Consider the following 111564-nt stretch of genomic DNA (forward strand, 5'->3'; position numbering starts at 1 on the left):
CCGCGATCGGCTCGTACGACGGGAGCGCGTCCTCGTGGAGGACCGTGTGCACGATCTCGATGCCCTCGTGGGTCCCGGACGGCGTACCGGTCGCGGCAGGCAGTTCGAGGTCGACGACCATGCTGCCCTGCTCGAACTGCGGGGCCCGCGCGAAAATGTTGCCCTCGGCGTCAGAGATCAGCGAGTCGCCGTCGAAGACGAGCTCGTCCTGGCCGCCGATCAGGTTCACATAGGCGAGTGCACAACCCGCTTCGCGAGCACGCCGCGTGACGAGCTCGCCGCGCACGTCGTCCTTGTTCGCCTCGTACGGCGAACTGTTGACCACCAGCAGGAGTCCCGCACCCGCGGCCCGCGCCACTGCGACCGGGCCGCCGTCCTGCCACAGGTCCTCACAGATCGCGAGCGCGACGTCGACACCGTGGATCCGAACCACCTGCAAGGTGCTGCCCGGGACGAAGTGCCGGAACTCGTCGAAGACTCCGTAGTTCGGCAAGTGATGCTTGACCGCGCTGGTGACGACGCGACCCTGGTGGATGACCGCCGCTGCGTTCGTCGGTGAACCCTTCGGGCGGCCGAGGCGATCGACGCCCATCGCCGTACCGGTGGCGCGGTCCAGATACCCACACACCACCACGATGTCGCCGAGACCTTCGGCGGCCAGCCGCTCGGCCAGGCTCTTGATCTTGGCCTGCGACGCGTCCACGAACGACCCGCGCAACGCGAGGTCCTCGACCGGATATCCGGTCAGCGCCAGTTCCGGAAAGGCGACGATGTGCGCACCGCGCTCGACGGCGTTTCGCGTCCAGGCAACGATCTTCTCGGCGTTCCCGTCCACATCACCGACAGTCACATTGAGCTGAGCAAGAGCCACCCGAAGCTGAGACACGAGAGCACACTACTGGTTTCCGCGGTTACTCCAAGACCCCGATCGACCGACACACGCTTTCGACGTTCGCCGCGAGCGGGTCCATCGCGTCGATCGTGAGGTGTTCGCGCGTCACTCCGGGGAACTCCACCCGCATCCGCTCGACATGATTCCACCCCACCTCATGCCACCCCGGAATCCCGCGCCGCCGTCCCTCAAGCCGCTCCCGATGCACCACCTCATCACTGCAAACACACTCGATCAGCCGAAACTCAGCGCCGTACCGACCGGCCGTCCGCTCCCACCGCTCAGCCTGTACGTCGTCCACCACCGCATCGACGATCGCCGACTGCCCAAGCATCAACTGCCGCGTCACCAACGTCCCGAGCAGGTCATAGAACATCGCCAGCAACCGCGGCCGTTCCACCCCCGTCAACACCCCGTGCGGCACCATCGCCCCCAGCAACCAGTCCCCGGCAAACACCGGCACCCCCGCCCGCCGCCCCACCTCCTCAGCCACCGTCGACTTCCCCGTCCCCGGCAAACCGGTGAAGACCACAACCCGACTCATCCCCCCAAGGTAGTCAGTTCGTGGCGAAGACCAATTGGAGTTGCCGGATCCAGCGAAGAGAGTCGTAGAGGAGCTCGCCCTCTCGGGAAGCAAGGAGCAGCCCGGTGGTGGCGCCTTGGAGTTGGGCTTGCGTGGTGAGGGTGGTCATGAGGGCTTGGGCTAGGCCGCGACGTCGGTGCGCCGGCTCGGTGTGGATCATGTCGGCGACGGCGTCGGTTCCGTCGATGGCGATGCGCCCGGTCGCGGCGGATTCCCCGTGGTGACGCAGTTCTGCGTGGATCAGGCCGGCACTGGTCATCTGGTGGAGTTCGTACTCCGGCGGGATCGGGTGCCGCGGGTGATCGGCCAGGGGAGTGGACATCAGCCACAAGGTCCGCACGATCTTCAACGGGTGCAGCGCCTCCGCCACGCGCATTGGGTCAGCAGTGATGACGGCCAGGCGTGCGCTGCCTGGTGGGTGCGGAGAGGCCAATGCAAGGCGCGCCGCGCGCTCGGCGTACTGGTCGGTGGTGAAGTACTCGACCTGCCGATCCGGTTCACCGATCTGTACGGCGATGACGTGGTCGGTCTCGGCGTAATTCGTCCAGCCGCGAGACCGCGACCAGCCGCGTTGCCAGCGGGTGAGCAGCTCGTGCATAGCCCCCATCGAACCAGCGACGAAGGTTCATGCGGCGGGGACTTTGGGTGGATGTTCGGTACGGCGGTTGTCGGTTGAGTGGGCGTATGACGATGACGGGTGGGCCGACCGAGGTGGGGGAGCGGGCGCTGGGGCCGGATCTGGCGCGGGGGGTGATGCTGGCGTTCATCGCGCTGGCGAACTCGCACTACTTCGTGGCGGGGGCGCAGGGGTTCGCGGGGTTTCCGACCAGGTCGTCGGGGGTGGATCGCGCGGTGGGGATGGTGATCTCGACGTTGGTGGACGGGCGGGCGTTTCCGATGTTCGGGTTGTTGTTCGGGTACGGCGTGGCGCAGATCGTGCGGCGGCAGCGTCAGGCGGGGCGGGAGTGGTGGCCGATCCGGAAGCTGTTGTGGCGGCGGAGTTTGGTGTTGGTGGTGCTGGGGTTCGGGCACTGCATGTTGCTGTACGTCGGCGACATCCTCGCGGCGTACGGCGTTCTGCTCTTCCTGGGCGTGTGGGCGATCCGATGGAAGACCGGCTGGCTGTTCGGGGTGGCAGCCTTCGTGCTGGTGCTGACGGCCTTGCCGACGAGCACCGACCTGACGGACGGGACGGATCCGTCGATGCTGCCGCACAACCTGATCGAGCAGTTCAGCTCGCGGATCGTGGTGGAGCCGTGGATCGCGTTGCTGGGCTGGATCGGTTTCACGACGCCGTTCCTGATCGGTCTGTGGGCCGGCCGTCGACGCATCCTCGAGCGGCCGGCCGAACATCTCACGCTGCTCCGTACGACGGCCGCTGTCGGACTCCCGATCGCGATCATCGGCGCGCTGCCGGTCGCATTGGTTGTCGGCGGCATCATCACCAAACCGAGTGATCACGTCCTCAACGTCGTTGGTCCGCTGCATGATGCGACCGGCAACCTCGGCGGTTTCGGCTACGCCGCGCTGATCGTCCTGATCGCCCACCGAATCACCACCGGCCGCATCACCCAAGCCCTCGCGGCAGTCGGCCAACGCTCGCTGACGTGCTACCTCAGCCAGTCGGTCGTCTGGGCGATCGTCTTCACGCCCTACCTACTAGACCTCTCGGGCACTCTGACGACCGCCACAACGGCACTACTGGCCATCGCCACCTGGCTCGCGACCGTCCTGCTGGCCGACCGGATGCGCGAAGCCAACTACCGCGGACCGTTCGAGAAGCTGATCCGCTGGGTCACCTATCAACCCAGTACGGCGGCCACTCGATCCCGTAGTTCCGGCAGCCTGGCGTAGAAGACGTCACCCGGGCACTGGGTCGTGTTGTAGTCCCGGTGCCCGACGATCGCCACGTGCGGATCGAGACCGTACTTCGTGCACAGCCACGCACACGTCAGCACCGACATGTCGAACAGCGCCACCGGCACGTTCGCCGTCACGTAGATCCCTTCGTGCTCGATCCCGATCGTGTGGCTGTTGTGGTTGGCGGTCTGGGCACCGAGCACGTTCTGCCCGTTGTTGATCGACGACAGCGACTTGCTCCGGCCCTCCATCAGGAACCCGCCGCGGCTGATCGTCAGCTGTTGCCCGCTGTCGATCCAGCCGTTGGTGTCCATGTGCAGGTCCTGGATCCAGTGCGACACCTTGTACGCCGCCGCGAGCGAGTAGTCGGTGACATTGGGCGAGGCGGTGTGATGGATGACGATGTGGTCGGGCTTGGCGATCACCGAGGTCGCGGACTTCGGCGGCCGGGCCGACCATTCGGAGCGGGTGTAGCAGCGCGGGGCCGGGGCGCCGTACGCCGCGGTCGTGGGGAGCGCGAGCCCGCCGAGCAGGACCCCGGAGGCGGCAGCGCCGCGCAACAGGGTCCGCCGGGTGGGTTGGAAACTTTCGGGGGCGGTCATGTCTGAGAAAATCCCCTACTGAAGCCTCCGGCAAACCGTTCTGGTCTAATACGTCGGGTGACGGAAGGTGAGCTCAAGCTCGGGCGGGTCGGCAAGACGGTCCGGGTGGCGATCGCGGTGGTCGGCATCGTGTTGCTGGTCAACGGCTCGGCGCGGGCGTCCGACGACGCGTGGCCGTTCGGCCCGATGTCGCAGTACGCCGGAAGCGTCGCCGACGACGCCGCGGTGACCTTCACCCGGATCAGTGCCCGGACCGACGCCGGTACGACGGTCGACGTACCGCTGAACATCGAGGGCGCCGGCGTCGCGCGGGCCGAGATCGAGGCCCGGACCGGCGAGATCGAGAAGGACCCGTCGCTGCTGCAGCAGGTCGCGGACGGCTGGAAGAAGAAGCACCCCGGCCAGCCGCAGTACGTGAAGCTCGAGCTGATCCGCGACACCACCCAGTTGGTGAAGGGCCGGGTCGAAGGCCCGCCGACGCCTGAGGTGCTCGCGACCTGGCAGGTCCGCCGATGAGCGCCACCGAGGTGCAGCCGCTGACCAGCAGGATCGCCAACTGGTTCACCCCGAAGATCGCGCTGGCCCGGGTCGCCTGGCTGCGGACGGTCCTCTATCTCTTCGTCATCCTCGACATGCACGCGTTCGTCCGCGACACCCGCCTCAAAGGCGAGCATCCGGGCCTCTACCAACCGCTCCTGCTCGCCCGCATCTTCGACCTCCCCAAGCCGTCGGTCGCGAACACCACCACCTTGTACGTCGTTCTGATCGTGGCTTGCCTGGTCGGCGCGACGAACTGGTTCCCACGCGTCGCCGGCTGGATCGTCGCCCCGGCGTTCACCTGGTGGGTGCTGATCGGGATGAGCGACGGCAAGGTCGACCACGACCACCTCGCCCTCGTGATCGCCCTCTGGGTCCTTCCGACCGTGAAGTCCACGGTTCGCGGGCGAGCGTCGTACGGGGATCAGACGCGGTCCGAGGCGGCCGGGTGGGCTGTGCGTTGCGTGCAGATCTGCGTGATCGCGACGTACTTCCTGTCCTGGGTGGCGAAGGTGCGCAGCCCGGGATGGAAGTTCACCTGGCCGGGCAGCGCCGTCCTGACCTGGGCGATCGTCCGCCGGCCGCATCCGGTCGGGGAGTGGCTGCTGCACCACCCGTGGATGCTGCACGTGATGCAGTGGGTCGGGTTCATCGGGGAGTTCTTCTCGCCGGTGATCCTCTGGCTCAAAGGCCGGTGGCAGCTGCTCGGCGCGCTGTTCTTCCTCGGTTTCCACGTGGCGAACACGGCGATCCTGCTGATCCACTTCCTGCCGACCGTGGTCTGCTGGCTCGCCTTCGCCCCGCTGGAGCGGATCGTGCCGTGGTGGCGGAGTCGTTCAGGCCGCGAGACCCGCGAGGCCGAAGACCAGCCCGAAGGCAGCCGGCAGGCCGAGCAGCAGGCCGGCGCGTAGCCGGAACCGGCGACCACCGGGCCCGGGGGTCCGGACCACTCGGGACAGCACCGCACCGGCGTACCCGAAGACGAACGCGACCAGCAGGATCTGCTTCGTCGGCAGGTTGTCGGCGTCGTGATGCGTCAACCCGAGCGTGATCAGCCCGGGGAAGCAGAACGCGCACATCCCGAACCCGATCTCTGGCAGCGGCAGCCAGCGCCGCCCGAGCACGTCCCGCTCGGCCGGCCGGCGGTGCCGGATCGACTGCACGAACCGGGCCGTCGAGAGCAGCAGATCGCTCAGGCACAGGATACCTGCGATCACCAGCGCGACCCGGAATGTCATCTGCACGAAGACACGGTAGGGCCTGGCACGCATCGAAGAGCGGTCAGCACGTAACGTTCGCTTAACAGAGGCGGGGCACACTGTGTGAGGCCGCACAACCTGACGAGCGAGGTGGACCGTAATGGACAAGCAGCAGGAGTTCGTACTGCGCGCACTCGAGGAGCGCGACGTACGCTTCGTGCGGCTCTGGTTCACCGATGTGCTCGGGTTCCTGAAGTCGGTGGCGGTGGCGCCGGCCGAGCTGGAGGGCGCGTTCTCCGAGGGGATCGGGTTCGACGGGTCCGCGATCGAGGGCTTCGCCCGGGTGACCGAGGCGGACATGCTGGCCAAGCCGGACCCGTCGACGTTCCAGATCCTGCCGTGGCGCGGCGAGACCATGGGCACCGCGCGGATGTTCTGCGACATCAACATGCCGGACGGCTCCGCGTCGTTCGCCGACCCGCGGAACGTGCTGAAGCGCTCGCTGTCGAAGGCCGCCGACCTCGGCTTCACCTTCTACACGCACCCCGAGATCGAGTTCTACCTGTTCAAGTCCCTGGTCGGCTCACCCGGTACGACGCCGGAGCCGGTCGACTCGTCGGGGTACTTCGACCACACCCCGCAGGGGATCGGCAACGACTTCCGCCGCGAGGCGATCACGATGCTGGAGTCGATGGGCATCTCGGTCGAGTTCAGCCACCACGAGGGCGGCCCGGGTCAGCAGGAGATCGACCTGCGGTACGCCGACGCGCTGTCGACCGCGGACAACATCATGACGTTCCGCGTCGTGGTGAAGGAGGTCGCGCTGTCGCAGGGCATCTACGCCTCGTTCATGCCGAAGCCGCTGAGCGACCAGCCCGGCTCCGGGATGCACACCCACATGTCCCTGTTCGAGGGGGACCGGAACGCGTTCTTCGAGGGTGGTGCGCAGTACCAGCTCTCCAAGACCGGCCGCGCGTTCATCGCCGGCCTGCTGCACCACGCGGCCGAGATCACCGCGGTGACGAATCAGTGGGTGAACTCCTACAAGCGGCTCGCCGTCGGTGACGAAGCGCCGTCGTTCGTCTCCTGGGGTCACAACAACCGCTCCGCGCTGGTCCGCGTGCCGATGTACAAGCCGCACAAGGGTCAGTCGTCGCGGGTCGAGTTCCGCTCGCTGGACTCGGCGGCGAACCCGTACCTCGCCTTCGCGCTGATGCTCGCGGCCGGGCTGAAGGGCATCGAGGAGGGCTACGAGCTGCCGCGGGAGGTCGAGGAAGACGTCTGGTCGCTGACGCCGCGTGAGCGCAAGGCGCTGGGCATCAAGCCGCTGCCGGGCAGCCTCGCCGAGGCCATCAGCGCGATGGAGGACAGCGAGCTGGTCGCCGAGACCCTCGGCGAGCACGTCTTCGACTTCTTCCTGCGGAACAAGCGCGCCGAGTGGCAGGACTACCGCCGCCAGGTCACGCCGTTCGAGCTCAACAAGCTCCTGCCGGTTCTCTAAGGGTTCTAGCCGACCAGCACTTCGAGCACCTTGGCCCGAGGCTCGGCCGCGATCCGGTCGAGCAGGGTCAGGTTGTTGCTGACGACACCGATGATGGTGGAGCCGGCCGGTGCGCCGTGCACGCCGTGTACCAGGAAGAACGTGCTGCCGTTCCCGCCGCCTTCGTTGCTGAGGGCAACCACGCCGCGGCGGTAGTCCTCCTTGCCGCTCAGCTCGGGGGCGAACTGGTACCCGGGCCGCCCCGCGCCGCACTCGAGGATCGCCCGAGTACGGCGCGGGCACGGGGTCCCGTTGTAGTACCGCTGCAGCGCGAGGTGCGTGAAGCTGTGCACCGCACAGGGCGCATCCCGCCGGTCGAGCCGCAGTTCGAGCGTGCCGCGGTCGGTCTTCAGCGTCACCTTCACCGAGCCGAGCAACGGCGCCAGCGAGTACGGCGGCCGCACGGTGCCCGCGTCGGAGGTCCGGGTGTAGGTGCAGTTCTTGAACAGGGTCGGCGTCGCGTGCACGGTCCAGCTCTCGAGCACGAGAACCACAGCGGCTACCAGCAGGATGGCAACAATGCGTTTCCAGTGGCCCATGCCTCCGAAAATAACACTGAGTAGCAGCTGTGCAACAGAGTGTGGTTACAGGGAGTTGGCTGCCTTGAGCAGTTCGTCCGGGGCGGGCTCGGCCGTGAGAGGTTCGGTCGAGTCGTCGGACGCGTGCGTCGAGGTGAAGCGCGCCGTCGCCGTCGAGTGCCGGTACGGCGCCTCGATCGGAGCCGCGATCACGGGGACCGGCTCGGCCGGCTCGATCACCGGTGGGGGCGGGAACACCGGCGTACCGTCGTCCGCCAGCGCGTGCACCTCCTCCACCGTGAGGAATGCGACCGGCCGGACCCCTTCGGTGATCACCACCAGACAGCCGGGGATCACCTGCTGAGCCCGATTCCCTTGTCCAGGAACGAGAATTCCCTCGATCGGCGTCCGCCAGGCGCCCGGCGCGAAACGGCGCAGGCAGACCCCGGCCTGGCCGTCCTCCGCGGTCCGCGGCGGCAGGTACGCCGTACCGGTGTAGTCGTAGTCGTAGTCCGGCTCGGGAGGCCCGGACACTCGCCCACCCTGCTGGGGCGTCAACCAGACCACCGTGCCCCGAACAGCGAGCGACCCCGTCATCATGACCATGAAGACTCATCATGCCGACTACAGCCTGAATACGCCAGGCAACTCCGAGTGTTTATTGCAATCCCCTTCAGACCTCGCCGCAACCTGCTCGCGACTCTGCCGAGATTCTGTCAGCAGACGCGGCCGACCGACGTGTAGCGGCACGCTGTGGACTGGGTAACGTGGCGTCGTGGCTGAGGCGCGCGGGTCCGGAGAAGGACGACTGGTTCGGCTGGGGTTCGGCGATCCGCAGCGCGCGGCGCAGTTGCTGCAGCAGCTCGATGCCCTCCATCCGCACGGCCCGATCGCGACCGAGCCGCTGATCACGACGCTGTCGGAGTCGGCCGATCCCGATCTCGCGCTGCTCAGTCTGCTCGGCATGGTCGAGGCACTCGACCGGCACCAGTACGACGTGGGCGCGTTCGCTCGCACACTCGAGATGGACAGTGACTTCCGCCGCCGGCTGATCTTCGTGCTCGGCGCGAGCGAGGCCTTCGGCCGGCACCTCAGCGTCCATCCGCGGCACTGGTACGACCTGGCCGATCCGAAGCTGACCGGCTCCCGGCCGTCGATCGAGGACGTCGCGGCGAAGCTCGCCTCGGCGGTGGATGCGGAGAAGCCCGTCGATGCGCTGCGCGTCGAGTACCGCCGGTTGCTGCTCCGGCTGGCTGCCCGCGATCTGGCCGAGGGACTGCTCGTCGACGAGACTGCCGCCGTACTGGCTGATCTTGCCGGGGGAGCGCTGGAGACTGCGTTGCGGATTGCGCGGAACAACTACTTCGCTGCTCACCCCGATGCGGCCGACTGCCGGCTCGCGATCATTGCCATGGGCAAGTGTGGTGGCCGGGAACTCAACTATGTCAGTGATGTCGACGTACTCTTTGTCGCCGAACCACTCGACGGCGAACCCGAGTTGCCCGCGCTGAAGACCGCGTCTCAACTGGCCGGGGCCGCGATGCGCATCTGCTCCGATCACACCGGCGAGGGCACCCTCTGGCCGGTCGATGCGGCGCTGCGGCCGGAGGGTAAGTCCGGGCCGCTCGTGCGTACACTCGAGAGCCACCTGGCCTATTACCAGCGCTGGGCGAAGACGTGGGAGTTCCAGGCGCTGCTCAAGGCGCGGCCGGTCGCCGGAGATGTTGACCTCGGCAACGAATACGTCGAGCGAATCGGCAAGCTGGTCTGGTCCGCGGCTGATCGTGAAGGCTTCGTTGGTGACGTGCAGGCGATGCGCCGCCGGGTGATCGACCACATCCCGGCGGCCGATGTCGATCGGCAGCTGAAGCTCGGGCCCGGGGGACTGCGTGATGTCGAGTTCGCCGTACAGCTGCTGCAGCTTGTGCACGGGCGGAGTGATGAGGCGGTACGCAGCGGTACGACGCTGATCGCGCTGGAGTCACTCACCACGAGCGGGTATGTCGGTCGCACCGATGGCGCCGTACTGGCTGATGCTTATCGCTTCCTGCGCTCGATGGAGCACCGCATCCAGCTGTACCGGTTGCGCCGTACCCATCAGGTCCCTGAGGACGAGGCTGACCTGCGGCGGTTGGGTCGGTCGCTCGGCTTCACGAAGAATCCGGTCGCCGACCTGACGACGGCGTGGAAGAAGCACGCGCTCGAAGTACGGCGGTTGCACGAGAAGCTGTTCTATCGGCCGCTGCTCGCGGCGGTCGCGCGAATCCCTGGTGGCGAGGTCCGGCTGACTCCGGAGGCGGCTCGGCAGCGGCTGACTGCACTCGGGTACGCCGATCCGGCGTCGGCGCTGCGGCATATCGAGGCGCTGTCCGAAGGGGTGTCGCGGCGGTCGTCGATCCAGAAGGCGTTGTTGCCGGCGATGCTCGGCTGGTTCGCGGAGTCGCCGGATCCGGATGCCGGCCTGCTCGCGTTCCGGACCATCTCGGACAGCCTCGGCTCGACCCCGTGGTACCTGCGCCAGTTGCGTGATGAGGGCGCGTCGGCTGAGCGCCTCGCGCACCTGCTCGCCAGTGGCCGGTACGCCGTTGATCTGTTGCAGCGTGCTCCGGAAGCGACCGCGATGTTGGCCGATGAGCGCGAGCTCGTCCCGCGTACGCCGGAAGGGTTGCTGACCGAGATGTCGGCGGCCGCTGGTCGTCAGGACCAACCCGAGGGTGGGGTGGCCGCGATTCGCGCGGTCCGGCGGCGCGAGCTGTTCCGGGTTGCCGCCGCGGATCTGTCCGGTCTGCTTGATGTGGAGGCGGTCGGCAACGCACTGACCGGGATCTCGATCGGCACGCTGACCACTGCGCTCGAGGTCGCTCGGAAGGCCGTCGCCAAGGGACAGCCGGAGCCGACGCGGATGGCGATTGTCGCGATGGGGCGCTTCGGCGGGCACGAGCTCGGGTACGGCAGCGACGCCGACGTGATGTTCGTCCACGACCCGCTGCCCGGCGCCTCGGAGAAGGCCGCGACCGACTTCGCCACCCAGGCCGCCACCGAACTCCGTCGCCTGCTTGCTTTGCCGGGTGCCGACCCTGCGGTCGCTATCGACGCGGACCTGCGGCCCGAGGGTCGCCAGGGACCACTTGTCCGCACGCTGGCGTCGTACGCGTCCTACTACGCCCGCTGGTCGGCAGTCTGGGAAGCCCAAGCCCTGCTGCGCGCCGACCCCCTCTGCGGCGACGACGAACTCTGTACGGCGTTCCGCGCGCTGATCGACCCGCTGCGCTACCCGGCCGACGGCATCAACGAGCGCGACGTGATGGAGATCCGCCGGATCAAAGCCCGCGTCGACGCCGAACGCCTCCCGCGCGGAGCGAACCGCAGTACCCACACCAAACTCGGCCGCGGCGGCCTGGCCGACATCGAGTGGACCGTCCAGCTCCTCCAGCTCCGCGAGGCCCACCGCATCCCCGGCCTGCGCACCACCCGCACCCTCGCCGCCCTCCGCGCCGGCGTCGAAGCCAACCTCGTCGACCCCACCCAGGCCGAGACCCTCGAGATCGCCTGGGAGTTCGCCTCCCGCATCCGCAACGCGATCATGCTCGTCCGCGCCCGCCCCGGCGACTCCCTCCCCACCGACCCCCGCGACCTCGCCGCCGTAGCCCAGATCTGCGGCTACCCACCCGGCGAGTCCAGCCGCTTCTCCGACGACTACCTCCGCATCACCCGCCGAGCCCACAACACCGTCGCCCACCTCTTCTGGGACGACTAACCCCACCACCCACCCACCCCGCCCAGCACCCAGAGCAGCCAACCCTCCACCCGAGCAGGCAACCCTCCACCCGAGCAGCCAACCCTCGAGCTGAGCGGCCAACCCTCCACCCGAGCAGCCAACCCTCGAGCTGAGCGGCCAACCCTCCACCCGAGCAAGCAACCCTCCACCCGCGCGTGCAACCCTCCACCCGCGCGTGCAACCCTCCAGCTCCGCGGCCAACCCTCCAGCTCGGGGGATGCCCGTCGAGTTGGACGGTTGCCCGAAGGAAATCTGGCTGGGCCACCCTCCAAGTGAGTGGGCAACCCCCTGTTCGACCGGGCAACCCCTCGGCTGAGGGGATGCCCGTCGAGCTGGAGGGTTGCCCCAAGGAAATCTTGAGGGGCAACCCTCCAGGTGGAGGGATATCCCCTCGGCTGGAGGGTTCGCCGGGCCGGGGCCGGGCGGGGCCGGGCGGGGCGGAAGTGGTGGGGTGGTGGGACTTTGTGTGCGGGTCAGCTGTGGTGGGGGCGCTGAGGTGGTTGAGGGGTGCTTGAGGTGGTGGGTGGGGGTGGTGTTGACGGGCAACCTTTTGGTTGCCTATGGTGGGGGCGTGGAGTTGGTGTTCAGGGCGTTGGCGGACGGGGGGCGCCGGGCGTTGCTGGACGGGTTGCGGGAGCGGAACGGGCAGACGCTGCTGGAGTTGTGCGAGTTGCTTCCCGAGTTGAGTCGGCAGGGTGTGACGAAGCATCTGCGGATTCTCGAGGACGCGAATCTGGTGGTGACCGTGAAGCAGGGCCGGAACAAGCTCCACTACCTGAACCCGGTGCCGATCAACGAGATCGCCGAGCGCTGGCTGAGCAACTACGAGCGCGACAAGTTGACCGCGCTGAGTGCGCTCAAGGCCGCGCTGGAGAACCGTGCCGATGACAACAAGGAGAAGTGATGGGCAAGGCTGCGATGATTCACGTCACCTACATCGAGACCACGCCGCAGAAGCTGTGGGCGGCGCTCACCGAGGGTGAGTTCACCAAGCTGTACTGGTTCGGCCGGCGGATCGAGTCCGACTGGTCGGTTGGAGCGCGCGTCGCGTTCTACGACAGCGCGGACGACAGCCTGACCGACTCCGGCGAGGTGCTCGTGTACGACGAGCCGAAGACACTCGCCTACACCTTCAGGAACGAGTATCTCCAGGAGCACGCGGATCGCCCGGTCGGCCGGGTCACGTTCACGATCGAACCGGCCGGTCCGGCCGTGGTGAAACTGCAGGTCGTGCACGACGAGATCGAGGCCGACGAGGTCGAGGGCTGGCGGAACGGCTGGGGCCCGATCCTGGCCAACCTCAAGACGTTCCTGGAGACCGGCCGCACCCTGGCCATCCAGCTCTCGTAAACTGGGGCTGGTGGAGACGACAGCTCGGAAGCAGCGGCGGGGTGTGCTGAGCACCACGCAGCGTGGGGTGCGGATGACGGCCGGGCAGCGCCGTGCCTGGGATGCGCACTGGTCCGAGCTGGGGTCGAAGCTGGAGGATCTGGCCGCCGGGCCGACGGATCTGGCGGCGTGGTTCGGTCGCGAGGCGCCGACCGTGCTGGAGATCGGCTCGGGGATGGGCGAGGGGACCGCGCAGCTCGCGGTCGCGGCGCCGGAGGTGAACCACATCGCGGCCGAGGTGTACACGGCCGGTCTCGGCCAGCTGATGATGCTGGCCGAGAAGTACGACCTGGAGAACCTCCGGCTGTTGCAGGGCGACGCGATCGCGTTCCTGACCGATCACGTCGTCCCCGAGGGGCTGGACGGCGTCCGGATCTACTTCCCGGACCCGTGGCCGAAGAAGAAGCACCACAAGCGGCGGTTGGTCGCGCCGGGGTTCATCGCGCTCGTCGCCTCGCGGTTGCGCCCGGGCGGCACGTTGCACCTGGCAACGGACTGGGCGCATTACGCCGACCAGATGCTGGCCGTTTGCGATGCCGAGCCGACCCTGCGGAACCAGTACGACGGTTGGGCCCCGCGACCCGAATGGCGACCGGTCACCAAGTTCGAGTCGCGGGCACAGGCGGAAGGGCGCGAGGTGCGCGACCTGATCTACGTCAAGCGGTCCGGCTCGTGAAGCTCCAGATCCCGGCACCCACCGTGTAGATCGTGAACCCGTCCTCGTAGGCCGGCTCGCCCGCAGAAGACTGCGGTACGGCGGAAACGTCGCCGGCGGATTCCGACGGGACGTGCACCGACGCCGTCATCCCGACCGGCACGTGCACGTCCAAGGTGAACACCCGGCTCATCCGGCGCCACGCCACCGTCACCCGCCCACGGATCGTCTCGGTCCGGATGCTCGCCGAGGTGGTTTCACCGCGGGCATCAGGTCGCACCACGATCCGTTCCCAGCCCGAGCCCACGTTCCGCAGACCGGCGACGTTCTCCAGGAGCCACTGCACGACCGTGCCCTGGAAGTAGTGGTTGCGGGATCGCGAGTTCGCCTCCCACATCTCCCACATCGTGTCCGCGCCGAGGTCGAACCAGTAGCCCCAGCTGGGATAACTCCGCTGCAGCGCGACTTTGGTTGCCGCGTCGCCATATCCGTACGACGTCAGCACGGGCAGCAGCAGGCCGACCCCGAGACACCCCGTGTTGAGGTGGAACCCGCGCGCCTCGACATCCGCCGCGAGGTTGGCCGCGACGCGCTTGGTCAACTCCTCAGGAACGATGCCGAAGGCAAGCGGTACGACGTTCGATGTCTGCCGGTAGTCGGGATCATCAGCACTCCGGTAGCCCCCCGCCTCCCGGTCCAGGAAGGCCTGGTTCAACCCATCGGCCAGTTCAGCCGCTGCCTTCCGGTACTCGTGGGACTCGCCGATGAGATCGCCGATCTCCGCGGTCACGAGCAGCGCGCGGTACAGGTACGCCGTACCGGTCAGCCGGCGATCCTCCGGGGCCGGGCCGTCGCCGTACCCGGGTGGGAGCCAGTCGCCGAGCACACTGACGGACAGTCCATCGGAAACGCGGTCGAGTTCCCACGCGAGGTAGCGGGTCAGGGAGTCCCAGTGATCACGCAGCAACCGCTCATCGCCGTACGCGCGATGCAGTTCGTGCAGCAGGACCGGGTAGACGGTCGGCCACTCGGTCGCGGGGGAGAGTTCGGTGAAACCCCAGCCGTTGGTCGGGACGATCACCGGCAGCTGCCCGGATTCGGCCTGGCTGTCGCGGATATCGCCCAGCCACTTGGTGAAGAACCGCGCCAGATCCAGCGTCGCCAGCATCGTCGGCGCACCGACCTGGGCGTCACCAGTCCAGCCGTTCTTCTCGTAGAACGGTGTGTCGGTGGGGATGCCGTGCAGATTGCTCAGCACGGTACGACGCATCGCCTGCTCGAGTTGTTCGTACGCCGGTTCGGTCGACTCGAAGGTAGTGACCGAACGGACGTCGGAGTGGACGACCCGCAGCTGAACATCGGGCTTCGACGGGCTCTCGATCTGGACGTAGCGGAAACCCTTGTAGGAGAAGCGTGGTTCCCACTCCTCGAAACCGTTGCCGGCCGCAAGGTATTCGTCGCGCTGGATCCGGTCACCCTCGACATGTCCGTTGACCGCGACCACGTTGCTGTCGGCAACCGTTTCGCCGTACGTCAGGCTGATGGTGGTCCCGGCCGGCGCGGTGACGCCGAGCCGCACCCAGCCGGCCGTCGTCCGGCCGAAGTCCGCGATCCAGACGCCGGGTCGGACCTCGTCCAGCGCGACCGCGTTCACCGCGTCGATCACCCGGATCGGCTCGTGCTCCTGCGCCCGCAGCCGACCGGCCGGCGCCTCAACCACCGTCGCCGCAGTCCACGACGAATCGTCGAAACCGGCCGTGTCCCAGCCGGGGAGTGCGCGGCGCGCGTCGTACGTCTCACCCGTATAGAGCGAGTCCGAGAGAGTCGGACCGCCCGTGATCCGCCACGACGGGTCGGTGACCACCTCGGCGACGCGGCCGTCGTCGTACTCGATGACGAGGCGCGCGATCAACCGCGGCTCAGCCGTCCACGGCGCGGTGTGCCAGCGCCACACATTGGGTGTGTTCATCCCGAAGAACCCGCGGCCGAGCTCAGCACCCACCGCGTTCTCGCCGGTCTGCAGCAACGAGGTCACATCGTGGGTCACGTAGAGAACGGTGCGGCCGTAGTCGGTGAACCCCGGATCCAGTACGGCGTCCGTCACCGCCTGACCGTTCACCCGCAGATCGGCGTACCCGAGGCCGCTCGCATACAACCGCGCGCTCCGGACAACGCCGTCCACGCTGAAGGAACGTCGCAGCAGGGGAGCGCTGTCAACGTCCCCGCCGATCCACTGCGCGTCGCTGAAGCCCTCACCGAGCAGCCCGGTCTCGAACCATTCCTCCGCAGCCCACTCGGTTTCGTGGTCCTCGCCGTCCCACACGCGAACACTCCACGAATACCGCGTCCGCGGCTCGAGCGCAGGACCGTCGTACTCGATGCCGAAGCATCGGGAGGAGCTCACCTTGCCGGAGTTCCAGGAACCGACCCGCACCTGGTACGCCGTCTGGACCGCGCCGTACCCGGGAGCCTCGACGATCCAGCTGAACCGGGGTCGGTCGCTATCGGTCCCGAGCGGGCGAACGGCGTACTCGACCTTCAAAGACCGGACCAGCATCGGTGGCGGCTCCTCAGCAAAAAGTCTACGGGGACGATATGCCCTCCCTGATTACCTGCTGGATGACCCATCAGCAAGTGTGAAAGGAGCGCAGATGAAGAAGCTTGGTCTCACTGCCCTGTGCGGGGTGATGCTGTTCACGTCCTCGACCACGGCACACGCGACGGAACGACTGCTCCCCGGACTGGGGAACACCGGGTACGACGTGCAGTCGTACGCGGTCGCCTACGACTACTACCCCGGCAAGACGCAGATGCCCGCCTCGGTGGACATCACGGCCCGCGCGGAGCAGACGCTGTCCAGCTTCACCCTTGACGCGGTGGCGCGGCAAGTGAAGTCGGTGACCGTTAACGGACTCGCCGCCGACCAGCAACTGGACAACGCGAAGGAGAAACTGACCGTCCGCCCGCGGATCCCGTTGCTGCCCGGGCTGCCGTTCCAGGTGCGGATCACGTTCGTCGCGGACCGCTCGCTCGAACCGAGGTCGCCGTCCTTCCCGGAGCAGGACAACTTCGATCACTGGACGGACTGGAACGGTGGCTTCGAACTGATGGGCCAACCCAACCGGTCGCATCTGTTCTTCCCGATGAACGACCTTCCGAGCGACAAGGCCCGGGTCAGTTTCCGGGTGAGCGTGCCGAAGGGCTACCAAGCCGTCGCCAACGGAACGCTGCGCTCGGAACGCACCAAGGGCGCCCGTACGACGTATGTCTTCGGCACCCGGGATCCCATTCCGACCCATGTCGCGCAACTCGCGGTCGGGCACCTGACCGAGTTCAAGGGGACGGGGCCGCACGGACTGCCACTGCGCAGCTTCATCGACAGTTCGAAGGCCAAGCAGGCCGGCCCGCGGATGGCACTCGTCCCGGGACAGCTGAAATGGGTGGAGCAGGCGATCGGAGCGCCGTACCCGTTCGAGACGTACGGCGTCCTCGGCGTCGGCGGTGTCACCGGCTATGCGCTGGAGAGCGCGACGTTGTCGATGTTCAACGCGGACTACCTCACGGCACCGCCGAGCGACGGTGACGGCACGATGATCCACGAGCTGGTGCACCAGTACTTCGGAAACGCGGTGTCGGTGAAGAGCTGGGACGACATGTGGCTGAGTGAGGGGCACGCGGCGTACTACACCGGCCTGTACCAGGACTCGAAGGGGCAGCGGAAGCTCGTCGACTTCATGCGCGACGCGTGGCAGTTCGAGTCCGGGGAGCGACCGAAGTACGGGCCGCCTGGGCGCGTGACGGATCTGAACGGCATCCTGTTCGGGACCAACCCGGGTGGCGCGGTCACGCTCTACGCGCTGCGGCAGAAGCTCGGGGTGCAGACCTTTCAAACGATCGAGAAGACCTTCTTCGAGCGGTACCGGAACAAGGCCGCATCCACCCAGGACTACATCGACGTCGTCAACGAGGTCTCCGGTCAGGAGCTGAAGTCGTACGTCAAGGCCTGGATCTACGGAGCGAAGACTCCGCCGTTCCCGGGCTAATCTGTCTCACTTCGTGATTTGTCGTCTCAGATCGCGAAATACGAGGCTGTTGATGGACTTTGTCCGCTTTCATGGACTCATGCAGGTCACCGCCAACCGGCCCGCCGACGCGCTCACGCGCCGTCGGCATGTCGACCTGCTCCGAGTCGCCTCCGCAACCTGTTGACCTTCAGCGTCGCACTCAGCCCGTTGTGAACTCTCGCTGATCCACGCTCGCCCGTGGCCCTCGCGGTCACCCGCATCCACTGAAGGTCTCCTGTGCGTATTTCTCGTGTGCTCGTCGTCGCCCTGTCCCTGGCAGTCGCGGCCGCCGGCTGCAGCCGGGCCGAGGGGAACGACTCCCCGGCCCCTGCGGCGGGCAAGGGTCCGGCCACCGAGCTCCGGCTCGGCTACTTCCCGAACGTCACCCACGCCGCCGCGCTGATCGGCCTCGACCAGGGCCTGTTCACCAAGGACCTCGGCAGCACCAAGCTGGTGCCGACCAAGTTCAACGCCGGCCCCGAGGCGGTCGGCGCACTGCTCGGCGGCTCGCTGGACGCGAGCTTCATCGGCTCCGGCCCGGCCATCAACGCCTACGCCAAGTCCAACGGTGAAGCCGTCCGCCTGATCGCCGGTACGACGTCCGGCGGCGCGCAGCTCGTGGTGAAGCCGACCATCACCAAGCCGGAGGACCTCGTCGGCAAGACCGTGGTGACCCCGCAGCTCGGCAACACCCAGGACGTATCGCTGAAGAAGTGGCTGGCCGACAAGGGCCTGACCGGCAAGGTCAAGGTCACCAACCTGGAGAACGCGCAGACGCTGGACGCGTTCAAGGAGGGCAAGGTCGACGCCGCCTGGTTGCCCGAGCCCTGGTCGTCGCGGCTCGTCCTCGACGCCGGCGCGAAGGTCCTGCTCGACGAGAAGACCCTGTGGCCGGACGGCAAGTTCCCGACCACCGTGCTGATCGTGCGCACGCAGTTCCTGCAGGAGCACCCGGAGACGGTGAAGGCCCTGCTCAGCGGACTGGTCGCGTCGATCGACTTCGCGAACAAGGACCAGGCCGCCGCGAAGACCGCGGTGAACAAGCAGCTGAAGGAAGCCACCGGCAAGGACCTCAAGCCGGCCGTGATCGACCGCGCCTTCAGCAACATCGAGATCACCGCCGACCCGCTCGCCGCGACCTTCCCGCAGCTGGCGAAGGACCAGGTCACCGCCGCGATCGCCAAGGAGGCCCCGAAGGTCGCCGGTTTCGCCGACCTCGGCCCGCTGAACGACGTACTGACCACAGCAGGGAAGCCGACGGTCGACGCCGCCGGTCTCGACACCAAGTAGTTCTAGCCAACTAGACGAGGAGGCAGACCATGACCGCGACAGTCGAGGTAGCCCGCACGGTGAGCGAGAACGTGGTGCGTCCGGTGCGTTTTCACCAAGTGGGGAAGGCTTTTGGGACTGGGCGCACTGCAGTCGTGGCGCTGGACGGGGTGAACCTGGACGTGCGTGCGGGTGAGTTCGTCTGCCTCCTCGGCGCGTCCGGGTGCGGCAAGAGCACGCTGCTGAACCTGGTCGCGGGTCTGGATGAGCCGACCAGCGGCCGGATCGAGCTGAGCTCGTCCCGGCCGGCGGTGGTGTTCCAGGAGGCCGCGCTGATGCCGTGGCTGACGGCGGCCGGGAACGTCGAGCTGCCGTTGCGGATGGCCGGCGTACCGAAGGCGCAGCGCCGGGCGAAGGCTGCCGAGCTGCTGGAGCTGGTTCGGCTCGCAGGGCTCGGCGACAAGCGTCCGCACGAGCTGTCCGGTGGGATGCGGCAGCGGGTCGCGCTCGCGCGGGCGCTCGCGTCGACCACGGACAACACTGGCTCCGGCGCGGGCAAGCCGTCGCTGCTGCTGATGGACGAGCCCTTCTCCGCGCTGGATGCGATCACTCGCGACGTCCTGCAGGGTGAGCTGCTGCGGATCTGGCAGGCCACCGGTACGGCGATCCTGTTCGTGACCCACGATGTCCGGGAGGCGGTGCGGCTCGGCCAGCGCGTCGTACTGCTGTCGTCGCGGCCCGGCCGGGTCGTGCGGGAGTGGGATGTTCGCGAGCTGGCCGGGACCGACGAGGCCGATGCGATCGACGAGATCAACGCCGAACTGCGCAAGGTGATCAGCAGCCATGCCGCAGCTTGATGTGCGCGAGGGCTCGGTCGAGGCTGGACTGGATGCTCTCGATACCCCGGTAGTCGCGAGCGAGGGGTCGCTGGCCCGCCGGATCGCGGCACGAGCGTTGCCGCCGATCGGTGCGATCGTGTTGCTGGTTGTCATCTGGCAGGTGCTGTGGGCAGCCGCGTTCTGGCCTGAGTACAAGCTGCCTGCTCCGGCCGCTGTGTGGACGCAGATCTGGCAGCTGGTCACCACGGGCGAGATCGTCGATCTGTTCTGGGTGTCGGTGCACCGGGCGGTGATCGGCTTCGCGATCTCGTTGCTGATCGCCGTACCGCTCGGGTTGGCGATCGCGAACGTCCGTTTCATCCGGCGGGGGATCGGGCCGCTGGTCTCGGGTCTGCAGAGCCTGCCGTCGGTGGCGTGGGTGCCGGCCGCGGTGCTGTGGTTCGGGCTGACCGACGGCGCCATCTACTGGGTCGTGCTGCTCGGTGCGGTGCCGTCGATCGCGAACGGGCTGGTCTCCGGTCTGGACCAGGTGCCGCCGATCCTGCCGCGGGTCGGCAAGGCCCTCGGCGCCGGGCGGCTGGGCGGGATCAGGTACATCCTGCTGCCGGCCGCACTGCCTGGATTCCTCGGCGGACTCAAGCAGGGCTGGGCGTTCTCGTGGCGGTCGCTGATGGCCGCGGAGCTGATCGCGACCTCGCCGGATCTCGGCAAGGGCCTCGGCCAGTTCCTGCACGACGGCATGTCGCTGTCGGACATCTCGATGGTGTTCGCCGGCATCCTGCTGATCTTCGTGGTCGGCGTCGGGATCGAGTTGGCGGTCTTCCGCCCGCTGGAGAACGCTGTCCTGAAGGCGCGCGGGCTGACCGGCGCGACCCGCTGACGGTTACGGCTTAGCTACTCGGGCCCGCGTCGCGGGCCCGGTTCGGTCATCGGCCGTACTGTGGGGACGTGGTCCGATTCCTGCCGTTCCTGATCAGCCTGGTGCTCAGCGTGTATGCGCTGTTCTCCTGCATCCAGACGCCCGACGACGAGGTTCCGCATCTGCCCAAGCTGGTGTGGATCGTCATCATCGTGTTCGTCCCGTTCGTCGGGCCGATCGTCTGGCTGCTCGCGCAGCGCAGCTCGCGCGCGGGACGCGAACGCCCGGTCCGGCCGGCGCGTCCGGCGCCGCGCTCGCTGGCCCCCGATGACGATCCGGACTTTCTCAAGTCACTGGATCGCTACCGGGACCCGCGGACGACGATCAGACCGCCGGAGGACACACCACGTCCCAAGGATCCGGAGAAGCCGGTCGACGAGACTCCGACCGGTGACGCGCCGTCGGCCGAGACCGACGACGGTAAATCGTGAGACCGCGCCCCGGTACGTGCAGTACGGGGGCGCGGTTTCTCAGGCCGACTTACGGTGCTCCAGGGGGGCGTTGTCACGCTCGGATTCCGTGGTGCCGCCCCAGACGCCGTACGGTTCTCCGACCGCAAGGGCGTGCTGACGGCACTCTGGCTGGACCGGGCAGGTCCCACAGAGCGACTTCGCCACCATCTCGCGGGCGCGTTTCCGGACGCCACGCTCCGATTCGGGCGAGAAGAACAGCTCCGGGTTGACGTCGCGGCACGCGGCCTGCGACTGCCAGTCCCACAGATCCATGAGCGGGCGGGGTAGGCGAGGCATCCCTCTCGACATGGCAACCTCCTATGACTCACCGTGAGCGCGGACGGGCGCTCGGTGAAAACTATGCTCAACTCATGCCGAGTTCAACCCTTGTTGTCTCGAACTTCGGCGTATTCGTTATCGGCGCGTGGCGTTGCAGCCTGTGATCGCGCTGTTTCACGCGGAGAGCGTGATCACGGACTTACCGACTGTGACATGGATCACTTAGTGAGCGATGCACCAAAAACTGCTGCCAGTAAGCCGATTCCGAGGTTGAGCAGCACGGTGAGCAAAGCTCTTGCCCGATGCCCCGAACTCGAGAGCGCGGTCGTCTCGGCCGCGAAGGTGCTGTAGGTCGTGAACGCGCCACAGAACCCGACGCCGATCAGCAGGGTCCAGTTCTGGTCGGCCACGCCGGTCATCAGGCCGAGCACGAAGCTGCCGACGACGTTGACCGTGAAGGTTCCCCACGGCAACGGGACCTGTTCGCCACTGGTCCGCAACAGCCGTGCCACAAGGACTTTGTCCACAATGAACCGCAGTGGTGCGCCGATCGCGGCCCCGAGGGCGACGAGCAAGAGGTTCATCGGCGCCGACCCAAATACTCGCCGAGCGTTGCCGCCAGCAACGCTGCGGCGACCGTGCCGAAGTAGTAGGCAAAGGCAATCACCAGATGCGCGTGCATCTGCGCGTGCAACAACTTCTCCGTGTCGACCGCGTACGTCGAGAAGGTGGTGAAGCCGCCCAGGATGCCGGTCCCGAGGAACGGCCGGAGCAGTGGATGTGACGGCGGGGTGAGCCGGGCGAACAGGATCCCGATCGCCAGACAGCCCACCACGTTCGTGACGAACGTCGCCCAGGGGAATCCACCCGCGGCGTGCGGAATCGCCGTAGCCAGGCCGTAGCGGGCCAGCGAGCCGATGATTCCGCCGAGGGCCACGACGCCCAGGACCTTGGGGAGTCTTGGCTGACCAGTTTCAGTCACACCGCCGGAGCGTAGCGGTAGTACTCATGTGCTCCGTGTGCAGTCCCGGTCTCGCCGGTCAGCGCGCGGATCACCGTCGCGTGCGTGATCGCGAGCACCGGCCCGTCCGTGCCGGCCGCATGCCGGGCGAGCGCCGTCTCCGCTCGCTCCCGCACCTTCGACAGCGGCTCCCACGACCTCTGGATGCCATCGGGCCACTCGCCGCCGTACGTCTCGAACTCGGCCTTGGCGGCCTGTACGTCGGCATGGCCGCGCCACGACCCGGATTGATCCGGCAGCCAGTCCCGCAGGTCGTGATCGACCCGCACACCCAGCGCCAGCCGGTGCCCGACGATCGCCGCGAACTGCAACGCCCGCGTGAACGGCGAACTGACCAGGTAGTTCGCGCCGATTCCGCCCAGGATGTCGGCCAGATCCTCGGCCTGCCGCACCCCGTCCGGTGTCAGCGGGGCCGAGTCGGCCGCGGCTCCGCGCAGCCCCTGACCGTCGACTCTGGCGTAGTCGGGCTCGCCGTTCCGCACCAGGTAGATCTGCGTGACCGGCACGGGCCTAGCGAAGATGTCGGGCCCCGGCCCACCCCTGAGGAGCGGACGGGGGTCGGATCTGATGAAGCTCGTCGAAGAGTTGATCGATGCCTCCGGGCGGTTGGGGGCTTGTCGTCGGGGGTTCGGTGTCGAGCCAGCGCACCTCGGTGGCGCCCTGGTGGCCGTGCACGGCGAGCACAGCCTCGAGCCCTGGCCAGACCGCGGTCGCCGGGTTCGCACCCCGCCACCGCAAAGCCACTGACCCGTCGCTGAACTCGCAGCCCTCGGCCACCACACCGGTCCCGGAAACCCCACTCGGATCCCGGTACCGCACCAGCTCGAAGACCCGCGGCCTCACCGTCCAGCACCCCTCAGATGTCGACCCGTTGTTGCAGCCCTCAACGAGCCCGAGGTGAGGTTGGTTATGCGTGGGGTGCTATCGTCGTTGTCGTGAAGCGTTGCTATTGGCGATTTTTTGAGTGGCCGGCTTTGGTGCCGGGCAGCTCAGTTGATCGCTGACGCTCGCCTCCGCACTGCAGCCGGCCCCAAGGCAAGGACACTCCGTCCTTGCCTTTTCTTGTTCCCAGCCGGCTGACTGCGACCTTCCGCGGTGCTCCGGCGGAAAGGTCCCACCATCATGAACACCCTCCCGCGACGATCCGATCAGACGGCAGTTGTCGACCGCCGGATCGAGAAGACCGTCCCGCTGATCACGCCGCTCGCGTTGCACGACGAGCTGCCGCTGAGCGATGCGCTCGCCAAGACGGTTGTCGACGGCCGGCAGGCGGTGGTCGACGTACTGAACGGCGTCGACGACCGGTTGCTGGTTGTCGTTGGTCCTTGTTCGGTGCACGACGCTGATGCGGCGCTCGAGTACGCCGAGCGGCTGCGGCCGGTCGCGGAGCGGTTGTCCGACGGGCTGCTGGTGGTGATGCGGGTGTACTTCGAGAAGCCGCGCTCGACACTGGGCTGGAAGGGTCTGATCAACGACCCGGGTCTGGACGGTTCGGGTGATGTGACCCGTGGGCTGCGGCTGGCGCGCAAGCTCCTGTTGCAGGTGACCGAGCTGGGACTGCCGGTCGGGTGTGAGTTCCTCGACCCGATCACGCCGCAGTACATCGCCGACACCGTCGGCTGGGGCGCGATCGGCGCGCGGACGGTCGAGTCGCAGGTGCACCGGCAGCTCTCGAGCGGTCTGTCGATGCCGATCGGGATGAAGAACCGCCCCGACGGTTCGATCGCGACCGCCGTCGACGCGATCAAGGCCGCCGCCGTACCGCACGTCTTCACCGGTATCGACCATGACGGCGCACCCGCGATCCTGCACACCCGCGGCAACCCCGACTGCCACCTGGTCCTGCGCGGCTCCGACTCCGGCCCGAACTACGACGCCGAGTCGGTGGCTGCCGCGACCGACCTTCTCCGTACGGCGGGCCTCCCGGAGCGCGTGGTCGTGGACGCGAGCCACGGGAACAGCCGCAAGGACCACCGGCGCCAGCCGGTCGTCGCGGATGAGATCGGCGAGCAGATCGCGGCCGGGAACAAGGCGATCGTCGGCGTGATGCTCGAGTCGTTCCTGCAGGAAGGCCGCCAGGATCTCGACCCGACCCGCGAGCTCACCTACGGTCAGTCGATCACCGACGCCTGCATGGGCTGGGAGACGACCGAGGCGGTGCTCACTGTACTGCGTGACGCTGCCCTGAAGCGGCGCGGCTGAACAGTTCTGAGCAGTCCAAGGAGTTCACCCGGGGGCCTTGCGGCGGTCACAAGGCGCTCATAAGGTCCGGACCATGACTGAGATCTCCCGGCGCCTTGTTCTCGGTTCGGCGGCCGGCGGGGCAGCGTTGTCGCTGCTCCCGCCGTCGCTGCACACCGCCATGGCGCAACCAGCCAGACGGGGCGGATTGCGGGCCATCGAGCACGTGATCGTGCTGATGCAGGAGAACCGCTCGTTCGACCACTACTACGGGACGCTGCGCGGAGTCCGCGGGTACGGCGACCGCCAGCCATTGCGGCTGCGCAACGGCCAGAGCGTCTTCCACCAGCCGAAGACCGGCGGTGGTGAGGTGCTGCCGTTCTCGATCCGGGCAGCCGCCGCGGCGGCCGGCCGCAACCCCGACGACATCCAGTACCTCGGTGCCCTCGCGCACGGCTTCACTGACGCGACCCAGGCCTGGAGCAACGGCTGGAACGACAACTGGGTGCAGGCCAAGACGGCCGCGACGATGACGCACTACGACCGTCGCGACATCCCGCTGCAGTACGAGCTGGCCGAGACCTTCACGATCTGCGACGCCTACCACTGCTCGGTCAACGGCTCCACGAACCCGAACCGCACCTACCTGTGGTCCGGCACCGTCGGCTACGAACCCGGTACGACGCAGCGCGCGGTGACCAACGCGGCGTACGACTACAACCACAAGGGTTACGACTGGACGGCGTACCCGGAGCGGCTGGAGAAGGCCGGCGTCTCCTGGCAGATCTATCAGGAGTGGGACAACTTCACCGACAACGCGGTCGAGTACTTCCGGACCTTCAAGGACATCGGGACGCGGATCCTCGCGTCGGTGCCGGGTGGCTACCGCACCACCGAGGAGTTCTACGACAAGCTCTTCGAGAAGACTCCCGAGCAGCAGGCCGAGGCGTTGCAGCAGTTGGCGGCGGCCGTGGCCAAGCAGCCGAAGGCCGATCAGGACCTGTTCCACAAGGCGATGTACCGCTCGGAGCCGGAGTCGCTGATCCCGCGGGTGAAGGCGGACATCAAGGCCGGCAAGCTGCCGCGGGTCAGCTGGCTGGTGCCGTCCGCTGTCGACTCCGAGCACCCGGGCTCGTCGACGCCGGTGGCCAGCGCGAACCTCGTCTACGAACTGCTCGACGCGATCGCCTCGGACCCGGAGACCTGGTCGAAGACCGCGCTGTTCATCAACTTCGACGAGAACGACGGCTACTTCGACCACGTCCCGCCGCCGGTCGCGCCGCGCCCCGCGTCGGGCAACAGCGACGACTGGTACGCCGGTCAGCCGATCGGACCCGGCCCGCGGGTCCCGATGACGGTGGTCTCACCGTGGACGGTCGGCGGCCACGTGAACTCGCAGGCCTTCGACCACACCTCGGTGATCCGATTCCTCGAGCGCTGGACCGGCGTCCAGGAGCCGAACATCAGCAGCTGGCGACGCACCGCACTCGGTGACCTTACGTCGGCGTTCGACTTCGACCGCTCCTACCGGCAACCGAAGGTCGATGCGCCCGGTCCGATTCCCGCGCCGATCGCGCGCTGGAAGCCGACGCCGCCGGTCGACCAGGCGGTGCCGCAGCAGGAGGCCGGTCGCCGGCCTGCTCGCCCGTTGCCTTACCGGCCGGCGGTTTCCGGCTTCGTTGCTGACGGCAAACTGAAGGTGGCCCTCAGCAACGAAGGCGACGCGCCGGTCCACTTCGCGATCTACCCGTACGGCGGTGAGCTGCCCGCGCCGGCCCATCTCGACGTACGGCGGGATCACGCCGAGGCGATCGCGGTCTCCGGTCCGTACGAGATCGCCGTACAGGGCCCGAACCGGTTCTGGGTCGAGCTGGCCGGATCCACCGACGGCATCGCGGCCGGACTCGACGTACGGATCTGCCAGCGGGGGAGCGGCCTGGAGCTGGCGCTCGTCAACACCTCACGCAAGCCGCTCACGCTGAAGCTGAAGGCACGTGGCTACGGCAGCAAGACGGCCACGGTCGCCCTGCGCGGCAAGCAGACTCGCGAGGTCGACTGGCCGACCGATCACGGCTGGTACGACGTCGAGGTCACGGTCGTCGAGGACACGACGTACCGGCGCAGACTGAGTGGGCATCTGGAGACCGGCCACGCCGGCGTCACCGGCTGACGCAACCGCAGGACTGACGATGCATGATCTCCGCAGGCAACCGGATGGTCTGCGGAGGTGCGTCGGGATCGTTCATCCGGCGCAGCAGTAACTGGACAGCCCGGGCACCGATGGCCGCGGACGGTTGCGCCACCGTGGTCAGACCCGGGCTGAACAGATCGGCCCAGGTGAAGTCGTCGAAGGCCGTGAGGGCCATGTCTTTGGGGACGTCGACGCCCGCGGTGTTCAGGGCCGCGAGCGCGCCGATCGTCATGCTGTTGTTCGCGGCGAACAACGCGGTCGGTCGATCGTCGAGCTGCAGTAGCTCCCAGGTCGCCTTCCGGCCGCCGTCACTCGTCGACGAGCCGCACCGGATCAGCTCCGGATCGACCGGCAGCCCGGCCCGCTGATGGGCAAGGTGGTAGCCGTGCACCCGCTCGGCGCTGGTCGACAGCCCGGGAATCCCGCTGAGCATGGCGATCCGGGTGTGGCCGAGCGAGATCAGGTGGTCGATGATCGCGGTGGTGGCCGCCTCGTTCTCGACGCCGACCTGGTCGACCCGGAGCTCGGGCGTGATCCGGTCCACCAGGACGTAGGGCAGCGCATGGTCGCGCAGCATCGGCAGGGTCAGCTCGCGCCAGCCGTCGGCGGGAGCGATGATCAGGCCTTCGATGCGGTGGGCAAGCAGGTTCGCGACCGCCACCGACTCGTGCCGGGCGTCGTCGCGGGTGTCGACGATGATCAGGTTCAGGCCGGCTCGGGTGGCCTCGCGGTCGATGCCCTGGATGAGCTCCACCCAGTACGGATTGGTGGCGACGGTGATGGCCAAGCCAATCGTCCGGTTGGTGCCCGCGGAGAGCGAGCGCGCGGTCGGCTGGTGCTGGTAGCCGAGCAGGTCCATCGCGTGCTGGACCCGCTCACGCGTCGCGGGGGCGACCAGGCGGGTGCCGTTGACGACATGCGAGACCGTACTGACAGACACTCCGGCGGCGCGGGCGACCTCGGTCATGGTGACCATTCGTCGTATGGTCGTTGCCCAGAGTGCTTTGCGCAAGTCTTTGCGCAAAGCAGGAAACCAGTGTTCGCCCCGGTCTACCTTCCGGTGTCAGACCCCCGCGCCCGGGTCCTGGTGACGCGGGCTGACACATTGCTCGGGAGGGCAGACCCGTGAAAAGAACCGCACCTGTCGCCGTTGTTGCGATGGTGACGCTCCTGGCCACCGCAGCGTGTACGCAGACCAAGTCCGGTAGTGGTGACGGTGGTACGAGCACCGGCCCGGTCAAGATCGGACTCGTCACCAAGACCGACACCAACCCGTACTTCGTGAAGCTCCGCGAGTCGGCCAAGGCGCACGCCGCGCAGTCGGGGGCCGAGGTGATCGCGGTGGCCGGCAAGTTCGACGGCGACAACGAGGGACAGGTCGCCGCGATCGAGAACCTGGTCCAGCAAGGCGTGAAGGGCATCCTGATCACGCCGAGCAACTCGACCGGCATCCTCGGGGCGCTCAAGCAGGCCAAGGAGAAGGGTGTTCTGGTGATCGCCCTCGACACCGAGACCGATCCGAAGGACGCCGTCGACGCGACCTACGCGACCAACAACACGACCGCGGGTGAGCTCGAGGGCAAGTACATCAAGGCGACGCTCGGCTCCACCGCCCCGCGGTTGCTGATGATGGACGGTACGCCGGGCGGCACGGTGGACGAGCAGCGGCACAAGGGTTTCCTGCAGGGGATGGGCCTGAAGGACGGCGATCCCGCGATCATCGGCGCGGCACCGACCAACGGTGACCAGAACAAAGCCCAGGCCGCGATGGAGAACCTCCTCCAGCGCGACGCGACGGTGAACGCCGTCTACACCCTCAACGAGCCCGCCGCCCGCGGCGCCGTAGCCGCGCTGACCGCCAAGGGTCTGGCGGGCAAGGTCGCAGTCGGCTCCATCGACGGCGGTTGCCAAGGCGTCGCCGACGTGAAGGCCGGCAAGTACCTGGCCACCGTCATGCAGTTCCCGAAGAAGATGGCCGAACAAGGCGTCGACGCGGTCGTCGCCTTCGCCAAGGACGGCAAGAAGCCCACCGGCTTCCAGGACACCGGCGCCCAGCTGATCACCGACAAGCCCCTCCCCGGCTTGGACAGCAAGGACACCACCTGGGGCGCCCAGAACTGCTGGGGCTGACGTGAGCGACAACGCGGCACCATCGCTTCGGAACCGCTCGACCGACGCGCTTCTGCACAACCCGGCACTTGGACCGCTGGCCGCGCTGATTCTGGCGATCATCGTGTTTGCGGTGACCACCAGCACCTTTCTTACTGTGGACAACCTCAGTTTGGTGGTGCAGCAGTCGTTGGTGGTGGCGACGCTGGCGCTGGGGCAGACGTTGATTGTGCTGACCGGTGGGATCGACCTGGCCAACGCGGCGATCATGGTGCTGGGCACGATGGTGCTTGCGCGGCTGGTGACTGATGGCAGCAACTCGGTGGTGGCACTGATCGCGGGCTTCATCGTGTGCGCGGCACTCGGCGCGATCTCCGGTGGCCTGGTGACGATGCTGAACCTGCCGCCGTTCATCGTCACGCTCGGCATGCTGACCGTCGTACTGGCAGCGGGTCGCCTGTACTCCGAAGGCAACTCGTACCCGGTCACCGACAACCTGCTCGGCGTGCTCGGCGAGGGTGGTTACCTGTTCGGGCAGATCAAGGTGACGCACGGGATGACGCTGGCCGTGGTGATGTTCGCGATCACCTGGTACGCGCTCACCCGGACGGCCTGGGGTCGACATGTCTATGCCCTGGGCAACGATCCGGAGGCGGCCCGGCTGACCGGTATCCACGTCGGCCGGACCCGGTTCAGCGTCTACCTGGTGGCCGGCGTGATCTACGCCTTCGCCGCCTGGCAAGCCCTCGGCCGGATCCCGAACGCCGACCCGAACGCCTTCCAGACCGGCAATCTGGACAGCATTACCGCCGTCGTCATCGGCGGCACCAGCCTCTTCGGCGGTCGCGGCAGCGTGATGGGCACGGTGGTCGGTGCACTGATCGTCGCGGTCCTGCGGAGCGGTCTGACGCAGGCCGGTATCGACAGCCTCTACCAGGACGTCGCGACCGGTGTGCTCGTGATCGCGGCCGTCGCCTTCGACCAGGTCGTCCGTAGGAGGTCGCGATGACCACGCCCGCACTGCAGGCCCGTGGCCTGGTCAAGCGGTACGGCCGGGTGACCGCCATCGACGGTGCCGACTTCGACCTGTACGGCGGTGAGGTGCTCGCCGTGGTCGGCGACAACGGCGCCGGCAAGTCCAGCCTGATCAAGGCGCTCTCGGGAGCGCTCATCCCGGACGAGGGCACGATCCTGCTCGACGGCGAGGAGACGCACTTCCATTCGCCGCTCGACGCCCGGCACGCCGGGATCGAGACCGTTCATCAGACGCTGGCCCTGGCTCCCGCGATGGACATCGCCACGAATCTCTTCCTCGGCCGGGAGGTACGCCGTACCGGGCCGTTGGGATCGGTGTTCCGGCTGCTCGACCGGAGTGCGATGCGGGAGCAGGCCCAGCAGCAACTCGATGCCTTAGGCATCGAAACCGTGCAGCACATCGGCCAGTTGGTGGAGACCTTGTCCGGAGGGCAGCGGCAGGCCGTCGCGGTCGCCCGGGCCGCGATGTTCGGCAGCAAGATGGTCATCATGGACGAGCCGACCGCCGCACTCGGGGTCAAGGAATCGCGCCAGGTCCTCGATCTGATCCGGCGGATCCGCGACCGCGGGCTGCCGGTGGTTCTGATCAGTCACGACATGCCGCAGGTGTTCGAGATCGCCGACCGTATCCACGTCCACCGGCTCGGTCGCCGCGCTGCCGTCGTACGTCCGGCGGACGCGTCGATGAGCCAGGTGGTCTCTCTCATGACCGGGGCGCTACGCCCCGGCGACCCAGACGCCCCGCCCAACCTGGTGGACTCATGACCTCTTCTTTTCCGTACGCCGCGACCAACTACCAAGAGGACAACCGCGGGCAGTTTCACTTCAGCCCGCGCAGTGGCTGGATGAACGACCCGAACGCACCGCTGTACTACCGCGGTGTGTATCACCTGTACTTCCAGCACGCACCGAACGCCCTGCACTGGGACACCATGCACTGGGGGCATGCAACCAGTACCGATCTCGTGCACTGGCAGCAGCGGCCGATCGCGCTCGACCCTTCGATCCATCCGGGCGACCTGTGGTCAGGCGGTGGAGTCGTTGACTGCGGCAACGTGAGCGGCCTCAAGAACGGCGACCACGACCCGATTCTCGTGTACTCCGGGACTCGCGGGGTGACCGTTTTCTACAGTCTGGACGGCGGAAACACCTTCCAGACGTACGACGGTGGCCGGAAGGTCGTCGTACCGGAGGGTGACAGTCGCGACCCGAAGGTGTTCTGGGACCCGGTGTCGCAGCACTGGGGGATGGTCGTCTGGTCCGATGCCGGCGGCAACGGAGTCGACTTCTTCGTCTCGACCGATCTGCTGCACTGGTCCTTCGCCTCGCGGTTCAAGGCCGGTTGGCTGTTCGAGTGCCCGAACATGATCCGGATGCCGCTCGACGGTGGGTACCACTGGGTCCTGCATGCCGGCAGCGGTGAGTACTACGTCGGCGATTGGGACGGTACGGCGTTCCACTCCGACTGGAGTGTGCCGCAGAAGATCAACCAGACCGATACGCACGCCGGAGCCGGGTACTACGCGGCCCTCAACTTCGCCAACCTCAAGGGCGATCGCGTTGTGTCGATGGCCTGGCAGGGCGAGAACTACGGCTCCATCTGGACGGGCAACGCGTCATTCCCGGTCGATCTCAAACTGCGCCGGACCGCCGACGGCATCCGGGTTGTCGCCAACCCGGTCCGCGAGATCGAGACGCTGCGGGAGAACACGCGGACCTGGAAGAACCTGAGTCTCGACGCGAAGGCTGCCCGCGAGCTGCTGGCCGGGGTGCGGGTCAACACCTACGAGCTCGACGCGGTGGTCGACGTACGGGATGTGCAGCGGTTCGGGTTCCGGCTGCACACCGGGCCTGACGGGTGGTTCGATCGAGACATCGCGTACGACGCTCGGTCGCAGCAGCTGAACGGGGTCGCGCTGAAGCCGAGCGGCGGCAAGGTCCGGGTGCGGTTGCTCGTTGATCGTGGCCAACTTGATGTCTTCGGCAACGATGGCGACGTCTACCAGAGCTACAACGTGAACTTCGACGGCCTGCCTGGTGGGGACGGCCTCGAACTGTTCACCGAGGGCCGCCTCCGGCTCGACTCGCTGACCATCCACGAGCTCGCCTCGATCTGGCGGCCGCTGGGTGAGGCGACGCTGCACACCAACCTGGACGGTCCCTGGTATGCCGCCCGCGGTCAGTGGGCAGATGTTGCCGACGGCAAACAAGGCAAGTCACCCGGCGACGCCTTCTACCTCAGTACGGCGATCGGCTCCGACTTCACGTTGGACGGGGACGTCCGGCTGGTCGACGGCGTCGCGGCCGCGCTCACCTTCCGGGCGACCAAGGACGCGTCACAGCACTACACGGTCAACGTTGATGCGGCGGCCAACGTGGTGAAGCTCTGGCGGCCGGGTCGCGACATCGCGACGGTTCCACTGCAGGTCGAGCGTGGGCGGACGTACCACTTCACGGTGCAGACCGCCGGGTCGAACATCAAGGTCGCGCTCGACGGCAAGCAGGTGATCGACGCCGTCGACACCGAACACAAGTCCGGCCAGTTCGGGATGAACGTCTACAACGGGACCGCGCTGGTTCAGAACGTCAGCGTGCGATAGCCGCCGTACGGGCGTTCGTGACCGCGATGAGGTCGGTGGGGGAGAGGCCGATGTCGAGCCCCCGCCGGCCACCGGACACATAAACGGTCGGGTGGTCGGCCGCCGTACTGTCGACGACCGTAGGCAGCGGGCGCTTCTGACCGATCGGGCTGATCCCACCGACGACGTACCCAGTGGTGCGTTCGGCGGCGGCCGGGTCGGCCATCACTGCCTTCTTCCCACCGGCTGCGGCAGCGATCGCCTTGAGGTCGAGCTGCCTGTCCACCGGTACGACGCCGACCGTCAGCTTGCCGTCGACCTCGACCAGCAGCGTCTTGAACACCTGCTCCGGCTCCAGCCCCAGCGCCTCGGCGGCCTCCAGTCCGTACGACTTGGCCGCCGGATCGTGGTCATACGCGTGCGTGCTGAACTCGATCTTCGCCTTCGTCAACGCCACCGTCGCCGGCGTGCCCGCCGACTGCTTGCTCTTAGCCACCCGCCGAGCCTACGAGACGCACACAGCAATGACCGGGGGTAGGGGCCAGGCGGGCTTCGTGGGGGGAGCTGGTGGTGGTGAGCAAGCCGGCTAGGAGGTTGAGGTTCATGGTGCAGACGAGTGCGCCGTGGTGGGTGGCCAAGCGGCGGAAGGGGCAGTTGGCGAGGATGAGGTCGTCGCCGTCGGCGTGGGGTTCGAAGCCGTGCCGCTCGAGGATCTCGATCAGTGGGAGGTCGGCTCGGCCGAGGGTCTCGCCGTACTCCCGGGCCAACCGGTCGACCGCGGCCCGGGGCGAGCCGCCGGTGGATTCGGCGTCCTCGATGGCGGCCGCGAGCAGGTGGCCGGCGACGGCGTACTGGCGCTCGGGGAGGCTGATCTCGATCTCGGCGTCGGAGCGGTGGTAGAGCTTGGCGGGGCGGCCGGCGCCAGGGCCGGTGCGGCCGGTACGGCGCTCGAAGCACGTGGCGAGCAGACCTTCCTCGGTCAGCCGGTCGAGGTGGAAGGCGGCCGTCGTCCGCGGGATCGCCAGCGCCGTCGCCGCGTCGTCGCGGCTCACCGGCGCGGCCTGGGCGACGACGTACTCGTAGAGGCGGCGCCGGGTGGGCTCCTCGAGTACGGCGACGGCCTTCCAGCGGTTGTCCACGAGCTGATTCTATCGACAACATCTATTGCTTTAACAGTATGATGGCGGCTCGTTGAACTCTCAGGGAGTGTGGCAGATGGCGATCTCGGCCGATCTCGAACCCGTACCACTGCATATCGTCGCGGGCCGGGCCCAGATCGACCTGCCCGCCGCCCAGCGTGCGGTCGCTGATCTGCTCAAGGCGCTCGGACGTGACCCGGAGAGCGTGCACCTGGCCGACACCCCGCGCCGGGTGGCCAAGGCGTACGCCGAGATGCTGACGCCGCGCGAGTTCGCGCTCACGACGTTCCCGAACGACGAGGGGTACGACGAGCTGGTCCTGGCCAAGGACATCCCGGTGCAGTCGCTGTGCGAGCACCACCTGCTGCCGTTCACGGGTGTGGCGCACGTCGGGTATCTACCGGGCGACCGGATCCTCGGGCTGTCCAAGCTGGCCCGGGTGGTCGAGCTGTTCGCGCGCGATCTTCAGGTGCAGGAGCGGCTGACCAAGCAGGTCGCCGACTGGCTCCAGGACCATCTCGCGCCGAAGGGTGTCGGGGTCGTGATCGAGGCCGAGCACCAGTGCATGTCGCTGCGCGGAGTGCGTGCGGTGGGCTCGCGAACCGTCACCTCGTCACTGCAGGGCATCCTCCGCGACAAGCCGGGTTCGCGGCAGGAGTTCTTCGCGCTGACCGGCCTCACCCCGTAGTCCGGCGGCCAGCCGAAGCCCTTTCGGATCAGGGGTCAGGCGGAGACCGCCTTGTGGTGGGTGTGCCGTCCGGTGGCGAGGATGTGCGCGACCTCGCCGGGCAGCAGGTCGGTGCCGGGGACCGGCTCCATCTCGGACACGTCCAGCCATCGGACGACGGTGGCGCCGCAGTGGCCGTGGACGGCGAGGATCGAGTCGAGGTCCGGCCAGACAGCCGTGGACGGGTTGGCGCCGTGCCAGCGCAAAGCCACTGAGCCGTCGGTGAAGACACAACCTTCGGCGACGATGCCGGTGCCGGAGACCCCGCTGATGTCGGTGTAGCGCAGGAGTTCGAAGGTCTGGGGTTTCATTGGTCCTTTCCCCGTGTGAGCCCGGCGCGCAGAGCTGCCGGGCGCGGTTGGGCGCTCGCCACAAACCGGGGACAAGTACCGAGTGTCAGCGGGGAAGAACGATCTGTAGCGACTCTCTTACTGCACAACAAGCTAGAACCAAAACCCCCGACACGCCAGGCATCGCCACGCGTGTCTCAGCCTCCGATCGTTAAAAGGACAAAGGCTTTACGTGCCGGTCATGATCGAATGGGCCGGTGTTCCTGACGCTGACCACCGACCTGACCGGATTCGACCTCCCCGCGAGCGATTTCGGGTTCCTGTTGCACAAGAACCCGCGACGTCCGCAGCGCACCGACATCACCGGTGGGACAGCGCATGTCTTCTACCCCGAGGCGACCGACGAACGCTGTACGGCGGCGCTCCTGCTCGAGATCGACCCGATCGCACTCGTGCGGGCCGGCCGCGGGAAATCGTCGGAGGGCTTCACGCTCGGTCAGTACGTCAACGATCGCCCGTACGCCGCCTCCAGCCTGCTCGCGGTCGCGCTGAGCAAGTTCTTCCGGACCGCGATGATCGGCCGCTGCGACGCGCGTCCCGAGCTCGCGGCCGCCGCGATCCCGCTGGAGATCCACGTCCCGGCGCTACCGTGCCGCGGTGGTTCTGAGCTGGCCGAGCGGATGTTCGCGCCACTCGGCTGGACGGTCGACGCGCGCCCGGTGCCGCTCGACCCGGAGATCCCGTCCTGGGGTGACTCCCGGTACGTCGATCTGCGGCTGACCGGCGTCGTACGGCTGGCCGATGCACTCAATCACTTGTACGTGATGCTCCCCGTGCTGGATGACGCCAAGCACTACTGGGTCGGTTCCGACGAGGTCGACAAGCTGGTCCGGGCCGGCGCCGGCTGGCTCGGCACGCACCCGGAGAGGGACCTGATCTCGCACCGCTACCTCGCGCACCGCCGCTACCTGTCCGACGACGCGCTCGAGCGACTCGCCGAGGTGGATGGTGTCGAGGTGGCCGACGAGGAGACGGAGTCCGAAGGACCGGTGTCGCTGGCGGTCGAGCGCCGTACGACGGTTGCCGCCGTACTGCGGGAGCTCGGGGCGCGGCGGATCGTGGATGTCGGGTGTGGTGAGGGCGCGCTGGTGGGGGAGCTGCTGAAGGACCCGATGATCGGCGAACTGATCGGGACCGACGTGTCGGCGCGGGCGCTGATCTCGGCGAAACGGCGACTGCACTACGACGACCTACCGGATCGGCAGCGGGACCGGCTGCGGTTCCTGCAGTCGTCGGTCACGTACGCCGACGAGCGCCTGGCCGGGCTCGATGCCGCCGTACTGATGGAGGTCATCGAGCACGTCGACGCGCCGCGGCTGCCGGCGCTGTCGTACTCGGTGTTCCAGGCGGCCCGGCCGGCCGCGGTCGTGGTGACCACTCCGAACAGTGAGTACAACGTACGGTTCGAGTCGCTGCCGGCTGGTGAGTTCCGGCACCCTGACCACCGGTTCGAATGGACTCGGTCGGAGTTTCAGACCTGGGCCTCGGAGGTCGCGGAGCGGTACGGCTATGCGGTCGAGTTCCGGCCGGTTGGTCCTGACGATCCCGAGGTCGGTCCGCCGACCCAGCTCGCGCTCTTCCGTCGGTCGGAGGTGGCAGCATGATGATCGACGTACCGGCGCTGTCGCTGGTGATTCTCGTTGGAGTGAGCGGGTCGGGGAAATCGACCTTCGCGCGGAAGCACTTCAAGGCGACCGAGGTGATCTCGAGCGACTTCTGTCGTGGTCTGGTGTCGGACGACGAGAACGACCAGGCGGCGACCAAGGATGCGTTCGCGGTCCTGCATTTCATTGCTGGTAAGCGTTTGGCGGCCGGTCGGCTGACCGTGATCGACGCGACCAACGTGCAGCCGGAGGCTCGGCGGGAGCTGGTCGCGCTGGCCCGCGAGTACGACGTACTGCCGGTGGCGATCGTGCTTGACCCGCCAGAGCGGGTCGCGGTGGAGCGGAACGAGCAGCGGGCCGATCGGCAGTTCGGTGCGAAGGTCGTGACGCGGCAGCTCGGCCAGCTGAAGCGTGGGCTGAAGAGCCTGAAGCGGGAGGGTTTCCGCAAGGTTCACGTGCTGAGCAGCGTCGAGGAGATCGATGCCGTCAGCATCGAACGGACCCGGCTGTTCAATGATGTGAAGGACCAGACCGGCCCGTTCGACATCATCGGTGACGTCCACGGATGCCGGCCGGAGCTTGAGCAGCTGCTGACCGACCTCGGGTACTCACTGACCCGGGACGCCTTGGGTCGGCCGATCGATGCTCAGCACGATGAGCGGCGCGCGGTCTTCGTCGGGGACCTTGTCGACCGTGGTCCGGACAGCCCGGGCGTACTGCGGCTGGTGATGGGAATGGTTGCTGCGGGCAACGCTTATTGCGTGCCGGGTAACCACGAGGACAAGCTGCTGCGCGCTCTGCAGGGGCGCAACGTGAAGGTCAGCCATGGTCTCGAGACGACGCTGGCACAGCTCGAGGAGGAGACTCCCGAGTTCCGCGCCGAGGTGGCGACGTTCATCGATGGGCTGATCTCGCACTACGTCTTCGACGGCGGCAAGCTGGTTGTCTCGCACGCCGGACTGGTAGAGCGCATGCATGGCCGCGCCTCGGGTCGCGTCCGTTCCTTCTGCCTGTACGGCGAAACGACAGGCGAGACGGATGAGTTCGGCCTGCCGGTGCGTTACCCGTGGGCGAACGAGTACCGCGGTCGGGCGACGGTCGTGTACGGACACACGCCGACACCGGAGCCGGAGTGGATCAACAACACGATCTGTCTGGATACCGGGGCGGTCTTCGGTGGCTCGCTGACTGCCCTGCGGTACCCGGAGCGCGAGCTGGTCCAGGTCCAGTCGGCCAAGGAGTACTACGCGCCCGCGAAACCGTTGCACGTGGCATCGGCTCCCTCGCGCGAGCCCGACGTACTCGAGCTGACCGATGTCACCGGTCGGCGAGTGATCGAGACGTCGTCGCACGGACGGTTGAGCGTGCGTGCCGAGCAGGCCGGCGCGGCGCTGGAGGTGATGAGCCGGTTCGCGATCGACCCTCGCTTCCTGCTCTACCTGCCACCGACGATGAGCCCGGTTGCGACGTCGCCCGAACCTGGGCTGCTGGAACACCGCTGCAGGCCTTCGAGACGTACCGCGGTCAGGGTGTGACCGAGCTCGTGTGCGAGGAGAAGCACATGGGTTCGCGGGCGGTCGTGCTGCTGACGCGCGATGATGACGTTGCCGAGAAGCGCTTCGGGCTCGCTGGCCGAGGTGCGATCCACACGCGCACCGGTCGCTCGTTCTTCGATCCTTCGCTGACCGACGAGCTGCTGCTGCGACTGCGCGCGGTTGCGGTCGAGGCGGGTCTGTTCGAGGAGCTCGACACGTCCTGGCTGCTGCTGGACGCCGAGCTCCTGCCGTGGAGCGCGAAAGCCGAGGACCTGCTGCGGAACCAGTACGCCGCAGTTGGTGCTGCTGCCCGTACGTCGTTGCCTGCCGCAACTGCTGCACTGTCGTCGGCGGTAGTCGCCGGGCTGGATGTCGGTGACCTGCTGTCCACGATGTCGCAGCGTGCGGTCAACGCTGGGCTGTTCACCGAGGCGTACCGGCGGTATTGCTGGCCGACGGACGGGCTCGATGGCGTTCGGCTGGCGCCGTTCCAGGTGCTGGCGACGGAGGGAACGACGTACCAGGATCGACCGCACGCCTGGCACCTGGGAATCGCGGACCGAATGGTTGCTGCAGGCCCTAACGTGGTGACGGCGACCCGACGGCTGTTCGTGGATGCCGACAACTGGTCCGACGGCGTGGCCTGGTGGGAGGAGCTGACCGGCGCGGGTGGTGAGGGCATGGTCGTGAAGCCGGCCGCCAACCTCGTCCGAACCGCCAAGGGCCTGGCTCAGCCGGGTCTAAAGGTGCGCGGGCCCGAGTACCTGCGGCTGATCTACGGTCCCGACTACACCGAGCCCGCCAACTTCGCCCGGCTCCGCGACCGCAACCTCGGCCACAAACGCTCACTCGCCCTCCGCGAGTACGCCCTAGGCCTGGAATCCCTAGAACGAGCCGCCCGCGGCGAACCCCTCTGGCGCATCCACGAATGCGTCTTCGCCGTACTGGCCCTGGAGTCCGAGCCCGTAGACCCCCGCCTCTGACCCCAACGTCCGAAGCCCCGCAGCACCTGGTCGGCGTGTTTTCGGACGCTACGGTCCCATCCCGCGGGGAGGAGGTTAGAGGAGTTGGCGGGTTAGGGAGTCGGCAACGAACTGCTCGAACTCGGTGGGGGTCCAGCCGGACTCGTCGACGAGCTCTTGGTAGACGCCGGGGGCGGCCAGGGCTCGGTAGACGGCTTGGGCCTGCTTGAGGGGGATGCGGAGTTCTGCCTTCAGGGACTCGATGATGGCGTCCATGACTTGGTTGCGTCCGGCAAGTTTGGCGCGCAGGAGGGCTTTGGTCTCGGGGCTCTCGTCGGTGGCGGCCTCGAAGATCAGTACGACGTCGAATCCGGCGGCGTACAGGTTGGTGAGCCAGTTGGCGGCGCCGCGGAGGCGGGCGGTGGGGTCCTCGATGGCGAAGACCTGGTGGGCGCGTTCCATCGCGCCGGCCTCGGCCAGCCAGAGGTCGCAGATCAGCGACAGGATCTCGCGTTTGGTGCCGAAGGCCGAGTAGACCGTCCTGGTCGCCACCCCGGCGTCCTTGGCGATCGCGTCGATGCTGGTCGCGCCGTAGCCCTGGGCCGCGAAGAGCCGGCGCGCGGACTGCGCGATCCGGATCCGGGTCTCCTCCGCCTGCGCCTGGCGATAGGACTTGACAGCTTCGGCCATGTCGGCACACTATCACTGTGTTCAGTGCAGTGACACTGCATCGAATGCACAAGGAGTGCATCGAGACTTCGAGGGGGAGACATGGCTGCGGACAAAGCGATGCCGAGCGGTACGGCGACCGGACCGCTGGCGGTGCTGGAGCGGATCCTGCACGAGGGGTTCGCGACCGGGAACGACGCGATCGTCGACGAGGTGTGTGCACCGGAGATGGTGGAGCACCAGTTCGGGCTGGCCGGGACCGGCGCCGAGGCGCACCAGAACGTGAAGGCGGCGATCCGGCAGGTGCACTCGATCATGCCGGATCTCATCTACACCCTGGAGGACACCGTGGTCGTCGGTGACGTGGTGTGGGCGCGGGGTCGCGCGCGGGGGACTGCGACCGGCGGGTTCTTCGGGCCGCCGAGCAACGCGCCGATCGACATGGCGTTGTTCGAGATGGCGCGGGTCGTCGACGGGCAGATCGTCGAGCACTGGGGTTGCCCCGACCGGTTCGCGCTGCTCGCGCAGACCGGCGTACTCGATCGGCTGTGACCGTTTGCTGTCAGCCCGCGGTGGAGGGAGGCGCGGGCGGACAGACTGCTGTGCATGGGTCACACACGGTTGTCAGCAGTCCTTCTCGCCGGTTTGCTGCTGGCGGGCTGTGGCGGTCAGGGGACGCTGCAGAGCCGACCGGGCGCGCAGTCGCCGACGCCCTCGGCGAGCCGGACGCCCACGCCGACTCCTACTCCCACGGCGGCTCCGACGCCCACGCCGGTGGGCTGTAGCGGGGTGCTCAAGAACGGGCAGCTGACGATGTCCGGTGCGGGCGGCATCTTTGTCAGCGACGGCGGGATCAGCTGCGGCGATGGTGTGGTCATCGGGTACGAACGAATGTGGACTGCCGTGCGGTTCTCCTACGGCGCGCGGCAGGTCACCCTCGGTCCGAAGAAGTCAGCGAACTTCGCGGGCTACCGGATCAGGGTCGGGGTCGCCAACAGTCGGCAGGCGACCTTCACGCTGGAGAGGGTCAAGCAGATTTGATCGCCCCGGAGGCCGCGGCGGTGTCGGCGGCGTCGGCGCCGTACGCGTTCGACATCCGCTCGAGGAACTTGGCGCGGTCCAGGGTGTACTCCTGGGTGCCGACCGTCTCCAGGACGGTGGTGGCCAGGGTGCAGCCGATCTGGGCCGAGACCTCGTGCTCGAGACCGGCCGCGCGGCCGGTCAGGTAGCCCGCGCGGAACGCGTCGCCGCCGCCGGTCGGGTCGACCAGGCCCGGTGCGGGGACCGCGGGGACCTTGGTGATGATGCCTTCGGAGTTCTCGATCACGACGCCGTCGCCGCCGTGCGTGGTGACGCGGACGCCGACCTTGCCGAGGATCTCGTCGTGGCTCCAGCCGGTCTTCTGCACCATCAGGCCGGCTTCGTACTCGTTGCTGAACAGGTACGTCGCACCGTCGATCAGGCGCTGGATGTCCGCGCCGTCCATCCGGGCCAGCTGCTGGGACGGGTCGGCGGCGACCGCGATCCCGTGCTGCTTGGCCAGCTCGGTGTGCTTGACCATGCCCTCGGGGTCGTCGGCACCGATCAGCACCAGGTCGATCCCACCGCTGGCCGCGTGGATCGCGCCCAGGTCGAGCTCGCGGGACTCGGCCATCGCACCGGTGTAGAACGAGGCGATCTGGTTGGCGTCCAGGTCCGTCGTACAGGTGAACCGGGCGGTGTGTACGTTCGCACAGATGCGCACGTGGGAGACGTCCACGCCGGCGTCGGCGAGCGCCGCGCCGTACTCGGTGAAGTCCGCGCCGACCGAGCCGACGAGCAGCGACGGCTGCCCGAGCTGCGCCATCCCGTAGCAGATGTTCGCGGCGACCCCGCCGCGGTGCACGACCAGTTCGTCGACCAGGAACGACAAGGAGACCTTGTGCATCTGCTCCTCGAGGAACTGGTCCTTGAACCGGCCCGGGAACGTCATCAGGATGTCGGTCGCAATCGATCCGGCGACGGCGATCTGCATACGGGTGTGCTCCTCGGGTGGGGTGCTTGTTCGGCGTTCGGGCAACCCATAGAGACTACAGGCGACCGTCTTAATACATGGAGGGGTACTGATGGGCTCACAAGTTCAGGTAACCGACGACTTGCACGCTTACATGGTGGCGAACGGCACACCGCTGGACGAGATCGCCTCCGCACTGGTTGCCGAGACGCAGGAGCTCGGTGACGTCTCCGAAATGCTGACGACGCCGGACCAGGCCGGCCTGCTGACCACGCTCACCCAGCTGATCTCGGCGCGGCGGGCGGTCGAGATCGGGACCTTCACCGGCTTCTCCGCGCTGGCGATCGCGCGCGGCCTGCCGGCCGACGGGCAGCTGATCTGCCTGGACGCCAGCGAGGAGTGGACGGCGATCGGCCGCCGCTACTGGGAGCGGGCCGGGGTGTCGAACAAGATCGAGCTGCGGATCGGTGACGGGCACGCGCTCGCGGCCGAGCTGGACGGTTCGTTCGACCTGGCCTTCGTCGACGCCGACAAGCCCGGGTACATCGACTACTTCGAGAAGCTGCTGCCGCTGATCCGGCCGAACGGCGTACTGCTGTTCGACAACACGCTCGCCGGCGGCCGGGTGGCCGACCCGGACGGTCCGAGCGACCGCAAGGAGTTCAACGCGCACATCGCCAAGGACGAGCGGGTCGACGTGACGATCCTCGGGATCGGCGACGGACTGACCCTGGTCCGCAAGAAGTGAGCAAGGCGACGCCGCGGCTGGCGATCAAGGACCTGCAGCACAAGTACGGCGACCGGCCGGTGATCGAGGGGCTGACCTTCACCCTGCGCGCCGGTCAGGCGATCGCGCTCGTCGGGCCGAACGGGGCCGGCAAGACCACCGTGCTCAAGTGCATCGTCGGCGCGGCCGAACCCGCGGCGGGCACCATCCTGCTCGACGGTCAGCCGATCGACGAACGGTCCGAGGTCGTCCGCCGCGACGTCGCGACCCTGCTCGATGACCTCGACTTCTTCCCCGACCTGACCGCGGCCGAGCATCTCGACCTGCTCGCGCGCGCCCACGGCAACGCGACGCCGGAGGACCTGGTCGACACACTGCTGCACGACATCGGTCTGCTCCCGGCCGCCGACCAGCTTCCGGGCTCGTTGTCGTCCGGTCAGCGGCGTCGGCTCGCGCTGGCGACCGCACTGGTGCGTCCGCGCAAGCTGATGGTTCTGGACGAGCCCGAGGCCCGGCTGGACGTCGAGGGCGTGAAGTGGTTGTCGGAGCGGCTGATCGAAGAGAAGAAGGCCGGTACGTCGATCCTCTTCGCCAGCCACGAGCCGTCCCTCGTCGAGGCGGTGGCCGACTCCGTCGTCACGTTAACTCCCCTCCCATGAGCGAACCAGTCACTTTCGATCCGGCCGACTTCGGCGCGATCCCCAGTCCGCGTGCGTTGCGGAAATGGATGGCCGAGACGCGGCGGAAGCATGCGGACCGCACGTTCGGGCAGCTGTTCGAGGACGTCTACCTGGTCATCTTCACGCTCGCCATGCTCGGTGCGACGGGCGGGAACGTCGTCAAGCACCTGAACGCCGACATGACCACGTGCGACTCCCTGCACTGCATGCGGCTGTGGCAGGTACTGCCGTACATCCTGGTTCCGTTGCTGGTGGCAACCACCTTGCGGGTGCTGTCGAGTATCGGTCCGGTCTCCGCCTCGAGAGCGACGGGTTTCTGGCTTCTCGGTACGCCGGTCAACCGGAGCGCGATGCTGCGTCCGACGTACTGGAAAGCTGTTGCCGGTACGGCGGTAGTCGGTGGAGTCGTGTCGACGGCGGCGTGGGCTGTACTGGGCTCGCCGTTCACGTCGCTGGCTGAGGTGTCGGTCGTGACGACCGCGCTGATGGTGTGCGCGGCGTGTGTGACGGTGTGGGCGCAGGAGAGTGAGCGGCGTGGGTGGTGGACGTTGCGGGTCGCCGACCTGTTGCTGGTTGCTGCGGTGATTCCGGCGGTGTGGCTTGCCGTGGAGCGGTTCCGGGACCCGGTGAACATCCAGACGGCTGATGTCCTCATCGCGTGGGGCTACCCGACCACTGGCGTGAACAATGAGCACTGGTACGGCATCGAGCCAGCGTGGCTGAATCCGCAGGACATCCGGCTGCTGGTGATCTGCACAGTGGCGCTGGTGGTCGTCGTCGCCCTGGTGCTGTTGACCGCTCGAACGCTTGGGCGGCTGAGTCGGACGAGTGTGATCGCTGGTGGAGAACTACTGACCGGGCTGGCGGGTGCGGCGAGCAGTTTGGATCCGAGCATGCTGGCCGATGTCGTCTCCGGGCGGCACTGGCGGCTGGCGGGTCGGGCGCGGACGCGGCGGGGGAGAGGGTCGCATGGTGGGGCGCTGATCCAGCGTGAGTTCGTGCGGATCCTGCGCTGGCCGCGGCGGTTGGTGATCGGGTTCGCATTGCTGGTGGTGCCTTATGCGGTCGCGGGAGCCGGCTTCGATCCGTTGGTTCCGATCGCCGCTGGGTTCGCCGGGTTCGCGGCGATCCGGCCGTTGATGGACGGACTGCGGACGGTGTGCCGGTCCAAGGGATTGGTGCGAGCGCTCGGCTACGACCTGCGTGAGTTGCGCGTGCTGATGGCGGTTGCGCCGGGGCTCATCACGATCGTCTGGGCGGCCGCGGCGTACCCGGTGATCGGTAGCGGCGCCTCGACGTTCGCCATCGGGGCCGGTGTGATCGCGGGTGCGGTCCGGCAGGCCTCGGCCCGGCCCCCGTCGTACAGCGGGCCGTTGGTCGCCTCGCCGATGGGTGCGATCCCGCCGGGGTTGTTCTCGCAGCCGATGCGTGGGTTCGACGTGCTGCTGATCTGTCTCGCGCCGGTGCTGCTCGGGCTGAGCTCGATGTGGGTGCTGGCGATCCCGGGCTTCATCCTCGCCGTGATGTTCGCCGTCCGGCCGAAGACCGACTGAGGCCGACCCCTGGGGTTGTTAGCTTTGGCGTTGACAGGTACCTTGTTTCGCATGGTAGCGGAGAAGGCCTTCACCCAGCTGCGGCGCGGGACGCTGGAGTTCTGCGTCCTGGCGCTGCTGCAGGGGGAGGAGCGGTACGGGTTCGACCTGGTCAAGGAGCTCGGCGAGATCGACGGGATGGTCACCACCGAAGGCACGATCTACCCGCTGCTGGCACGACTGCGGCGGGAAGGTCTGGTGGAGACCAGTTGGCGTGAGTCCGAGTCCGGTCCGCCGCGCCGCTACTACCGGTCCACGGCCGAGGGCGGTCAGGCGCTGGCCGACTTCACCGCCGACTGGGAGCGATTCCGGACGTCTGTCGACGACATCCTGCGGCGGGGCAACGAGGGGACGAAGAAATGAGCGTGGACCGGCTGATCGCGGCGTACGTGAGCGACCTGGTGCTGGCGGCCGAGCCGTTGCCCGAGGAACGCCGTACCGACTTGATGGTCGACGTCACGGCGCACATCGCCGAGGCGCGGGCGGCCGGAGCCACGTCGGAGGACGACGTCCGGCGGATGCTCAAGCAGTTGGGCGAACCTCGCGACATCGTCGCCGCCGCGTCGGATGGGCTGGTGCTGGTCGAACCCCAGCCCGCCGCACCGCCGCAGCCGCGCTTTCGCGGGCGCGAGATCGCCGTCTTCTTCCTGTTGCCGTTCGGTGTCTACATCTTCTTGGTCGGCTGGTTCGCCGGGCTGTACCTGCTGTGGACCTCGGATCGGTGGACAGACCGCGAGAAGTGGCTGGCGACGTTCATCACGCCGTTCGGGTACGCGTCGGTGCAGGCGTTCGCGACCGTGGATCTCGGCTACACGCTGCCGGGGTATCTGGGTGTGCCGGCTGCTGTCGCGCTGCTTGCGGCTCCGGTGGTGATGGTGGTCGTCCTGGCGCGGAACGGGCGGCCGGGGCGGTCAGCGTAGTAGTGGTAGCAGTTGGTCGCCGATGCGGATGGTCTCCTCGCGGTACGGCGTATCGGACAGGATGAAGGTCGTGATGCCGAGGTCCTGGTACTTCTTCAGGGACTTCGCGACGTCTTCGGCCGAGCCGACGAGCCACGTCGTACCGGCGCCGCCACCGCCGTACTTGCCGGGGGCTGTGTAGAGGTTGTCGTCGAGGACGTCACCGCGGGCCGCGAGGTCGATCAGCCGCTGCTGGCCGACCGCCTTGAACCAGCGGTGGTCACGGTCGCCGGCGTTCTCGGCCATCGTCGCGACCTTGGCTTCGGCGTCGGCCCAGGCCTGCTCGGTGGTATCGCGGACGAGTGTGGTGATGCGCAGGCCGAACTCGAGCGGCTTGTGTTCACGGCCGAGCTCGTTCTGCAGTTCGTTGAGACGGCTGATGCGGGCCGCGATACCGTCGAGCGGCTCACCCCAGAACAACTGCACGTCCGCGTCGGTTGCTGCGACTCGCTGCGCCGCGTCGGATGCACCACCGAAGTACAGCTTGGGCGGTACGACGGGACGCGTGGCGACCGTGGAGTCGGTCACCTGGAAGTACTCGCCGGTGAACGTGACGTTCTCCTCGGTCCATAACCGGCGTACCAGTTGGAGGAACTCCTTGGTGCGGGCGTAGCGCTGGGCCTGGTCACCCTCGGAATCGCCGTACGCCTTCAGGTTGTCCTGGCCGGAGACGATGTTGACCAGCAGGCGTCCACCACTCAGCTGATCGAGCGTGCCGGCTGCGGACGCGAAGTGCGCCGGCCGCCAGTAGCCCGGCCTGATCGCGACCAGCGGCCGGAAGGTCGTCGTACGGGCTGCAAGTGCGGCTGTCACCGTGAAGGTGTCGGGGCGGCCCCAGCCAGTGCCAAGGAGCGCGCCGCTCCAGCCGTGCTGCTCGGTCAGCGTAGCCAGCTCGGTCAGCCGGTCGAGGCTGTTGTGGCCGCTGGTTGCGTCGTCACCCCGGTGTCCGGGCTCGACCTGGTTCGGGATGTACCACAGGAACTCCGCCATACTGCTCAGCCTAAGTCGAGTGATGCGGTCGACTTAGGGCGTCTCAAGGAGTGAGGCGAAGGCCGTTGATGATGAGGACGAGGAGTCGTCGGGCCTGTTCGTGCTGCTCGTCTGGTGCGGCCGCGACCGCGGCGCCGAGCATGGCGGCGACGACATCATCTGGTGGGATGCCGTGTCGGAAGGTGCCTGCCTTTTCGCCGGCGGTGAGGAAGTGGCCGATCGCGGCGGCGACCCGGGTGCGGGTCTCCGACTGGGTGATGGCGCCCGATGCGACCAGCGTGCGCAGGCTGTCGCCCATCGCGCGCTTGGAGTCGATGAAGTCGAGGTAGCTGCCCATCCAGGCCAGCAGCCCGGCATCAGCGGGACCCTGTGCGGCCAGCTCGGGAGCTTCATCGCAGAGGCGGGTCAGCTCCTGCTGGTAGACCGCCTGGAGGAGCGCCTCGCGGGTGGGGAAGTGCCGGTACAGCGTCGCGATTCCCACGCCGGCCCGCGCCGCGACCTGGTCGAGCGACAGGCGCGTCGGCTCGCCCTTGCGCGCCGCCTTGGCGAGATCCGCCAGTTCGCCGACCGCCGCGGCCACCACCTGCTCACGCTTCCGCGCCGCATCCGCCCGCATAAGTGGAGAAACCTCCAGTTAGTGTTATCGTCGTCGTAAGTGGAGAAAACTCCACTTTACCCCTTCGGAGGAGTCTGGATGAGTACGACGCAGCGACCCGGCGGCACTCTCGAGCTGGCCGGTCACGAGATCGCCCGGCTCGGGTACGGCGCCATGCAGTTGGAGAAGGTGGACCGGGCCGCGGCAACCGCCGTACTGCGGCGTGCTGTCGAGCTCGGTGTGAATCACCTGGACACGGCATCGTTCTACGGCGACGCGGTCGTGAACGACCACATCCGCGCGGCGTTGGCGCCGTACTCGGATGATCTCGTGATCGTCAGCAAGGTGGGCGCGCAACGCGTGGACGCTCCGGTGCCGCTGGCGCTTGCCCAGCGGCCGGATGAATTGCGCGCGCAGGTTCAGCTCGACCTCGCCACTCTCGGCCTTGAGCAGATCGCCGTCGTCAACCTCCGCCGCGCCGACCAAGGTCCTGGGTTGATCGCTCGCGGCGACGACGTCGTACCGATCGATGATCAGTTGGCTGAGCTCATCGCCCTCCGCGACGAAGGGCTGATCGGTGCGATTGGCCTCAGCAACGTCAGTACGGCGCAGATTGAGCACGCCCTTCCCGTTGGGCTTGCCTGCGTCCAGAACGCTTACGGGCTGTTGGATCGCACCCACGAAGACGAACTGGCGCTCTGCGCTGACCACGGCATCGCCTGGGTCCCCTACTTCCCGCTGGGCTCGGCGTTCTCCCAATTCCCGTCGCCTACGGATCACCCCGTCGTACAAGGCCTGGCTGCCGAGTACGCCACCACGCCGGCCGCGTTGACCCTCGCCTGGCTCCTGGCCCACGACCCTTGCGTCGCGCCGATCCCCGGTACCCGCAGCTTGGAGCACTTGGAAGAAAACCTCGCCGCAGCTGCCGTTTCCTTAACTGCTGAAGACCTCAAGGAGCTGGATGCCCTGGCTTAGTCGAACCAGTTGAAGACGACATCCCCGAGCCGCCAGACCCGATGGTGGGCGATGTCCTTGCGCTCGGGCTCCGTCAACTGCGCGAGGTCCGAGTCGGTGAATCCGCCTTCAAGCTGCGTGACGCTAGCGACCGCAAACCCCGCTTCGCCGAATGCGTCAGGCCCGGGTACGTCGCGAAACTCCGCATTCAGTCGGCTGTCGGCGTCGTACACCGCTCCCACCAAGCGCAGTGGCACGTTCAGTCGCAGTTGCAGTAGACCTTCGCAGTCGACCGCGTAGTAGTTCTGTCCCACAGTCGGAGGAAGCGCCGTCCCACTCACCCGCCAGCCCGCGTCTCGCGCGACCCTGTGCACGACACCCATCCACTCGCGCGCACACTCCGCATCCACCACCGGCAACGTGCACCCGCCGGCCAACGGAAGCTGCACCACCCTGATCAACTCCCACCGAGTGCACGAAGGTATCGCTGGCGGTAGAGGGGTTGGGCGAGGCGGGCCAGGGGATAGGCAGCCCGCCATCTCCCGGCCGCGGGCCGGCTGAGGGACCGAATGGTCAACCACACCGAGTCGTCGGTACGGCGTTCCACGACGAAGGCCTCTTCGCCGCTGATCGGATGACCAACCAGCGTGCTGTACGCGAAGCCCACGCGATCCGGTTCGTTGACCACGGCAACAACCTCAACCGGCTCGTGGATCCGGAATGGTCCTAGGTGGGCAACAATCCAGTACCTGTTGCCCACAGCAACCGGCCGATCATCCGCAACCGAGAACCCACTGCGCGTCTTCACACCCCACCGAAGAACCTCCCGCGCCGCAAACTCCCAAACCCCCGACCCATAACCAACCAACGCCGCACGCTCAGACCCCTCACCACCCAACGTCCGCCCGCCACCCTCATACGTCAGCCTTAGCTCGCCCAACGCCGTACCGGCCATGCCCCCATCATCCCGCCATGAGGGGTGTCGCCTCCATGCAGTCCCTTGTTTAGGGCCGGAGGTCGGGGAACTGCCGGAGGGCTTCGCTCACGAGCGGCGAGAACACGGCCTCGTCGGCTGCCGTCGCAAGCACCACGCCTCGAACGTCTTCCGCCGCAATGTCCAGCACGACTGGGCCTTCGACCTTCACACGCGAGATCAGGCCCGCGTGGGTCAAGTCGATCGGGCGGCCGGAGGAATCCCGGCCGACCCGAATCTCGAAGCGGGCGGTTTCCAGCACGTGGGTGAGCTCCACGCCGCACTCTTCCCACAGCTCGCGCCGAAGCGTGGCGTCCGTGGACTCACCACGCTCCGGGGTGCCACCCGGGAGGTCGAGCAGGCCGTCGTACGGGCCTCGTGCTTTGCGTACCAGCACGAGACGCCCGGCCTGCCGCCATACCCCATAGATGCCGAAATGCGTCACGCTTTGGGTTGTGGTTTGAAGCGGCGGACTTCGTGCGGCCAGCCGCAGGCCTCGGCGACTTTGCCGGCCCAGAACTTGGCCGTCTCGTCGTCGGGGACGCTCACCAGGGCGAAGCCGCCCAGGAACTCCTTGGTCTCCACGTAGGGCCCGTCGGTGATCAGTACCTCGTCGCCGGTCGGGTCGGCGTGGTAGACCGGCCCGTCCTCCTCTTCCAGCCCACCGGCGAACACGTAGACGCCGGCCTCCTTCATCTCCTCCGTGACCGCTCGGGCGAGCGGGCCGCGGCCGCGGAACCACTCCTCGGTGTGGTCGCCCACCCACTGCTGGTTGAAGTAGATGAGGTACTCAGGCATGGCTGCTCCCTAGGCTTGAGCGGACCCGTCGTCCGCCGCTACCTACGCTACGAACACCATCCGCCGGTTTCGACAACCTACCGGCAGACAATTTGGTGCCGCTTGGTTCAGCCGTCGACGTGGGGCGTGCTTTCGATCCACTGGTCGACCAGGGCGGCGTCGCCGGTGACGGTGAGGCCGGGAGCTTCGGCCAGCGGGAGGCGGCGAGTCAGGGCGAGCAAGAGGGACTGTGCCGGGCCGGACAGCGTCACGTCGGCCTGCTCGGTCGCGGCGCGCCAGACGGCACCGTCCGGGCGGCGTTCGATCAGCCAGGCGCCACTGTCGTCCGTGGCCTGCAGTTGCAGCTTCTCGCCCGCGCCCCGGATGGCCTGAGCGGACTCGGGGCGCCGCATCTCCCACGTCGCGGAGGTCAGCATCGCCAGGTGGTTGCTGATCAGCTCGGCCGCGACATCCGGTTCGACCTCAACCGAGCGCCCCGCCGCGTTGGCTGCGTCGAAGCCGTGCACGACCGCCTCATTGAGCATGCTGGCCAACCAGAACTGCGTCCCGGTCCGCCCATCCTGCGCGGCGTTGAAGACCGGCGCGTCGATCGCGTCGTCCGAGCACGCGCTGGTGATCCGCAGCGCACCCTGCTCCAGCCACGCCGCCCATTCACCAGCATCAGTCGGCAGTACGGCAAGCTCCGTGGGCAACTGAGCCGGGTCGGTGATCCGCCGCTCGATAATCTCCGCAACCCAGTTCTGCGTCTGCCCCACATGCTCCACCAGTTCGGTGACAGTCCACTTAGGAGCAGTCGGTACGGCGGCCCCCGGGCCGGCCGCTTGGGCCGACTCCGCCAGGCGCCTGGTGTGCTCGACAATCGCCTGACGGGCGCGCTCCGCGCTCAACTCACTCATCAATCTTCCTCTCACGCAAGGGCCACGTAGCCCCCACCCTCCCCGACCGCGACACTCCAGTCATCACCAAATCTGGTGACCTTGCTCCTTCCCCCGCGCCAGCTACTCCCGCTCCTTCGTCGCGTGCTCCGCAGCCGCCCCACCCACCCCCAGCCGTACGCGCTACCGCGCGGACCTGCGGGCTACCGCCCCCACGTGACCACTCGCGGCCCGGCCGACGCCGTACAGAAAGGTGGAGGCAGGGTGACCGGAGTGGCCGACCGGACGTGACGGTGTCAAAGACTGCTATCCCTTGCCAAGGCCTTGGTCGCGATGACTGTGTAGTTCTCGGCGTCGGGGTTGAACGTGTTGCTGACAGTGCGTAATCCGACGGACTGCAACTCGTCTTCGAGTTGGTCGTGCCGGTACGGCCAGCTCGAGAGCAGTTCGGAGCGAACGCGAACCGGACCAGTCGCATCAACCTGCGCGATCGCGATTTCGATGTGGTGCTCGTCCGCCCACTGCGGTGCGATGTCCCAGCGGTAGATGACGACGGCGTCGTGACCGTTCCGGCGGACGAGTCGGTCGCTGATGTCCAGCCGGGAGCCTCTGGACCTCACGAGTTCCCAGTTACGCGAGGTGAGGACCAAGTGCCCGCCGCGGCGTAGCAGGCGTGACATCGACGCTAGCGCGGCAGCCCTACCGCTCGCGCCTTGCGCGTGGTGCAGCGAGTTGCCGACGCAGAACACCGCGTCGAAGGTGGCGTCACCGAAATGGTCGGGCAACTCCTGCCAGTCGGCTCGCAGGGTCCGGACAGACGCACCGCACTCCTCGGCCAGCTCCGCCGTACGGCGAACCATCGCTGCACTGGCGTCGGTCGCGACAACCTCCATGCCACGACCGGCGAGGCCCACCGCCAACTGACCGGTACCGCACGAACAATCGAGGACCCGAGCGTTCGACGGCACAAGACTGAGGGCGTCGTCGAACGCTGCGGCGAACTCGGCCGGGGGCAGCTTCGCATCCGAGATGAGCCACTCGTACACCTCGGCCAGTGAGTCATAACTCGTCAAAAGGTCCTCCTCCGTCATGCGGCAGGTTACCCAGACCGACGCGAAAACGGCGGCCAACCTTGGGAGGTTGACCGCCGTCTCAGGCGCTACGGGTGGATCACACGTCGTAGTAGAGCTCGAACTCGTGGGGGTGCGGGCGGAGCTGGATGGGGGCGATCTCCTGGGTGCGCTTGAGGTCGATCCAGGTCTCGATCAGGTCCTCGGTGAAGACGTCGCCTTCGAGGAGGAAGGCGTGGTCGGCCTCGAGGGCGTCGATGACGGCCGGGAGGGAGGTGGGGACCTGGGCGATGCCCTCGTGCTCCTCCGGGGGGAGCTCGTAGAGGTCCTTGTCGACCGGGTCGGCCGGCTCGATCTTGTTGCGGATGCCGTCGAGGCCGGCCAGGAGCTGGGCGGCGAAGGCCAGGTATGGGTTGGCCGACGGGTCGGGGCAGCGGAACTCGATGCGCTTGGCCTTGGGGTTGGAGCCGGTGATCGGGATCCGGATGCAGGCCGAGCGGTTACGCGAGGAGTAGACCAGGTTGACCGGGGCCTCGAAGCCGGGGACCAGGCGGTGGTAGGAGTTCACCGTCGGGTTGGTGAAGGCCAGCAGGGAGGGGGCGTGCTTGAGCAGGCCGCCGATGTACCAGCGGGCGGTGTCGGACAGGCCGCCGTACCCGGACTCGTCGTAGAACAGCGGGTCGCCGTTGCTCCACAGGGACTGGTGGCAGTGCATGCCCGAGCCGTTGTCGCCGAAGATCGGCTTCGGCATGAAGGTCGCGGTCTTGCCGGCCTGCCAGGCGGTGTTCTTGACGATGTACTTGAACTTCATCACGTCGTCGGCCGCCTGCAGCAGCTCGCCGAAGCGGTAGTTGATCTCGGCCTGGCCGGCGGTGCCGACCTCGTGGTGGGCGCGCTCGACGGTGAGGCCGGACCGCTCCAGGGCCAGCGTGATGTCGTCGCGCAGCTCGCCGAAGTGGTCGGTCGGTGCGACCGGGAAGTAGCCACCCTTGTAGCGGACCTTGTAGCCGCGGTTGCCGCCGTCCTCGACGCGGCCGGTGTTCCAGGCGCCGGCGATCGAGTCGATGGAGTAGTGCGAGGAGTTCGCCTTGGTCTCGAAGCGGACGTCGTCGAAGACGTAGAACTCGGCCTCGGGGGCGAAGAACGCGGTGTCCGCGATGCCGGTCGACTTCAGGTACTCCTGCGCCTTGCGGGCGATGTTGCGCGGGTCGCGCGAGTACGCCTCACCGGTCAGCGGGTCGTGCACGAAGAAGTTGACCACCAGCGTCTTGGCGCTGCGGAACTCGTCGATGAAGGCGCTGGTCGGGTCCGGCAGCAGCTTCATGTCGGACTCGTGGATCTGCTGGAAACCGCGGACCGACGAACCGTCGAACGCCAGGCCGTCTTCGAAGACCTCCGGACCGAACGACGACACCGGGACGGTGAAGTGCTGCATGATGCCCGGCAGGTCGCAGAACCGGACGTCGACGATCTCGACGCCCTCGTCCTTGACGTAGGCGAGCAGCTCCTCAGCGCTGGAAAACATACGTACTCCTCGGGGTGGCTCAGAGATTACAGCTGAACGTAGGGCCTGCCGATTACTCGGCCATGACCTCAATGTTTCGCGGATGTTACGCCCAGCGTGTCCGCGCTGACCCACTGGTGTACGGCGGTGACGCCCTGAGATCTTCCGGACCGCTGACCGGACCGTCTCGGGGCTTCCGTAGGCTAGCCATCATGGCATCATCGGCCCAGCCGGGCACAGGACCCTCCGGAGAGTTCCGTTTTCCGGGCAACCGGCTCGGCCTGCCCGAGGCCGGCCCGGGCTCGGCCGCGGGCTGGGGCCGCCGCATCGTGGCGCTGCTGCTGGACTGGCTGATCGCCGGTCTGATCGCGTCCGCGGTGACCGGCAAACCGATCTGGGCCGGTGGCAACGACTTCAGTACGGCGCAACTGGTCACGTTCTTCGGGATGAGCGCGATCCTGGGCGGACTGGCCGGCGGCACGATCGGTCACCGTGCGCTCGGTCTGCGCGTGCTGAGCCTCAAGGCCGGACCGAACTCCACCGGGTACGGCGCTCAGGTGGGACTCCTCGGCGGCGTGATCCGCGCCGTACTGCTGTGTCTGGTTCTCCCGGCCGTCGTGTTCGACCGCGACCACCGAGGACTCCACGACCGCGCGGCGAACACGATCGTCGTACGGCGCTGATCTGGCAGTTCCCTGCCACCTCACACCCAGTGAACTTCCGCCGCGCCAGGATCGGTGTCGTGAACCTCGCTGTGACCCGAACCGCCGTACTCGCCGCAGGACTGCTGATGCTGGCTGCCTGTGGCTCGTCGGGGGAGCAGGCCACGACCCCCAGCGCGAGTGTTCCCACGGCGTCGGCGACGCCACCCTCCACGCTGTCGCCGACGCCCACACCTACTGCCACAGCGGCAACGGCCAGCTCGGCCCCGGCTGCCTGGTCACCTTCAAGCCCGGCGGAGTCGCCACGCGCTGCGGTACCAACCTGCCCTCGCAGGCCAAGGACCCGCGCGGGCTCACCCTGCGCGTCCCCTACGTCGGGATGAGCCGTGCGATCCTCGACATGCACAAGGTCTAGCCGGAAACAATTGCCGGCGGCAAGTAGTTAGCGGCGGGTGAAGCGCAGCTGGACGTCGTCCAGGTACTTGGTGCGGAAGCCGGCCTCGGAGTAGGCGAGGTAGAACTCCCACATCCGGCGGAAGGTGCCGTCGAAGCCGAGCTCGGCGATGGCCGGCCACTGGTCGATGAAGCGGTTGCGCCAGATCCGCAGGGTGCGGGCGTAGTCGCCGCCGAGGTGCAGCAGGACCTCGGTCTGCAGTCCCGTGTGCTCACGGGTGACGTCCTCGATCACCTTGACCGACGGGATCAGGCCGCCGGGGAAGATGTACTTCTGCACCCAGGTGAAGGTGTTGCGGGTGGCCAGCATCCGCTCGTGCGGCATCACGATCGCCTGGACGACGGCGACCCCGCCCGGCGCGAGTCGCCGTTCGATCGCGTCGAAGTAGACCGGCCAGTACTTCTCGCCGACCGCCTCGATCATCTCCACACTCAGTACGGCGTCGAACTCGCCGATCTGATCGCGGTAGTCCCGCAAGGCCACCTGCACGCGGTCACCCACGCCCGCGTCGGCGATCCGTCGCTGCGCGAGCAGTGCCTGCTGGGACGCGATGGTGATCGCGGTGACCCAGGCGCCGCGCTGCGCCGCGCGGATCGCGAGACTCGCCCAGCCGCAGCCGATGTCGAGCACCCGGGACCCGGAGACCACGCCGGCGGCGTCCAGGATCGCGTCGAGCTTGTTCAGCTGCGCCTGCGTGAGTTCGTCGTACGACGCCTCGCCGAGCCCGGCCATCGGATCGGGGGTGCCGAAGTAGGCGGCCGAGTACGTCAGCGTGGAGTCGAGGAACTCCGAGAACATCGCGTTGCTGAGGTCGTAGTGCCGGCTGATGTTCTCGCGGGCACCGGCGCGGTCGTTCTCCTGCTCGCCGGGCTGGGTGCGCGTCACCAGCCAGCGCAGCGACTGCGCCCACTTCGGCAGCAGGTGCCGGGTCTCCTCGTTGCTGAACCGCTCGGCGAACGGCACCAGCAGGTCGGCCAGGTCGGTCCCGGGCTCGGGGTCCCAGTCGCCGGCCAGGTAGGCCTCGCCGAAGCCGGAGCCGGCGTCCTGCCCGAGCCGGTCCAGGAAGGCGGCGCTGCGGTGCACCCGCATCGCCGGGCCGCCCAGGCCGTAGGACTTGTTGTCGAGGTGGATGGTCGCGGGCAGGTCCTTGGCGATCAGACGGATCGCGGCGAGCGCGCCCACCCGGCGTACCGGGTTCGACCGCGGCCTGGCCAGCGTCGGCCACGTCTCGGCGACCGGCTGGTGCACCGCCGGCATCAGATCCGTCATGACTTTCTACCTCACCCCTAGAACCGTCCTGGCCGCACTCTATGGCCGATTGCCTCCCGGCCGCTGCGACACGAGGCACAGAGAAACCCCACGCCTAGTCAAACGCCCCTGAAGCCCATCGGTTACCCGGACCTTTTCTGGTTCAGACCGGAGACCCTGGGTACTGGCAAGCTGACTGAAACAAGCGATTGAAAGGAGAGGTCAGTGCGAAAGCTCATGATCGGTGGTGCCCTGGTGGCAGCCCTCAGTGCCGTCGCCGTGGTCCCCGCCAGCGCTTACTCGGAGTATCCGGAGACGTTCCTGCAGTACAGCGAGTGCGCCTACGTCCGGGATCAGATCATCGACAGCCAGACCGGCGCGGAGTGCGTCTGGGTCGACGCGCCCGAGTGGCGCTACCACCTGTACATCTACGGGTGACAGAGCTCGGCCCCTGCTCACCTGGGGTGGGCAGGGGCCGTCTTGTGTTCTCGGGGGTCAGCGGCCCTTCATGGCCTGCCGGGCGCCCTTCATGCTCGTCGGCACTGGGCCCTTCGGCATCGGGACCTGCGGGCGGACGGCGTCGAGCGCCTTCAGCCGCTGGAGCAGGTCGGTGATCTCCGACGGCTGCAGCGCGGCCGGGAGCTTCATCACGTGCTTGGTCAGCTTGCGGATGTCGATCTCGTCCTCGCCCTGACCGGCGATCAGCGTGATCACCGGTGCGCCGCCGGCGACCCGGGTGTGCTTCTTGCCCTCGGCCGAGAGCAGGTTCTTCACCCGGCTCGGCTGGCCCTCGCCGACCAGGACGATGCCCGGCCGGCCGACGACGCGGTGCACGATGTCGGCGTTCTTGGTGACCGCGACCGCGGGCGTCACGTTCCAGCCGCGGCGCAGCGTCTGCAGTGCCGACGCGGCCGCGCCGGTCTGGCCCTCGATCTGGCTGTACGCCGCCTTCTCGACCTTGCGGCCGAAGACGATCGTGGCGGCCAGGAAGCCGAGCGCGACACCGAGCGGGATCCAGACCAGCAGCGGCCCGACCAGGAACCCGCCCAGGACCGCGAGCGCGACGATGCCGAGGAAGATCCCGGCGAGTACCAGGCCGACCGTGGGGTCGGACTTCTTGGTCAACTGGTACGCCGACCGGATCTGCTGGAGCCGGCTGGTCTTCTCTTCGGGCGCGTCGTTCTTGGCCATCTCTACCTTGTCCTGATCTAAGCCTGCGGGACGTTCATACGTGACTCAATGGCCTGACGGTACAGCCGTCCGGCGCGGTACGACGACCGTACCAGCGGACCGGACAACGCACCGGCGAATCCGATCTCCTCGGCCTCGGTCTGCAGCTCCACGAACTCCTCCGGCCGGACCCACCGCTCGACCGGGTGGTGCCGCACCGAGGGGCGCAGGTACTGGGTGATCGTGATGATCTCGCAGCCCGCCGCGTGCAGGTCCTTGAGCGCCTGGCTGACCTCGTCGCGGGTCTCGCCCATGCCGAGGATCAGGTTCGACTTGGTCACCAGACCGTAGTCGCGGGCCTGGGTGATGACGTCGAGCGAGCGCTCGTAGCGGAAGCCGGGCCGGATCCGGCGGAAGATCCGCGGCACGGTCTCGACGTTGTGCGCGAACACCTCGGGCCGCGAGGAGAACACCTCGGCGAGCTGCTCCGGTACGGCGTTGAAGTCCGGCGCGAGCATCTCGACCCCGGTGCCGGGGTTGAGCTCGTGGATCTGGCGGATGGTCTCGGCGTACAGCCAGGCGCCGCCGTCCTCGAGGTCGTCGCGGGCGACACCGGTCACGGTCGCGTAGCGCAGACCCATGGTCCGCACCGACTCGGCGACCCGGCGCGGTTCGTCGCGATCCAGGTCCTCCGGCTTGCCGGTGTCGATCTGGCAGAAGTCGCAGCGGCGGGTGCACTGGTCGCCACCGATGAGGAACGTGGCCTCCCGGTCCTCCCAGCACTCGAAGATGTTCGGGCAGCCGGCTTCCTGACAGACTGTGTGCAGCTGTTCGGATTTCACCAGCTTCGACAGGGCCTGGTACTCCGGGCCCATCTTGGCGCGGGTCTTGATCCACTCGGGTTTGCGCTCGATCGGGGTCTCCGCGTTGCGCACCTCGAGCCTGAGCAGTTTCCGTCCTTCAGGGGCGATCGTCACAGCCCCCAGAGTACGCGCCCGCCGTCAGGGCTCACTCACCCGTACGCTGATGAGCTATGGCCACGCTTGAACTGGGGAGTACACCCGCAGCCCCGCCTGTGACCGGCGCCACTGTGGAGGCCTGGCAGCGGCCTCGGCCGACCCGCCAGCAGCAGCGCGCGGACATCCTGCTCGGACTGGCGCTGGCGGTGCTGGGAGCGCTCGGCACCGAGTTGGCGCGCGGTGCGTTTCCCGAGCCGGTCGATCTCGGGATCGGCGGCGTCGAGGCGTACGTGCTGAGCGCCGCAGTCGCGCTGCCGCTGTGTCTGCGCCGCCGCTACCCGATCCCCGTGATGCTCGCGGTCGCGGTGCTGTTCATCGTCAGCGGCGAGCGGGCGATGTTCGCCTTCGGCGGCAACCTGGTCACCCAGGCCTCGATGTTCATGGCGATCTATGCGGCGACCGCATGGTCGCGGGACCGCCGGCTGATGAAGGCGTCGGTTGTGCTGGTGTACCTCGCGATGTTCGGCTGGCTGGCGCTGAACTTCATCGAGGCGCTGCGGGCGAACTCGATCGAGGGCCCGAACAAGGCTCTCCTGTCGCCGTACGTGTCGAACGTCATCCTGTCGCTGGCGCTGAACGGGCTCTACTTCTTCGGCGCCTACTTCTGGGGCCGGACGGCGTGGGGGATCGCGCGTCAGCGGCAAGAGCTGGAGAGCCAGGCAGCCGAGCTGGCCGCGCAGCAGGAGGCCAACGCGCGGCGCGCGGTGATCGACGAGCGGCTGCGGATCTCCCGTGAGTTGCACGACGTGGTGGCTCACCACATCAGCAGCATCGGCGTACAGGCCGGGGGAGCGCGGCGGGTGATGGAGAAGGATCCCGAAGCGGCCAAGAACGCGCTCGGGGTGATCGAGGAGTCCAGCCGGACCGCGGTGAACGAGATGCGCCAGCTGCTCGGCATGCTCCGCGCCGCGGACCCTGATCTCGACGTGGAGGCGCCGGATGCCAAGGCGCCGCAGGCCGGAGCGGACCGGCTGCCCGCGCTGATCGCCGAGGTGAACGGCGAGGGCCTGGAGGTCGGCTTCCACCAGATCGGTGCGCCGCTCCAGCTCCCGAAGACGGTGTCGGTCTCCGTCTACCGGATCGCTCAGGAAGCCCTGACCAACGTACGGCGGCATTCGACCGCCCGCAGTGCGCACATCACCCTGCGATACCTGGCCGACGCGGTCGAGCTCGAAGTGATCGACGACGGCCGCCCGAAACATGCCCCGGTCGGCAGCCGGCTGGGCCATGTGGGGATTCGTGAGAGGGTCGGTCTGCTCGGTGGGGAGAGCGAGATCGGCCCCCGGCCGGTCGGTGGGTTCCGGGTCCGGGTGCGGATCCCGGTGCAAGGCGGGTTCGAGGGGAAAGAGAACGAATGATGCGCGTCCTGCTGGTCGACGACCAGGACCTGGTCCGGGCCGGCTTCCGGATGATCCTCTCGGTCGAGGCCGACATCGAGGTGGTCGGTGAGGCCGCCGACGGCGAGAGGGCGGTCGAGCTCGCGCTGCAGCTGCGGCCGGACGTCGTACTGATGGATGTCCAGATGCCGGGGATGGACGGGATCACCGCGACCCAGAAGATCGTGGCCGCCGATGCCGGCAAGGTGATCATCCTGACCACCTTCGACCGCGACGACTACCTGTTCGAGTCGCTCGGCGCCGGGGCCAGTGGCTTCCTGCTGAAGAACACCGCACCGGAGGACCTGGTCGAGGCCATCGAGGTCGTGCACTCCGGCCACGCGCTGCTCGCGCCCGAGGTGACCCGGCGGGTGATCAAGCGGTTCACTGGTGGCGGCGAGCGCGTCTACCGCCCGGACCTGATCGCCGACCTCACTGAGCGCGAACGTGAGGTGCTCGGCCTGATCGCCCGCGGTCTCACCAACACCGAGATCGCCAACCAGCTCTACGTCGGTGAGGCCACGGTCAAGACCCACGTCTCCCGGGTGCTGCTCAAGCTCGGGCTGCGCGACCGTGTCCAGGCTGTCGTCTTCGCCTACGAGTGCGGACTGGTCACGCCTGGCGATGACCTGGCTGGCTGAGGACAACCGCAACCAGCAGTACGACGACCGCTGCGCACCCGACGACCACTCCGACCGTGGACAGCACCAGGGGGAGCGCCAGCACGATGACGACGCTGATGAGCGTGTATTCGCGCCGCATGACCGGCAGGTTGATGATTTGAGCGTGCACCAGCCACACCATCGCCAGGAACACGGCTACCGGTAGGGCAACGGCGTACCCGATGTTCTGTGCGGTGTGTTCGACCGCTACCTCGAGGCCGGCGCCTAACGCGGCCAGTGCGGCGAACAGGAAGTAGTGGCCGTAGCCCCAGTGGTACGAGTACGCACGGCGCTCGCTGAGGCCTTCGCCCGCGGGGTGGAGGAAGTAGAGCCACCACAGGGCAAACAGCAGCACCAGGCCGGCACCTGCCACCAGCACGAAGGAGCTGTCCACCGCGTGTGCGGTTACGGCGGCTTCGACGCCGCGGCTGGCCGCCAGCACGCTCTCGCCGAGCAGGATGATCACGAACAGCCCGTACCGCTCGGCGATGTGGTGTGGATGCCAGTTGGTCGCCGGATGCCGCCACTCGGCCCACAGCGGTACGGCGAGCTCGAGCATCACTAACGCGATGAAGTAGGGCAGGGCCAGGTCAGCGAACACGAGAGCCAGTGCCCAACCCACCTGGGTCGTGACGATGCCAACGGCGTATCGGAGTGCTGTTCGTCGCCTGACGCGATCCTCGTACGCCGCGCGCAGCCACTGCAGGAGGAGTCCGGCCCGCATGATCAGGTAGCCGATCAGCACGGTGCGGTAGTCACCTGTGGCCGCAGCGGCGGGCACTCCGGCTGCCAGCACCAGCACTCCGGCCATCTGCACCATCGTGAGCAGCCGGTACGGCAGATCGTCGGTGTCGTAGGACGACGCGAACCAGGTGAAGTTCATCCAGGCCCACCAGATCGCGAAGAACACCTGGAGGAACCCGAGCACCTCGGCGTGGCCGGCGGCGATGCTATGTGCGAGCTCTGCGGTGACTGCGGCGACCGCCACTACGAAGGTGAGGTCGAACAGCAGCTCCAGCGGGCTGGACGCCCGGTGCGGCTCGTCGATCGGACGCGCACGCATCGGGATGCGGAGGCGAGTGGTCGGCATACCAGTGAAGACAGCCCAGCCGGCACCGATGTGACGGCGGCTGTCACAACTCGGCGTACTGGCCTGTCTTGGCTGGTGAGTGGCGCCAGTCGGGCGCCTGTCTGACAGGAGGCTGGTTGTGAAGATCGTCGTGATCGGGGGCACCGGGCTGATCGGATCGAAGGTCATACGGCGGCTGGAGGCACACGGCCACGAAGGAGTCGCGGCGGCGCCCAACACCGGCGTGAACGCGCTGACCGGTGAGGGCCTCGACGAGGTGATGACCGGGGCGGACGCGGTCATCGACCTGTCGAACTCGCCGTCGTTCGAGGACCAGGCGGCTCTGGACTTCTTCCGCACGGGCACCACCAACCTGCTCGCTGCCGAGCAGAAGGCCGGCGTCCGGCACCACATTGCGCTGTCCATCGTCGGCAGCGAGCGGTCGCCGCAGATCGGCTACTTCCGCGCCAAGATCGCTCAGGAAGAGCTGATCAAGGCCTCCGGCGTCCCGTACTCGCTGATCCACGCGACCCAGTTCTTCGAGTTCGTGAAGGCGATCGCCGACACCTCCGTCGTCGACGGTGTCGTCCGGATCCAGCCGGTGAACTTCCAGCCGATCGCCGGTGACGACGTCGCCGACCAGGTTGCCAAGGTCGCCGTGGGCGAGCCGCTGAACAGCCGGGTCGACATCGCCGGACCGGACAAGGAGCGGATGGACGAGTTCTTCCGCAAGGCGCTGACCGAGCTGAACGACCCCCGTGAGGTCGTGACCGACCCGGAGGCGACGTACTACGGCGCTGTGGTCAGCGAGGACGCACTGGTCCCGATCGGCCCGGCCACCCTCGGCCGCATCCACTACGCCGACTGGGAGAAGCAGTGACCGGCGACGACTTCCTGCACGAGTTAGAGGCCGAGACCGCGACGGAACTCGGTGCGCTGCAGGCCGCCGTACCGGACGCTGAGCTGCCCGTTGAGCAGTGGCTGGTCGACCCTGCCGAAGAGGCCATGGAGCAGGCCAGCCTGCAGAGCCTCCTCGGCGCGACGAAGGCCCTGGAAGAACCAGGGAACTGAAACAGGACCGGCTCCGGGTGCGTGGCCGCGCACCCGGAGCCCTGCTCTAGCTGCGTGGGAGCTTGTCCGGGTTCATCTGGACGTTGATCTGGTAGATGCCGTCGGCGGACGAGCTGACCGTCAGGATGGTGCTGACCCGGCCGTCGACGGTCAGCGTCGCGGCCGGTGCGCCGTTCATCTGCGTCCAGACGACCTCCACGCCGTCCCAGAACCTGTCGTGGAAGGCGCGGAAGAACTTTGCCACCCGCTCCGAGCCGACCACCGGGTACTTCGACGCGCGCGCCTTGCCGTTGCCGTCGGACACGCTCGTCACATCGGCGGCGAACAGTCCTTCGAGCTCCACAAGGTCACCGGACTTGGCCGCCTGGACGAACGCGGTCAGCAGCCGCTGCTGCTCGGCCGCGTCCACCTCTACCCGCCGCTCGCCGTCCACGTGCTTGCGAGCGCGGCTGACCAGCTGCCGCACCGCAGGCTCCTTCAGCTGCAGGATGTCCGCGATCTGGCTGTACGGGTAGTCGAACGCCTCCCGCAGTACGTACGCCGCCCGCTCGTTGGGGGACAGGCGCTCCATCAGCAGCAGTACGGCGAACGCGAGCGCCTCACCGCGCTCCGCACCCAGGTACGGGTCCGCGCTGGTGTCCACCGGCTCCGGCAACCACGGTCCGATGTACGACTCCCGACGTACCCGGGCGGACTGGGTCGCGTTGATCGCCAGCCGGGTCGTGGCGGTGGCCAGGTAGGCCGCCGGGTTGAGCACGACACTGCGGTCGGCGGTCTGCCAGCGCAGCCACACGTCCTGCACGATGTCCTCGGCCTCACTGGCGCTGCCGAGCATCCGGTAGGCGATGCCGAACAGCCTCGGCCGCACCTCCCCGAAGACCGCGGCTGCCTGCTCGAGGTCGTCGCTCACAGTCGTCATCATCCTCCCTCGTCGTACCGTCACAAGCTCCGACCATCGGGACACGCCGAATGTGACATCGGGGCGCCGTGGCGTAGCCCACGTCCGGCTCTCCACCGTGCGGATGACCCCGGCGATCACCCTGGCGGCCGACGTTCGGCGGGGTCCGTAGTCGATAACTTTGGGTAGCGGCCGGGCGTGCGTCCGGTCGAGGGGGTCAAGGTGACAGGAGCGGTGACGGATGCTGAGGGTGGCTGGGCTCACTCGGCGGTTCGGTGAACAGCTCGCGCTGGACGACGTGACGTTCGACGTCGTGCCGGGGCGGATGACCGGGTTCGTCGGGGCCAACGGTGCCGGCAAGACGACGACGATGCGGATCATCCTCGGCGTTCTGGCGGCCAGCGCCGGCGAGGTGCGCTGGCAGGGCGAACTGCTGACGCAGAAGGTACGGCAGGACTTCGGCTACATGCCGGAGGAGCGTGGGCTGTATCCGAAGATGAAGATCCGCGACCAGCTGATCTTCTTCGGCCGGCTGCACGGGATGACCCCGAACCGCGCCGCCGAGCGGACCGACAAGCTGCTCGGTCGTCTCGGGCTGGGCGAGCGCGCGACCGACGTACTGGAGACGCTGTCGCTGGGCAACCAGCAGCGGGTGCAGATCGCGGTCGCGCTGATCCACGAGCCGATCGCGCTGGTGCTGGACGAGCCGTTCAGCGGTCTCGACCCGTTGGCGGTCGACGCGATGGTGGACCTGCTGCGCGAGGAGGTCACGCCGGAGGTTCCGGTGCTGTTCTCCAGCCACCAACTCGACCTGGTCGAGCGGCTGTGTGACGACCTGGTGGTGCTGTCCCGGGGCAAGGTCGTTGCCGCGGGCCCCGTTTCCGAGCTGGCCGCGAGCCAGAACCCGACGTACCGGCTGGTCGTCGACGGTGACGCCGGCTGGCTGCGTGACCTGCCCGGTCTGCACGTGCGGGACGTGGCCGGCGGTACGGCGCTCTTCGACGCCGAGGACTCGGGTGTCGCACAACAGATTCTTCAGCAGGCGATGAGCCGTGGACCGGTCCTGGAGTTCGGGCCGGAGCGGGTGGCACTGAGCGACGTCTTCCGGGAGGCGACCCGATGAACGACCGGACACTGGATCGACCGTGGCTGTTGATCGCCGAGCGCGAGATCACCACCAAGCTGCGGGACAAGACCTTCATCGGCTCCACGCTGGTGATGCTGGCCATTGTCCTGGCCGCGGTGATCCTCCCGGCGGTGTTCGCCGGTGGCGGTGGGGCGGACAAGATCGCCGTGATCGACGACGGCGGCGCGGCCGTCGTACAGCGGGCTTCGGAGACTGCCGGTGGCAAGGGCTATGAGGTGCTGCGAGTTGCGGACCAGGCGGCTGCGGAGACCGCGGTCACGAAGACTGACGCCACCGCCGCCCTGTTGCCTGGGTCTGACGGGTACGTCGTCATCGGCAAGGAGAAGGTGGACTCCGGAGTTGGGAGCGCACTGCGGGCCGCCGCGGCTGCGGTCGGGATGGAGAAGAACGCCGCCGCGGTCAAGCTGACGCCGGAGCAGTTGCGGGCCGGTACTCAGGTGACCGAGAAGATTTTGCAGCCCGGGCCGCTGCCCGGCTACGTATCGGACTTCGTGAACATCGGGCTCGCTCTGGTGTTCTACATGACCGCGCTCGGGTTCGGGATGATGATCGCGCAGAGCGTCGTCCAGGAGAAGGAGAGCCGGGTCGTCGAGATCCTCGCGGCTTCGGTACCGATCCGGTCGCTGCTATGGGGCAAGGTGCTGGGCAACACCGTGCTGGCTTTGAGCCAGATCCTGGTGATCGCGATCGCCTCCCTGATCGGGCTCACGGCAACCGACCGGCTGGACATCTTGTCGATCGTGGCGCCGGTAGCCGGCTGGTTCGTGGTGTTCTTCGTCCTCGGGTTCGTCGCGTTGGCGGGGTTGTGGGCCGTCGCGGGCTCGCTGGCCACGCGGCAGGAGGACCTCGGATCGACCACGCTGCCCGGGCAGATGATCCTGATGATCCCGTTCTTCTTCTCGGTGTTCGCCGGCTCCAGCGCCAAGACGATCGCGTCGTTCGTGCCGGTCGCGTCGTCGATGTCGATGCCGGGGCGGATGCTGACCGAGGACGTGCCGCTGTGGCAGCCGCTGGCGGCGATCGCGATCCTGCTCCTGAGCACGGCGCTGATCATCCGGGTCGGAGCACGGCTGTACGAGCGCACGCTGCTGCAGACCGGCCGCCGGCTCGGCTATCGCGAGGCGCTGTCGCTCAAGGCTGGGTGACCTATCGTCACGGCCCGGGTAAACGTTACAAGGTTCGCCCGGGCTGTGACGAAACCGCAATCTTGGGTACCTGTGTGCTGTGTCTCGACTTGGACTACGGTCTCAACGCATGAACGTGGAGCTGCGCCATCTCCGGGTTGTCGTCCTGGTAGCCGAAGCGGGGTCCGTCGGACGGGCCGCCCGCTGGCTCAAGGTCAGTCAGCCCAGCCTGACCGCGCAGCTCAAGCGGATCGAGGCCGCCTTCGGCGGCGAGCTGTTCGAACGCTCCCGCACCGGCGTCACCCCGACCGCACTAGGCCGGTACGCCGTCGACCGGGCCCGCGCGATTCTCGTCGACGTCGACCATCTCTCCGCGACCGTGTCCGCGATGACGGCGGTCGAGTCGAGCGCCGTACGGCTGGGCGGTTTCCCGACGGCACCGATGTCAGGGATCGCTCAGCGACTGCGGGACCACGGTCAGATCGAGCAGGTCAGCATCGAGGTCGAGTGGTCGACGAGCGTGCTGCTGCAGCAGCTGGAGAGCGGGCGGCTCGATTTTGCCTTGCTGCGTGAGTTCCCCGGCTTCGAGTTGCGGCTTCCGACGGGTGTCGAGGCCTGCACGGTGGTTGAGTCGGAATCGGCGTACGTGGTGATGTCCGCCGGACATCCGCTGGCGCTGGTCGGTTGCGACGAGGTCGACCTGGGTGCGCTGGCCGGCGAAGAGTGGATCGGTGAGCCGCCGGACGACAGTGGCTTCCACGTGCTCTTCCGCGCCGCGTGTGAGCAGGCCGGCTTCCAGCCGAAGATCGAGCATCACTCGGTCGACACCTCGGTCCTGATGGGTTTCGTCACCAGTGGTCAAGGCGTCGCGCTCGTCTCACCGACGTCGTACCGGATGCTGTCCCAGGACGTCATCACGCGGCCGCTGAGCGGCGACCCCATTCACCGGCGTCTGTTGCTGGCGTGGAGTTCTGACTCGCCACGCGCACAGATGGCCACCGACGTGCTGACCATGGCAACCGCCGCGTACGACGAGGCGCTCGCCGAACACGCCCGCCGTGACCAGCCGCACCATCACATGCATGTGGCGTGAGCCGTAAAGGCCTCACGCCACAAGGTCTTGCTCAAGCTCCGGCGGGTCGAATCCCCGGGGTATTGAAGGGCCCCTCGAATGCACTCACGTGGAACTCGCCAGTGTCCTCGGGGTCTTCCATCCGCTCCCGATACTGCTGACCCACTCGCTCGGTCCCACCCACCGGCTCAGCAAACGCCTCAGCCGCCTGCCACCCACCGCCATCCGCGTTGCGCTCAGCCGCCTGAGGCTTCTCCGGCTGGGTCGGATAGACGGCAGTCTCGTCCCCACCAGCCGAGCCACCACCCGCCGGCGGATCAAACCGCTCATCATCAGGATCCTCAACCGGCCCACTCGTCTCACGCGCAGGCGAAGCGCTAACCCCCGGTGCCGGTGCCACGGGAGCGCCAGCCGCAGGTGCGGCAGGAGCGCTAGCCACAGGTGCGGACGCCACGGGAGCACCAGGTGCGGGTGCGGGCGGAGCGCTAGCCACCGGTGCCGCGGGTGCAGGCGTCACGGGCGCGCTAGCGACTGGTCCGCCATCCCCAGACGCGCCACCGTCATCCGCACCAGCCCCCGGTGCCGGAGACACGGGAGCGCTAGCGACTGGCCCGCCAACCCCAGACGCACCTCTGTCATCCGCACCAGCCCCATCACCCCGCGGTGCTGCTTCTGCGACCTCACGAGTCTCCTGGTCGGCCGACGCGGGCTCAGCCACCGCAGCCTGCTCGGCCGCAGGGGCAACTGCTGAAGCCGCCACCGGCGTACCGTGCTCGGATGTGCCGACCGTGTCTGCGTCGGCCTGAGATGTATAAGCACTCGGCGTCTCCGCGACCTCACGAGTGTCCTGGTCGGCCGGTGCAGGCTCGGCCACTGCGGTCTGCTCGGCCGCAGGTGCGTGAGCGGCAACTGCAGGTGCCGCGGGCGCGCTAGCTACCGGCGCATCAGCCGCGGGTGCGGTGTCGGCCTGCGGGGGAGTGCTGGCTACTGGAGCTGCGGCCACTGGCGTGCCTGCATCGGCTTCGCTCGGCTCACGGGTCTCTGGGTCGGCCGGTGCGGGCTCAGCCACTGCGGTCTCGTCAGCCGCGTCCGCAGGGGTCGGCGTACTGGCTTGTTCGACCTCGCGGGTTTCCAGGTCGGCTGCCTGTGTGGTCTCGTCGTGGTCCGCGGCGATGACCGTGACCTCGCCGGAATCCGGCGCCGGTGCTTGTGCGACAACGGTTTCGTCGCGGTCGGACGGCACCAGCACGGTCTCATCGTTGCCGTCGGCAACGTCATCGGCGAACGGCGAGAACGCTGCGGTCCGTTCGGGTGCCGACTCGGCGACCGGGAACTGCGCGGTCTGCTCGTCGGCCTGGTTGCGCGGGGGTTCCGGCTCGTCGTCGAACAGATCGTCGTACCGGCTCGAAGGCTCGTACGACGGCGCGGCGTACGACTCGGCCGGATAGGTGCTCGCGGCAACGGGATAGACCGCCGCCGCGGCCGCCTCCTGCTGTGCCTGCGCGGCTTCCTGCTCGCGCTGCAGCCGCTCGGCCTCGACCCGCGCACGACGGCGACGCTGCACGCTCCGGGCGATCAGCTGGATCGAGTACACCAGCGAGATCACCGTCAGGATCGGTACGACGCCGTTGAGCGTGTACTGGCGCGTCCCGTCGACCATGCCGTTCGTCACGCCCGGCACGTCGTCGAGGAAGTTCGTGGTGCGGTTCGGGATCCACAGCCAGCAGTACACGAGCGTGCCGAAGGCAAGGAACGCACCGATCGCGGCCGCGCCGGAGAAGTACGACACGATCGCCCAGAAGAGCAGCGCACCTACACCGTAGGCAAGCGCCATCTCCTTGGTGTTCAGCTGAATACCACCCGGCGCACCAAGCACCCCGAACACCGCCGGCCCGGCCAGTGCGACCGCCACCCCGAGCAAGAAGCCAAGAAATTTGGACACCCCTCCACCGTAGCGACGTTTGACCGTTCCGCCTGGCAGACACTTCGCAACCACCCCAAGGGTGACTACTTTCAGTGCGCGACTGCCGCCGTACCTGAATGGTCCGATTGACAATCGATAGATTGCCAGCGATTCTCGATACATGCTGAGTGAGAATCGAGCGGTCGCCGCGCTCCGGGTCTTCCTGGTGGTGCTGTTCGCGATCCTGGTCGTGTTCCAGACCCTGTCGCTGCCCGGCCAGTTCCGCCATCAGGCCGAGGTGAACCCGGCCGACGCGGACCTCCGCTGGCCGGCCACCTTCGTTGCAGGCTTCGTGGTGCTCTGCATCCAGGTGGTCGTCGTCTCGACCTGGATGTTGCTCACGATGGTCAAGCGCGACCGGATCTTCACCCCGGCAGCCACCTTCTGGGTGAACCTGATCATCGGCGCGATCGGCGGCGTCTGGCTCGTGGTCGGCGTCATCTTCCTGTACGTCGTCCTGCACGCCGACGACCCTGGTCTGCCGATGGTGCTGCTCCTGCTGGAGGTCGTGATCACCGTGCTCGGGCTGCTGATGGTGGTGATGCGCGCACTGCTCCAGCGCGCGACCACCCTCCGCACCGACATGGAAGCGGTGATCTGATGCCGATCGTCGTCCGGATCGACGTCGAGCTGGCCCGCCGCAAACTCAGCGTCGGCGAGTTCGCCGAGCGCATCGGCCTCACCCCCGCCAACGTCGCCGTCCTGAAGAACGGCCGCGCCAAAGCGGTCCGCTTCAGCACCCTCGAAGCCATGTGCCGAGTCCTGGAATGCCAGCCCGGAGACCTCCTCGAGTGGATCGACGAAGACCCCGCCTGACGTCCAGCACAACGACAGGACGTACCCACCTACGCATATCGCTGCCCACGCTCACACCGACCGACCCGACCTCCGATCCACCCGACACCTCCTGTCCTTGTGCAGGCAGCAACGACACTCGGGCAAGGTCGGGTCAACAGGGGCTGGGGTGTTTTGCCTGTCGATTCAGGCCAGTTCCGCTCCCCGGCCCGGCCGGATCACCGAGTGTGCCGACCCGAAACGCGGGCTGAGGTGGGCTAGACAGTGAGGCCGTAGGTGATGCCGGCGGGCGGCTGCTCGGCGTGAGCGATGTCCGGGGTGCGGTCGTACGCGTCCCAGGCGAGGAAGTGATCGAGGTGACGGCGGACCGAGCCGAGGACCTCGGTCACCGGTACGTCGCGACCGAGTTCCTTCGAGAGCGTCGTGACGTCGGCGTCGGAGATCCCGCAGGGGACGATCCGGTCGAACCAGCTGAGGTCGTTGTCGCAGTTCAGCGCGAACCCGTGCATGGTGACACCTTGCGAGACCCGGATCCCGATCGCGGCGATCTTCCGCTCGCGACCGCGCTCGTCAGCGGCGACCCACACTCCGCTGCGGCCCTTCACCCGACCCGTTGTGACACCGAGCTCGGCACAGACCGCGATCAGCGCTTCCTCGAGACGCCGGACGTAGTCGACGACGTACACATGTGAGGCCAGCTTGACGATCGGGTACCCGACGAGCTGGCCGGGACCGTGCCAGGTGATCTTGCCGCCGCGGTCGACGTCGACCACCGGCGTCCCGTCGACGGGACGTTCATGGGCCTCGGTCCGCTTGCCGGCGGTGTAGACCGGGGGGTGCTCGAGCAGGATGACGGTCCCCGGATCGGTGCCCACGACTACCTCCGCGTGCAAGCGCCGCTGCTCCGCCCACGCGCTCTGGTAATCCACTGCCTCGGCGCCGAACCCAGCCTCCACGTACTTGATACCCGTCACGTCAACGAGTGTAGGCCGGGAGCCTGTGGATAACTTCCGCGGGGCTGGCGGCGATCGGTGCATCCTCTTGGCATGGCACTCGAAGACCTCGCCGGCTACAGCCTGCGCCGGAGGCTCGGGTCCGGATCGGCCGGAACGCTCTGGCAGGTCCGCGACCTCGCCACCGGCCGCCATGCCGTGCTCAAACGCATTCCTGTCACAGCGATCCAGCGAGAGGAGCAGTTCCGCGACGAGCTGATGGTCCTGCAACGCATCCACCATCCGCACGTCGCCCGCGTCCTGGAGGTCCGCGAGACCGCCTCCGAATGGCTCGTCTTCAGTCAGTACGTCGTTGCCCTCAGCCTCACCAAGGTGCTGAACCGCCGGGGGAGCCTGTCACCTGGTGAGCTCGTCACCCTGCTGAGCCCACTCGCCGACGCCCTCCACTACCTGCACCGCTGCGGCCTCATCCACGGCCACGTGACGCCCCCGAACGTGCTGATCGACGTCGAAGGCCGCCCGATCCTGACCGACGCAGCCCTGCACTCCCTGAACATCCGCCCCCTCACCGACCCACCAACCGAACCCCCGTCACCCGCCAACGACCGCCAAGCCCTGTCCACCCTCGCCCTGCACGCCGGCGGCCCCGCGACCCTGTTCACTCCTGCCCTCTTCACCGAAACCCCGTCCCACCGCTTGGCCACCCACCTCCTCACCCTCACCACCCCAGAACCAATCCTCGTCGGCGACGATGACGACCTCACGCCAGACCTCCACCCAAGCGCCCAGCCGCCCTCCGACGACGACCCCATCGAAACCTCCCGCGGCCCCCTCGCCCCGCCGCCCTCCGAACCGCCCACCCAACCCGCCCTCCAACACCCCGCCACTCCCCAACCCCCGGCCCCCAAACCGCTGCCCAGCCGTCCCAAACGCCCCCGCCTACCCAGGCTCATCCGCCGTACGCCGGACCCTGTCGCCGACCCGCTGTCCCGCCTCGCCCCAACGTCCCTCACCAAGACCCACGTCATCCTGCCCACCAAAACCCACATCATCGGCACCACCCACATCGAGCCCGCCATCAGCTGGTCCACCCCCCGCCCGACCCCACCCGCACCCCCGCCCACCCCCGAGCCGACCCCACCTGGCCAGCTACCTCCCATCGCCGACCCGCGAGACCCACACACGACTTCCTCCACACCGTCGCCCACCTTCGTGCAAGCGTCACCGCCCCCGCACGCGCCCGTCGCCGACCGACCAGACCCAGGTACGACTTCTTCCGCACCGTCGTCCGCATTTGCGCAGGCATCACCGAGCCCGCGCGCTCCTGTCGCAGACCGGCGAGACTCAGGCACGACTTCTTCCTCACCTTCGCCTGCCTTGGCGCAAGCGTCACCGCCCCCGCGCGCTCCCATCGACCTGCGAGATTCAGACACGACATCTTCCGCACCGTCGTCCGCATTTGCGCAGGCATCACGGAGCCCGCACGCTCCCATCGCCGATCGACAAGACCCACAAGCGTCACCCTTCGCTCTCGGCGCGAGGCCGACCCGGTCGCCCGAGCTGGCGCAATCTCGCGCCCTCACCCGTCGCCGCCCCTGGCGCCGGCGTCATACCTGGCGGGGACGCCTACGCACCGCGTGGACCACGTCGAATCGCGAGACGAGCGGTGCGCTCGTCGGCAGGTTCCGTGGATTGCTCGCCCGGCCGCCCTTCGGTGTGGCGGGCGCTGTGGGGCTCGGTCTTGCGGTGCTGCTGGTGCTAGCGCTCGCAGCTCGATTGGTCCTGGACCCTTCCGACACAGCCATCGCAGCATCCGAGCAGCCCTCCACAACACCGAGCACCGCACATCCCACCAACTCAACAGGTTCAGCCAGTTCACCCCCAACAACCCCCGCCAGTCGGCCGCACCCACCATCGACAAGACCGACAACGACCTCCGAGCCAAGCCGGACGCGAACGCCCGCCCCACGGCGGCCGGACCCCACCGCGCCACCACCACCTCGACGTACCGGCCCTGAACGAAGCGTCGCCGAGTGGCTGAGGACCCTACGGGCGCTGGATCTTCAACGTGCACAGGCATTCCGGACCCTGGATGTCGCTCTCCTCGACACCATCTACATCCCCGGCAGCACACCCTGGCGCTCGGACCGCGCGCTCCTCGCCGACTACCGCAGCAAGGGCGTCCGCATCCATGGCCTCCGGCTGAAGATCGACAAAACCACCATCACCCGCCAAGCCCCCACCACAGTCATCCTCCGCACCACCGACCACCTAGCCGCCGGCCAAGCAGTCGACAAAACCGGCACCACCACACCCCTCCCACCCGGCACCCCCACCACCCACCTCATCACCCTCACCACCACACCAACCGACCGCCAACGAGCGCAGAGCCAAGCACCCGCCTGGCGCATCGCCGCCATCACCCCACCCTGACCAATGCCGCCATCACCGTCACCACCACACCAACCTCCGTCACACCCGCCGATCGCCAACGACCGCAGAGCCAGCCACCCGAGTGGCGCATCGCCGCCATCACCCCACCCTGACCAATGCCGCCATCACCGTCACCACCACACCAACCTCCGTCACACCCGCCGATCGCCAACGAGCGCAGAGCCAGCCACCCGAGTGGCGCATCGCCGCCATCACCCCACCCTGACCAATGCCACACCCCTCACCCGCCGTCCCCAAGCCCAGCGCGCGCCCGGCGTGGCGCGTGCCCGAGGTGGCGCCTGCCCAGGGGTCGCGTGCCGGGGGTGGGCGTGCCGGGGGTGGTGCGTGCCGGGGTGGTGTGTGCCCCGGGGGTGGCGCTCGCCCGGGGGTGCGTGCCCGGAGTGGGGTCCCCGCCACGCCACAGCAGGACGGTGCCGGGCTCGTGCGTGCCCGAGGTGGCGTGTGGCCGGGGTGGTGTGTGCCAGCAGGTGTGTGCCGGCCGTGGCCCGAGACAGCGCGGGTGCGATCGGCGCGGGACTGCTCGCGCAGCTTCTTGTTAGCCGGCCTCCAGCCGTCGCCTGCGGCGAGGCAATGTGCCGCTGCGGCCGGAGGCGGAGGGCGTCTGAGGCCAGTTAGTCGGCGAAGGCGGCGCTGACGGCTTCGGGTGCTGTGGGGTAGGTGAAGGTGAAGCCGGCGGACTCGAGGCGGGTGGGCAAGGTGCGGTTGCTGCCCAGGAGTTCCCATGCGAACTCGCCGAGGGCCAGCCGCATGACAGCCGCGGGGACAGGGACGAGCGCCGGCCGGTGCAGCGCGGCGCCGATCGCCGCGGCGACCTCGGCGTTGGTGGCGGGGGTCGGGATGGTGACGTTGACCGGGCCGGTCAGGGTGTCGTGGTCGGCGACGAAGCGGGCTGCGCGGAGCCAGTCGGTCAGCGAGATCACGGGGAAGTACTGCTTGCCGGAGCCGAAGCGACCACCGACGCCGAAGCGGAACGGGAGGGTCAGCAACTGGAACGCCGGAGCCTTGCGGGCAAGGACGACACCGGTGCGCAGTGACGCGACCCGGCAGCCGGCGGCGCGGGCCGGTTCCAGGGCGCCTTCCCAGACGCGGACGACGTCGGCGAGGAAGCCGTCGCCGAGGGGCGAGTCCTCGGTGAGGATCTCGTCGCCGCAGTCGAGGCCGTAGCCGCCGACACCGCTCTGGGTGATCAGGGTGGGCCGCTTCTCCAACTGGGCGGCGGCGTTCGCCAGGGTGGCGGTGGTGGTGACGCGGCTCTCGCGGAGGGTCTTCCGGTACGTCGGAGTCCACGGCCGGCCGATGTTGGCCCCGGCCAGGTTGATCAGGACGTCGGCGTCGCTGATGCCCGCGAGGTCCAGCTCACCACGGGCCGGGTCCCATTGCAGTTCGCCGGGAGCGGACGGCGTACGGCGGACCAGGCGGATGACGTCCTGGCCGTCGGCGGCGAGGTCGCGGGCAAGGGATTGGCCGAGGAAGCCGGAGGCACCGGCGAGCACGTATTTCATGCGGTTCGCTCCTTGCTAGAGATGAGACCGGCGCCGGTCCGTCGGAACGGAACCGGCGCCGGGTCGCGCGGTACTACGGGTGGATCAGACGTCGAACTGAGCCTCTTCGAGCCGCTGCTTGACCGCCGTCAGGTAGCGGGCCGCGTCGGCGCCGTCGACCAGGCGGTGGTCGTAGGTGAGGGCCAGGAAGACCATCTGACGGATCGCGATGGTCTCGCCGAGCTCCGGATGGGTGATGACGACCGGGCGCTTCACGACGGCACCGGTCCCGAGCATGCCGACCTGCGGCTGGTTCAGGATCGGGGTGTCGAACAGGGCGCCCCGGCTGCCGGTGTTGGTGATGGTGAACGTGCCGCCCGCCATCTCGTCCGGCGTCACCTTGTTGTTGCGGGTGCGGTCGGCCAGGTCGGCGATCTTCTTCGCCAGGCCGGCGATGTTCAGGTCACCGGCGTTGTGGACGACCGGGACCATCAGGCCGCGCTCGACGTCGACCGCGATGCCCAGGTGCTCGGCAGCGTGGTAGGTGATCTCGCCCTTCTCCTCGTCGATCGACGCGTTCAGCTTCGGGTACTGCTTGAGCGCGTCGATGGCGGCGAGGGCGAAGAACGGCAGGAAGCTGAGCTTGGTGCCCTCGCGGGCCTCGAACTCGGCCTTCTTCGCGTTGCGGAGCTTGGCGATCTCGGTGACGTCGACCTCGACGACCGTGGTCAGCTGGGCCGAGACCTTGAGGCTGTTGACCATGTGCGCCGCGATCGCCTTGCGGATCCGGCTCATCTTCTCGGTCGTACCGCGCAGCGGGCTGATCGTCGCGGCCTTCGCGGCGGGAGCGGCGGCTGCTGCCGGGGCGGCGGCCGGTGCTGCGGCGGCCGCGGCCTTCTGGGCCTCGGCGGCGGTGATGACGTCCTGCTTGCGGATCCGGCCACCGACGCCGGTGCCCTGGACCGCGTTCAGGTCGACTTGGTGCTCAGCGGCCAGCTTGCGGACAAGCGGCGTGACGTAGTTCGGGCCCTCGCTGGAGCTTCCGTTCGAAGAAGCAGCCGGTACGGCGGGCGCCTGCGCCGGCGGAGCTGCCTGCGGGGCCGGTGCGGCCGCGGGGGCGGGCGCCGCTGCGGCCGGAGCTGCCTGCGGCGCGGGGGCGGCCTGAGGCGCCGGGGCTGCCTGCGGCGTGGGAGCCGGGGCTGCGGCGGGTGCCGGAGCCGGAGCGGCTGCCGGGGCCGGGGTCTCGGCCTTCGAGGCCGGGGCTGCGTCGCCGGAGCCGACGATCGCGAGTTCGGCGCCGACCTCGACGGTCTCGTCCTCGGCGACCTTGATCTCGAGGAGCTTGCCGGCGACGGGCGACGGGATCTCGGTGTCGACCTTGTCGGTGGAGACCTCGAGCAGCGGCTCGTCGACGGCTACGTCGTCGCCGACCTGCTTGAGCCAGCGGGTGACGGTTCCTTCGGTCACGCTCTCGCCGAGGGCGGGGAGGGTGACGGAGGTGCCCGATGCGGCCGAGGAGGCCGAGGCCGCGTCGGCCGAGTTGGAAGAAGAGTCAGCCTCAGCAGCCGGGGCCGGTGCCGGGGTTTCGGCGGGTGCCTCAGCGGCGGGGGCGGCCTGCTGAGCAGGAGCCTCAGCGGCGGGCGCGGCCTCCTCGGCCGGAGCAGCCTCGGCGGGGGCGGCTTCGGCGGCGGGGGCCTCGGAAGCGGGAGCGTCGGCGGAGCCGGTGGACTCGCCGGCGTCACCGATGACGGCCAGTTCGGCGCCGACCTCGACGGTCTCGTCCTCGGCGGCCTTGATCTCGAGGAGGGTGCCCGCGACGGGCGACGGGATCTCGGTGTCGACCTTGTCGGTCGAGACCTCCAGCAGGGGCTCGTCGACGGCAACCGTGTCGCCGACCTGCTTGAGCCAGCGGGTGACGGTTCCTTCGGTGACGCTCTCCCCGAGGGCCGGCAGGGATACAGAGGTCGGCATGACGGTCGTTGCTCCTTCGTCTGATCGGTCGAGTGTCAGCCTACGGTGCCGCTGGCGCGCGCAAGACACGGGTCTGACGAGTCACGCGAACTCGCCATCCACGTCTCGAACCTACTCCGGCGTACCAGCGGCAACTGCGGGTTGTCGGCGCACGGCTACCGGCGAGGCGCCGCCGGTAGCCGGACGCTCAGTCGTGGAAGTGCAGGGGCTTGCCGGCGAGCGCCATGTGGGCCTCGCCGAGCGCCTCGTTCTGGGTGGGGTGGGCGTGCACGAGCGGGGCGACGTCGGCCGGGTAGGCCTCCCAGTTGTAGACCAGCTGGGCCTCGCCGATGAGTTCGCCGACCCGGGAGCCGACCATGTGCAGGCCGACCACGGCGCCGTCCTTGGCGCGGACCAGCTTCACGAAGCCCGACGTCTTGAGGATCTGGCTCTTGCCGTTGCCGCCGAGGTTGTAGTTGAGGATCTCGACCTCGCCGTACTTCTCCCGTGCCTGCTCCTCGGTGAGACCGACGGAGGCGACCTCGGGCTCGGAGTACGTGACCCGCGGGATGCCGGCCTCGTCGATCGGTGTCGGCTTGAGACCGGCCAGGTGCTCGGCGACGAAGATGCCCTGCTGGAACCCGCGGTGTGCGAGCTGCAGGCCGGGCACGATGTCGCCGACGGCGTAGACGCCCGGCACGCTGGTCTGCAGGTTCGCGTCGACGGTGACGAAGCCACGGTCGAGCGCGATGCCGACCTCGTCGTACCCGAGGCCTTCGGTGTTCGGGCCGCGGCCGACGGCGACGAGCAGGACCTCGGCCTCGATCACCTCGCCACCGGCGACGGTGACGCGGACGCCGTTGTCGTGCGTGTCGACGGACTCGAACGGCGTACCGGTCTTGAAGGTGATCTTGCGCTTGCGGAAGGCGCGCTCCAGCGTCTTGCTGCAGTCGGCGTCCTCGGACGGGACGAGCCGGGGCAGCGCCTCGATGATCGTCACCTTGGTACCGAACGAGGTCCAGGCGCTGGCGAACTCGACGCCGATCACGCCGCCGCCGAGGATGACGGCGGACGCCGGCACCCGGTCCATGGTCAGCGCGTGCTCGCTGGCGATCACGCGGTTGCCGTCGATCGTCAGCCCGGGCAGCGAACGCGAGTAGGAGCCGGACGCGATGATGACGTTCTTGCCCGTGTACGTCGTCCCGTTCGCCGCGACCGTGGTCGGAGACGTGAGCCGTCCCTCACCCTCGATCACGGTGATCCCGCGGGCCTTCAGCTGGCCCTGCAGGCCCTTGAACAGCCGGTCGACCACACCGTCCTTGTACTTGTTCACGCCGCCCATGTCGATGCCCTCGAGCGTCGTCCGGACGCCGAACTGCTCACCCTCGCGGGCGGAGTCGGCGACCTCGGCGGCGTGCAGCAGGGCCTTGGTGGGGATACAGCCGCGGTGCAGGCAGGTGCCGCCGACCTTGTCCTTCTCGACCAGGGCGACGGATTTGCCCAGGGTCGCGGCGCGCAGGGCCGCGGCGTACCCGCCGCTGCCGCCGCCGAGAATCACCAGGTCGTACGTCGTACCGCTGTCTGCCGGGTTCGTCACAGGTTCCTCCGTGGGCGTGTGGTCGGCGGGCCGGCTCCGGATCACGGTTCCGGACCCGGCGTCATCTTCGCACGTCGCGGAATTGCCGCTTTTGGCAGAAACCGTTACCGGGGTTTTCTGCGGATGAGTTGCGGTGATAGGGGAGACTTGCTCCATGAAGTGGTTCGGTCGCCGGCAGAAGGCCGGCACGATGCGCAGGTCGGACACGCCCGACCAGGCGCACCTGCGGGAGTTCGCCCTGACTCGCCAGGGAGTGGAGGGCTTCGTCGAGCCACGCACGGCCGTGACGGAGTACACGATGGTGCTGGTCGCCGTCGACGGCGAGTGGACCCGCCGCCGCGTCCCGTCGGTCCAGTGGGCGCACAACTTCGCCAACAAGCTGGGCATTCCGTCGTACGACGCCGCCGTGGTCGGTTACCCGCCGCGGATGCGCGAGTACAACGCCCGGATGAAGAAGCAGGGCCTCATCTAGAGACGGCGTGATCTAAAGGATGGGGACCCGCGCACGCACCCCGGCAACGACGTCGGAATCCACGACCGCGTGCAGGACGCCGGGTGTGTGGTCGAGGCGGGCCGCGGTGTGGCCCAGGGGAGTGGTCAGGCTGCTGCGGCCGATGCCGAGCGGGTCCGTGCCCTGCGGTGTCGTATAGGCCTGGTCGCACGCCAGCAACCACGCCTGCGCGTCGGCGGCCCGCGCCCGGGTCAGCAGGTCCCACTGCTCTTCCTTGCCCGGTCCAGCACCCCAGGACGCCGGTACGACGATCAGCTCGGCACCGAGTCGACCCAGCGCACTGAACTGATCAGCGAACCGCAGGTCGTAGCAGGTGGCCAGTCCGATCGCCACGTCCCGGTAGCTGAAGCTCACCAGCTCGTTGCCCGGAGCAACCGTGTCCGACTCGCGGGACCCGAACGCGTCGTACAAGTGGATCTTCCGGTACGACGCCTCCACGCCGGGCCCGGTCGCGAGCAGCGTGTTGTGGACCCGCCCGTCGGACGACGGCTCGAAGAGTCCGGCGACCACGACGATCCCGAGGTCGGCCGCCACCTTGCGCAGTCCGGTCGCGAACGGGCCGTCCAGCGGCTCGGCGACACTGAGCAGGTCAGTGCCGAAGCAGGCCAGCGTGGCCTCGGGCAGGGCGACGATTTCGGCTCCGCCGTCGGCCGCCCGCCGTACGGCGTCTGTCGCGGCCGCCAGGTTGGACACCGGGTCGGGGCCGGTGGTGAGCTGGGCCGCAGCCACGCGTAGATCTGTCATCAGGACCTCCGTGCCTGTATACATTGAGTATGCAATTGAGTGGGGATTCCGGCCGGGACCGTGCGTACCAGTACCTGCGCGGCACGGTGCTCAGCGATCCGGCGGTGTCGGGGACGTTCATCAACGAGCAGGCGGTCGCGACCGAGGTCGGCATCTCGCGGACGCCGGTCCGCGAGGCGCTGCTGATGCTCGCCGCCGAGGACCTGGTGCAGCTCGTCCCGCACCGCGGAGCGTTCGTCGCGCCGGTTCCGGGGCGCGAGATCGCCGAGATGATGCAGGCCCGCGGGGTGATCGAGACCTGGGCCGCGACCACGTCGCTCGCGGCCGGCAATGCGCCGGTGGCCGCGATGGCCGCCGTACTGGAGCAACAGCGCGCGATCGTCGACCGCGGTGATGCGAAGGAGTTCATCGAGCTGGACAGCCAGTTCCACGCACTGCTCGTCGCAGCGGCCGGAAACTCCGTGTTGGGCCGGCTGTACGACAACCTGCGGGCCAAGCACGTGCTGCTCGGCATCGTCGCGCTGCAGCGCAGCGAGACCCGGCGGCAGGAGGTCCTGGTGGAGCACCAGGCCATTGTCGACGGTCTGGCCACCGGTGCGCCCGAGGCGGCCGAGAAGGCGATCCTCGGCCACCTGGGCACCACCGGTTCCATCCTTATGCACGGCTGACTGCAAGGTCCTCGTCGTCGACCACGGCGCGGCCGAGGCGCAGGCCGACCAGCGTGATCACACAGGCCACCACGATGTACAGCGCGATCACATAGCCGGTTCCGGCCTTGGCCAGGAAGTACGTGAAGGCCAGCGGCGCCAGAGCGCCACCGATCACTCCGGCGAAGGTGTAGGCGAGTGAGCTGCCGGTGTAGCGCAGCCGCGCTGTGAACTGCTCAGACACGAACGCAGCCTGCGGTCCGTACATCAGCGAGTGGAACACCAGCCCGACGACCACACCGAGCACCAGAGTCCCCAGAGACGACGCGATAGCGAAGAACGCGACGCTCCACACCGCTCCTCCGGCCGCACCGATGCCGTAGATCAGCCGCCGCCCGTACCGGTCCGACAGGTAGCCGGAGAACGGGATCAGCGCGACCTGACAGGCAGAGCCGATCAGTACGGCGGTCACCGCCTGGCCGCGACTCATGTCGAGCTCTTTGGTCGCATAGGTGAGCACGAACACGGCGAACATCGCGTAGAGCACATCCGGCCCGACTCGCGCCAGGATCGCGGCGATCAGCGGCCGGCGCTGCGTCCGCAGTACCTCGGTCACCGGAGCAGTCGGCCGATCCCCACGGGCCTCCAGCTCCTTGAACACCGGAGTCTCCTCCAGCTTGGACCGAATGAGCAGGCCAAAGGCAACCAGTACGGCGGACAGCAGGAAGGCGACTCGCCAACCCCAGCTGAGGAACTGGGCCTCGGTCAGCAACCCAGCCAGCAGAGCCAGTACGCCGTTTGCCAGCAGGGTCCCGAGCGGTGGGCCGACCTGGGCCGCGGATGCCCAGAACCCGCGCTGCCCGGCCTGACTGAACTCACTGCTCAGCAGAACCGCACCGCCCCACTCACCGCCCACACCGACACCCTGCGCGAAACGCAGCACTACAAGCAGTGTCGGCGCCAGTGCACCCGCTTGGGCGTGGGTCGGCAGTAGACCGATGCAGAAGGTGGCTACGCCGATCAGGAGCAGCGTGGCGACCAGCACGCGCTTGCGGCCGATCACGTCACCGAGTCGCCCGAAGATGATGCCACCGAGCGGCCGGGCGATGTAGCCGACCGCGTAGGTCCCGAAGGCCTGCAGAGTGCCGGTCAGTGGCTCGCTGCCAGGGAAGAAGAGGTCGCCGAAGACGAGTGCGGCTGCGGAGCTGTAGACGGCGAAGTCGTACCACTCCAGCGAGGTGCCGGACAGGCTCGCGGCGAACGCCTTGTAGAGGCCGCGGCGCTCCGGGGTGTCAGTGGTGGGGCTGGACATCGGGTGGACCTCCTTGGGGGATTGCTCCATACTCGTTGTATACGACGTGTTCACGCAAGCTCTCGGAGCAGATAATCGGAGGAACGCCGATCATGAGTCAGACGCTGCGGTTCGCCCTACCCACCGGCAGTGAGCGGGAGATTACCGTCCGCTACGCCCTGAATGCCGGGTACGCCGGTCGCGACACCGAACAGGTCCAGCACCACGTGGACGAGCTGGCCGAGCTCGGTGTCCCCGCGCCGTCCCGGATCCCGACTCTCTATCCATTGTCGGCGTCCCTGGTGGGTCGGCCGGAGGTCGTCCAGGTCGCGCACGCCAAGACGTCCGGCGAGGCGGAGTGGGCGCTGGTCGTCGGCGACACGCCGGAGGACCTGTTGCTGACGGTCGCGTGCGACCACACCGACCGCGCGCTCGAGGTGCATGGTGTTGCCTGGAGCAAGCAGTCGGCGCCGGACGTGCTCGGCGATGTGGCCTGGCCGTTGGCCGAGATCGCCGACGAGCTCGACCGGTTCACGCTCAAGGCGTGGGTCCGTCACGGTGACACCGAAGAGCTCATCCAGGACGGAACACTCGCACAGCTGCTGCCCCCGTCGTACTGGATCAAGGAGCTCGGCGACCGGCTGGTGTCGGGCACGGTGCTGCTCAGCGGCACGATCCCGATGATCGCCGGTGTCGACCAGTTCGCCGACGCATGGCGGGTCGAGATGACCGATCCGCGGGGTGTGACGAGCCGGATCGTCTACAGCGTCGAGCAGCTCGCCGAAGCCTGGGACTGAGCTTTTCGTGAAGCGTGAGCGGGAATTCTTCGCGACCGGTCAGCTGCCGTGGATGGTTGCCGACGGCATCGAGCAGCGGGTGCTGAGCGCCGCGCCCGACGGTACCCTGACGCGGCTTGCCCGATGGCCGGCCGGTACGACGTCAGGGGCCGAGGTGATCAGGCACGAGTACGTCGAGGAGGTGTATCTGCTCGAGGGATCGCTGACCGATCTCACCCTCGAGCAGACCTTCCACCCCGGCGACTACGCCTGCCGGCCGCCGGGGATGCCGCACGGCCCGTACACCACGGCCGACGGCTGTCTGATGCTCGAGATCCGCTACTCAGCTCGCTGAGGCGGCGAGCTCGACGAGCGTCCGGACGGCGTAACCGGTGCCACCGTTCGGTGTGTAGCCGGAGGCGGAGCCGTCGTTGAAGGCCGGGCCGGCCACATCCAGGTGCACCCAGTCGATGCCCTCGGCAACGAAGTCGCCGAGGAACGCGGCGGCCGCGAGCGCGCCGCCCCAGGCCTCACCGGTGATGTTGGCCAGGTCGGCGACCTTCGAATGTGCCTTCAGCTTGTCCAGCATCTCGCTCGGGATCGGCAGCGGCCACATCGGCTCACCGGCCGCGACGGCGGCGTCGACGACCCGGTCCCGGGCGGTGTCGGTGTTGCCGAAGGCCCCGGCCACCTTGGTGCCCAGGGCAACGACACAGGCGCCCGTCAGCGTGGCGACGTCGACGATCAGGTCGGGCTGGTCCTCGGAAGCGCGCACCAGGGCGTCACCGAGTACGAGCCGGCCCTCCGCGTCCGTGTTCAGCACCTCGACGGTCTTACCGCCGTACATGGTCAGGACGTCGGACGGGCGCGCGGCCGAACCGGACGGCATGTTCTCGGCCATCGCGGCGTATGTCGTCACCTGGACCGGCAGCCCGAGCTTGGCGATCGCCAGCGTGGCACCGATCACGGCGGCGGCGCCGGCCATGTCGGACTTCATGCTGATCATGCCGTTGGCCGTCTTCAGCGAGAGGCCGCCGGAGTCGAAAGTGATGCCCTTGCCGACGAACGACAGGTGCGTCACCGGCTTCTTCGGCGTGTAGCTGAGCCGGACCAGCCGCGGCGGGTTGGTGGAACCCTGGCCAACGCCGAGGATGCCGCCGTACCCGCCCTTGACCAGGGCCTTTTCGTCGAGGACCTCGACCTTGACGCCGTAGTCCTTGCCCAGCTTCACCGCGTGCGCGGCGAACTCGACCGGGTGCAGGTCCGACGGCGGGGTGTTCACCCAGTCGCGGACGAGCCGGATCGCCTCGGCGGTGACCTCGGCGCGCTCCAGCGCGGCCTTGGCCTCCTTGGTCCGGGCGAGGTCGGTCAGCACGGTCACGGCGCCGGCCTGGTCGGCCGAGCTCTCCGACTTGTACGTCGTGAAGGCGTACCGGCCGAGCAGCGCGCCCTCGGCCACCGCACGGACGCATTCGGCGTCCGGCGTCGGCAGCGCGAAGGCGACCGACTGGGTCAGCTTGGCGGCGCGGACAGCGGTCCCGGCGGCGGTCCGGAGGTCCTCGGTCTTCAGCGTGCCGTCGGGGGCCTCGCCGAGTCCGACGGCGATCAGCATCGCCGACTTGCCCGGCTTCGGGCCGGGCACCTTGGTCACCTCACCGGTCTTGCCGGTGGCGCCCAGTCCGGACAGCACCTCCACCAGTTGCCCGCCGTACGCGGCGTTGAGCGACTCGGTGCCGGCCGGCAGGGTGACGGCGCCGTCGAGTTTGACCACGCCGATGACCACTGTGTCGGTTCTGACACCGGCAGCATCGGACTTGCTCAGGGTGATGGTGCTCACGAAATTCTCAGTCCTCCTTGACCGGTGCGCGGATGGCCGGTCGTGACGGTACGTGAATACTGCCTTCGCATGCTACGCGTCAGGTAGCTTGCCCTCCATGACCGGTTCGCCTGGATTGAAGAAGTCGCCGTTGCACGAGCGCCATGTCGCGCTCGGAGCCAAGTTCGCCGAGTTCGGTGGCTGGGAGATGCCACTGGAGTACTCCGGCGTGGTCGCGGAGCACACCGCGGTCCGGACGTCAGTGGGCGTCTTCGACGTGAGCCACCTGGGCAAGGCCACGGTCACGGGGCCGGGCGCCGCCGCGTACGTGAACGCGTGCCTGAGCAACGACCTCGGCAAGATCACGCCGGGCCAGGCGCAGTACACGCTGTGCTGCAACGAGCGTGGGGGAGTGGTCGACGACCTGATCGCCTACCTGCACGCCGACGACGACGTGTTCCTGATCCCGAACGCCGCCAACACCGCCGAGGTGGTGCGGCTGCTCGCGGCGGAGGCGCCGGAGGGCGTTGTGGTGAAGAACACGCACGACGACTACGCGATCCTCGCCGTACAGGGCACCAACAGCGACGACGTGGTCGCAGCCATCGGTCTACCGACCGGCCACGACTACATGTCCTTCGCAGTCGCCGACTTCGCCGGTACGCCGGTAGTGGTGTGCCGGACTGGTTACACAGGCGAGCGGGGGTACGAGCTCGTCGTACCGAATGCTGCTGCGGTCGGGGTGTTCGACGCGTTGCTGACGGCCGGCGAGCAGTACGGGATCGTCCCGGCGGGTCTGGGCGCGCGAGACACGCTGCGAACCGAGATGGGCTACCCGCTGCACGGCCAGGACATCACTCCGGACATCACTCCGGTGCAGGCACGGTCCGGCTGGGCTGTGGGCTGGAAGAAAGAGCACTTCTGGGGCGACACCGCCCTGCGGGCCGAGAAGGAGGCGGGCCCCGCGCGCATCCTTCGCGGCCTGCTGGCCGTCGGCCGGGGCATCCCGCGGCCGCACATGTCGGTCTCGGACTCGTCCGGTACCGCACTGGGTGAGGTCACCTCCGGCACGTTCTCGCCGTCGCTGAAGAAGGGCATCGCCCTGGCGTTGCTGGATGCCTCGGTGAAGGAGGGTGACGAGGTGACTGTCGACATCCGAGGCCGTCAGGAGGCCTTCGCTGTCGTCAAGCCACCGTTCGTCACCGTCAACGTACGGGAGGGCTGATTCAGCCCCAGTCTCAAGCTCTCGTCATGAGGAGCGGCTGCCGCCTCCATGCTGGCGCTCTAGCGGTCCGGTCGGCAGGCCGACGCTCTGGCCGTCTACTCCTCTCTTGTACGACGCCTGGACCAGGAGCTCGGTCTGGAGCCAGGGGCCGAGGCGCGTGACCTTCAGGTCGCCGTCCTGCGGCAGGACCCGTCGCTGGACATCGCCGTTCCCTCAGCGGTGCCGAGGGAGCTCCCGCGGACATAGGCCTCCTGGTGGGGCGAGACGACGTACTGGACGAGCTGTCGGCCGTGCTGGCCGGCCCGGCGCGGCCCGGCGTACCGGCTGGGGCACCGGTTGGCAGATGCGTTCCCGGAGGGGCCGGGCCCGGCTCGAACTGGCGACCGGGCAGGCCGCACGTGCGCGCGAGATCCTCCGAGTCGCGATGGCGAACATCAAGGACACCGGATCTGCCGTCCGGGAGCTCGAGCAGCACTGGGAGCTGCTCGGATTCGGACCGGTGTCCGTTGATCCGTAGCTGTCAGTGAGGCGGCTTGAATTGTTACATTCTGTTATTTTGTGGCACAAATTGGCCACTGTCGGTGCTGTGCCGACGCGTTTCGCGAAGGATTGACTGCGGATAGTCACCATTGAAGGCAAATGTTCCGGTCGAGTACCCGTTCCGGTAACGATTTGTGCACTGCTGTCGAGCACCGCTGGTTTGGTGTCACAGTGTCAGGCAGGCTAGCGCGCGGCTGGGGGGTTTGCCGGTGTCAAGGGGATTTGACGCAGGCCCTTCCAGCGAGCGAATGTTCGGCACGATCTACAGACCGCGCCGGACTGAGGGACCACCACAGACCATCCGGCTGACAGAGCTGACGGAGCGCGAATGAGCATTGGGTCACCCGACTCGACCGTAGGGATCGAGGACCACCCGGCCTCTGCGGAGCCCGAGCGGGCCAAAGGTGTCGCGCACGGTAAGTCGCCGACCCGGATCGCGATGGACCGGCTGCGCAAGGACAAGGTCGCACTCGTCTGCGCCTCCCTCGTGGTGCTGTTCATCCTGGTCGCGATCTTCGCGCCGGTGCTGGCGAAGCTCGAAGGTTCGGACATCGCGAAGTTCAACCCGGACCTCGTCGACGCCTACGGCTTCCCGACCACCGGGCCGACGGCCGCGCACTGGTTCGGCGTCGAGCCGAAGACCGGCCGCGACAACTTCGCCCGCTGGGTGTACGGCGCCCGTCCGTCGCTGATCATCGCGTTCGTGGCCACGGTCTTCGGGACCGTCGTCGGGGTCGTGATGGGCCTGCTGGCGGGCTTCCTCGGCGGCTGGGTCGACCGGGTCATCTCGTGGCTCATCGACTTCGTGCTGAGCCTGCCGTACCTGCTCTTCGCGATCGCGATGGTGCCGATCGTCGAGCAGTTGCGCGGCGGTTCGTTCAACCTCACACCTTCCCAGCAAGCGTCGATCAGGTTCTTCGTGCTGATCTTCGTGCTGTCCTTCTTCGGATGGGCGGGCCTGGCCCGGATCATCCGTGGTGAGGTGCTCTCTCTGCGCGAACGCGAGTTCGTGCTGGCTGCCAAGGCGATCGGGGTGCCGACGCGGCAAGTGTTGTTCAAGGAACTGCTGCCGAACCTGGTGGCACCCATCGTCATCTCGGCCTCGCTGGCGCTGCCGGCGTATGTCACTGCGGAGGCCGGGTTGTCGTTCCTCGGTGTTGGTCTGATCGAGCCGGTCCCGTCCTGGGGCCAGACGATCGCCACCGCTACGAACTGGTTCAAGGCCGACCCGATCTATCTCTGGCTGCCGGTGCTGGGCATCACGATTCTGGTGCTCGCACTCGCGCTGCTGGGCGACGCGGTCCGCGACGCCTTCGACCCGAAGACCCGCCGGTAGCCCGGCGTTGCCCCGAGCGGCAGAAAAGGAGAAACACGACAATGCAGTGGAAACGGATCACCGCGGTGGCGGCGACGGTCATGCTGGCCGCCGTGGCCTGCGGCAGCCCGTCGTCGAACAGCGGCACCGGCGGTAGTAGCAACGCCGGTCCAGGCGGCGCTCAGGTCAAGGCGATCGACCCGACCGCCAAGGGCCCGGCCGCACCGATCGACGGCGCGAAGACCGGTGGCACCATCACTGTCCTCTCGGACGTCACGCCGGACACCTTCGACCCGACCAACATCTACTACGTCGACGGCAACCAGATCGGCAAGCTGATGTACCGGGCGCTGACCCAGTACAAGCTGGACCCGGCGACGGGCAAGCCGACGCTGGTGCCTGACCTGGCCGAGGACCTGGGTACGCCGTCGGCCGACGGCCTGACCTGGACGTTCAAGCTCAAGCAGGGCATCAAGTACATGGACGGCACGCCGGTCAAGGCCGCCGACTACGCGTACGCGATCAAGCGTTCCTTCGCGCACGACCTGTACGACGCCGGACCGACGTACCAGCTGCAGTTCTTCAAGGACGGCGACAAGTACAAGGGCCCGTACGCCGCCGGTGGCGAGAACTACTCCGGTGTCGAGACGCCGGACGACAACACCCTGGTCATCCACCTGGCCAAGAAGTTCAACGACCTTCCCTTCTACGCGGCGTTCCCGATGTTCACGCCGATCCCGCAGGGCAAGGACACCAAGAAGAACTACGAGCAGCACCCGATGACGACCGGCCCGTACCAGGTCGACTCGTACACCGCGGGCAGCGAGCTCAAGCTGACCAAGAACACCAACTGGGACCCGAACTCCGACCCCGTGCGTTACCAGTACGTCGACGGGTTCGACTTCAAGTTCGCCCAGGACACCATCAAGGTGCAGCGGCAGGTGCTGGCCTCGGCCGGACCGGACGCCAGCGCGCTGAACTACAGCAACCTGGACGTCAGCCTCTACCCGGAGCTGAAGGACCCGTCGCAGCTGGTGAAGGGTGGCTCTCCCTGCACCATCACCTGGCCGATGGACACCCGGAAGATCCCGCTCGACGTCCGCAAGCTGATCGTCAAGGCCTACCCGTTCGACTCCTGGCGCAAGGTCTCCGGCCAGGCTCCGGACAGCTCGTTCCCGGCCTCCACGATCCTGCCGCCGGCCGTCCCGGGCTACGTCAAGTACGAACTGCCGGGCATGAACGGTACCGGTAAGGGTGCTGAGGACGACGCCGTCGCGGCCGAGGTCAAGTCCGAGCTGGAGAAGCTGGGCAAGTCCGGCTTCGAGCTCAGCTGGTACTTCTCCAACGACGACAAGATCGCCACGCAGGTCAACCAGCTCCGTACGCAGGTGTACGAGAAGGCCGGCTTCAAGGTCAAGGCCACCGGTGTGCCGAAGGCGCAGATCCGGACCCTGACCGGCGACCAGAACGCTCCGGTCAACATGGGCAAGACCCCCGCGGGTTGGTGCTCCGACTGGCCGACCGGTACCAGCTGGTTCCCGGTTCTGTTCAAGTCCGACGCGATCGCGCTGGGCAACAGCATCGGCCAGCTGTCCGACAAGGCGCTCGACGCCGAGATCGACCGGGTCGCGGACCTTGACCCGAACGCTCAGCTGACCGAGTGGTCGAAGGTCGACAAGAAGATCCTGCAGGACTACCTGCCGCTGGTGCCGCTGTACTACTCCGGCAGCGCCTTCCCGGTCGGTAAGAACATCGGTCACGCCATCAACGACATGACGCAGGGCATGCCCGAGTTCACGTCGCTGTACCTGAAGCAGCCGTAACGGTTCGCTGACGGATCTCGCTTGATCTGAAAGAAGGGTGGTGGTCGGCCTCCGGGCCGGCCACCACCCCCCTCGGTGAGGAGACACCTCGTGCTCTACTTCGTGGCGCGCCGCCTGGTCAGCGCGCTCAGTGTCGTGTTGGTCACGCTGATCGCGACCTTCGCGTTGTTCTTCATCGCGCCGACCGACCCGGCCGCCGCGATCTGTGGTGAGCGCAACTGCACACAGCAGCGCTACGACGAGATCAAGCAGAACCTGCACCTGGACAAACCCAAGGTCCAGCAGTTCGCCGAGTACACCGCGGGCATCTTCGCCGGGCGGACCTTCGAGACGTCTGGCGTCATTCAGGAGTGCCACGCACCCTGCTTGGGGTACTCGTTCAAGAACGACCGGCCGGTCACCGACATGCTCAAGCAGCGGCTGCCGGTCACGGTCTCCCTGGTCGCGGGGTACGCCGTACTCGTGCTGACCATTGGTGTCTTCGTGGGCTCGATGGCTGCGAAGAGACGCGGGACGCTGGGCGACCGGGCGCTGATGAGCAGCACCCTGATCCTCAGCTCGGTGCCCTACTACATCGTGGCGCTGATGATCTCGCTGTACCTGACGATCCTCTACCCGATCCTTCCACGGGGTGGCTATACGCCGATCTCGGACAATGCGGGGAAGTGGGCGGCAGGCCTGATCACCCCCTGGCTGGTGCTGGGGATCTACAACTGCACGGCCTATGCCCGGTACTCCCGTGGCTCGATGGTCGAGACGTTGAGTGAGGACTACATCCGTACGGCGCGGGCCAAGGGCCTGTCCGACCGCCGGGTGACCTACAAGCACGCGCTGCGCTCGGGCATGATCCCGGTCATCACGATCTTCGGTCTGGACGTCGCCGGCAGCCTGGCCGGTGCGATCTTCACCGAGCGGATCTTCGACCTGCCCGGCCTGGGCAACCTGGTCCTGCAGAGCCTGGAGAGCTACGACCTGCCCGTCATCATGGGGACAGTGCTGGTCGCCTCCGTGATCCTGGTGGCGATGAACTTCCTCGTGGATGTGGGCTACAGCCTGATCGACCCGCGGGTGAGGCTTTCGTGACCACTCCCGCCCCCGAAGACCGGAAGGACAGCATGGCCGAGAGTGCAGGTGGGCAGCCGGTAGCGGCCGCCGACGCCAAGCGTGGCCCGTCGGTCGCCACCCGGGAGAAGCGCTCCGGGCTGATGAACCCCAGCGGCGAGACGCCGTACCTGGTGGTCGAGGACCTGACGGTGAAGTTCCCGACCGCCGATGGTGTGGTCAGCGCCGTGAACGGACTGAGCTACTCGGTGCCGCTGGGCCGCACGCTGTCGATCGTCGGCGAGTCCGGCTCCGGCAAGTCGGTCTCCAGCATGGCCGTGATGGGTCTGCACGACCGCAAGCGGACCCAGATCACCGGCTCGATCCGGCTCGGCGGTGACGAGCTGGTCGGCCTGTCCGAGAACGACCTGATGAAGGTCCGCGGCGACGCGGTCGCGATGGTCTTCCAGGACCCGCAGTCCTCGCTGCACCCGCTCTACACGGTCGGCAACCAGATCTCCGAGGCCTACCGCGTGCACCACAAGGTCTCCAAGGACGTCGCCAAGAAGCGCGCCCTGGAGATGCTGGACCTGGTCGGTATCCCGAACCCGATCCGGCGGTTCAAGCAGTACCCGCACGAGTTCTCCGGCGGTATGCGGCAGCGCGCGATGATCGCGATGGGTCTGGTCAACGACCCGAAGCTGATCATCGCCGACGAGCCGACGACAGCCCTCGACGTCACCGTCCAGGCACAGATCCTGGACCTGCTGAACAACCTGCAGAAGGAGTTCGGCTCGGCGATCGTGCTGATCACCCACGACCTGGGTGTGGTGGCCGAGATGGCCGACGACGTACTGGTGATGTACGCCGGTCGCTGCGTCGAGTACGGCACGGCCGAGGACGTCCTGGCCAACCCGCGGATGCCCTACACCTGGGGTCTGCTGGAGTCGATCCCGACGGTGTCGGCGGCCAGCGAGCGGCTGCGCCCGATCAAGGGTCTGCCGCCGAGCCTGCTGAACCTGCCGACCGGGTGCTCGTTCAACCCGCGCTGCCCGTACAAGGACCGCGTCAAGGGTGAGCGCTGCACCACCGATCTGCCCGAGCTGCTGCCGGTCGACGGCGCCGGTGCCCACACGTCCCGTTGTCATCTGCACGACAAGGCCTCGATCTACGAGGCCGAAGTCCTGCCGAGACTCGGCTGACAGCAGACGTGACACGGGACTGAGGAGAGAGATGAGCGACACAGTACGTCCGATCGACCAGCCGGCCGCTGCGGGCGAGACGCTGCTGCGGGTCCGCGACCTGAAGATGCACTTCCCGATCAAGGAAGCTGCCGGTCTGGGCCGGACGAAGAAGGTGGTTCAGGCCGTCGACGGCGTGAGCTTCGACCTGAAGGCCGGCGAGAGCCTCGGCCTGGTCGGCGAGTCCGGATGTGGCAAGTCCACCACCGGCCGGATGATCACCCGGCTGCTCACGCCGACGTCGGGCGAGATCAACTTCAAGGGCACCAACATCGCGCAGCTGAAGGAGCGGGAACTGCGCCCGTTCCGCCGCCAGCTGCAGATCGTCTTCCAGGACCCGTACAGCTCGCTGAACCCGCGCCAGACGGTCAGCAACATCATCAGTACGCCGTTGCGCGTGCACAACCTGGTGAAGCGTGGCCAGGAGCTGGCCCGGGTCCAGGAGCTGCTGGAGCGGGTCGGTCTGAACCCCGAGCACCACAACCGCTACCCGAACGAGTTCTCCGGTGGTCAGCGCCAGCGGATCGGGATCGCCCGCGCACTGGCGGTCGAGCCCGAGGTGATCATCGCCGACGAGCCGGTCTCCGCGCTCGACGTGTCCATCCAGGCCCAGGTGATGAACCTGCTGGAGGACCTGCGGCGTGACCTCGGCATCGCGTTCGTGTTCATCGCGCACGACCTCGGTGTGGTCCGGCACTTCTGTGACCACGTCGCGGTGATGTACCTGGGCAAGATCGTCGAGCAGGGACCGCGGGAGCAGATCTACGGCGCCCCGCAGCACCCGTACACCCAGGCGCTGCTGTCCGCGGCTCCCGACCTCGGCACGATCCGCGGCGTTCCGGCCAAGGAGCGGATCCGGCTGGTCGGCGATGTCCCGTCGCCGATCGACCCGCCGAGCGGTTGCCGCTTCCGGACCCGGTGCTGGAAGGCCGAGGACATCTGCGCCACCCAGGAGCCGATGCTCGAGGGCAAGCCGCAGTCCGCCCCCGGCCACGCCGCGGCCTGCCACTTCGCCGAGCCGAAGGTCGACCTCGTCGCCGACATCGCCTGACGGCAAGCGTTCCAAGAGCCGCCCCGACCACCCCGGTCAGGGCGGCTCTCGGCTGTCCGGGGCGGCGATCCCCGAGAACGCTAGTGCCGGTCGGAGGTAAGGGCAGCCCCGAGGGCTGTCCAGCAGGCGCCCCAGAGCGCGATCGCCAGGAAGTGCGGTACGTCGCCCAGTGCGAGCCCGGCCGGGATCGTCAGCGGGCAGAGGCCGGTGGCCAAGGGCAACCAACGCAGCGGCGAGGTCCAGCGGCGCGACCGCAGGATGGCGATGCCGGCCACGATCAGGCCGAGGGCGGACAGCATCATGAACGCACTGAAGAACGGGATCGCGGCGTCCTGGTCGGCGATCGCCCAGAAGTGCGCGAGTGCGAACAGGGTCATCGTGACCGGGACGCAGGTGAGAGCGACGTGGGCGACCCGGAGGTCGGCGGTCACGCGGCGGAGCCCGATCACGCCGACGGCGACGAACAGGGCCATCACCCCGGCGAACCCGAACCAGGGTCCGTCGGCGATCCCGACATCGACGATGGCGGCGACTCCGGCCGCGATGATGCCGACACCACCGACGACGGTGCAGACGCCGTACGGGCGGAGTGTGGACGAGGTGGCGGTAGCGGTGGTGCTCATGGCAATCAATCCCCCTGGGGAACGGTTGTGATTGCTCCAGACTGGATTCGGACCGCCCCGGACCGGCAGAGCGCGATTACCCGGGAGAGCCGGGTGATTCACCCACAGACAGCGGGATACCTGAGGTCGCACTATGTGGAGTGTGAGGATCAGCAGCAGGACCTGGGCGCTCGGGCTGATGCTGCTTGCGCTCATCCAGGCCGCGATCGCGGCGGCCGGCGCGATCGGGACCGGGATGAGCTACGCGGTCGCCCGGGACAGCTTCCTGATCCCGAACGCGATGATCGCGGTGGGATGTGCGGTCTCCGGTGGGCTGATCGCCTGGCATCGGCCACGGAACCTGGTCGGGTGGCTCTTGCTCGGCGCCGGTGTTGCACAGACCGCGACACCGGCGGTCACACCGTGGCTGGTCTCCGCACTGGTACATGATGACGGGCCGACCCGGCTGCTCTCGACGGTCTACTCGCTGGCCTGGCCGTGGTCGGTCAGCCTGTTCATCCCGCTGGCCCTGATGTTCTTCCCTGACGGCCGGCTGCCCGGCCGCGCCTGGCGCGCCGCGGTGGTCCTGGCAGCGCTCAACAGCGTGCTGCAGGTGCTGATGTTCAGCGCGGCTCCGAACCCGCTCGTGCCGGTTCGGGGTCTCGACACCCATGGCCGGGCGGTGTCCTGGCTGGCGATCCCGTTCTTCAACAACCCCACCCTCCAGCTCGCGTCGGACATCGCGCTCATGATCACCTTGGTCGCGGGCGTCGCCGGGATCGTCGTCCGGTATCGCTGCGGCACCGAGAAGCTGCGCCGCCAGCTGCTCTGGCTGTTGCTGGCGGCAACCATCAGCGTCGCGGTGGCCGGGTCGATGCGGCTGCTCGGGCCGGTCGAGTCGACCGGCTTCCCGATCATCCTGCTCACCGTCATCGCGCTGATCCCGGTGTCGATGATGATCGCCGTCCTGCGCTATCAGTTGCTCGACATCCGCCTGGTCTGGGCGCGGACGGTCACGTACGCCGTACTGACCGCGGCCGTCGTGGCGACGTACCTGGGCCTGGTGGAGTTGGTCGATCGGCTGCTGCGACCGCGGATCAGCGTGAGCGCCGCCGTGCTCGCCACGCTCGTGGTGGCGGCGTTGTTCAACCCGGTCCGCGTCCGGCTGCAGGGCTTCGTCGACAACCTCCTGTACGGCGATCGCGCCGACCCTGTCCGCGCCGCCTCATCCGTCGCGGCGCAACTCGCCGGTGCCTCGGAACCGGCCGACGTACTGCCTGCGGTCTGCCACGCGCTACGCCTCCCGTACGCCGCTCTGGCCGATGAGGCCGGGGTGATTCGAGGCGAGCACGGAATGCGGCCGGCGATGCTGGAGACGATTCCGTTGCTCCATGCGGGGGAGCGGGCGGGCGAGCTGCAGGTCGGGATCCGGTCCGGCGAGATTCGGCTGGCCGCGGCCGATCGCGTCGTCCTCGAACTGATGGCCGCGCCGATCGGCGTCGCCCTGCGTGCGCAGGCGTTGTCGGACGCGGTGCAGCGGTCGCGGCGGGAGATCGTCGCGGCGCGTGAGGAGGAACGCCGTCGGCTGCGGCGCGATCTGCACGACGGGCTCGGCCCGGCCCTGACCGGCATCGGCTTCCGCGCCGACGCCGTCGTCAATCTCGCGGAGGCGGACCGGCTGGTTGCCCTCGGCACCGATATCCGGTCCGCGGTCGACGGGGCGATGACCGACGTCCGCCGGCTGATCAACCAGCTGCAGCCCTCAGCCCTCGACGACGTCGGTCTGGTCGAGGCGGTACGACGGCATGCCGCGCTGCTCGATCGGCGGATGGACGGATCGGCGTTGCGGGTCAGCGTCGCGGCCGATGTGGTTCCGGCGGATCTCCCGGCGGCCGTCGAGGTGACGGCGTACCGGATCGTGACGGAGGCGCTGACCAACGTGGTCCGGCATTCGCTGGCCGGCCGGGTCGAGGTGCGGATCGCCGTACTGGATGCGGCGTTGGAGCTGACGGTCGCCGATGACGGCCGTGCGGTGAACGGCCGCTGGGTTCCCGGGGTCGGGCTGACCTCGATGCGGGAGCGGGTTGCCGAGTTGGGTGGCACGATGGTCGCCGAACCGACCCCGGCCGGGGGACGGGTGCACCTGTGTCTGCCGTTGGGAGGCGAGCGATGACGATTCGCGTCGTCCTGGCCGACGATCATCCGGTCATCCGGGACGGGCTGCAGGTGCTGCTCGACTCGGTGACCGGGATCACCGTGGTCGGTGCCGCGGCGAGTGGGCCGGAGGCGGTGCGGGCCGCGGTGACGCTGCGCCCCGACGTACTGGTCATGGACATCCACATGCCGGGTGGCGACGGCGTCGCGGCGACCCAGGAACTCGCCCGGGTCGCGCCGGAGGTCGGCGTACTGATGCTGACCATGCTGGACGACGACGAGACGGTCCGGGCGGCGATGCGGGCCGGGGCCGCGGGCTATGTGCTGAAGGGGTCGTCGCAGCAGCAGATCGTCCGGGCGATCGAGACGGTCGCGGCGGGGGACTCGGTGCTCGGTTCGGGGATCGCGCGTCAGGTGCTGGATGCGGCGTCCGGACGGGTGCCGGCGCCGCCGGATCCGCTGGCCGCACTGACACCGCGGGAGCGACAGATCCTGGAGTTGCTGGCCACTGGGCTCTCCACCACAGCAATGGCGAACCGGCTGGCTCTGACTTCGAAGACAGTGCACAACAACCTGTCCGCGATCTTCGCGAAGCTCGGTGTGACCAACCGGACCGAGGCCGCGCTGCTGGCCCGGCGGGCAGGTCTAGGGACCTGATTGGAACCGGTGGGCCCCCGCCGTGCTGAGCGAGTCGATGGTGACGGCGATGAGCAGTACGCCGACTGACGATCAGCGAGATGACCAACGGCCAGCCCTGGTTGACGAAAGTCACCCCCAGTACGGCGCCGGCCAGGCCGCTGACCGAGCCGACGGACAGGTCGATCTCGCCCAGCAGCAGGTCCAGAACGATGCCGAGGGCAATGACCCCGATCGAGCTGGTCTGCAGGGTGAGGTTGACCAGGTTGCGCCATCGGCCTCGGCCTGCCCACGCCGGTCGATTCGGTCAGCCATCAGGCCGGTTCGGACGCCGCGGCCGCCGTACCACAGGTCGAGGGGATCCATCCCACCACGATTGGCCGCTCGACCCGCTCGCCGCTACCGCCTTTCGCCGATCTGTGGGTAACCACCTTGAGCACGGTTCAACCAGTTGCGCGCCCGGGGGATGGTTGAGGGGTGCTCAAAGTGTGAGGGCGAGGGTGGTTAGGGCTAGGGGGAGGGTTAGTTCGATGGCGGCGCCTAGGACGTCGCCGGTGGTGCCGCCGAGGGTGGTGCGGGCTCGACGGGTGGTGGCCAGGGCGGCTGCGACGGTGAGGAGGAGGGTGGCTGCGGTGGCGATGGCGGAGGGGGTTGAGCGGGTTAGGTAGGCGAGGGCTGCGGCGGCGGCCAGTACGGCGACGGTGGCGAGGGCCGCGGTGAGGGGGCGGACTGTGGCGGCGACGATGGCGCCTAGGCCGTCGGGGCGGGCTGAGGGGACGGTGGTGCGGCAGGTCCAGGGGAGGGTGAGGCGGCTGGCGGTGGTGGCGATGAGGATGGCTTGCCAGCCGAAGTTGGCCTGGAGGCAGGCGGTGAGGGCGGCTACGTCGACGAGGAGGACGGCGACGATGCTGAGGACGCCGAAGGGGCCGATGTCGCTCTGCTTCATGATGCGGAGCATGGTTTCGCGGTCGCGGCGGCTGCCGAGGGCGTCGGCGAAGTCGGCCAGGCCGTCGAGGTGCAGTCCGCCGGACAGTGCTGCCACCGCCAGTACGCCGAGGACTGCGGCGAGCAGGTCAGCGTCGGGGCGTGCCAGTTGCACGAGGGCGACCACGCCCGCCGCGACCCCGCCGAGTACGGCGCCGACCAGGGGCGCCAACAGCATGGCGCGGCGGCCTATGACGCGGTCGACGTGGGATGGCATCCCGGCGGGCAGGATGCTCAGCAAACCGAAGGCGAGTCGGATCGCATCGATCATGTGAGCGGGAGGGTTCGGCCGGCGATTGTGTAGAGGGCCTGGTCGGAGGCCAGGGAGATGGTCGTGTTGAGGCGGCCCATCAGGTCGCGGAAGAGTCGGGTGCCGGGATCGGCGGGGACCACGCCGGCGCCGATGTCGTTGCTGACGGCAACCACGTGGCGGGTCGTCGCGGACCAGGCGGCGGCCAGGCTGGTGATGCGCTCCTCGACCAAGGAGGCGTGCCCCAGGTCGGACCAGATGTCCAGCGCGTCCATGGTTCGGGAGAGCCAGAGAGTCAGGCAGTCGATCAGCAACGGGGGACCGGGAGCCGCGAGGAGCGGGACGAGGTCGATGGTTTCGATCAGGCCCCAGGTGGCCGGCCGGCGGGCCTGGTGCTTGGCGACGCGGTCGGCCCACTCGTCACTACCGGAGTCGTCTCCGCCGGTGGCGACGTACAGGACGTCCGGTACGTCGGCCAGCAGGCGCTCGGCGGCGAGGGACTTGCCGGAGCGGGCGCCGCCGAGGATGAGGGTGCGGTCAGGCATGCGGACTCCTTGGTTCGAAGAGCACCGGCGTGTCGAAGGCTGCCTTGCGGGAGGTCCGGCGGAACGCGTTCAGCACCGGCCGACCGAGCACCAGCACCAGTACGGCGCACAGCAGGCCGCGCGGGATGTCCCAGCCGAGTGAGGTCGCCACCACGAACAGCAAGTACCGGTGCAGGTTCTCGACCAGCCCGTCACCCGGGATGAACGAGAAGTCGCTGCCGAAGGTCGCGTACGGCCAGAACCACAGGTTCATCACCACGCCGTACAAGACCCCAGCAACGAGCGAGTACGCCGCCAGCAGCAGCAACTCGAGTCGACCGCCCACCCGCGGTAGCAGGCCGGCGAAGCAGCCCACCCACGCACAGGCGAACATCTGGAACGGCATCCACGGTCCGACCCCACCACTGATCAGTGCACCGCCCAGCAGCGACACCGACCCCAGCACGAAACCAAAGCCAGCCCCGAACGCCCGCCCGGCCAGCACCAGCAGAAAGAACCCAGGCTCCAGTCCAGCAGTCCCCGGACCCAGTGCACGCAGAGCGGCTCCGACCGCCGCCAGCATCCCGAGCAGGGACACCACCTTTGCGTCGATGCCGGACTCGGACAGCTCAGCCAGTACGACGGCCACGAGCAGCGGCAGCAGCAACACGAACAGCCACGGCGCATCGGTCGTGTGACCGATTGCCGAAGCGCCTGCCTGGTCGGTCCGGTAGAACAGCGGCCAAGCGAACGCCACCACCCCAACCAGTGATGCCAGCAACAGCGTGCCGGTACTGCGCGGCCGGAGCCGGATCAGATTCACGATGCGCGCTCCAGAGCGGTGGCGACCTCGCCAACGGTCAGGAACGGCAGCGGCGCCAGGATCTTCGCCACCTGGGGTGCAAAGGCGGGGGAGTCCGCCACCACGGTCGCAGTCTCGCCCTCACTCACCAACTCCCCGTCCGCGAGCACCATGACTCGAGTGGCGACCTCAGCAACCATCTCGACGTCATGAGTCGACAGGACGACCGCATGCCCGGCCGCAGCCAGCTCACGCAGGATCTTGACCAGCCGCCGCTTGGCGCCGTAGTCCAACCCCCGCGTGGGCTCGTCGAGCAACAGCAGCGGCGGAGCACCGCACAGTACGACGGCCAGTGCCAGACAGAGCCGTTGTCCCTCAGACAGGTCGCGTGGGTGCAACTGGTCGTCCACCTCTGGCGCCAGTCGCTCCAGCACCGCCCGACAGGTCCCAGCGGCCACCCGGAAGTCCGCATCCGCACTGGCGCACTCATCCGCGACCGTTGCCGCATACAACAGATCAGCCGGCTCCTGCGGCACGAGTCCGACCGCCTTGACCAGCTTGGCCGGTCGGGTACGCCGTGGGTCCGTCCCAACGGCAGTCACCGTGCCAGAACGCGGCGGGACGATGCCAACGAGTGCATTGAGCAGCGTGGACTTCCCAGCGCCGTTCCGGCCCATCAGCGCGACGATCTCACCGGCCCGGATGCTGACCGACACCCCGCGCAGGGCAGTCACAGTCCCGTAGCTGACGACCAGATCGCTGCACCGCGCCAGTTCGGGCCCCACCGCCGCAGTCCGCCGCAGCGGTCGGGCATCAGCCAGCTGAGTCCGCAACGCACCAGCGGCTCGCCGAGCGTCCCGCACCGACAGGGGCAGCGGAGACCAACCAGCCAGCCGTCCCAGCTCCACTACCGGCGGTGCGACCGGTGCGGTCACCATCTGGTCGGCCGGCAGTCCGGTTGAGACCAGTCCGATCCCACCCGGTACTTCGATCACGCGGTCGGCGTACTGGATCACGCGCTCCAGCCGGTGCTCCGCCATCACCACAGTTACGCCCAGGTCGTGCACGAGCCGCTGCAGCGCGGCCAGCACCTCCTCGGCCGCCTGCGGGTCCAGCGCCGACGTGGGCTCGTCCAGCACGAGTACAGCGGGATGCGAGGTGAGCGCGGCACCGATGGCGGTTCGTTGCCGTTGGCCACCAGACAGTGACGTCAGCGCACGATCCCGCACGTCGGCCAGTCCCAGCAGATCCAGCGTCTCCTCCACTCGGCGGCGCATCACGTCCGGCGCCGTACCGAGCGACTCCATGCTGTAGGCCAGCTCGTCCTCGACGGTGTCGGTGACGAACCCGGTCATCGGGTCCTGCCCGACGAACCCGACCACATCGGTCAGGTCGCGCGGCCGGTACTCCCGCGTGTCCCGCCCGTTCACCAGCACCCGCCCAGCCAGCGTTCCACCGGTGAAGTGCGGGACCAGACCGTTGATCGCCCGCAGCAACGTCGACTTGCCGGATCCCGTCCGCCCGATCACCAGTGCCAGCTCGCCTTCCGGCACGGTGAAGCTCACATCCCGTACGGCGGGCGCGGAGGCGCCGTCGTACGTGATGGAGACTCGATCAAACTCGATCACGCGGCCGCCCCCTGTCGGACTGGCGGTGCGGCCAGGGCTGGAGCCAGCCCGATCAGTACCCCGACCACCGGCAGCACGGGGACCGGCGGTACGACGAGTGGTCCGTCCAGCAGCAGTCCACGCACCCCGTGCACCGCAGCGACGATCATCACAGCTCCAGCCAAGGCGCCGGCCGCAGTCACCAGCCACTCGGGCAGAGCCCACGGGTCAGGTCGGTACCGCGTGCGGGTGACCCGCTGCCGTCCGACGCCGAGCGCACCGACCGCCAGCAGCAGTCCGATCGCCAGAGCGGTCAGAGCGAACGGAAACGCGAGTGAGTCGGTCAGCAACGCGTAGACGCCGAGCAGGATGCCCAGCAAGCCCAGGAGCACGCACAGCCCGGTGATCTGGCGCTGTCGCCGTGGCACCTGGGCAGTGCGTCCGTAGCCGCGCGAGTCCATCGCTGCGGCCAGCTCGACCGAGCGGTCCAGCGCGCCTTCCAGCACCGGCATGGCCGTGGTCCGGAACGACCCGCGGGTCCGTCCGCGCAGCCGTCGGGCCGAACGGATCCGGCGCGCGTCGGTCACCAGTTGCGGTGCGAACGTCAGAGCGACCACGCAGGCCACGCCCATCTCGTAGAGGGCCCCGGGCAACGACTTCAGCAGCCGCTTCGGGCTGGCCAGCGCGTTGGCGGCGCCGATACAGCACAACATCACCGCGAGCTGGCCCCCGTCGTACAGGGCGGTGAGGACGGCCTCCAAGGTGATCTGCCCACCGAGCTTGACCCCGGCAGCCCAGTCGGGCAAGGGGATCTGCGGCAGCGTGAACAGCACGGTGTTGCCCTGCGAGCGCGTCGACAGCACGGCCTGCAGGACGATCCGGATCCCGATCACCACCAGGCCGAGCTTGAGGAACGCGGTGAAGCTGTGCGCCCACGGAGCATCGGTACGGCGGGCGGCCACCACGAATCCGGTCACGACCAGGATCAGCACGAGCAGCACGGGATTCCGGGTCCGGCTGGCGGCGACCGCCATCCCGAGGGCCCAAAGCCACCACGCCCCGGGATGCAGTGCCCGGGGCAGCGTCAGGCGGTCAACAGCACGCACTACGTACGCCGGCGGCGCGCGAGCAGCACGCCACCCGCGAGCAGGCCGCCAAGGATCACCACGACCACGACGTACGGCCACCACGTGGTGCCCTCGTCCTGGGCAGCTGACGGCTTCACGGCCGAGAAGCCGACCGGAGCCTTGATCTCCAGCTGCACCGGGGAATCACTAGCTGGGACCGTGATGCTCTTCACTGCCTCGCCACAGCCCGAGGCGGGGTAGCCGGAGATCCCACAGGTGAGGCCCTTCTCGAGCCGCGTCGGTCCGACGGCGGACAGCACCTGGGCACCGTTCGACTTCACGTCCGTCACCACGCAGGTGCCGGTCGGAGTGCCCGGCTGCTGGCCGGCCGTCGCGTCCTCCGTCGTACCGGGGTCGACCACCACCGCGACGCGCTTCTTGCCGGTCTCGGCCGGGGCGTCCTTGCAGATCGCCGCGAAATCACCGGCAGCCCGCGGCACCCGCGGCTTGGCGCCGCCGACCGCGTACCGCCAGCCCTCGACGGACCCGTCCGCCGGTACGACGCCGTCCGGCCCCTTCTGGGCAAACGCCCACTGCGAGGACGAGGCCGTCCACTGGTAGTAACCCCAGAACCGGAAGCCGTCCTCGGCGTGCGCCAGAGTGGTGGCGGTCCCTGCAAGCAGGAGGCCCGCCACCAGGCTGAGAAGCAGTCGCTTAATCACGCAGGCAGCGTAACGCCTGACGTCTGCTACTCCTGCGCCTCCAGGCTCATGGGGCCGTACACCTCACGTCCGTCCTCGAGCAGGAAGACCTGCCCGACGCCCTTGTCGACGAGGTCGCGCCAGATCTCGCCCAGCCAGCTCTCCGCGTCGCCCTGGGCCGAGAACTCGGTGCCGCCGACCTCGCTCGGGTCGACGACGGCACCGGTCGGGGTCTCGAACCGCCACACCCAGCTCATGAGCCCGGCCGGGTCTGCGGGGAGTTCTGCGCGGTCTTGGCCGGGTCGCGCTCGACGATCCCGCCGAGGATCTCGTCGATCTGTTTGAGCAGCGAGTCGTCGAGCTTCACCCCGGAGGCCTTCACGTTCTCGACGACCTGCTCGGGCCGGGAGGCGCCGACGATCGCGGACGAGACGTTCGGGTTCTGCAGCACCCAGGCGATGGCCAGCTGGCCGAGCGACAGGCCGGCCTCGTCGGCGACGGGCTTGAGCTCCTGCACGCGGGTCAGGACGTCGTCGTTCAGGAACCGCTTGATCATGTTGGCGCCGCCGTTCTCGTCGGTCGCCCGCGAACCCTCCGGCAGCGGCTGTCCCGGCAGGTACTTGCCGGTGAGCACGCCCTGGGCGATCGGCGAGAACACGATCTGGCCGATGCCGAGCTCCTCCGAAGCCGGGACGACCTCGGCCTCGATGGTGCGCCAGAGCATGCTGTACTGCGGCTGGTTCGAGACGAACGGGATGCGCAGCTCGCGGGCCAGCCGGTGGCCCTCCTGCAGCTGCTCGGCCGTCCACTCGGAGACCCCGATGTAGAGCGCCTTGCCCTGCCGGACCACGTCGGCCAAGGCCTTCATGGTCTCCTCGAGCGGCGTTTCGGTGTCGAACCGGTGCGCCTGGTAGAGGTCGACGTAGTCGGTCTGCAGCCGCTTCAGCGACCCGTTGATCGACTCGTGGATGTGCTTGCGGGACAGGCCGACGTCGTTCGGGCCGCCCGGTCCGGTCGGCCAGTAGACCTTGGTGAAGATCTCCACCGACTCGCGCCGCTCACCCGCCAGCGCCTCGCCGAGGACCACCTCGGCCTTGGTGTTGGCGTAGACGTCGGCCGTGTCGAACGTGGTGATGCCGGCGTCCAGCGCCGCCCGCACACACGCCTTGGCCTGATCGTTCTCCACCTGGGAACCGTGGGTCAGCCAGTTCCCGTACGAGATCTCGCTGACCTTCAAACCACTGTTGCCGAGATAGCGGAAGTCCATGACCCCGACCCTACCGGCTCAGACCGAGGTCACGCAGGCTTCTCGCCGCGCTTGACCATCGGCTTGGGCAGCCGCCAGCGGCGCATCTGCATGGTCCGCCGGACCGCGTAGAACCCGATCCCCTTCACCGGCTCGTTGGGGAACTTGCGTGCGACGGCCTTCTTCAGGCCGCCGGACAGCAGGAACCAGTCGGCCAGGACGAGCACGACCACGAGCAGGAAGATGATGTTCACCAGGCCCGCCAGCCAGGGGTACTGCCGGGAGAACACGACGCCGACCAGGGAGAACACCAGCAGCAGCGGCAGCGCGAACTCCATCACCGAGAAGCGCGCGTCCACGTAGTCGCGGGCGAACCGCCGTACCGGGCCCTTGTCGGCGGCCGGCAGGTAGCGGTCGTCGCCGGTCTGCATGGCCGACTGCATCTTGGCCCGCTCGGTCCGCATCTTCTCGCGGCGCAGCGCCGACGCCTCCTTGCGGTTGCGTGGCTTCTTGTACGCCGCCTTCCGGGCCGCCTCGGCTTCCTTGCGCGACGGCGTCGGGCGTCCCTTGCCGCCCGGCTTGGCCTGGGGCTCAGCGGGTACGGTGGCTGTAGTTGTATCGGACTTGGTACGACGGAACACGGGGTCTGAACCTCATTCGGCAGGACGCGCGGACTCGGGGTGGTCCCCGGTCGTGAACACCACTTTATCCGGGCCCGTCCTGATGGTGTGGTGACCCGTAGGGACATAGGGTGGTTGACACGCACGCCGGGTCGACGCTCCGGCACAGAAGGGGTACGGATATCGATGAGCATCTTTAGGCGGATGTCGACGATCTTCAAGGCCAAGGCGAACACCGCCCTGGACAAGGCTGAGGATCCTCGCGAAACCCTTGACTACTCGTACCAGAAGCAGCTCGAGCTGCTCCAGAAGGTACGCCGGGGAGTGGCCGACGTGGCCACCAGCCGGAAGCGGGTGGAGCTGCAGGCATCGCAGTTGCAGGCGCAGTCGTCCAAGCTGCAGGACCAGGCGCAGAAGGCGCTCTCGATGGGCCGTGAGGACCTGGCCCGCGAGGCACTGACCCGGAAGTCCGGGCTGCAGGGGCAGATCGACGATCTGACCACCCAGCACGCCCAGCTGCAGGGTGAGGAGGAGAAGCTCACGCTGGCCTCCCAGCGGCTGCAGGCCAAGGTCGAGTCCTTCCGGACCCGCAAGGAGACCATCAAGGCCACCTACACCGCGGCCGAGGCGCAGACCCGGATCAACGAGGCCTTCTCGGGCATCTCCGAGGAGATGAGCGACGTCGGTCTGGCCGTGCAGCGGGCCGAGGACAAGACCCAGCAGATGCAGGCCCGGGCCGGCGCGATCGACGAGCTGCTCGCCTCGGGCGCGCTCGACGACGCCTCCGGCACGCAGAAGGACAGCATCACCCTGGAGCTGGAGCGGATGTCGTCCACCTCAGGTGTCGAGGACGAGCTGGCCGCCATGAAGGCGCAGCTGTCCGGGGGCAGCGCCCCCAAGGAGCTGTCCGGTGAGGCCCCGGGAGCAGCACAACCCGCCCAGCCCGTGCAACAGCCGGTAGCGGAGCCGGCGCGACCACAAGACGGAGACGTTCGATGATCGTTCGCATCATGGGTGAGGGCCAGTGGCAGCTCGCCGACGACAAGCTCGACCAGCTGAACGCGGTCGACACCGATCTGGAGAAGGCCGTCGCGGCCGGTGACGAGGCCGGTTTCCGGACCGCGTTCGGCGCCCTGCTGGACTTCGTCCGGTCCGGTGAGAAGGTTCCGGACGGCGACCTGCACGACTCCGACGCGATCCTGCCGCCGAGCGACAGCTCGCTGGCCGAGATGCGTGAGCTGATCAGCGGCGACGGCCTGATCGCCGGCTGAGAAGTACCCCGGCCGGACACGAGCGTCGGCAAGTTCCCCGAGGACCGATATCCGGTCCTCGGGGTTCTTCATTTTCCGGACGTTGCGCACGGGTAAACACTCGCGGTCAATACTGTTCGGAGTCGGCCTGACGTAGTACTGTCTGGCTCACGCCGTTGTGGGGGCGGCGTTGGACGACTGTCCGTGACGGGGAGTGGGTTGGTCACGGGGGTCGCTGTTCACCTGTGGGGGGTGACTGTGCGTGACTGAGTTTGTCATGTCTGAAGGGTTGGCCGAGCCGGCTGATCTTCGGCCGACGGTCTCGGGGGAGCGTCGTCGGCCGGTCTGGGTAGTTCCGGACGAGGTTCAGGCGACCGTGCCGCGATCGGCACGTTTCACCGAGGCACGCTGGGTGGCCCGGTACCGGCGGGCTGCGCTCGCCGGGGACCTGTCCGCGGCGCTGATCGGGGTATCGGTGGCACTGGTCGGCCGGTTCGGCGCCCAGATCAATGCCGGTTATCTGGTGATCGGGGCGGTGATCCCGGTCGCCTGGCTGATCTGTGTGGCGCTGGCGCGTGGCTACGAGAGCCGGTACTTCGGGACCGGACCGGAAGAGTTCCGGTCCATCATCCGGGCCGCGGTGGGGTTGACCGCCGCGGTCGCCATCACGTCGTACGCGACCAAGAGCGAGGTCGCTCGAGGGTTCGTACTGCTCGCGGTGCCGATGACGTGTCTGGCGGCCATGACGGGCCGCTGGGTGCTGCACCGGCAGATCTCCTGGCGCCGGTTCGCCGGCCGGTGCATGCGCCGGGTGCTGGTGGTCGGCCGCAACGACCAGGTGACCACGCTGCACCGGCACCTGGAGGAGCGGCCCGCCGACGGGTACGTCGTCGTGGCCAGCTGCCTGCCGCGCGGTGACGTGTTCGAGGAGCCGGTCTCGGACCGCCTCGGCCGCACCGAGATGGACATCCTGGCGGCCGTCGACCAGTACGCCGTCGACGTCGTCGCGGTGGCCGCGGATCCGGAGCTCGCCGGGCACTCGCTGCGCAAGCTGTCGTGGGCGCTCGAACAGCGCGGGGTCGATCTGATCGTCTCGCCGGGCATCGTCGAGGTGGCCGGTCCGCGGATCTCGATCCGGCCGGTGGCCGGGTTGTCGCTGCTGCACCTGGAGCGGCCGTCGGTCAGCGGTGGTCCGCACCTGATGAAGGCCGTCTTCGACCGGGTCCTCGGGGTGCTGATGCTGCTCGCGGTGTCACCGGTGCTGCTGGTCGCCGCGACGCTGGTGAAGCTGACCAGCAAGGGTCCGGTGCTGTTCAAGCAGACCCGGGTCGGCCGCGGCGGGGAGCAGTTCGCGATGTTCAAGTTCCGCACGATGGTCGTCGACGCGGAGGAGCGCAAGGCCGAGCTGGTCGCCCTGAACGAGGGCAACGGCATCCTGTTCAAGATGCGCGACGACCCGCGCATCACCAAGGTCGGCAAGTACCTGCGCCGATTCTCGATCGACGAGCTGCCGCAGCTGGTGAACGTTCTCCGGGGGGAGATGTCACTGGTCGGCCCGCGGCCGCCGTTGCAGTCCGAGGTCGCGCTGTACGCGATCGACGACTCGCGCCGGATGCTCGTCAAGCCCGGGCTCACCGGGTTGTGGCAAGTCAGCGGACGCAGCGATCTGACCTGGGAAGAGTCCATGCGGCTCGACCTGCGGTATGCCGACAACTGGTCGATCGCGCTCGATCTGCTGATTCTCTGGAAGACCGCCCGCGCCGTACTGGGTAGTGACGGCGCCTACTGACCACCTGCGCCCGCCCACGACATGACGTGGGCGGGCGAGACACAAGAGCGGTGCATTCCCGAGGGGGGAATTCATGGTGCAACACCTCAGTGCCGAATCCGGTACTGATTCCACAGTGGCCGAGGTCGCAGTCCGGTCCGAGGCAGCGACCCTGGTGATCCAGGCCGCGTCCGGGGACCAGGGGTCCTGGAGCCGGCTGGTCGACCACTACGCACGGCTCGTGTGGGCCGTGACGCGCAGTTTCCGGCTCAGTGACAGCGATGCCGCAGATGTTTCTCAGATGGTGTGGCTGCGGTTGCTCGAGCACATTCACCGCGTCGACCCCGAGCGGGTCGGCGCCTGGCTGGTCGTCACCACCCGCCGCGAATGCCTGCGGGTGCTGGCGTTTCGCAAGCGGGTGCTGCTGACCTACGAGTCGACGGCGTTCGAGGAGCAGCCGGGGGACCAGCCCGAGCTCGACGCCGACATGCTCGCTCTCGAGCGGGCGGCCGATGTCCGGGAAGCACTGGAGACCCTGCCGGACCGCTGGCAGCAGCTGCTCGGCATGCTGATGGCCGACCCGCCCGCGCCGTACGCGGAGATCTCACAGAAGATCGGGATCCCGATCGGCAGCATCGGCCCGATCCGGGGTCGTTGCCTGGACAAACTCAGACTGCTGCTTGCCTCCTGAAGCAGTAAAGCGTCCGGCCCGCGACCGCCTTGATCAGAGCATGATCCAGGCGGTCCGGACCGGGCGCTGAGTGCTGTTGGGCCACTGCAGCAGGAAGCTCACCAGTCGGGTGTCGCCCGGCCCCTCCGCCCCGCGGGACTCGACCTGGACCGGTCCGGCCGGGGTGACCCGCAGCTCCACGCTCAGTTCGGCCTGCCCGTGCACGTCGACGTCCAGGCTGATGCCGTGGCCCGCGAACCGCAGGTGCCGGCAGTCATCGATGCCTGGGGCATCGACGAGGCTGTCGAAGACCACGTCGAGGACATCAAGGTCACGCTCGTGCCGCCCGAACGCGGCATAGCCCACCGACCGCAGCAGTGCGATCTGTGCGCCGGCGCGCTCGGGGGGCGGGAGGGTCATGACGGCTCAGCGCTCCCCGGAGACCTTGATCACGGAGTCGTTGTCCTGGCCGTACGGCGCACCCTGCCAGGCCGCCCAGTTCACCGAGCTGCCCTGTTCGTGCACGATGAAGTTCCACGGCCCGCTGTAGGTGTTGGCGTAGAACTTGTTGCCCTGCTTGAAGGTGATCGCGTCCTCGATCGTCCGGGCCTGGTACGGCGACCAGTCCGGGAACGTGCCCCAGTTCGAGAAGACCCCGTTGTACCCGCAGCCCGCGTTCGACGCGCACTTCACCCCGAGCTTGTCCGGGTTGAGGTTGAACGTGTTGCCGTGCACGCGGACGTTCTGGGTCTTCCAGCGGCAGTCGCTCAGGTAGGGCTGCTTGGTGATGTTCTGGGCGTTGCAGGTCGTGATGGTGGCGACCTTCGGGTTCACCAGGGTGCCGGAACCGGTGCTGGTGTTGGCGGGCGAGCCGGCGAACCGGTCGGCGTTCTCCCAGAGGATGACGCCGGACCAGTTGTCGGTGAAGACGTTGTCGGTCACCTCGAGGGTCTCGCCGAACTGCCCGGGGACGCGCTTGTCCGCGCCGGACTCGGAGATGTACAGCCCCGGCGCCGGGAAGCCCTCGTTCTCCGGTCCCTTGCCCAGCCCGTTGCGGATGAAGCTGTTCCGCCGGATCAGGGCGTTGTAGCTGGTCTCGTAGATCAGGCCCTCGGCGTAGTTGCCGGAGATGTAGTTGTCCTCGATCGTGAACGCGACGTTGTTCGTGTCGGCCCACAGCCCGGGGCCGTGGTTGTCGTGGATCCAGTTGCCGCGCACCGCGGCGCCGGTGACCGTCCAGAACTTGCCGCCGCCGGTACAGCCGCAGGCCGGCCGCAGGTTCTCCCAGTCGTCGGTGTTGTTCCCGGTGATCTCGTTGCGCTCGACGGTGATGCCGACGACCATCTGCGGGTTGTACGCGTTGAAGCCGTACTGGCCGTTGTCGCGCAGGCAGTTGCCGCGGACAACGTTCTTGCTGCCGATCATCAGGCCGGCCCCCGCGTTGCCCTTGATCGTGGTGCCTTCGATGGTCCATCCGGTGGCGGAGTTGTGGTTCACGACGCCTTCGTCGTTGTTGCTCTTCGCGGCGCCGAAGTTCTGGATGGTCAGGTGGCTGATCTGCACGTTGGCGGCGTAGCCGGTGAAGGCGTACCGGTTCGTCCGGCCGCCGTCCAGGATCGCTCCGGGAGCACCGATGTAGCGGTTGCCGTCCTTCGGAATCACCTGCAGGAACTCACCGCCGGCCAGCCGGTGCACGCCCGCCGACAGGTAGAACGTCGTACCGGCCGGGTGCTGGGCGGTCAGGTCCTGCAGGTTCTGGCTGACACTGACCGGTACGGCGCCCGCCGGCGCGGTCGCCGGGCCGTTGAGGGCCTGGGCGTTCCCGCAGATGGCGGCCGGCGGTTTGCCCGGCGCGGTCAGGGACTTGGCCGGTGCGGCCTCGGTCCCGTCGCTGCGGCCGATGCCGCCGTTGCTGACCAGAAGGACGGCAGCGGAGACCAGCCCAACCAGCGCGACAGCACTCCCCGCGACGATGAGGCGTCGCGAGCTGTACCACCTGGATGTGTGCTGTTCCATGATTTTCCTTCGGGGCCTGGCGGGCTGCTGAGGGACTAGCGGCTCGGCACCGGGTTCGCGACGGCGAACCGGTACACGTCGAGCAGTTGCTGGAGATTGGACTGCGGGTCGTGCGTGGTCTCGTATGTCGTCCGCGCGTTGCGGCCGAGGTCGGCGTACTTATCAGGGCAGGCGTCCACATCGAGCAGGAGCTTGGCCAGCTCGTCCGGACGACCCGGATCGAACAACGCTCCGTCGACACCGTCGGTTACGAGTTCACGGAAGGAACCGTGCGCCGACGCCAGCAGCGGGACGCCGACGGCCATCGCCTCGACCACCACCAGACCGAAGGTCTCCTCCCATTCCGAGGGCAGCACGACCGCGCGGGACTCGCCGATCAGGCTGAAGATCTCGGGCTTGCTGAGCATCCCGCGCAGTTGCACCGAAGGCCGGTCCGCCGCCCAAGCGGTCACCTCGTCGAGCATCGGACCGCCACCCGCGATCGCCAGCTGCAACGCGTCGTCACCCGCAGTCGCGCGGTACGCGTCCCAGCCCTTCATCAGTAGCGGTGCGCCCTTGGCCGCATCGAGGCGGCCGACGTACGTGACCTGACGACGCGGGTCCTTCGCGGCCGGATCGGCGACAGGCCCGTCGTACGGGACGTAGTTGTAGCGGACGAAGCTGCGGTCGGCGTCGAAGTCCATCCCGGCCAGCAGCGTGCGCTGCGACTCGGAGATGAACAGGTACGCCGAGACCAGGTTCTGCCAGGTACGCCGATGCGAGCGCGTGTTGAGCACAGTCGTTGCCGTGGCCAACTTCGAACCGCGGTAGCAGCTGTTGCGGACCGCCGGCAGCGGGTTGCCGCTGGCGCAGTCATGGCAGACCGAGCCTTCGCGATAGAAGTCACCACTTGCGCAGAGCAACTTGTAGTTGTGCAAGGTGATCACCACCGGCACACCGGCATCGCGGCACGCGTAGAGCACCGACGGGCTGAGCACCGGGAAGGTGTTGTGCACGTGCACCACGTCGGGCTGGAACTCACGCAGCTCCACGCTCAGATCGCGCTTGGTGGTCGGGTTCCAGATCACCCGCGCGGGCAGCGTGGCCTTCTTCCAGGCCGGCCATTCCTCGATCTCGTCGCTCTGTCGTTCGAACAGCCGGACGTCGTGGCCGAGGGCCGCGAGAGCCTCGCGCTCCTGGTCGACGACCCTGTTCTCGCCGCTGGGCGCGGTCGACCGGTACCTGTTGTGGACCAGCAGGATCTTCATCAGATGCCTTCCCGGGACGGTCTCGGGTACACCAGCGACGCGGCCAGCGTCAGCTCCAGCAGGTACGGCGATGCCTCGCTCAGCCCGGTCTCGGTGAACGACGCGACGACGCAGTACGCGACGATGAACAAGGCGAGGGCGCGGCGCGGACCCTGCGGGGTGAACCAGGCGCCGACGAAGACGAACAGCAGCATGGCGATGTTGAACGCGGCGCCGAGCAGACCGACGTCGTAATAGGTACCGAGCCAGTTGCTGTCGATCGGCAGCCCGGTGAACGACTTGTTGGACAGGCCGAACCCGAACAGCGTCTCCCACGTCGTCCGCGGTTGCGCGAGGATCGCGTCCCACACGAGCTTGCGCCCGGTCAGCGCGGCGACCTGCTCGGTGTCCTGACCACGCGCCAGCCAGGTGGTGACCGCGGAGCCTGCCGTCAGCGCTCCGACGGAGAAGACCCCGATGGCGATGGCGAACGTACGACGGGCGCGGGCGCGGGCCGTGAACAGGCTGAGACCGGCGATGATGCCGCCGACCAGCAGCGCGATCAGGGCGGTGCGGGTGTGGGTGAGCAGCAAGACCGGAATCGCGATCACCACGCTGACCAGCGCGATCTCACGTCGCAACAGCCCGGCCATCCACAAGACGGTGGTCAGCCCGGTGGCCATGGCGGCGTAGTGACCGACCTGCGTCGCCGGGATCGGCCACAGAACACCGGTCAGGCGATCGTCGACCATCGCGCCGCCGGGCGACACGAGGAAACCGAGGACGACCGTTCCGATCACCGCCCACAGCACCATCAAGTGCGTGCGGATCAGCAGCAGATCACGCCGCGTCCACCACGGTGACAGCAGCCAGAGGACCACCACGAAGATCAGTAGCCGGCTCGACCGGTACAGCGCGCCGACCAGGAACTCTGCTCGCAGGCTGGAGATGACCGCTTCGGTGACCAGCAGGCTGGCCAGGAAGGCATAGACGCTCGGCCGGATCCGCAACGGCCGGTTGACGGTCAGGACCAGCAAGAGGGCCAGCGGCAACGAACCCTGGGCGATCAGCCGGCCGAGCGCACTCGGGATCGGCAGCAGCAACCGCGACTCGGGGAAGAACGTGAGCACGTTCATCACCAGCAACGCCCAGACCAGCTGGACCCGACGGCGCCGGCGGCGCTCGGGCGGGACTTCGCGGAAACCGGGTCGGGCCGGGCGCCGTGCCGCGAGTGCGGCAAGGGCGCTCATCGCGAGAACATCCCGACGTCGGCCGTGACGTCGGCGGTCTCCGCCTCGGTCACTCCGACACCTTCGTCGGTCTTGTCCGCGTGCAGGACGATTGCCGTGTCGATCTCGAGGCCGGCCAGGCGCAGCATGTCGCCGGTCGCCTTGAGCGTGGTCGCGGACGACCGGCCGGCGGTCGCGACGACCGCCGCCCGGGACGCCCAGGTGCCGAGGTGCTCGGCGCCGAGGGCCGGCGACAGGGTCGACAAGGTGAGGACCAGATCCGCGTCCTCCCAGGCAGCGTCCAGCTGGACGTCACCGGATCCGGACGGACGGTTCGTGTCGCCGATCCGCAGGTAGCAGCCTTCGGGCAGCAGCGCGTCCTTCGCCGGCAGATGCACCGAGATCATCCGGCCTTCGCCGTTGAGGGCCGAGTCGTGCGTACCGGGTTCGGTGACGCCGAGCTTCTTGGCGAGCGCGTGCTGCCCGGTCAGGTCGGCGACCAGCACGTTCTTGCCTTGATCGGCCAGAGCCACCGCGAGCGAGGCCACGGCCAGTGCACAGGTGCGGACGTCGTCCACACTGACCACAGCCATCGACGGTGAGGGGCGCTCGGCCCAGACGATCCGGGTGCTGAGGTGCTGGGTCAACAACTGGATGCCGCGGTGCTTGGACTGCTTGGCTCGCAGCAGTCGGCCGAACGGAAGCATGCTGAGCGGCGGCCGGCCGGTGCTGAGCCGGACCCGCGCGCCGAGTGCGCTCGCGATGTCCTGGCGCTTCCACAACCGGTCCGAGATCAATGCCCGGACCACGACGAATCCGAGCCCGAGGAAGAGGCCGGC

The 111564-nt window shown here is 68.2% G+C and carries 114 protein-coding genes and 2 pseudogenes (2 of these 116 running past the window's edge); 61 read left to right on the top strand and 55 right to left on the bottom strand.

Translation table 11 applies throughout. The features are described from left to right. The 3 genes in view from ACIA49_RS13770 to ACIA49_RS13780 are tightly spaced (at most 25 nt apart) and all read right to left on the bottom strand, a layout consistent with a single transcriptional unit that may run on beyond the window. A protein-coding gene (locus ACIA49_RS13770; protein WP_396377477.1) for an NAD+ synthase crosses the window boundary here: on the bottom strand, positions 1–886 show its 5' end (the start). Its footprint begins 887 nt before the window's first position; 886 of the gene's 1773 nt are visible here — the first part of the coding sequence; it begins with the start codon at positions 884–886; its stop codon lies off the left edge, out of view. A 25-nt stretch (positions 887–911) separates the two neighbouring features. After that, the gene (locus tag ACIA49_RS13775) at positions 912–1436 is read right to left on the bottom strand and encodes an AAA family ATPase (RefSeq protein WP_396377478.1); all 525 of its coding nucleotides are present in this window, start codon (positions 1434–1436) and stop codon (positions 912–914) included. A 13-nt stretch (positions 1437–1449) separates the two neighbouring features. Beyond that, complete coding sequence (locus ACIA49_RS13780) at positions 1450–2073, bottom strand: GNAT family N-acetyltransferase (RefSeq protein ID WP_396377479.1); 624 nt, start codon at positions 2071–2073, stop codon at positions 1450–1452. Positions 2074–2159: 86 nt separating this feature from the next. Between ACIA49_RS13780 and ACIA49_RS13785 the strand changes: the two genes are divergently transcribed. Next, positions 2160–3329, top strand: coding sequence for a DUF418 domain-containing protein (locus ACIA49_RS13785; protein ID WP_396377480.1), 1170 nt, complete (start codon positions 2160–2162; stop codon positions 3327–3329). Here the strand turns inward: ACIA49_RS13785 and ACIA49_RS13790 are convergent. Next, the gene (locus tag ACIA49_RS13790) at positions 3278–3937 is read right to left on the bottom strand and encodes a peptidoglycan recognition family protein (RefSeq protein WP_396377481.1); all 660 of its coding nucleotides are present in this window, start codon (positions 3935–3937) and stop codon (positions 3278–3280) included. The two genes, ACIA49_RS13785 and ACIA49_RS13790, sit on opposite strands and share 52 nt — an antisense overlap. A 57-nt stretch (positions 3938–3994) precedes the next feature. Here ACIA49_RS13790 and ACIA49_RS13795 point away from each other — a divergent pair, with 57 nt between their 5' ends. Together ACIA49_RS13795 and ACIA49_RS13800 are read left to right on the top strand one after the other, a co-directional pair. Next, positions 3995–4453, top strand: a complete 459-nt coding sequence (locus tag ACIA49_RS13795) for a hypothetical protein (protein WP_396377482.1) — start codon at positions 3995–3997, stop codon at positions 4451–4453. Beyond that, a complete protein-coding gene (locus ACIA49_RS13800; RefSeq protein WP_396377483.1) occupies positions 4450–5385 on the top strand; it encodes a hypothetical protein in 936 nt (311 codons plus the stop codon). The genes ACIA49_RS13795 and ACIA49_RS13800 overlap by 4 nt, the downstream gene beginning before the upstream one ends. On the opposite strand, the gene ACIA49_RS13805 is transcribed toward ACIA49_RS13800, so the two are convergent. Further along, positions 5311–5712 carry a hypothetical protein gene (locus tag ACIA49_RS13805; protein ID WP_396377843.1) on the bottom strand — a complete coding sequence of 134 codons (402 nt, stop codon included), beginning with the start codon at positions 5710–5712 and terminating at the stop codon, positions 5311–5313. The genes ACIA49_RS13800 and ACIA49_RS13805 overlap by 75 nt on opposite strands. A 121-nt stretch (positions 5713–5833) precedes the next feature. Here ACIA49_RS13805 and glnA (ACIA49_RS13810) point away from each other — a divergent pair, with 121 nt between their 5' ends. Continuing rightward, entirely contained in the window at positions 5834–7174 is a 1341-nt protein-coding gene (gene glnA, locus ACIA49_RS13810) for a type I glutamate--ammonia ligase (RefSeq protein ID WP_391548391.1), read from the top strand. Between the two features lie 5 nt (positions 7175–7179). Here glnA (ACIA49_RS13810) and ACIA49_RS13815 read toward each other — a convergent pair whose 3' ends face one another. After that, positions 7180–7752, bottom strand: a complete 573-nt coding sequence (locus ACIA49_RS13815) for a peptidylprolyl isomerase (protein ID WP_396377484.1) — start codon at positions 7750–7752, stop codon at positions 7180–7182. A gap of 45 nt (positions 7753–7797) precedes the next feature. Next, the gene (locus tag ACIA49_RS13820) at positions 7798–8265 is read right to left on the bottom strand and encodes a hypothetical protein (protein WP_396377485.1); all 468 of its coding nucleotides are present in this window, start codon (positions 8263–8265) and stop codon (positions 7798–7800) included. A gap of 241 nt (positions 8266–8506) precedes the next feature. On the opposite strand from ACIA49_RS13820, the gene ACIA49_RS13825 reads away from it, so the two are divergent. The 4 genes from ACIA49_RS13825 (at position 8507) to trmB (ending at position 13574) form a co-directional block, all read left to right on the top strand. Next, the gene (locus ACIA49_RS13825) at positions 8507–11488 is read left to right on the top strand and encodes a bifunctional [glutamine synthetase] adenylyltransferase/[glutamine synthetase]-adenylyl-L-tyrosine phosphorylase (RefSeq protein ID WP_396377486.1); all 2982 of its coding nucleotides are present in this window, start codon (positions 8507–8509) and stop codon (positions 11486–11488) included. 592 nt (positions 11489–12080) lie between these two features. Beyond that, on the top strand, positions 12081–12413 hold the full coding sequence (locus tag ACIA49_RS13830) for an ArsR/SmtB family transcription factor (protein ID WP_396377487.1): 333 nt from the start codon (positions 12081–12083) through the stop codon (positions 12411–12413). Beyond that, positions 12413–12859: an SRPBCC family protein gene (locus ACIA49_RS13835; RefSeq protein ID WP_396377488.1), complete on the top strand. Its 447-nt coding sequence runs from the start codon at positions 12413–12415 to the stop codon at positions 12857–12859. The genes ACIA49_RS13830 and ACIA49_RS13835 overlap by 1 nt, the downstream gene beginning before the upstream one ends. Positions 12860–12869: 10 nt before the next feature. Continuing rightward, a complete protein-coding gene (gene trmB / locus ACIA49_RS13840; RefSeq protein WP_396377489.1) occupies positions 12870–13574 on the top strand; it encodes a tRNA (guanosine(46)-N7)-methyltransferase TrmB in 705 nt (234 codons plus the stop codon). Here the strand turns inward: trmB and ACIA49_RS13845 are convergent. Then, entirely contained in the window at positions 13555–16110 is a 2556-nt protein-coding gene (locus tag ACIA49_RS13845; protein ID WP_396377490.1) for a family 78 glycoside hydrolase catalytic domain, read from the bottom strand. The two genes, trmB and ACIA49_RS13845, sit on opposite strands and share 20 nt — an antisense overlap. A gap of 94 nt (positions 16111–16204) precedes the next feature. Between ACIA49_RS13845 and ACIA49_RS13850 the strand changes: the two genes are divergently transcribed. The 6 genes from ACIA49_RS13850 to ACIA49_RS13875 all read left to right on the top strand — a co-directional run bounded on the left by ACIA49_RS13850 (position 16205) and on the right by ACIA49_RS13875 (position 21075). Continuing rightward, positions 16205–17596, top strand: coding sequence for a M1 family metallopeptidase (locus ACIA49_RS13850; RefSeq protein WP_396377492.1), 1392 nt, complete (start codon positions 16205–16207; stop codon positions 17594–17596). Positions 17597–17675: 79 nt separating this feature from the next. Further along, positions 17676–17762, top strand: coding sequence for a putative leader peptide (locus ACIA49_RS13855; protein WP_363818422.1), 87 nt, complete (start codon positions 17676–17678; stop codon positions 17760–17762). Positions 17763–17854: 92 nt separating this feature from the next. Beyond that, positions 17855–18907: an ABC transporter substrate-binding protein gene (locus ACIA49_RS13860; RefSeq protein WP_396377493.1), complete on the top strand. Its 1053-nt coding sequence runs from the start codon at positions 17855–17857 to the stop codon at positions 18905–18907. A 29-nt stretch (positions 18908–18936) separates the two neighbouring features. Further along, the gene (locus ACIA49_RS13865) at positions 18937–19743 is read left to right on the top strand and encodes an ABC transporter ATP-binding protein (RefSeq protein ID WP_396377494.1); all 807 of its coding nucleotides are present in this window, start codon (positions 18937–18939) and stop codon (positions 19741–19743) included. Next, positions 19730–20605 carry an ABC transporter permease gene (locus ACIA49_RS13870; RefSeq protein WP_396377495.1) on the top strand — a complete coding sequence of 292 codons (876 nt, stop codon included), beginning with the start codon at positions 19730–19732 and terminating at the stop codon, positions 20603–20605. Before ACIA49_RS13865 ends, ACIA49_RS13870 begins: the two co-directional genes overlap by 14 nt. A gap of 68 nt (positions 20606–20673) precedes the next feature. Continuing rightward, the gene (locus ACIA49_RS13875; protein ID WP_396377496.1) at positions 20674–21075 is read left to right on the top strand and encodes a PLD nuclease N-terminal domain-containing protein; all 402 of its coding nucleotides are present in this window, start codon (positions 20674–20676) and stop codon (positions 21073–21075) included. Positions 21076–21114: 39 nt separating this feature from the next. Here the strand turns inward: ACIA49_RS13875 and ACIA49_RS13880 are convergent, their stop codons facing one another. The 4 genes from ACIA49_RS13880 to ACIA49_RS13895 form a co-directional block, all read right to left on the bottom strand. Continuing rightward, positions 21115–21369, bottom strand: coding sequence for a WhiB family transcriptional regulator (locus ACIA49_RS13880; RefSeq protein WP_391548378.1), 255 nt, complete (start codon positions 21367–21369; stop codon positions 21115–21117). Between the two features lie 224 nt (positions 21370–21593). Continuing rightward, complete coding sequence (gene crcB / locus ACIA49_RS13885) at positions 21594–21959, bottom strand: fluoride efflux transporter CrcB (protein WP_396377497.1); 366 nt, start codon at positions 21957–21959, stop codon at positions 21594–21596. Further along, positions 21956–22357, bottom strand: coding sequence for a fluoride efflux transporter FluC (locus ACIA49_RS13890; RefSeq protein WP_396377498.1), 402 nt, complete (start codon positions 22355–22357; stop codon positions 21956–21958). Before ACIA49_RS13890 ends, crcB begins: the two co-directional genes overlap by 4 nt. Beyond that, positions 22354–22902 carry a histidine phosphatase family protein gene (locus ACIA49_RS13895; protein WP_396377499.1) on the bottom strand — a complete coding sequence of 183 codons (549 nt, stop codon included), beginning with the start codon at positions 22900–22902 and terminating at the stop codon, positions 22354–22356. The genes ACIA49_RS13890 and ACIA49_RS13895 overlap by 4 nt, the downstream gene beginning before the upstream one ends. Positions 22903–23518: 616 nt before the next feature. On the opposite strand from ACIA49_RS13895, the gene ACIA49_RS13900 reads away from it, so the two are divergent. Both ACIA49_RS13900 and ACIA49_RS13905 read left to right on the top strand, forming a co-directional pair. Continuing rightward, positions 23519–24598: a 3-deoxy-7-phosphoheptulonate synthase gene (locus ACIA49_RS13900; protein WP_396377500.1), complete on the top strand. Its 1080-nt coding sequence runs from the start codon at positions 23519–23521 to the stop codon at positions 24596–24598. A gap of 73 nt (positions 24599–24671) precedes the next feature. After that, positions 24672–26747: a phosphocholine-specific phospholipase C gene (locus ACIA49_RS13905; RefSeq protein WP_396377502.1), complete on the top strand. Its 2076-nt coding sequence runs from the start codon at positions 24672–24674 to the stop codon at positions 26745–26747. On the opposite strand, the gene ACIA49_RS13910 is transcribed toward ACIA49_RS13905, so the two are convergent. Then, positions 26737–27744, bottom strand: coding sequence for a LacI family DNA-binding transcriptional regulator (locus tag ACIA49_RS13910; protein ID WP_396377503.1), 1008 nt, complete (start codon positions 27742–27744; stop codon positions 26737–26739). The two genes, ACIA49_RS13905 and ACIA49_RS13910, sit on opposite strands and share 11 nt — an antisense overlap. Before the next feature lie 149 nt (positions 27745–27893). Here ACIA49_RS13910 and ACIA49_RS13915 point away from each other — a divergent pair, with 149 nt between their 5' ends. From ACIA49_RS13915 to ACIA49_RS13930, 4 genes are read left to right on the top strand one after another with little or no spacing between them, the layout of a single operon-like run. Next, a complete protein-coding gene (locus ACIA49_RS13915) occupies positions 27894–28898 on the top strand; it encodes a substrate-binding domain-containing protein (protein WP_396377504.1) in 1005 nt (334 codons plus the stop codon). 1 nt (position 28899) lies between these two features. Continuing rightward, positions 28900–29886 carry an ABC transporter permease gene (locus ACIA49_RS13920; RefSeq protein ID WP_396377505.1) on the top strand — a complete coding sequence of 329 codons (987 nt, stop codon included), beginning with the start codon at positions 28900–28902 and terminating at the stop codon, positions 29884–29886. After that, the gene (locus tag ACIA49_RS13925) at positions 29883–30677 is read left to right on the top strand and encodes an ATP-binding cassette domain-containing protein (protein ID WP_396377506.1); all 795 of its coding nucleotides are present in this window, start codon (positions 29883–29885) and stop codon (positions 30675–30677) included. The genes ACIA49_RS13920 and ACIA49_RS13925 overlap by 4 nt, the downstream gene beginning before the upstream one ends. Beyond that, positions 30674–32512 (top strand): glycoside hydrolase family 32 protein, encoded by a 1839-nt coding sequence (locus tag ACIA49_RS13930; RefSeq protein WP_396377507.1) that lies wholly within the window; start codon positions 30674–30676, stop codon positions 32510–32512. Before ACIA49_RS13925 ends, ACIA49_RS13930 begins: the two co-directional genes overlap by 4 nt. On the opposite strand, the gene ybaK is transcribed toward ACIA49_RS13930, so the two are convergent. Both ybaK and ACIA49_RS13940 read right to left on the bottom strand, forming a co-directional pair. Next, on the bottom strand, positions 32499–32987 hold the full coding sequence (ybaK, locus tag ACIA49_RS13935) for a Cys-tRNA(Pro) deacylase (RefSeq protein ID WP_396377508.1): 489 nt from the start codon (positions 32985–32987) through the stop codon (positions 32499–32501). The two genes, ACIA49_RS13930 and ybaK, sit on opposite strands and share 14 nt — an antisense overlap. Continuing rightward, a complete protein-coding gene (locus ACIA49_RS13940) occupies positions 32980–33630 on the bottom strand; it encodes a helix-turn-helix transcriptional regulator (RefSeq protein WP_396377509.1) in 651 nt (216 codons plus the stop codon). Before ACIA49_RS13940 ends, ybaK begins: the two co-directional genes overlap by 8 nt. A gap of 76 nt (positions 33631–33706) precedes the next feature. On the opposite strand from ACIA49_RS13940, the gene folE reads away from it, so the two are divergent. Beyond that, positions 33707–34318 (top strand): GTP cyclohydrolase I FolE, encoded by a 612-nt coding sequence (gene folE / locus ACIA49_RS13945; RefSeq protein ID WP_396377510.1) that lies wholly within the window; start codon positions 33707–33709, stop codon positions 34316–34318. 35 nt (positions 34319–34353) lie between these two features. On the opposite strand, the gene ACIA49_RS13950 is transcribed toward folE, so the two are convergent. Next, the gene (locus tag ACIA49_RS13950) at positions 34354–34668 is read right to left on the bottom strand and encodes a hypothetical protein (protein ID WP_391548363.1); all 315 of its coding nucleotides are present in this window, start codon (positions 34666–34668) and stop codon (positions 34354–34356) included. Between the two features lie 236 nt (positions 34669–34904). Between ACIA49_RS13950 and ACIA49_RS13955 the strand changes: the two genes are divergently transcribed. Together ACIA49_RS13955 and ACIA49_RS13960 are read left to right on the top strand one after the other, a co-directional pair. Continuing rightward, positions 34905–36311: a 3' terminal RNA ribose 2'-O-methyltransferase Hen1 gene (locus ACIA49_RS13955; protein WP_396377511.1), complete on the top strand. Its 1407-nt coding sequence runs from the start codon at positions 34905–34907 to the stop codon at positions 36309–36311. Then, positions 36311–38829, top strand: a pseudogene (locus ACIA49_RS13960) (polynucleotide kinase-phosphatase). The gene ACIA49_RS13955 and the pseudogene ACIA49_RS13960 overlap by 1 nt, the downstream one beginning before the upstream one ends. Before the next feature lie 75 nt (positions 38830–38904). On the opposite strand, the gene ACIA49_RS13965 reads toward ACIA49_RS13960, so the two are convergent. Beyond that, the gene (locus tag ACIA49_RS13965) at positions 38905–39498 is read right to left on the bottom strand and encodes a TetR/AcrR family transcriptional regulator (protein WP_396377512.1); all 594 of its coding nucleotides are present in this window, start codon (positions 39496–39498) and stop codon (positions 38905–38907) included. A gap of 81 nt (positions 39499–39579) precedes the next feature. Here ACIA49_RS13965 and ACIA49_RS13970 point away from each other — a divergent pair, with 81 nt between their 5' ends. Together ACIA49_RS13970 and ACIA49_RS13975 are read left to right on the top strand one after the other, a co-directional pair. Continuing rightward, complete coding sequence (locus ACIA49_RS13970; RefSeq protein ID WP_396377513.1) at positions 39580–40029, top strand: ester cyclase; 450 nt, start codon at positions 39580–39582, stop codon at positions 40027–40029. Between the two features lie 54 nt (positions 40030–40083). After that, a complete protein-coding gene (locus ACIA49_RS13975) occupies positions 40084–40518 on the top strand; it encodes a hypothetical protein (protein WP_396377514.1) in 435 nt (144 codons plus the stop codon). Here ACIA49_RS13975 and ACIA49_RS13980 read toward each other — a convergent pair. Then, positions 40505–41491, bottom strand: a complete 987-nt coding sequence (locus tag ACIA49_RS13980) for a carbohydrate kinase family protein (RefSeq protein ID WP_396377515.1) — start codon at positions 41489–41491, stop codon at positions 40505–40507. The two genes, ACIA49_RS13975 and ACIA49_RS13980, sit on opposite strands and share 14 nt — an antisense overlap. 133 nt (positions 41492–41624) lie before the next feature. Here ACIA49_RS13980 and ACIA49_RS13985 point away from each other — a divergent pair, with 133 nt between their 5' ends. The 5 genes from ACIA49_RS13985 to ACIA49_RS14005 are packed head-to-tail and all read left to right on the top strand — an operon-like array spanning position 41625 to position 45389. Beyond that, positions 41625–42218: an O-methyltransferase gene (locus ACIA49_RS13985; RefSeq protein ID WP_396377844.1), complete on the top strand. Its 594-nt coding sequence runs from the start codon at positions 41625–41627 to the stop codon at positions 42216–42218. Beyond that, positions 42215–42856 carry an ATP-binding cassette domain-containing protein gene (locus ACIA49_RS13990; RefSeq protein WP_396377516.1) on the top strand — a complete coding sequence of 214 codons (642 nt, stop codon included), beginning with the start codon at positions 42215–42217 and terminating at the stop codon, positions 42854–42856. Before ACIA49_RS13985 ends, ACIA49_RS13990 begins: the two co-directional genes overlap by 4 nt. Continuing rightward, a complete protein-coding gene (locus ACIA49_RS13995; RefSeq protein ID WP_396377517.1) occupies positions 42853–44430 on the top strand; it encodes a DUF6297 family protein in 1578 nt (525 codons plus the stop codon). The genes ACIA49_RS13990 and ACIA49_RS13995 overlap by 4 nt, the downstream gene beginning before the upstream one ends. A gap of 51 nt (positions 44431–44481) precedes the next feature. Next, positions 44482–44832: a PadR family transcriptional regulator gene (locus ACIA49_RS14000; RefSeq protein ID WP_396377518.1), complete on the top strand. Its 351-nt coding sequence runs from the start codon at positions 44482–44484 to the stop codon at positions 44830–44832. Beyond that, positions 44829–45389 (top strand): HAAS signaling domain-containing protein, encoded by a 561-nt coding sequence (locus ACIA49_RS14005; RefSeq protein WP_396377519.1) that lies wholly within the window; start codon positions 44829–44831, stop codon positions 45387–45389. The genes ACIA49_RS14000 and ACIA49_RS14005 overlap by 4 nt, the downstream gene beginning before the upstream one ends. On the opposite strand, the gene ACIA49_RS14010 is transcribed toward ACIA49_RS14005, so the two are convergent. Continuing rightward, positions 45381–46418, bottom strand: coding sequence for an LLM class flavin-dependent oxidoreductase (locus ACIA49_RS14010; RefSeq protein WP_396377520.1), 1038 nt, complete (start codon positions 46416–46418; stop codon positions 45381–45383). The genes ACIA49_RS14005 and ACIA49_RS14010 overlap by 9 nt on opposite strands. A 43-nt stretch (positions 46419–46461) precedes the next feature. Beyond that, complete coding sequence (locus tag ACIA49_RS14015) at positions 46462–47034, bottom strand: TetR/AcrR family transcriptional regulator (RefSeq protein ID WP_396377521.1); 573 nt, start codon at positions 47032–47034, stop codon at positions 46462–46464. A 78-nt stretch (positions 47035–47112) separates the two neighbouring features. On the opposite strand from ACIA49_RS14015, the gene ACIA49_RS14020 reads away from it, so the two are divergent. Further along, positions 47113–47988, top strand: coding sequence for an aldo/keto reductase (locus tag ACIA49_RS14020; protein WP_396377522.1), 876 nt, complete (start codon positions 47113–47115; stop codon positions 47986–47988). On the opposite strand, the gene ACIA49_RS14025 is transcribed toward ACIA49_RS14020, so the two are convergent. From ACIA49_RS14025 to glnA (ACIA49_RS14055), 7 genes are all read right to left on the bottom strand, one after another. Further along, positions 47985–48416: a hypothetical protein gene (locus ACIA49_RS14025; protein ID WP_396377523.1), complete on the bottom strand. Its 432-nt coding sequence runs from the start codon at positions 48414–48416 to the stop codon at positions 47985–47987. The genes ACIA49_RS14020 and ACIA49_RS14025 overlap by 4 nt on opposite strands. An 8-nt stretch (positions 48417–48424) precedes the next feature. After that, on the bottom strand, positions 48425–48922 hold the full coding sequence (locus tag ACIA49_RS14030) for a DUF1990 family protein (protein ID WP_396377524.1): 498 nt from the start codon (positions 48920–48922) through the stop codon (positions 48425–48427). A 49-nt stretch (positions 48923–48971) separates the two neighbouring features. Further along, positions 48972–49385 (bottom strand): NUDIX domain-containing protein, encoded by a 414-nt coding sequence (locus ACIA49_RS14035; RefSeq protein WP_396377525.1) that lies wholly within the window; start codon positions 49383–49385, stop codon positions 48972–48974. Beyond that, on the bottom strand, positions 49382–49738 hold the full coding sequence (locus ACIA49_RS14040) for a YciI family protein (RefSeq protein WP_396377526.1): 357 nt from the start codon (positions 49736–49738) through the stop codon (positions 49382–49384). The genes ACIA49_RS14035 and ACIA49_RS14040 overlap by 4 nt, the downstream gene beginning before the upstream one ends. Positions 49739–49845: 107 nt before the next feature. Next, positions 49846–50634 (bottom strand): maleylpyruvate isomerase family mycothiol-dependent enzyme, encoded by a 789-nt coding sequence (locus tag ACIA49_RS14045; RefSeq protein ID WP_396377527.1) that lies wholly within the window; start codon positions 50632–50634, stop codon positions 49846–49848. 275 nt (positions 50635–50909) lie between these two features. Continuing rightward, positions 50910–51686 (bottom strand): methyltransferase domain-containing protein, encoded by a 777-nt coding sequence (locus tag ACIA49_RS14050; RefSeq protein ID WP_396377528.1) that lies wholly within the window; start codon positions 51684–51686, stop codon positions 50910–50912. Positions 51687–51783: 97 nt separating this feature from the next. Next, the gene (gene glnA, locus ACIA49_RS14055) at positions 51784–53208 is read right to left on the bottom strand and encodes a type I glutamate--ammonia ligase (RefSeq protein WP_396377529.1); all 1425 of its coding nucleotides are present in this window, start codon (positions 53206–53208) and stop codon (positions 51784–51786) included. Between the two features lie 191 nt (positions 53209–53399). Here glnA (ACIA49_RS14055) and ACIA49_RS14060 point away from each other — a divergent pair, with 191 nt between their 5' ends. Continuing rightward, positions 53400–53870, top strand: coding sequence for an RDD family protein (locus ACIA49_RS14060; RefSeq protein WP_396377530.1), 471 nt, complete (start codon positions 53400–53402; stop codon positions 53868–53870). Between the two features lie 421 nt (positions 53871–54291). On the opposite strand, the gene ACIA49_RS14065 is transcribed toward ACIA49_RS14060, so the two are convergent. Continuing rightward, positions 54292–55572 carry a class I SAM-dependent methyltransferase gene (locus ACIA49_RS14065; protein WP_396377531.1) on the bottom strand — a complete coding sequence of 427 codons (1281 nt, stop codon included), beginning with the start codon at positions 55570–55572 and terminating at the stop codon, positions 54292–54294. 204 nt (positions 55573–55776) lie between these two features. Here ACIA49_RS14065 and ACIA49_RS14070 point away from each other — a divergent pair, with 204 nt between their 5' ends. After that, positions 55777–55989, top strand: coding sequence for a hypothetical protein (locus ACIA49_RS14070; RefSeq protein WP_396377533.1), 213 nt, complete (start codon positions 55777–55779; stop codon positions 55987–55989). A gap of 57 nt (positions 55990–56046) precedes the next feature. Here ACIA49_RS14070 and ACIA49_RS14075 read toward each other — a convergent pair whose 3' ends face one another. Both ACIA49_RS14075 and lipA read right to left on the bottom strand, forming a co-directional pair. Beyond that, positions 56047–56742 carry a DUF4191 domain-containing protein gene (locus tag ACIA49_RS14075; RefSeq protein ID WP_396377534.1) on the bottom strand — a complete coding sequence of 232 codons (696 nt, stop codon included), beginning with the start codon at positions 56740–56742 and terminating at the stop codon, positions 56047–56049. A 17-nt stretch (positions 56743–56759) separates the two neighbouring features. Continuing rightward, entirely contained in the window at positions 56760–57698 is a 939-nt protein-coding gene (gene lipA, locus ACIA49_RS14080; RefSeq protein ID WP_396377535.1) for a lipoyl synthase, read from the bottom strand. A gap of 56 nt (positions 57699–57754) precedes the next feature. Here lipA and ACIA49_RS14085 point away from each other — a divergent pair, with 56 nt between their 5' ends. Both ACIA49_RS14085 and ACIA49_RS14090 read left to right on the top strand, forming a co-directional pair. Then, positions 57755–59098: a sensor histidine kinase gene (locus ACIA49_RS14085; protein ID WP_396377536.1), complete on the top strand. Its 1344-nt coding sequence runs from the start codon at positions 57755–57757 to the stop codon at positions 59096–59098. Further along, the gene (locus tag ACIA49_RS14090; protein ID WP_396377537.1) at positions 59095–59757 is read left to right on the top strand and encodes a response regulator; all 663 of its coding nucleotides are present in this window, start codon (positions 59095–59097) and stop codon (positions 59755–59757) included. The genes ACIA49_RS14085 and ACIA49_RS14090 overlap by 4 nt, the downstream gene beginning before the upstream one ends. Here ACIA49_RS14090 and ACIA49_RS14095 read toward each other — a convergent pair. Continuing rightward, complete coding sequence (locus ACIA49_RS14095) at positions 59729–60868, bottom strand: low temperature requirement protein A (protein WP_396377538.1); 1140 nt, start codon at positions 60866–60868, stop codon at positions 59729–59731. The two genes, ACIA49_RS14090 and ACIA49_RS14095, sit on opposite strands and share 29 nt — an antisense overlap. A 118-nt stretch (positions 60869–60986) precedes the next feature. Here ACIA49_RS14095 and ACIA49_RS14100 point away from each other — a divergent pair, with 118 nt between their 5' ends. Together ACIA49_RS14100 and ACIA49_RS14105 are read left to right on the top strand one after the other, a co-directional pair. Next, the gene (locus tag ACIA49_RS14100) at positions 60987–61727 is read left to right on the top strand and encodes an SDR family oxidoreductase (RefSeq protein ID WP_396377539.1); all 741 of its coding nucleotides are present in this window, start codon (positions 60987–60989) and stop codon (positions 61725–61727) included. Next, positions 61724–61918, top strand: coding sequence for a hypothetical protein (locus tag ACIA49_RS14105; protein ID WP_396377540.1), 195 nt, complete (start codon positions 61724–61726; stop codon positions 61916–61918). Before ACIA49_RS14100 ends, ACIA49_RS14105 begins: the two co-directional genes overlap by 4 nt. Before the next feature lie 46 nt (positions 61919–61964). On the opposite strand, the gene ACIA49_RS14110 is transcribed toward ACIA49_RS14105, so the two are convergent. After that, positions 61965–62837 (bottom strand): RNA polymerase sigma-70 factor, encoded by an 873-nt coding sequence (locus ACIA49_RS14110; protein ID WP_396377541.1) that lies wholly within the window; start codon positions 62835–62837, stop codon positions 61965–61967. A gap of 220 nt (positions 62838–63057) precedes the next feature. Between ACIA49_RS14110 and ACIA49_RS14115 the strand changes: the two genes are divergently transcribed. The 3 genes from ACIA49_RS14115 to ACIA49_RS14125 all read left to right on the top strand — a co-directional run bounded on the left by ACIA49_RS14115 (position 63058) and on the right by ACIA49_RS14125 (position 66180). After that, complete coding sequence (locus ACIA49_RS14115; protein ID WP_396377542.1) at positions 63058–63939, top strand: ABC transporter ATP-binding protein; 882 nt, start codon at positions 63058–63060, stop codon at positions 63937–63939. After that, positions 63936–65108 (top strand): ABC transporter permease, encoded by a 1173-nt coding sequence (locus tag ACIA49_RS14120; RefSeq protein ID WP_396377543.1) that lies wholly within the window; start codon positions 63936–63938, stop codon positions 65106–65108. Before ACIA49_RS14115 ends, ACIA49_RS14120 begins: the two co-directional genes overlap by 4 nt. Before the next feature lie 109 nt (positions 65109–65217). After that, the gene (locus ACIA49_RS14125; protein WP_396377544.1) at positions 65218–66180 is read left to right on the top strand and encodes a LysR family transcriptional regulator; all 963 of its coding nucleotides are present in this window, start codon (positions 65218–65220) and stop codon (positions 66178–66180) included. A 31-nt stretch (positions 66181–66211) separates the two neighbouring features. On the opposite strand, the gene ACIA49_RS14130 is transcribed toward ACIA49_RS14125, so the two are convergent. Further along, complete coding sequence (locus tag ACIA49_RS14130; RefSeq protein ID WP_396377545.1) at positions 66212–68101, bottom strand: hypothetical protein; 1890 nt, start codon at positions 68099–68101, stop codon at positions 66212–66214. 142 nt (positions 68102–68243) lie between these two features. Here ACIA49_RS14130 and ACIA49_RS14135 point away from each other — a divergent pair, with 142 nt between their 5' ends. After that, the gene (locus tag ACIA49_RS14135) at positions 68244–68723 is read left to right on the top strand and encodes a DUF2975 domain-containing protein (RefSeq protein WP_396377546.1); all 480 of its coding nucleotides are present in this window, start codon (positions 68244–68246) and stop codon (positions 68721–68723) included. Beyond that, on the top strand, positions 68723–68938 hold the full coding sequence (locus ACIA49_RS14140) for a helix-turn-helix domain-containing protein (RefSeq protein WP_396377547.1): 216 nt from the start codon (positions 68723–68725) through the stop codon (positions 68936–68938). The genes ACIA49_RS14135 and ACIA49_RS14140 overlap by 1 nt, the downstream gene beginning before the upstream one ends. Before the next feature lie 236 nt (positions 68939–69174). On the opposite strand, the gene lipB is transcribed toward ACIA49_RS14140, so the two are convergent. After that, the gene (gene lipB, locus ACIA49_RS14145) at positions 69175–69891 is read right to left on the bottom strand and encodes a lipoyl(octanoyl) transferase LipB (protein WP_396377548.1); all 717 of its coding nucleotides are present in this window, start codon (positions 69889–69891) and stop codon (positions 69175–69177) included. Between the two features lie 72 nt (positions 69892–69963). Here lipB and ACIA49_RS14150 point away from each other — a divergent pair, with 72 nt between their 5' ends. After that, the gene (locus ACIA49_RS14150; protein ID WP_396377549.1) at positions 69964–72303 is read left to right on the top strand and encodes a protein kinase; all 2340 of its coding nucleotides are present in this window, start codon (positions 69964–69966) and stop codon (positions 72301–72303) included. A 632-nt stretch (positions 72304–72935) separates the two neighbouring features. On the opposite strand, the gene ACIA49_RS14155 is transcribed toward ACIA49_RS14150, so the two are convergent. From ACIA49_RS14155 to lpdA, 3 genes are all read right to left on the bottom strand, one after another. Continuing rightward, positions 72936–73826 carry a TIGR01777 family oxidoreductase gene (locus ACIA49_RS14155; RefSeq protein WP_396377551.1) on the bottom strand — a complete coding sequence of 297 codons (891 nt, stop codon included), beginning with the start codon at positions 73824–73826 and terminating at the stop codon, positions 72936–72938. Between the two features lie 84 nt (positions 73827–73910). Further along, a complete protein-coding gene (gene sucB / locus ACIA49_RS14160; RefSeq protein WP_396377552.1) occupies positions 73911–75776 on the bottom strand; it encodes a 2-oxoglutarate dehydrogenase, E2 component, dihydrolipoamide succinyltransferase in 1866 nt (621 codons plus the stop codon). A 187-nt stretch (positions 75777–75963) separates the two neighbouring features. After that, on the bottom strand, positions 75964–77352 hold the full coding sequence (gene lpdA, locus ACIA49_RS14165; protein WP_396377553.1) for a dihydrolipoyl dehydrogenase: 1389 nt from the start codon (positions 77350–77352) through the stop codon (positions 75964–75966). A 154-nt stretch (positions 77353–77506) separates the two neighbouring features. Here lpdA and ACIA49_RS14170 point away from each other — a divergent pair, with 154 nt between their 5' ends. Next, positions 77507–77824, top strand: coding sequence for a hypothetical protein (locus tag ACIA49_RS14170; protein WP_396377554.1), 318 nt, complete (start codon positions 77507–77509; stop codon positions 77822–77824). Positions 77825–77836: 12 nt separating this feature from the next. Here ACIA49_RS14170 and ACIA49_RS14175 read toward each other — a convergent pair whose 3' ends face one another. Further along, positions 77837–78607: a carbon-nitrogen hydrolase family protein gene (locus ACIA49_RS14175; protein WP_396377555.1), complete on the bottom strand. Its 771-nt coding sequence runs from the start codon at positions 78605–78607 to the stop codon at positions 77837–77839. A gap of 29 nt (positions 78608–78636) precedes the next feature. On the opposite strand from ACIA49_RS14175, the gene ACIA49_RS14180 reads away from it, so the two are divergent. After that, complete coding sequence (locus ACIA49_RS14180; protein WP_396377556.1) at positions 78637–79275, top strand: GntR family transcriptional regulator; 639 nt, start codon at positions 78637–78639, stop codon at positions 79273–79275. Here ACIA49_RS14180 and ACIA49_RS14185 read toward each other — a convergent pair. Then, positions 79262–80566, bottom strand: a complete 1305-nt coding sequence (locus ACIA49_RS14185; RefSeq protein WP_396377558.1) for an MFS transporter — start codon at positions 80564–80566, stop codon at positions 79262–79264. The two genes, ACIA49_RS14180 and ACIA49_RS14185, sit on opposite strands and share 14 nt — an antisense overlap. A 92-nt stretch (positions 80567–80658) precedes the next feature. Between ACIA49_RS14185 and ACIA49_RS14190 the strand changes: the two genes are divergently transcribed. Together ACIA49_RS14190 and ACIA49_RS14195 are read left to right on the top strand one after the other, a co-directional pair. After that, complete coding sequence (locus ACIA49_RS14190; RefSeq protein WP_396377559.1) at positions 80659–81342, top strand: DUF2848 domain-containing protein; 684 nt, start codon at positions 80659–80661, stop codon at positions 81340–81342. A gap of 7 nt (positions 81343–81349) precedes the next feature. Next, positions 81350–81676: a cupin domain-containing protein gene (locus ACIA49_RS14195; protein ID WP_396377560.1), complete on the top strand. Its 327-nt coding sequence runs from the start codon at positions 81350–81352 to the stop codon at positions 81674–81676. Here the strand turns inward: ACIA49_RS14195 and ACIA49_RS14200 are convergent. After that, the gene (locus tag ACIA49_RS14200; RefSeq protein WP_396377562.1) at positions 81665–83158 is read right to left on the bottom strand and encodes a leucyl aminopeptidase; all 1494 of its coding nucleotides are present in this window, start codon (positions 83156–83158) and stop codon (positions 81665–81667) included. The genes ACIA49_RS14195 and ACIA49_RS14200 overlap by 12 nt on opposite strands. Positions 83159–83255: 97 nt before the next feature. Here ACIA49_RS14200 and gcvT point away from each other — a divergent pair, with 97 nt between their 5' ends. The 8 genes and pseudogenes from gcvT (at position 83256) to ACIA49_RS14240 (ending at position 91373) form a co-directional block, all read left to right on the top strand. Then, complete coding sequence (gcvT, locus tag ACIA49_RS14205) at positions 83256–84362, top strand: glycine cleavage system aminomethyltransferase GcvT (protein ID WP_396377565.1); 1107 nt, start codon at positions 83256–83258, stop codon at positions 84360–84362. 75 nt (positions 84363–84437) lie between these two features. After that, positions 84438–84608: pseudogene (locus ACIA49_RS14210) on the top strand (BTAD domain-containing putative transcriptional regulator); the annotation flags it as partial. Between the two features lie 97 nt (positions 84609–84705). Then, positions 84706–84879 (top strand): hypothetical protein, encoded by a 174-nt coding sequence (locus tag ACIA49_RS14215; RefSeq protein WP_396377566.1) that lies wholly within the window; start codon positions 84706–84708, stop codon positions 84877–84879. A gap of 351 nt (positions 84880–85230) precedes the next feature. After that, positions 85231–86238 carry an ABC transporter permease gene (locus ACIA49_RS14220; RefSeq protein ID WP_396377567.1) on the top strand — a complete coding sequence of 336 codons (1008 nt, stop codon included), beginning with the start codon at positions 85231–85233 and terminating at the stop codon, positions 86236–86238. 41 nt (positions 86239–86279) lie between these two features. Beyond that, complete coding sequence (locus ACIA49_RS14225) at positions 86280–88040, top strand: ABC transporter substrate-binding protein (protein ID WP_396377568.1); 1761 nt, start codon at positions 86280–86282, stop codon at positions 88038–88040. Between the two features lie 90 nt (positions 88041–88130). Beyond that, positions 88131–89123: an ABC transporter permease gene (locus ACIA49_RS14230; protein ID WP_396377569.1), complete on the top strand. Its 993-nt coding sequence runs from the start codon at positions 88131–88133 to the stop codon at positions 89121–89123. Between the two features lie 122 nt (positions 89124–89245). Further along, positions 89246–90283 carry an ABC transporter ATP-binding protein gene (locus ACIA49_RS14235; protein ID WP_396377845.1) on the top strand — a complete coding sequence of 346 codons (1038 nt, stop codon included), beginning with the start codon at positions 89246–89248 and terminating at the stop codon, positions 90281–90283. Between the two features lie 31 nt (positions 90284–90314). Next, a complete protein-coding gene (locus tag ACIA49_RS14240) occupies positions 90315–91373 on the top strand; it encodes an ABC transporter ATP-binding protein (RefSeq protein ID WP_396377570.1) in 1059 nt (352 codons plus the stop codon). Positions 91374–91453: 80 nt separating this feature from the next. Here the strand turns inward: ACIA49_RS14240 and ACIA49_RS14245 are convergent, their stop codons facing one another. Next, on the bottom strand, positions 91454–91996 hold the full coding sequence (locus ACIA49_RS14245) for a hypothetical protein (protein WP_396377571.1): 543 nt from the start codon (positions 91994–91996) through the stop codon (positions 91454–91456). A gap of 142 nt (positions 91997–92138) precedes the next feature. On the opposite strand from ACIA49_RS14245, the gene ACIA49_RS14250 reads away from it, so the two are divergent. Together ACIA49_RS14250 and ACIA49_RS14255 are read left to right on the top strand one after the other, a co-directional pair. Further along, on the top strand, positions 92139–94148 hold the full coding sequence (locus ACIA49_RS14250; RefSeq protein ID WP_396377572.1) for a sensor histidine kinase: 2010 nt from the start codon (positions 92139–92141) through the stop codon (positions 94146–94148). After that, positions 94145–94786, top strand: coding sequence for a response regulator (locus ACIA49_RS14255; RefSeq protein ID WP_396377573.1), 642 nt, complete (start codon positions 94145–94147; stop codon positions 94784–94786). Before ACIA49_RS14250 ends, ACIA49_RS14255 begins: the two co-directional genes overlap by 4 nt. A 460-nt stretch (positions 94787–95246) precedes the next feature. Here the strand turns inward: ACIA49_RS14255 and cobS are convergent, their stop codons facing one another. The 9 genes from cobS to ACIA49_RS14300 are packed head-to-tail and all read right to left on the bottom strand — an operon-like array spanning position 95247 to position 102587. Further along, on the bottom strand, positions 95247–96020 hold the full coding sequence (gene cobS, locus ACIA49_RS14260) for an adenosylcobinamide-GDP ribazoletransferase (RefSeq protein ID WP_396377574.1): 774 nt from the start codon (positions 96018–96020) through the stop codon (positions 95247–95249). After that, on the bottom strand, positions 96017–96544 hold the full coding sequence (locus ACIA49_RS14265) for a bifunctional adenosylcobinamide kinase/adenosylcobinamide-phosphate guanylyltransferase (RefSeq protein ID WP_396377575.1): 528 nt from the start codon (positions 96542–96544) through the stop codon (positions 96017–96019). The genes cobS and ACIA49_RS14265 overlap by 4 nt, the downstream gene beginning before the upstream one ends. Beyond that, entirely contained in the window at positions 96537–97346 is an 810-nt protein-coding gene (locus ACIA49_RS14270; protein WP_396377576.1) for an ECF transporter S component, read from the bottom strand. Before ACIA49_RS14270 ends, ACIA49_RS14265 begins: the two co-directional genes overlap by 8 nt. Beyond that, positions 97343–98953, bottom strand: a complete 1611-nt coding sequence (locus tag ACIA49_RS14275) for an ABC transporter ATP-binding protein (protein WP_396377577.1) — start codon at positions 98951–98953, stop codon at positions 97343–97345. The genes ACIA49_RS14270 and ACIA49_RS14275 overlap by 4 nt, the downstream gene beginning before the upstream one ends. Next, positions 98950–100038, bottom strand: a complete 1089-nt coding sequence (locus ACIA49_RS14280) for a CbiQ family ECF transporter T component (RefSeq protein WP_396377578.1) — start codon at positions 100036–100038, stop codon at positions 98950–98952. The genes ACIA49_RS14275 and ACIA49_RS14280 overlap by 4 nt, the downstream gene beginning before the upstream one ends. Continuing rightward, positions 100038–100721 (bottom strand): SCO2322 family protein, encoded by a 684-nt coding sequence (locus ACIA49_RS14285; protein WP_396377579.1) that lies wholly within the window; start codon positions 100719–100721, stop codon positions 100038–100040. The genes ACIA49_RS14280 and ACIA49_RS14285 overlap by 1 nt, the downstream gene beginning before the upstream one ends. A 26-nt stretch (positions 100722–100747) precedes the next feature. After that, positions 100748–100957, bottom strand: a complete 210-nt coding sequence (locus ACIA49_RS14290) for a hypothetical protein (RefSeq protein ID WP_396377580.1) — start codon at positions 100955–100957, stop codon at positions 100748–100750. Next, positions 100954–101967, bottom strand: coding sequence for an aldo/keto reductase family protein (locus ACIA49_RS14295; protein WP_396377581.1), 1014 nt, complete (start codon positions 101965–101967; stop codon positions 100954–100956). The genes ACIA49_RS14290 and ACIA49_RS14295 overlap by 4 nt, the downstream gene beginning before the upstream one ends. A 29-nt stretch (positions 101968–101996) precedes the next feature. After that, entirely contained in the window at positions 101997–102587 is a 591-nt protein-coding gene (locus tag ACIA49_RS14300) for a DUF3043 domain-containing protein (protein ID WP_396377582.1), read from the bottom strand. 165 nt (positions 102588–102752) lie between these two features. Between ACIA49_RS14300 and ACIA49_RS14305 the strand changes: the two genes are divergently transcribed. The 4 genes from ACIA49_RS14305 to ACIA49_RS14320 all read left to right on the top strand — a co-directional run bounded on the left by ACIA49_RS14305 (position 102753) and on the right by ACIA49_RS14320 (position 106275). Next, positions 102753–103565: a PspA/IM30 family protein gene (locus ACIA49_RS14305; protein WP_391548208.1), complete on the top strand. Its 813-nt coding sequence runs from the start codon at positions 102753–102755 to the stop codon at positions 103563–103565. Beyond that, positions 103562–103837: a hypothetical protein gene (locus ACIA49_RS14310; protein WP_396377583.1), complete on the top strand. Its 276-nt coding sequence runs from the start codon at positions 103562–103564 to the stop codon at positions 103835–103837. Before ACIA49_RS14305 ends, ACIA49_RS14310 begins: the two co-directional genes overlap by 4 nt. Before the next feature lie 241 nt (positions 103838–104078). Next, positions 104079–105605: a sugar transferase gene (locus tag ACIA49_RS14315; protein ID WP_396377584.1), complete on the top strand. Its 1527-nt coding sequence runs from the start codon at positions 104079–104081 to the stop codon at positions 105603–105605. 115 nt (positions 105606–105720) lie between these two features. Continuing rightward, a complete protein-coding gene (locus ACIA49_RS14320; protein ID WP_396377585.1) occupies positions 105721–106275 on the top strand; it encodes an RNA polymerase sigma factor in 555 nt (184 codons plus the stop codon). Positions 106276–106308: 33 nt separating this feature from the next. Here the strand turns inward: ACIA49_RS14320 and ACIA49_RS14325 are convergent, their stop codons facing one another. The 5 genes in view from ACIA49_RS14325 to ACIA49_RS14345 are tightly spaced (at most 35 nt apart) and all read right to left on the bottom strand, a layout consistent with a single transcriptional unit that may run on beyond the window. Next, positions 106309–106674: a hypothetical protein gene (locus tag ACIA49_RS14325; RefSeq protein ID WP_396377586.1), complete on the bottom strand. Its 366-nt coding sequence runs from the start codon at positions 106672–106674 to the stop codon at positions 106309–106311. Between the two features lie 6 nt (positions 106675–106680). Further along, complete coding sequence (locus ACIA49_RS14330; protein WP_396377587.1) at positions 106681–108270, bottom strand: right-handed parallel beta-helix repeat-containing protein; 1590 nt, start codon at positions 108268–108270, stop codon at positions 106681–106683. A gap of 35 nt (positions 108271–108305) precedes the next feature. Further along, positions 108306–109517, bottom strand: a complete 1212-nt coding sequence (locus ACIA49_RS14335; RefSeq protein ID WP_396377588.1) for a glycosyltransferase — start codon at positions 109515–109517, stop codon at positions 108306–108308. Next, positions 109517–110746, bottom strand: a complete 1230-nt coding sequence (locus tag ACIA49_RS14340; protein WP_396377589.1) for an O-antigen ligase family protein — start codon at positions 110744–110746, stop codon at positions 109517–109519. The genes ACIA49_RS14335 and ACIA49_RS14340 overlap by 1 nt, the downstream gene beginning before the upstream one ends. Continuing rightward, positions 110743–111564, bottom strand: the 3' portion of a protein-coding gene (locus tag ACIA49_RS14345; RefSeq protein ID WP_396377590.1) for a Wzz/FepE/Etk N-terminal domain-containing protein. Its footprint extends 804 nt past the window's final position; the window shows 822 of its 1626 coding nt (coding positions 805–1626); its start codon lies off the right edge, out of view; the stop codon is at positions 110743–110745. The genes ACIA49_RS14340 and ACIA49_RS14345 overlap by 4 nt, the downstream gene beginning before the upstream one ends.

The sequence above is a fragment of the Kribbella sp. NPDC051587 genome (assembly GCF_044453945.1).
GTDB lineage: Bacteria > Actinomycetota > Actinomycetes > Propionibacteriales > Kribbellaceae > Kribbella.

What these genes read in the sequence shown, in the direction of transcription:
- sucB (WP_396377552.1), bottom strand. Translation starts at nt 75,776, where the DNA reads ATGCCGACCTCTGTATCCCTGCCGGCCCTCGGGGAGAGCGTCACCGAA.
- ACIA49_RS14295 (WP_396377581.1), bottom strand. Translation starts at nt 101,967, where the DNA reads ATGGACTTCCGCTATCTCGGCAACAGTGGTTTGAAGGTCAGCGAGATC.
- ACIA49_RS14220 (WP_396377567.1), top strand. Translation starts at nt 85,231, where the DNA reads ATGAGCATTGGGTCACCCGACTCGACCGTAGGGATCGAGGACCACCCG.
- ACIA49_RS14265 (WP_396377575.1), bottom strand. Translation starts at nt 96,544, where the DNA reads ATGCCTGACCGCACCCTCATCCTCGGCGGCGCCCGCTCCGGCAAGTCC.
- ACIA49_RS13785 (WP_396377480.1), top strand. Translation starts at nt 2,160, where the DNA reads ATGACGATGACGGGTGGGCCGACCGAGGTGGGGGAGCGGGCGCTGGGG.
- ACIA49_RS14020 (WP_396377522.1), top strand. Translation starts at nt 47,113, where the DNA reads ATGAGTACGACGCAGCGACCCGGCGGCACTCTCGAGCTGGCCGGTCAC.
- ACIA49_RS13880 (WP_391548378.1), bottom strand. Translation starts at nt 21,369, where the DNA reads ATGGATCTGTGGGACTGGCAGTCGCAGGCCGCGTGCCGCGACGTCAAC.
- ACIA49_RS13910 (WP_396377503.1), bottom strand. Translation starts at nt 27,744, where the DNA reads ATGGTCACCATGACCGAGGTCGCCCGCGCCGCCGGAGTGTCTGTCAGT.
- ACIA49_RS13865 (WP_396377494.1), top strand. Translation starts at nt 18,937, where the DNA reads ATGACCGCGACAGTCGAGGTAGCCCGCACGGTGAGCGAGAACGTGGTG.
- ACIA49_RS14245 (WP_396377571.1), bottom strand. Translation starts at nt 91,996, where the DNA reads ATGAGCACCACCGCTACCGCCACCTCGTCCACACTCCGCCCGTACGGC.
- ACIA49_RS14215 (WP_396377566.1), top strand. Translation starts at nt 84,706, where the DNA reads ATGCGTTCCCGGAGGGGCCGGGCCCGGCTCGAACTGGCGACCGGGCAG.
- ACIA49_RS14095 (WP_396377538.1), bottom strand. Translation starts at nt 60,868, where the DNA reads ATGCCGACCACTCGCCTCCGCATCCCGATGCGTGCGCGTCCGATCGAC.
- cobS (WP_396377574.1), bottom strand. Translation starts at nt 96,020, where the DNA reads ATGATCGATGCGATCCGACTCGCCTTCGGTTTGCTGAGCATCCTGCCC.
- ACIA49_RS13925 (WP_396377506.1), top strand. Translation starts at nt 29,883, where the DNA reads ATGACCACGCCCGCACTGCAGGCCCGTGGCCTGGTCAAGCGGTACGGC.
- ACIA49_RS14330 (WP_396377587.1), bottom strand. Translation starts at nt 108,270, where the DNA reads ATGGAACAGCACACATCCAGGTGGTACAGCTCGCGACGCCTCATCGTC.
- ACIA49_RS13965 (WP_396377512.1), bottom strand. Translation starts at nt 39,498, where the DNA reads ATGGCCGAAGCTGTCAAGTCCTATCGCCAGGCGCAGGCGGAGGAGACC.
- ACIA49_RS14185 (WP_396377558.1), bottom strand. Translation starts at nt 80,566, where the DNA reads ATGTCCAGCCCCACCACTGACACCCCGGAGCGCCGCGGCCTCTACAAG.
- ACIA49_RS14170 (WP_396377554.1), top strand. Translation starts at nt 77,507, where the DNA reads ATGAAGTGGTTCGGTCGCCGGCAGAAGGCCGGCACGATGCGCAGGTCG.
- ACIA49_RS14110 (WP_396377541.1), bottom strand. Translation starts at nt 62,837, where the DNA reads ATGACGACTGTGAGCGACGACCTCGAGCAGGCAGCCGCGGTCTTCGGG.
- glnA (WP_391548391.1), top strand. Translation starts at nt 5,834, where the DNA reads ATGGACAAGCAGCAGGAGTTCGTACTGCGCGCACTCGAGGAGCGCGAC.
- ACIA49_RS14225 (WP_396377568.1), top strand. Translation starts at nt 86,280, where the DNA reads ATGCAGTGGAAACGGATCACCGCGGTGGCGGCGACGGTCATGCTGGCC.
- gcvT (WP_396377565.1), top strand. Translation starts at nt 83,256, where the DNA reads ATGACCGGTTCGCCTGGATTGAAGAAGTCGCCGTTGCACGAGCGCCAT.
- ACIA49_RS14255 (WP_396377573.1), top strand. Translation starts at nt 94,145, where the DNA reads ATGACGATTCGCGTCGTCCTGGCCGACGATCATCCGGTCATCCGGGAC.
- folE (WP_396377510.1), top strand. Translation starts at nt 33,707, where the DNA reads ATGGCGATCTCGGCCGATCTCGAACCCGTACCACTGCATATCGTCGCG.
- ACIA49_RS14045 (WP_396377527.1), bottom strand. Translation starts at nt 50,634, where the DNA reads ATGAGTGAGTTGAGCGCGGAGCGCGCCCGTCAGGCGATTGTCGAGCAC.
- ACIA49_RS14335 (WP_396377588.1), bottom strand. Translation starts at nt 109,517, where the DNA reads ATGAAGATCCTGCTGGTCCACAACAGGTACCGGTCGACCGCGCCCAGC.
- ACIA49_RS14155 (WP_396377551.1), bottom strand. Translation starts at nt 73,826, where the DNA reads ATGAAATACGTGCTCGCCGGTGCCTCCGGCTTCCTCGGCCAATCCCTT.
- ACIA49_RS14240 (WP_396377570.1), top strand. Translation starts at nt 90,315, where the DNA reads ATGAGCGACACAGTACGTCCGATCGACCAGCCGGCCGCTGCGGGCGAG.
- ACIA49_RS14125 (WP_396377544.1), top strand. Translation starts at nt 65,218, where the DNA reads ATGAACGTGGAGCTGCGCCATCTCCGGGTTGTCGTCCTGGTAGCCGAA.
- ACIA49_RS13950 (WP_391548363.1), bottom strand. Translation starts at nt 34,668, where the DNA reads ATGAAACCCCAGACCTTCGAACTCCTGCGCTACACCGACATCAGCGGG.
- ACIA49_RS13995 (WP_396377517.1), top strand. Translation starts at nt 42,853, where the DNA reads ATGAGCGAACCAGTCACTTTCGATCCGGCCGACTTCGGCGCGATCCCC.
- ACIA49_RS14065 (WP_396377531.1), bottom strand. Translation starts at nt 55,572, where the DNA reads ATGACGGATCTGATGCCGGCGGTGCACCAGCCGGTCGCCGAGACGTGG.
- ACIA49_RS13775 (WP_396377478.1), bottom strand. Translation starts at nt 1,436, where the DNA reads ATGAGTCGGGTTGTGGTCTTCACCGGTTTGCCGGGGACGGGGAAGTCG.
- ACIA49_RS13855 (WP_363818422.1), top strand. Translation starts at nt 17,676, where the DNA reads ATGCAGGTCACCGCCAACCGGCCCGCCGACGCGCTCACGCGCCGTCGG.
- ACIA49_RS13790 (WP_396377481.1), bottom strand. Translation starts at nt 3,937, where the DNA reads ATGACCGCCCCCGAAAGTTTCCAACCCACCCGGCGGACCCTGTTGCGC.
- ACIA49_RS14310 (WP_396377583.1), top strand. Translation starts at nt 103,562, where the DNA reads ATGATCGTTCGCATCATGGGTGAGGGCCAGTGGCAGCTCGCCGACGAC.
- ACIA49_RS14085 (WP_396377536.1), top strand. Translation starts at nt 57,755, where the DNA reads ATGGCCACGCTTGAACTGGGGAGTACACCCGCAGCCCCGCCTGTGACC.
- ACIA49_RS13980 (WP_396377515.1), bottom strand. Translation starts at nt 41,491, where the DNA reads ATGCAGATCGCCGTCGCCGGATCGATTGCGACCGACATCCTGATGACG.
- ACIA49_RS13985 (WP_396377844.1), top strand. Translation starts at nt 41,625, where the DNA reads ATGGTGGCGAACGGCACACCGCTGGACGAGATCGCCTCCGCACTGGTT.
- ACIA49_RS13835 (WP_396377488.1), top strand. Translation starts at nt 12,413, where the DNA reads ATGGGCAAGGCTGCGATGATTCACGTCACCTACATCGAGACCACGCCG.
- ACIA49_RS14115 (WP_396377542.1), top strand. Translation starts at nt 63,058, where the DNA reads ATGCTGAGGGTGGCTGGGCTCACTCGGCGGTTCGGTGAACAGCTCGCG.
- ACIA49_RS14190 (WP_396377559.1), top strand. Translation starts at nt 80,659, where the DNA reads ATGAGTCAGACGCTGCGGTTCGCCCTACCCACCGGCAGTGAGCGGGAG.
- ACIA49_RS14090 (WP_396377537.1), top strand. Translation starts at nt 59,095, where the DNA reads ATGATGCGCGTCCTGCTGGTCGACGACCAGGACCTGGTCCGGGCCGGC.
- ACIA49_RS13805 (WP_396377843.1), bottom strand. Translation starts at nt 5,712, where the DNA reads ATGACATTCCGGGTCGCGCTGGTGATCGCAGGTATCCTGTGCCTGAGC.
- ACIA49_RS14135 (WP_396377546.1), top strand. Translation starts at nt 68,244, where the DNA reads ATGCTGAGTGAGAATCGAGCGGTCGCCGCGCTCCGGGTCTTCCTGGTG.
- ACIA49_RS14120 (WP_396377543.1), top strand. Translation starts at nt 63,936, where the DNA reads ATGAACGACCGGACACTGGATCGACCGTGGCTGTTGATCGCCGAGCGC.
- ACIA49_RS13850 (WP_396377492.1), top strand. Translation starts at nt 16,205, where the DNA reads ATGAAGAAGCTTGGTCTCACTGCCCTGTGCGGGGTGATGCTGTTCACG.
- ACIA49_RS13815 (WP_396377484.1), bottom strand. Translation starts at nt 7,752, where the DNA reads ATGGGCCACTGGAAACGCATTGTTGCCATCCTGCTGGTAGCCGCTGTG.
- ACIA49_RS14325 (WP_396377586.1), bottom strand. Translation starts at nt 106,674, where the DNA reads ATGACCCTCCCGCCCCCCGAGCGCGCCGGCGCACAGATCGCACTGCTG.
- ACIA49_RS14235 (WP_396377845.1), top strand. Translation starts at nt 89,246, where the DNA reads ATGAACCCCAGCGGCGAGACGCCGTACCTGGTGGTCGAGGACCTGACG.
- ACIA49_RS13800 (WP_396377483.1), top strand. Translation starts at nt 4,450, where the DNA reads ATGAGCGCCACCGAGGTGCAGCCGCTGACCAGCAGGATCGCCAACTGG.
- ACIA49_RS13780 (WP_396377479.1), bottom strand. Translation starts at nt 2,073, where the DNA reads ATGCACGAGCTGCTCACCCGCTGGCAACGCGGCTGGTCGCGGTCTCGC.
- ACIA49_RS13845 (WP_396377490.1), bottom strand. Translation starts at nt 16,110, where the DNA reads ATGCTGGTCCGGTCTTTGAAGGTCGAGTACGCCGTTCGCCCGCTCGGG.
- ACIA49_RS13975 (WP_396377514.1), top strand. Translation starts at nt 40,084, where the DNA reads ATGGGTCACACACGGTTGTCAGCAGTCCTTCTCGCCGGTTTGCTGCTG.
- ACIA49_RS13900 (WP_396377500.1), top strand. Translation starts at nt 23,519, where the DNA reads ATGAACACCCTCCCGCGACGATCCGATCAGACGGCAGTTGTCGACCGC.
- ACIA49_RS13930 (WP_396377507.1), top strand. Translation starts at nt 30,674, where the DNA reads ATGACCTCTTCTTTTCCGTACGCCGCGACCAACTACCAAGAGGACAAC.
- ACIA49_RS13970 (WP_396377513.1), top strand. Translation starts at nt 39,580, where the DNA reads ATGGCTGCGGACAAAGCGATGCCGAGCGGTACGGCGACCGGACCGCTG.
- ACIA49_RS14175 (WP_396377555.1), bottom strand. Translation starts at nt 78,607, where the DNA reads ATGACAGATCTACGCGTGGCTGCGGCCCAGCTCACCACCGGCCCCGAC.
- ACIA49_RS14040 (WP_396377526.1), bottom strand. Translation starts at nt 49,738, where the DNA reads ATGCCTGAGTACCTCATCTACTTCAACCAGCAGTGGGTGGGCGACCAC.
- ACIA49_RS14305 (WP_391548208.1), top strand. Translation starts at nt 102,753, where the DNA reads ATGAGCATCTTTAGGCGGATGTCGACGATCTTCAAGGCCAAGGCGAAC.
- ACIA49_RS14030 (WP_396377524.1), bottom strand. Translation starts at nt 48,922, where the DNA reads ATGGCCGGTACGGCGTTGGGCGAGCTAAGGCTGACGTATGAGGGTGGC.
- ACIA49_RS14340 (WP_396377589.1), bottom strand. Translation starts at nt 110,746, where the DNA reads ATGAGCGCCCTTGCCGCACTCGCGGCACGGCGCCCGGCCCGACCCGGT.
- ACIA49_RS14005 (WP_396377519.1), top strand. Translation starts at nt 44,829, where the DNA reads ATGAGCGTGGACCGGCTGATCGCGGCGTACGTGAGCGACCTGGTGCTG.
- ACIA49_RS14010 (WP_396377520.1), bottom strand. Translation starts at nt 46,418, where the DNA reads ATGGCGGAGTTCCTGTGGTACATCCCGAACCAGGTCGAGCCCGGACAC.
- ACIA49_RS14180 (WP_396377556.1), top strand. Translation starts at nt 78,637, where the DNA reads ATGCAATTGAGTGGGGATTCCGGCCGGGACCGTGCGTACCAGTACCTG.
- ACIA49_RS13905 (WP_396377502.1), top strand. Translation starts at nt 24,672, where the DNA reads ATGACTGAGATCTCCCGGCGCCTTGTTCTCGGTTCGGCGGCCGGCGGG.
- ACIA49_RS13870 (WP_396377495.1), top strand. Translation starts at nt 19,730, where the DNA reads ATGCCGCAGCTTGATGTGCGCGAGGGCTCGGTCGAGGCTGGACTGGAT.
- ACIA49_RS14140 (WP_396377547.1), top strand. Translation starts at nt 68,723, where the DNA reads ATGCCGATCGTCGTCCGGATCGACGTCGAGCTGGCCCGCCGCAAACTC.
- ACIA49_RS14290 (WP_396377580.1), bottom strand. Translation starts at nt 100,957, where the DNA reads ATGAGCTGGGTGTGGCGGTTCGAGACCCCGACCGGTGCCGTCGTCGAC.
- crcB (WP_396377497.1), bottom strand. Translation starts at nt 21,959, where the DNA reads ATGAACCTCTTGCTCGTCGCCCTCGGGGCCGCGATCGGCGCACCACTG.
- ACIA49_RS14015 (WP_396377521.1), bottom strand. Translation starts at nt 47,034, where the DNA reads ATGCGGGCGGATGCGGCGCGGAAGCGTGAGCAGGTGGTGGCCGCGGCG.
- ACIA49_RS14075 (WP_396377534.1), bottom strand. Translation starts at nt 56,742, where the DNA reads ATGGCCAAGAACGACGCGCCCGAAGAGAAGACCAGCCGGCTCCAGCAG.
- ACIA49_RS14000 (WP_396377518.1), top strand. Translation starts at nt 44,482, where the DNA reads ATGGTAGCGGAGAAGGCCTTCACCCAGCTGCGGCGCGGGACGCTGGAG.
- ACIA49_RS14060 (WP_396377530.1), top strand. Translation starts at nt 53,400, where the DNA reads ATGGCATCATCGGCCCAGCCGGGCACAGGACCCTCCGGAGAGTTCCGT.
- ACIA49_RS14150 (WP_396377549.1), top strand. Translation starts at nt 69,964, where the DNA reads ATGGCACTCGAAGACCTCGCCGGCTACAGCCTGCGCCGGAGGCTCGGG.
- glnA (WP_396377529.1), bottom strand. Translation starts at nt 53,208, where the DNA reads ATGTTTTCCAGCGCTGAGGAGCTGCTCGCCTACGTCAAGGACGAGGGC.